102 protein-coding genes, 1 tRNA gene and 2 pseudogenes (1 of these 105 running past the window's edge) are annotated in these 112792 nt (G+C 71.8%); 60 read left to right on the top strand and 45 right to left on the bottom strand.

Annotation, left to right across the window (positions count from 1 at the left end):
- The 4 genes from ACFWV2_RS15220 to ACFWV2_RS15205 form a co-directional block, all read left to right on the top strand.
- On the top strand, nt 1-137 hold the 3' portion of the coding sequence (locus ACFWV2_RS15220) for an isoprenyl transferase (protein ID WP_360785763.1). It extends 625 nt beyond the left edge of the window; 137 of the gene's 762 nt are visible here — the last part of the coding sequence; its start codon lies beyond the left edge, outside the window; it ends in the stop codon at nt 135-137.
- A 307-nt stretch (nt 138-444) separates the two neighbouring features.
- Nucleotides 445-1770: a PhoH family protein gene (locus tag ACFWV2_RS15215; protein ID WP_360785765.1), complete on the top strand. Its 1326-nt coding sequence runs from the start codon at nt 445-447 to the stop codon at nt 1768-1770.
- Between the two features lie 378 nt (nt 1771-2148).
- Complete coding sequence (locus ACFWV2_RS15210) at nt 2149-2862, top strand: transglycosylase SLT domain-containing protein (RefSeq protein WP_360785767.1); 714 nt, start codon at nt 2149-2151, stop codon at nt 2860-2862.
- Nucleotides 2863-2998: 136 nt separating this feature from the next.
- Nucleotides 2999-4429 carry an AI-2E family transporter gene (locus ACFWV2_RS15205; RefSeq protein WP_384405433.1) on the top strand — a complete coding sequence of 477 codons (1431 nt, stop codon included), beginning with the start codon at nt 2999-3001 and terminating at the stop codon, nt 4427-4429.
- 176 nt (nt 4430-4605) lie between these two features.
- On the opposite strand, the gene ACFWV2_RS15200 is transcribed toward ACFWV2_RS15205, so the two are convergent.
- Together ACFWV2_RS15200 and ACFWV2_RS15195 are read right to left on the bottom strand one after the other, a co-directional pair.
- Nucleotides 4606-5145 carry an alkyl hydroperoxide reductase gene (locus ACFWV2_RS15200; protein WP_384405431.1) on the bottom strand — a complete coding sequence of 180 codons (540 nt, stop codon included), beginning with the start codon at nt 5143-5145 and terminating at the stop codon, nt 4606-4608.
- Between the two features lie 6 nt (nt 5146-5151).
- On the bottom strand, nt 5152-5706 hold the full coding sequence (locus ACFWV2_RS15195; protein ID WP_360785772.1) for a peroxiredoxin: 555 nt from the start codon (nt 5704-5706) through the stop codon (nt 5152-5154).
- A 133-nt stretch (nt 5707-5839) separates the two neighbouring features.
- On the opposite strand from ACFWV2_RS15195, the gene ACFWV2_RS15190 reads away from it, so the two are divergent.
- Entirely contained in the window at nt 5840-6814 is a 975-nt protein-coding gene (locus ACFWV2_RS15190; protein ID WP_384405429.1) for a LysR substrate-binding domain-containing protein, read from the top strand.
- Between the two features lie 121 nt (nt 6815-6935).
- Here ACFWV2_RS15190 and ACFWV2_RS15185 read toward each other — a convergent pair whose 3' ends face one another.
- Genes ACFWV2_RS15185 through ACFWV2_RS15175 form a run of 3 tightly spaced genes read right to left on the bottom strand, consistent with a single transcriptional unit; the run spans nt 6936 to nt 10515 of the window.
- Nucleotides 6936-9314, bottom strand: a complete 2379-nt coding sequence (locus ACFWV2_RS15185) for an FtsX-like permease family protein (protein WP_384405427.1) — start codon at nt 9312-9314, stop codon at nt 6936-6938.
- Complete coding sequence (locus tag ACFWV2_RS15180) at nt 9311-9994, bottom strand: ABC transporter ATP-binding protein (protein ID WP_384405426.1); 684 nt, start codon at nt 9992-9994, stop codon at nt 9311-9313. Before ACFWV2_RS15180 ends, ACFWV2_RS15185 begins: the two co-directional genes overlap by 4 nt.
- A complete protein-coding gene (locus ACFWV2_RS15175) occupies nt 9991-10515 on the bottom strand; it encodes a PadR family transcriptional regulator (RefSeq protein WP_384405425.1) in 525 nt (174 codons plus the stop codon). The genes ACFWV2_RS15180 and ACFWV2_RS15175 overlap by 4 nt, the downstream gene beginning before the upstream one ends.
- A 259-nt stretch (nt 10516-10774) precedes the next feature.
- Between ACFWV2_RS15175 and ACFWV2_RS15170 the strand changes: the two genes are divergently transcribed.
- Nucleotides 10775-12988, top strand: a complete 2214-nt coding sequence (locus tag ACFWV2_RS15170) for a transglycosylase domain-containing protein (protein WP_384405424.1) — start codon at nt 10775-10777, stop codon at nt 12986-12988.
- Between the two features lie 145 nt (nt 12989-13133).
- On the opposite strand, the gene ACFWV2_RS15165 is transcribed toward ACFWV2_RS15170, so the two are convergent.
- The 3 genes from ACFWV2_RS15165 to ACFWV2_RS15155 all read right to left on the bottom strand — a co-directional run bounded on the left by ACFWV2_RS15165 (nt 13134) and on the right by ACFWV2_RS15155 (nt 17617).
- The gene (locus ACFWV2_RS15165; protein ID WP_384405423.1) at nt 13134-15113 is read right to left on the bottom strand and encodes a SpoIIE family protein phosphatase; all 1980 of its coding nucleotides are present in this window, start codon (nt 15111-15113) and stop codon (nt 13134-13136) included.
- Nucleotides 15114-15445: 332 nt separating this feature from the next.
- Nucleotides 15446-16111, bottom strand: coding sequence for a DUF402 domain-containing protein (locus ACFWV2_RS15160; RefSeq protein ID WP_384405422.1), 666 nt, complete (start codon nt 16109-16111; stop codon nt 15446-15448).
- Nucleotides 16112-16216: 105 nt separating this feature from the next.
- Entirely contained in the window at nt 16217-17617 is a 1401-nt protein-coding gene (locus ACFWV2_RS15155; RefSeq protein ID WP_384405421.1) for a class II fumarate hydratase, read from the bottom strand.
- Between the two features lie 141 nt (nt 17618-17758).
- Here ACFWV2_RS15155 and ACFWV2_RS15150 point away from each other — a divergent pair, with 141 nt between their 5' ends.
- Nucleotides 17759-19288, top strand: coding sequence for a ricin-type beta-trefoil lectin domain protein (locus ACFWV2_RS15150; RefSeq protein WP_384405419.1), 1530 nt, complete (start codon nt 17759-17761; stop codon nt 19286-19288).
- Between the two features lie 80 nt (nt 19289-19368).
- Here the strand turns inward: ACFWV2_RS15150 and ACFWV2_RS15145 are convergent, their stop codons facing one another.
- The 3 genes from ACFWV2_RS15145 to ACFWV2_RS15135 form a co-directional block, all read right to left on the bottom strand.
- On the bottom strand, nt 19369-20028 hold the full coding sequence (locus ACFWV2_RS15145; protein ID WP_384405417.1) for a lipoprotein: 660 nt from the start codon (nt 20026-20028) through the stop codon (nt 19369-19371).
- 124 nt (nt 20029-20152) lie between these two features.
- Nucleotides 20153-20803: an HAD family acid phosphatase gene (locus tag ACFWV2_RS15140; protein ID WP_384405416.1), complete on the bottom strand. Its 651-nt coding sequence runs from the start codon at nt 20801-20803 to the stop codon at nt 20153-20155.
- Between the two features lie 204 nt (nt 20804-21007).
- On the bottom strand, nt 21008-22705 hold the full coding sequence (locus ACFWV2_RS15135; RefSeq protein ID WP_384405415.1) for a fumarate hydratase: 1698 nt from the start codon (nt 22703-22705) through the stop codon (nt 21008-21010).
- Nucleotides 22706-22886: 181 nt separating this feature from the next.
- On the opposite strand from ACFWV2_RS15135, the gene ACFWV2_RS15130 reads away from it, so the two are divergent.
- Complete coding sequence (locus ACFWV2_RS15130) at nt 22887-23603, top strand: DUF1707 domain-containing protein (protein ID WP_384405414.1); 717 nt, start codon at nt 22887-22889, stop codon at nt 23601-23603.
- 149 nt (nt 23604-23752) lie between these two features.
- Nucleotides 23753-24124: a WhiB family transcriptional regulator gene (locus ACFWV2_RS15125; RefSeq protein ID WP_360785799.1), complete on the top strand. Its 372-nt coding sequence runs from the start codon at nt 23753-23755 to the stop codon at nt 24122-24124.
- A 297-nt stretch (nt 24125-24421) separates the two neighbouring features.
- On the opposite strand, the gene glpX is transcribed toward ACFWV2_RS15125, so the two are convergent.
- Entirely contained in the window at nt 24422-25453 is a 1032-nt protein-coding gene (gene glpX / locus ACFWV2_RS15120) for a class II fructose-bisphosphatase (RefSeq protein ID WP_360785801.1), read from the bottom strand.
- 125 nt (nt 25454-25578) lie between these two features.
- Here glpX and ACFWV2_RS15115 point away from each other — a divergent pair, with 125 nt between their 5' ends.
- The gene (locus ACFWV2_RS15115; protein ID WP_360785803.1) at nt 25579-26103 is read left to right on the top strand and encodes a DUF4245 domain-containing protein; all 525 of its coding nucleotides are present in this window, start codon (nt 25579-25581) and stop codon (nt 26101-26103) included.
- 185 nt (nt 26104-26288) lie between these two features.
- Here the strand turns inward: ACFWV2_RS15115 and ACFWV2_RS15110 are convergent, their stop codons facing one another.
- The 4 genes from ACFWV2_RS15110 to ACFWV2_RS15095 all read right to left on the bottom strand — a co-directional run bounded on the left by ACFWV2_RS15110 (nt 26289) and on the right by ACFWV2_RS15095 (nt 30262).
- The gene (locus ACFWV2_RS15110) at nt 26289-26879 is read right to left on the bottom strand and encodes a malonic semialdehyde reductase (RefSeq protein ID WP_384405413.1); all 591 of its coding nucleotides are present in this window, start codon (nt 26877-26879) and stop codon (nt 26289-26291) included.
- A 297-nt stretch (nt 26880-27176) separates the two neighbouring features.
- Nucleotides 27177-27422, bottom strand: coding sequence for an exodeoxyribonuclease VII small subunit (locus ACFWV2_RS15105; protein ID WP_384405412.1), 246 nt, complete (start codon nt 27420-27422; stop codon nt 27177-27179).
- Between the two features lie 74 nt (nt 27423-27496).
- Entirely contained in the window at nt 27497-28714 is a 1218-nt protein-coding gene (xseA, locus tag ACFWV2_RS15100; RefSeq protein WP_384405411.1) for an exodeoxyribonuclease VII large subunit, read from the bottom strand.
- 186 nt (nt 28715-28900) lie between these two features.
- Nucleotides 28901-30262, bottom strand: a complete 1362-nt coding sequence (locus ACFWV2_RS15095; RefSeq protein ID WP_384405588.1) for an APC family permease — start codon at nt 30260-30262, stop codon at nt 28901-28903.
- 54 nt (nt 30263-30316) lie between these two features.
- Here ACFWV2_RS15095 and ACFWV2_RS15090 point away from each other — a divergent pair, with 54 nt between their 5' ends.
- Both ACFWV2_RS15090 and ppgK read left to right on the top strand, forming a co-directional pair.
- Nucleotides 30317-31360: a 4-hydroxy-3-methylbut-2-enyl diphosphate reductase gene (locus tag ACFWV2_RS15090; RefSeq protein ID WP_384405410.1), complete on the top strand. Its 1044-nt coding sequence runs from the start codon at nt 30317-30319 to the stop codon at nt 31358-31360.
- Between the two features lie 37 nt (nt 31361-31397).
- Nucleotides 31398-32138: a polyphosphate--glucose phosphotransferase gene (ppgK, locus tag ACFWV2_RS15085; protein WP_384405409.1), complete on the top strand. Its 741-nt coding sequence runs from the start codon at nt 31398-31400 to the stop codon at nt 32136-32138.
- A 345-nt stretch (nt 32139-32483) separates the two neighbouring features.
- Here the strand turns inward: ppgK and ACFWV2_RS15080 are convergent, their stop codons facing one another.
- A complete protein-coding gene (locus ACFWV2_RS15080) occupies nt 32484-33047 on the bottom strand; it encodes a DUF6542 domain-containing protein (RefSeq protein ID WP_384405586.1) in 564 nt (187 codons plus the stop codon).
- A 329-nt stretch (nt 33048-33376) separates the two neighbouring features.
- Between ACFWV2_RS15080 and ychF the strand changes: the two genes are divergently transcribed.
- Nucleotides 33377-34465, top strand: coding sequence for a redox-regulated ATPase YchF (gene ychF, locus ACFWV2_RS15075; protein WP_360785816.1), 1089 nt, complete (start codon nt 33377-33379; stop codon nt 34463-34465).
- 134 nt (nt 34466-34599) lie between these two features.
- On the opposite strand, the gene ACFWV2_RS15070 is transcribed toward ychF, so the two are convergent.
- The 5 genes and pseudogenes from ACFWV2_RS15070 to ACFWV2_RS15050 all read right to left on the bottom strand — a co-directional run bounded on the left by ACFWV2_RS15070 (nt 34600) and on the right by ACFWV2_RS15050 (nt 36769).
- Nucleotides 34600-34863, bottom strand: coding sequence for a type II toxin-antitoxin system RelE/ParE family toxin (locus ACFWV2_RS15070; RefSeq protein WP_283457229.1), 264 nt, complete (start codon nt 34861-34863; stop codon nt 34600-34602).
- The gene (locus ACFWV2_RS15065; protein WP_019434848.1) at nt 34856-35125 is read right to left on the bottom strand and encodes a type II toxin-antitoxin system Phd/YefM family antitoxin; all 270 of its coding nucleotides are present in this window, start codon (nt 35123-35125) and stop codon (nt 34856-34858) included. Before ACFWV2_RS15065 ends, ACFWV2_RS15070 begins: the two co-directional genes overlap by 8 nt.
- A 140-nt stretch (nt 35126-35265) precedes the next feature.
- Nucleotides 35266-35525 (bottom strand): annotated as a pseudogene (locus ACFWV2_RS15060) (type II toxin-antitoxin system RelE/ParE family toxin); the annotation flags it as partial.
- A 7-nt stretch (nt 35526-35532) separates the two neighbouring features.
- Nucleotides 35533-35613 (bottom strand): annotated as a pseudogene (locus ACFWV2_RS15055) (Uma2 family endonuclease); the annotation flags it as partial.
- Between the two features lie 10 nt (nt 35614-35623).
- Complete coding sequence (locus ACFWV2_RS15050) at nt 35624-36769, bottom strand: threonine synthase (protein WP_384405408.1); 1146 nt, start codon at nt 36767-36769, stop codon at nt 35624-35626.
- Nucleotides 36770-36945: 176 nt separating this feature from the next.
- Here ACFWV2_RS15050 and ACFWV2_RS15045 point away from each other — a divergent pair, with 176 nt between their 5' ends.
- Together ACFWV2_RS15045 and ACFWV2_RS15040 are read left to right on the top strand one after the other, a co-directional pair.
- Entirely contained in the window at nt 36946-38520 is a 1575-nt protein-coding gene (locus tag ACFWV2_RS15045) for a S8 family serine peptidase (protein WP_384405407.1), read from the top strand.
- Nucleotides 38521-38820: 300 nt separating this feature from the next.
- Nucleotides 38821-39981 carry a DUF4190 domain-containing protein gene (locus tag ACFWV2_RS15040; protein WP_384405406.1) on the top strand — a complete coding sequence of 387 codons (1161 nt, stop codon included), beginning with the start codon at nt 38821-38823 and terminating at the stop codon, nt 39979-39981.
- A 266-nt stretch (nt 39982-40247) separates the two neighbouring features.
- Here ACFWV2_RS15040 and ACFWV2_RS15035 read toward each other — a convergent pair whose 3' ends face one another.
- Nucleotides 40248-41579, bottom strand: coding sequence for a glycoside hydrolase family 18 protein (locus ACFWV2_RS15035; protein WP_384405405.1), 1332 nt, complete (start codon nt 41577-41579; stop codon nt 40248-40250).
- Between the two features lie 244 nt (nt 41580-41823).
- Here ACFWV2_RS15035 and ACFWV2_RS15030 point away from each other — a divergent pair, with 244 nt between their 5' ends.
- The 5 genes from ACFWV2_RS15030 (at nt 41824) to ACFWV2_RS15010 (ending at nt 46840) form a co-directional block, all read left to right on the top strand.
- A complete protein-coding gene (locus tag ACFWV2_RS15030) occupies nt 41824-42576 on the top strand; it encodes a GntR family transcriptional regulator (protein ID WP_384405404.1) in 753 nt (250 codons plus the stop codon).
- A gap of 324 nt (nt 42577-42900) precedes the next feature.
- On the top strand, nt 42901-43080 hold the full coding sequence (locus ACFWV2_RS15025) for an SPOR domain-containing protein (RefSeq protein WP_360785838.1): 180 nt from the start codon (nt 42901-42903) through the stop codon (nt 43078-43080).
- Nucleotides 43081-43119: 39 nt separating this feature from the next.
- Nucleotides 43120-43536, top strand: a complete 417-nt coding sequence (locus ACFWV2_RS15020; protein WP_384405403.1) for a (deoxy)nucleoside triphosphate pyrophosphohydrolase — start codon at nt 43120-43122, stop codon at nt 43534-43536.
- Nucleotides 43537-43708: 172 nt separating this feature from the next.
- A complete protein-coding gene (locus ACFWV2_RS15015) occupies nt 43709-44131 on the top strand; it encodes an ATP-binding protein (RefSeq protein ID WP_384405402.1) in 423 nt (140 codons plus the stop codon).
- Between the two features lie 144 nt (nt 44132-44275).
- On the top strand, nt 44276-46840 hold the full coding sequence (locus tag ACFWV2_RS15010) for a SpoIIE family protein phosphatase (protein WP_384405401.1): 2565 nt from the start codon (nt 44276-44278) through the stop codon (nt 46838-46840).
- A 53-nt stretch (nt 46841-46893) separates the two neighbouring features.
- On the opposite strand, the gene ACFWV2_RS15005 is transcribed toward ACFWV2_RS15010, so the two are convergent.
- Nucleotides 46894-47601 carry a PspA/IM30 family protein gene (locus ACFWV2_RS15005; RefSeq protein ID WP_384405400.1) on the bottom strand — a complete coding sequence of 236 codons (708 nt, stop codon included), beginning with the start codon at nt 47599-47601 and terminating at the stop codon, nt 46894-46896.
- Between the two features lie 152 nt (nt 47602-47753).
- On the bottom strand, nt 47754-49859 hold the full coding sequence (locus ACFWV2_RS15000) for a TPM domain-containing protein (RefSeq protein WP_384405399.1): 2106 nt from the start codon (nt 49857-49859) through the stop codon (nt 47754-47756).
- A 211-nt stretch (nt 49860-50070) separates the two neighbouring features.
- On the opposite strand from ACFWV2_RS15000, the gene ACFWV2_RS14995 reads away from it, so the two are divergent.
- From ACFWV2_RS14995 to ACFWV2_RS14930, 14 genes are all read left to right on the top strand, one after another.
- Nucleotides 50071-51069 carry a hypothetical protein gene (locus ACFWV2_RS14995; RefSeq protein ID WP_384405398.1) on the top strand — a complete coding sequence of 333 codons (999 nt, stop codon included), beginning with the start codon at nt 50071-50073 and terminating at the stop codon, nt 51067-51069.
- A 382-nt stretch (nt 51070-51451) separates the two neighbouring features.
- The gene (locus ACFWV2_RS14990) at nt 51452-53893 is read left to right on the top strand and encodes an ABC transporter family substrate-binding protein (protein WP_384405397.1); all 2442 of its coding nucleotides are present in this window, start codon (nt 51452-51454) and stop codon (nt 53891-53893) included.
- Between the two features lie 439 nt (nt 53894-54332).
- Complete coding sequence (gene typA, locus ACFWV2_RS14985; protein WP_384405396.1) at nt 54333-56234, top strand: translational GTPase TypA; 1902 nt, start codon at nt 54333-54335, stop codon at nt 56232-56234.
- Between the two features lie 490 nt (nt 56235-56724).
- Nucleotides 56725-58362, top strand: a complete 1638-nt coding sequence (locus ACFWV2_RS14980) for an ABC transporter substrate-binding protein (protein ID WP_384405395.1) — start codon at nt 56725-56727, stop codon at nt 58360-58362.
- 171 nt (nt 58363-58533) lie between these two features.
- Nucleotides 58534-59466 (top strand): ABC transporter permease, encoded by a 933-nt coding sequence (locus ACFWV2_RS14975; protein ID WP_360785854.1) that lies wholly within the window; start codon nt 58534-58536, stop codon nt 59464-59466.
- On the top strand, nt 59459-60412 hold the full coding sequence (locus ACFWV2_RS14970; RefSeq protein ID WP_384405394.1) for an ABC transporter permease: 954 nt from the start codon (nt 59459-59461) through the stop codon (nt 60410-60412). The genes ACFWV2_RS14975 and ACFWV2_RS14970 overlap by 8 nt, the downstream gene beginning before the upstream one ends.
- A 14-nt stretch (nt 60413-60426) precedes the next feature.
- Nucleotides 60427-61485: an ABC transporter ATP-binding protein gene (locus ACFWV2_RS14965; RefSeq protein WP_384405393.1), complete on the top strand. Its 1059-nt coding sequence runs from the start codon at nt 60427-60429 to the stop codon at nt 61483-61485.
- On the top strand, nt 61478-62587 hold the full coding sequence (locus ACFWV2_RS14960) for a dipeptide ABC transporter ATP-binding protein (protein WP_360785859.1): 1110 nt from the start codon (nt 61478-61480) through the stop codon (nt 62585-62587). The genes ACFWV2_RS14965 and ACFWV2_RS14960 overlap by 8 nt, the downstream gene beginning before the upstream one ends.
- A gap of 177 nt (nt 62588-62764) precedes the next feature.
- Nucleotides 62765-64390, top strand: a complete 1626-nt coding sequence (locus ACFWV2_RS14955; RefSeq protein WP_384405392.1) for an ABC transporter substrate-binding protein — start codon at nt 62765-62767, stop codon at nt 64388-64390.
- Nucleotides 64391-64497: 107 nt separating this feature from the next.
- Complete coding sequence (locus ACFWV2_RS14950) at nt 64498-65421, top strand: ABC transporter permease (protein WP_384405391.1); 924 nt, start codon at nt 64498-64500, stop codon at nt 65419-65421.
- On the top strand, nt 65414-66400 hold the full coding sequence (locus tag ACFWV2_RS14945; RefSeq protein ID WP_384405390.1) for an ABC transporter permease: 987 nt from the start codon (nt 65414-65416) through the stop codon (nt 66398-66400). Before ACFWV2_RS14950 ends, ACFWV2_RS14945 begins: the two co-directional genes overlap by 8 nt.
- Before the next feature lie 6 nt (nt 66401-66406).
- Nucleotides 66407-67390 (top strand): ABC transporter ATP-binding protein, encoded by a 984-nt coding sequence (locus ACFWV2_RS14940; protein ID WP_384405389.1) that lies wholly within the window; start codon nt 66407-66409, stop codon nt 67388-67390.
- A complete protein-coding gene (locus tag ACFWV2_RS14935; RefSeq protein ID WP_384405388.1) occupies nt 67383-68474 on the top strand; it encodes an ABC transporter ATP-binding protein in 1092 nt (363 codons plus the stop codon). Before ACFWV2_RS14940 ends, ACFWV2_RS14935 begins: the two co-directional genes overlap by 8 nt.
- Nucleotides 68475-68645: 171 nt before the next feature.
- Nucleotides 68646-69584 (top strand): hypothetical protein, encoded by a 939-nt coding sequence (locus ACFWV2_RS14930; protein ID WP_384405387.1) that lies wholly within the window; start codon nt 68646-68648, stop codon nt 69582-69584.
- A 2-nt stretch (nt 69585-69586) separates the two neighbouring features.
- Here ACFWV2_RS14930 and ACFWV2_RS14925 read toward each other — a convergent pair whose 3' ends face one another.
- Entirely contained in the window at nt 69587-71755 is a 2169-nt protein-coding gene (locus ACFWV2_RS14925) for a prolyl oligopeptidase family serine peptidase (protein ID WP_384405386.1), read from the bottom strand.
- Between the two features lie 181 nt (nt 71756-71936).
- Here ACFWV2_RS14925 and ACFWV2_RS14920 point away from each other — a divergent pair, with 181 nt between their 5' ends.
- From ACFWV2_RS14920 to ACFWV2_RS14900, 5 genes are all read left to right on the top strand, one after another.
- Complete coding sequence (locus ACFWV2_RS14920) at nt 71937-72131, top strand: hypothetical protein (RefSeq protein ID WP_360785875.1); 195 nt, start codon at nt 71937-71939, stop codon at nt 72129-72131.
- Between the two features lie 65 nt (nt 72132-72196).
- Nucleotides 72197-73087 carry an N-acetyl-1-D-myo-inositol-2-amino-2-deoxy-alpha-D-glucopyranoside deacetylase gene (mshB, locus tag ACFWV2_RS14915; RefSeq protein WP_384405385.1) on the top strand — a complete coding sequence of 297 codons (891 nt, stop codon included), beginning with the start codon at nt 72197-72199 and terminating at the stop codon, nt 73085-73087.
- Nucleotides 73084-73464 (top strand): DUF6113 family protein, encoded by a 381-nt coding sequence (locus tag ACFWV2_RS14910; protein ID WP_384405384.1) that lies wholly within the window; start codon nt 73084-73086, stop codon nt 73462-73464. Before mshB ends, ACFWV2_RS14910 begins: the two co-directional genes overlap by 4 nt.
- Before the next feature lie 132 nt (nt 73465-73596).
- Nucleotides 73597-75939, top strand: a complete 2343-nt coding sequence (locus ACFWV2_RS14905; RefSeq protein WP_384405584.1) for a hypothetical protein — start codon at nt 73597-73599, stop codon at nt 75937-75939.
- Between the two features lie 109 nt (nt 75940-76048).
- Nucleotides 76049-76126: transfer RNA gene (locus ACFWV2_RS14900), tRNA-Ser, on the top strand.
- Between the two features lie 148 nt (nt 76127-76274).
- Here ACFWV2_RS14900 and ACFWV2_RS14895 read toward each other — a convergent pair.
- Both ACFWV2_RS14895 and ACFWV2_RS14890 read right to left on the bottom strand, forming a co-directional pair.
- Nucleotides 76275-77153 (bottom strand): tetratricopeptide repeat protein, encoded by an 879-nt coding sequence (locus ACFWV2_RS14895; RefSeq protein ID WP_384405383.1) that lies wholly within the window; start codon nt 77151-77153, stop codon nt 76275-76277.
- A complete protein-coding gene (locus tag ACFWV2_RS14890) occupies nt 77138-78139 on the bottom strand; it encodes a GNAT family N-acetyltransferase (protein WP_384405382.1) in 1002 nt (333 codons plus the stop codon). Before ACFWV2_RS14890 ends, ACFWV2_RS14895 begins: the two co-directional genes overlap by 16 nt.
- A gap of 112 nt (nt 78140-78251) precedes the next feature.
- Here ACFWV2_RS14890 and fdxA point away from each other — a divergent pair, with 112 nt between their 5' ends.
- Nucleotides 78252-78572 carry a ferredoxin gene (fdxA, locus tag ACFWV2_RS14885; protein WP_015035968.1) on the top strand — a complete coding sequence of 107 codons (321 nt, stop codon included), beginning with the start codon at nt 78252-78254 and terminating at the stop codon, nt 78570-78572.
- Nucleotides 78573-78670: 98 nt separating this feature from the next.
- Nucleotides 78671-79765, top strand: coding sequence for a succinyldiaminopimelate transaminase (dapC, locus tag ACFWV2_RS14880; RefSeq protein ID WP_384405381.1), 1095 nt, complete (start codon nt 78671-78673; stop codon nt 79763-79765).
- A gap of 87 nt (nt 79766-79852) precedes the next feature.
- On the opposite strand, the gene ACFWV2_RS14875 is transcribed toward dapC, so the two are convergent.
- On the bottom strand, nt 79853-80311 hold the full coding sequence (locus ACFWV2_RS14875) for an ATP-binding protein (protein ID WP_384405380.1): 459 nt from the start codon (nt 80309-80311) through the stop codon (nt 79853-79855).
- A gap of 300 nt (nt 80312-80611) precedes the next feature.
- Nucleotides 80612-81553 (bottom strand): hypothetical protein, encoded by a 942-nt coding sequence (locus ACFWV2_RS14870; protein ID WP_384405379.1) that lies wholly within the window; start codon nt 81551-81553, stop codon nt 80612-80614.
- Between the two features lie 29 nt (nt 81554-81582).
- Here ACFWV2_RS14870 and dapE point away from each other — a divergent pair, with 29 nt between their 5' ends.
- The gene (gene dapE, locus ACFWV2_RS14865; protein ID WP_384405378.1) at nt 81583-82677 is read left to right on the top strand and encodes a succinyl-diaminopimelate desuccinylase; all 1095 of its coding nucleotides are present in this window, start codon (nt 81583-81585) and stop codon (nt 82675-82677) included.
- A 107-nt stretch (nt 82678-82784) separates the two neighbouring features.
- Complete coding sequence (locus tag ACFWV2_RS14860; protein ID WP_360785893.1) at nt 82785-83534, top strand: TIGR00730 family Rossman fold protein; 750 nt, start codon at nt 82785-82787, stop codon at nt 83532-83534.
- 45 nt (nt 83535-83579) lie between these two features.
- Here ACFWV2_RS14860 and folP read toward each other — a convergent pair whose 3' ends face one another.
- A complete protein-coding gene (gene folP, locus ACFWV2_RS14855; protein ID WP_384405377.1) occupies nt 83580-84440 on the bottom strand; it encodes a dihydropteroate synthase in 861 nt (286 codons plus the stop codon).
- Between the two features lie 102 nt (nt 84441-84542).
- On the opposite strand from folP, the gene ACFWV2_RS14850 reads away from it, so the two are divergent.
- On the top strand, nt 84543-84869 hold the full coding sequence (locus ACFWV2_RS14850; RefSeq protein WP_384405376.1) for a DivIVA domain-containing protein: 327 nt from the start codon (nt 84543-84545) through the stop codon (nt 84867-84869).
- Nucleotides 84866-85453 (top strand): DNA-3-methyladenine glycosylase I, encoded by a 588-nt coding sequence (locus ACFWV2_RS14845; RefSeq protein ID WP_384405375.1) that lies wholly within the window; start codon nt 84866-84868, stop codon nt 85451-85453. The genes ACFWV2_RS14850 and ACFWV2_RS14845 overlap by 4 nt, the downstream gene beginning before the upstream one ends.
- A 21-nt stretch (nt 85454-85474) precedes the next feature.
- Here ACFWV2_RS14845 and ACFWV2_RS14840 read toward each other — a convergent pair whose 3' ends face one another.
- On the bottom strand, nt 85475-86278 hold the full coding sequence (locus ACFWV2_RS14840; RefSeq protein WP_384405374.1) for an enoyl-CoA hydratase/isomerase family protein: 804 nt from the start codon (nt 86276-86278) through the stop codon (nt 85475-85477).
- Nucleotides 86279-86590: 312 nt separating this feature from the next.
- Here ACFWV2_RS14840 and ACFWV2_RS14835 point away from each other — a divergent pair, with 312 nt between their 5' ends.
- Entirely contained in the window at nt 86591-86758 is a 168-nt protein-coding gene (locus ACFWV2_RS14835; RefSeq protein WP_235484109.1) for a DUF3117 domain-containing protein, read from the top strand.
- Between the two features lie 81 nt (nt 86759-86839).
- Here the strand turns inward: ACFWV2_RS14835 and ACFWV2_RS14830 are convergent, their stop codons facing one another.
- Entirely contained in the window at nt 86840-87505 is a 666-nt protein-coding gene (locus ACFWV2_RS14830; protein ID WP_360785902.1) for an O-methyltransferase, read from the bottom strand.
- A gap of 141 nt (nt 87506-87646) precedes the next feature.
- On the opposite strand from ACFWV2_RS14830, the gene sigE reads away from it, so the two are divergent.
- The 5 genes from sigE (at nt 87647) to ACFWV2_RS14805 (ending at nt 92353) form a co-directional block, all read left to right on the top strand.
- A complete protein-coding gene (gene sigE, locus ACFWV2_RS14825) occupies nt 87647-88405 on the top strand; it encodes an RNA polymerase sigma factor SigE (protein WP_384405373.1) in 759 nt (252 codons plus the stop codon).
- Nucleotides 88402-89355, top strand: coding sequence for an anti-sigma factor family protein (locus tag ACFWV2_RS14820; RefSeq protein ID WP_384405372.1), 954 nt, complete (start codon nt 88402-88404; stop codon nt 89353-89355). Before sigE ends, ACFWV2_RS14820 begins: the two co-directional genes overlap by 4 nt.
- A 77-nt stretch (nt 89356-89432) precedes the next feature.
- Nucleotides 89433-91109: a trypsin-like peptidase domain-containing protein gene (locus tag ACFWV2_RS14815; RefSeq protein WP_384405371.1), complete on the top strand. Its 1677-nt coding sequence runs from the start codon at nt 89433-89435 to the stop codon at nt 91107-91109.
- A gap of 99 nt (nt 91110-91208) precedes the next feature.
- Complete coding sequence (locus tag ACFWV2_RS14810) at nt 91209-91652, top strand: sec-independent translocase (RefSeq protein WP_360785908.1); 444 nt, start codon at nt 91209-91211, stop codon at nt 91650-91652.
- Between the two features lie 74 nt (nt 91653-91726).
- Nucleotides 91727-92353, top strand: coding sequence for a hypothetical protein (locus tag ACFWV2_RS14805; protein ID WP_384405370.1), 627 nt, complete (start codon nt 91727-91729; stop codon nt 92351-92353).
- A gap of 53 nt (nt 92354-92406) precedes the next feature.
- Here the strand turns inward: ACFWV2_RS14805 and ACFWV2_RS14800 are convergent, their stop codons facing one another.
- From ACFWV2_RS14800 to ACFWV2_RS14790, 3 genes are read right to left on the bottom strand one after another with little or no spacing between them, the layout of a single operon-like run.
- Nucleotides 92407-93540: an Mrp/NBP35 family ATP-binding protein gene (locus ACFWV2_RS14800; protein WP_384405369.1), complete on the bottom strand. Its 1134-nt coding sequence runs from the start codon at nt 93538-93540 to the stop codon at nt 92407-92409.
- 44 nt (nt 93541-93584) lie between these two features.
- Nucleotides 93585-94148: a DUF1003 domain-containing protein gene (locus ACFWV2_RS14795; RefSeq protein ID WP_360785913.1), complete on the bottom strand. Its 564-nt coding sequence runs from the start codon at nt 94146-94148 to the stop codon at nt 93585-93587.
- Complete coding sequence (locus tag ACFWV2_RS14790) at nt 94138-95421, bottom strand: magnesium transporter MgtE N-terminal domain-containing protein (RefSeq protein WP_360785915.1); 1284 nt, start codon at nt 95419-95421, stop codon at nt 94138-94140. Before ACFWV2_RS14790 ends, ACFWV2_RS14795 begins: the two co-directional genes overlap by 11 nt.
- 278 nt (nt 95422-95699) lie before the next feature.
- Between ACFWV2_RS14790 and ACFWV2_RS14785 the strand changes: the two genes are divergently transcribed.
- Nucleotides 95700-96461: a hypothetical protein gene (locus ACFWV2_RS14785; protein WP_384405368.1), complete on the top strand. Its 762-nt coding sequence runs from the start codon at nt 95700-95702 to the stop codon at nt 96459-96461.
- A 6-nt stretch (nt 96462-96467) separates the two neighbouring features.
- On the opposite strand, the gene ACFWV2_RS14780 is transcribed toward ACFWV2_RS14785, so the two are convergent.
- Together ACFWV2_RS14780 and ACFWV2_RS14775 are read right to left on the bottom strand one after the other, a co-directional pair.
- Nucleotides 96468-96974, bottom strand: coding sequence for a hypothetical protein (locus tag ACFWV2_RS14780; protein ID WP_360785919.1), 507 nt, complete (start codon nt 96972-96974; stop codon nt 96468-96470).
- A 24-nt stretch (nt 96975-96998) separates the two neighbouring features.
- A complete protein-coding gene (locus tag ACFWV2_RS14775; protein ID WP_360785921.1) occupies nt 96999-98126 on the bottom strand; it encodes a magnesium and cobalt transport protein CorA in 1128 nt (375 codons plus the stop codon).
- Nucleotides 98127-98555: 429 nt separating this feature from the next.
- Between ACFWV2_RS14775 and ACFWV2_RS14770 the strand changes: the two genes are divergently transcribed.
- The 4 genes from ACFWV2_RS14770 to ACFWV2_RS14755 all read left to right on the top strand — a co-directional run bounded on the left by ACFWV2_RS14770 (nt 98556) and on the right by ACFWV2_RS14755 (nt 101973).
- The gene (locus tag ACFWV2_RS14770; RefSeq protein WP_384405367.1) at nt 98556-99140 is read left to right on the top strand and encodes a suppressor of fused domain protein; all 585 of its coding nucleotides are present in this window, start codon (nt 98556-98558) and stop codon (nt 99138-99140) included.
- A 229-nt stretch (nt 99141-99369) separates the two neighbouring features.
- The gene (locus ACFWV2_RS14765; protein ID WP_384405366.1) at nt 99370-100008 is read left to right on the top strand and encodes a DUF6758 family protein; all 639 of its coding nucleotides are present in this window, start codon (nt 99370-99372) and stop codon (nt 100006-100008) included.
- Nucleotides 100009-100234: 226 nt separating this feature from the next.
- Nucleotides 100235-101098: a PHP domain-containing protein gene (locus ACFWV2_RS14760; RefSeq protein WP_384405365.1), complete on the top strand. Its 864-nt coding sequence runs from the start codon at nt 100235-100237 to the stop codon at nt 101096-101098.
- A 269-nt stretch (nt 101099-101367) separates the two neighbouring features.
- Complete coding sequence (locus ACFWV2_RS14755; RefSeq protein ID WP_384405364.1) at nt 101368-101973, top strand: MarC family protein; 606 nt, start codon at nt 101368-101370, stop codon at nt 101971-101973.
- Between the two features lie 102 nt (nt 101974-102075).
- On the opposite strand, the gene ACFWV2_RS14750 is transcribed toward ACFWV2_RS14755, so the two are convergent.
- Nucleotides 102076-102228: a hypothetical protein gene (locus tag ACFWV2_RS14750; RefSeq protein WP_086024648.1), complete on the bottom strand. Its 153-nt coding sequence runs from the start codon at nt 102226-102228 to the stop codon at nt 102076-102078.
- 174 nt (nt 102229-102402) lie between these two features.
- Between ACFWV2_RS14750 and ACFWV2_RS14745 the strand changes: the two genes are divergently transcribed.
- Complete coding sequence (locus tag ACFWV2_RS14745; RefSeq protein WP_360785930.1) at nt 102403-103332, top strand: NYN domain-containing protein; 930 nt, start codon at nt 102403-102405, stop codon at nt 103330-103332.
- Here ACFWV2_RS14745 and ACFWV2_RS14740 read toward each other — a convergent pair.
- Together ACFWV2_RS14740 and ACFWV2_RS14735 are read right to left on the bottom strand one after the other, a co-directional pair.
- A complete protein-coding gene (locus tag ACFWV2_RS14740; protein ID WP_384405363.1) occupies nt 103316-104203 on the bottom strand; it encodes an alpha/beta fold hydrolase in 888 nt (295 codons plus the stop codon). The genes ACFWV2_RS14745 and ACFWV2_RS14740 overlap by 17 nt on opposite strands.
- A gap of 104 nt (nt 104204-104307) precedes the next feature.
- A complete protein-coding gene (locus tag ACFWV2_RS14735) occupies nt 104308-107028 on the bottom strand; it encodes a DEAD/DEAH box helicase (RefSeq protein WP_384405362.1) in 2721 nt (906 codons plus the stop codon).
- Between the two features lie 486 nt (nt 107029-107514).
- Here ACFWV2_RS14735 and ACFWV2_RS14730 point away from each other — a divergent pair, with 486 nt between their 5' ends.
- Nucleotides 107515-108237 carry a ferritin-like fold-containing protein gene (locus ACFWV2_RS14730; protein ID WP_384405361.1) on the top strand — a complete coding sequence of 241 codons (723 nt, stop codon included), beginning with the start codon at nt 107515-107517 and terminating at the stop codon, nt 108235-108237.
- A 36-nt stretch (nt 108238-108273) separates the two neighbouring features.
- Here the strand turns inward: ACFWV2_RS14730 and ACFWV2_RS14725 are convergent, their stop codons facing one another.
- The 4 genes from ACFWV2_RS14725 to ACFWV2_RS14710 form a co-directional block, all read right to left on the bottom strand.
- Nucleotides 108274-108543: a hypothetical protein gene (locus ACFWV2_RS14725; protein ID WP_360785938.1), complete on the bottom strand. Its 270-nt coding sequence runs from the start codon at nt 108541-108543 to the stop codon at nt 108274-108276.
- A 166-nt stretch (nt 108544-108709) separates the two neighbouring features.
- Nucleotides 108710-108937, bottom strand: coding sequence for a DUF3107 domain-containing protein (locus ACFWV2_RS14720; protein ID WP_384405360.1), 228 nt, complete (start codon nt 108935-108937; stop codon nt 108710-108712).
- Between the two features lie 128 nt (nt 108938-109065).
- A complete protein-coding gene (locus tag ACFWV2_RS14715; protein WP_073809023.1) occupies nt 109066-109725 on the bottom strand; it encodes a TetR/AcrR family transcriptional regulator in 660 nt (219 codons plus the stop codon).
- A 144-nt stretch (nt 109726-109869) separates the two neighbouring features.
- On the bottom strand, nt 109870-110085 hold the full coding sequence (locus ACFWV2_RS14710; RefSeq protein WP_360785940.1) for a hypothetical protein: 216 nt from the start codon (nt 110083-110085) through the stop codon (nt 109870-109872).
- 142 nt (nt 110086-110227) lie between these two features.
- Here ACFWV2_RS14710 and ACFWV2_RS14705 point away from each other — a divergent pair, with 142 nt between their 5' ends.
- Nucleotides 110228-111196: an alpha/beta fold hydrolase gene (locus ACFWV2_RS14705; RefSeq protein WP_384405359.1), complete on the top strand. Its 969-nt coding sequence runs from the start codon at nt 110228-110230 to the stop codon at nt 111194-111196.
- Between the two features lie 8 nt (nt 111197-111204).
- Nucleotides 111205-112581 (top strand): DUF3152 domain-containing protein, encoded by a 1377-nt coding sequence (locus tag ACFWV2_RS14700; RefSeq protein WP_384405358.1) that lies wholly within the window; start codon nt 111205-111207, stop codon nt 112579-112581.
- Nucleotides 112582-112792: the final 211 nt, after the last annotated feature.

Genomic DNA, 112792 nt, shown 5'->3' with positions numbered 1-112792 from the left:
TCTCCGGCTTCATGCTGTGGCAGAGCGCCCATTCGGAGTACTACTTCTGCGAGGTGCACTGGCCGGCCTTCCGCAAGGTCGACTTCCTGCGGGCGCTGCGTGACTACGCCGCCCGGCACCGGCGTTACGGGACCTGAGGCCGGGCGCCCTCGGAGCGCCCCGGACCCGGTCGTCACCGATCACCTCGTGTTCATGAACACGTCGTCATATGCCGTGGCATGGCGAGGCCTGATCGAGGGCATATCCCTGGTGAAGTGAGCGGCACGGAGACCGCCACCCGGGAGGCCCCTTGCACCAGGACGACCGTGCGGGACACGTACGGGAGAAGCGGCGGGCCGTGGTTCGGCCCGCGCATGGTGGCCTGAACCCGGTCCCATTCCGCAGCGACACCGGTTCCGTCGCACCCCGACCTCACAGGGGTCTTCCGAGGGGGTCTGTCCTTCCGTGGTGACCAGCACGAAGCGCCGCCTTTCCGACCGGCGCACCTATGTTCTCGACACCAGCGTCCTGCTGGCCGACCCCAACGCCGTGTCGCGCTTCGAGGAGCACGAGGTGGTGCTCCCGATCGTCGTGGTGACGGAGCTGGAGGCCAAGCGGCACCATCCCGAGCTCGGGTACTTCGCCCGGCAGGCCCTGCGCCTCCTGGACGACTTCCGGGTCCGGTACGGGCGTCTGGACGCCCCGCTCCCCATCGGGGACCTGGGCGGCAGCCTGCGTGTCGAACTCAACCATTCCGACCCCGGCGTACTGCCCGCCGGCTACAGGTTGGGGGACAACGACTCACGGATCCTCGCGGTCGCGCGGAACCTGCAGGCCGAGGGGTACGACGTCACGGTCGTCTCCAAGGACCTGCCGCTGCGCATCAAGGCCTCCTCGGTCGGGCTCCTCGCGGAGGAGTACCGCGCCGAGCTGGCCATCACGGACGCCAACGGCTGGACCGGGATGTCCGACCTGGCGCTCTCCGGGGAGCAGGTGGACCTCCTGTACGACCAGGAGTCGCTGTACGTGCCGGAGGCCGCCGAGCTTCCGGTCCACACGGGTCTGGTGCTCCAGTCCGAGCGGGGCAAGGCGCTCGGCCGGATCACCGCCGAGGGGAACGTACGGCTGGTCCGCGGCGACCGGGAGGCCTTCGGGCTCCGCGGCCGCAGCGCCGAACAGCGGATCGCGCTCGATCTGCTGCTCGACCCGGACGTCGGCATCATCTCGATGGGCGGCAGGGCCGGCACCGGCAAGTCCGCGCTCGCGCTCTGCGCGGGCCTGGAGGCGGTCCTGGAGCGCCGTCAGCACCAGAAGGTGATGGTCTTCCGTCCGCTGTACGCGGTCGGCGGCCAGGAGCTGGGATACCTGCCGGGCAGCGAGTCCGAGAAGATGAGCCCGTGGGCCCAGGCGGTCTTCGACACGCTGTCGTCGGTCGCGAGCCGCGAGGTGATCGAGGAGGTGCTCGGTCGCGGGATGCTGGAGGTCCTGCCGCTGACCCACATCCGGGGGCGTTCGCTCCACGACGCGTTCGTCATCGTGGACGAGGCCCAGTCCCTGGAGAGGAACGTCCTGTTGACCGTTCTGTCCCGTATCGGGGCGAATTCGCGGGTCGTTCTGACCCATGACGTCGCCCAGCGGGACAACCTGCGGGTCGGCCGGTACGACGGAGTCGTCGCCGTGATCGAGAAACTGAAGGGGCATCCGCTCTTCGCCCATGTCACCCTCACCCGCTCGGAGCGCTCGCAGATCGCGGCGCTGGTGACGGAGATGCTGGAGGACGGTCAGATCTGACCCATTTCGTACCCTTCCGTGCATATACGGAAGTTGGCGCCGCCCGGCAGAGCGCAGGAGCTTAGCCGGGCGGCGCCGCGCTGTCTCGCCCATCGTCCAAAACACCTGCCCCCACCGGGGTGTGAGCTTTCCCACGCAACACGGAATTGCCTTGCGGTGTCGCCGTCCGGCAAAGTCTTGCTTCCGTCAGGCCCCGCATACGGCACCCGTGCACCCTCTGGGCGCACAACCCCCGCACAACTCAACAGCCGTCCGCCGTATGCCGCCCACAGCACCACGGGCCCGTGTCTCCTGTGACCCCGTACGTCGGAGACCAGCGCCAGGGGCACGATTTCGCCCGTGTGGTCACGGATGCGGGCGATGCTGGAAGGAAACCGTGTGAGCCGGATCTCGGTCCGGGGATTCGCGGTGGCTTCGGCCACTGCGGTCACCACCGTCGGCGCCGTCATGGGCGTTGCGTCGGGTAACGCCGCTCAGCCCTCGGACGACAACTTCGAGGCCACCGCGGCCGACACCACGCTGCTCGCGGACATCCCCGTGGGCGAACAGGCCCAGGTACAGGTCTCGTCCCTCTCGGAGCAGGCCGACGTCCAGGCCGCCGCTGCCGACTCGGCCGCGAAGAAGTCCGCGGAGGAAGCGGCTCGTCTCCGCGCCGCCAAGGACGCCGAGGCGAAGAAGGAGGCGGCCGACAAGGCCGCCGCCGAGGAGAAGGCCGAGAAGGAGCGCAAGGAGGCGGAGGCCGAACGCGCCAGCCGCGCCTCGGTGCGCGACGCCTCGTCGTTCTCCGCCCAGGGCTCCTACTCCATCTCCGAGGTCAAGGCGATGGCCCGCCAGATGATCCCGGCCTCGCAGTTCCAGTGCTTCAGCAACATCGTGGACCACGAGTCCGGCTGGAACTACCGGGCGACCAACCCGTCTTCGGGCGCCTACGGCCTCATGCAGGCCCTGCCGGGCTACAAGATGCAGTCGGCCGGCTCCGACTGGCAGAGCAACCCCGCCACCCAGATCAAGTGGGGCCTCAGCTACATGGACGGCCGATACGGCAGCCCCTGCGGCGCCTGGTCGTTCTGGCAGGCCAACCGCTGGTACTAGTACGGCGTGCTCGACCTCCGGGAGCCCCTCACCGTCACACGGTGAGGGGCTCCTTGCGTGTAGGTTCGACAGGTTCCGATGCCCATGGGCTCGTGGGGGAGCGAATGGGAAGACCAGCGGGGGGAAGAGGGAAGACATGCCGAGAGTGCCACAGTGGCTGGGCCGACTGGGCGAGGGCCTGAGCCGCATGGGCGAACGCCTCGACGAGCGCAGAGCCGAAGCCGACCGCGAGGACCAGCTCCACCCGCCGTACGAGGGACCGCGGCAGCGCCCCGCCGACCGTACCCACGGGAGAACGGCGGCGCCCGCACGCCCCGACGGGGAACCGGACACCGCGGAGACGGACGCCGGCGCGACCGCCGAGCCGGACACCGTCCCCGCGCCCCCCTCGTACGCGCCGGCCGTCGCGGCCAACCCCGACCCCGTCGCCGCGATCCCCTGGGGCATGCGCGTCGCGGCGGAGGCGAGTTGGCGCCTCCTCGTCTTCGCGGGCACGCTCTGGGTGCTGATGAAGGTGATCAGCTCCGTCCAGCTGGTCGTCCTCGCCTTCGTCGCCGCCCTCCTCGTCACCGCGCTGCTCCAGCCCACCGTGTCCATGCTGCGCCGCAGGGGCCTGCCCCGCGGCCTCGCCACCGCCGTCACCGCCGTCTCCGGCTTCGTCGTGATGGGCCTGGTCGGCTGGTTCGTGGTCTGGCAGGTCATGGACAACATCGACAACCTGTCCGACCAGGTCAAGAACGGCATCGAGGAGCTCAAACTCGCGCTCCTCAACAGCCCCTTCCACGTGACCGAGCAGCAGATCAACGGCATCGCGCAGAACCTCAGCGACTCCGTCGGCTCCAACGCCGAACAGATCACCCAGGTCGGCCTCCAGGGCGTCACCGTCGTCGTCGAGACGATGACCGGCATCCTGCTCGCCATGTTCTCGACGCTCTTCCTGCTCTACGACGGGAAGAAGGTGTGGGAGTGGACGCTGAAGCTCGTCCCCGCCCAGGCCAGGCCGGGCGTCGCCGGCGCGGGCCCGCGCGCCTGGCGCACCCTCACCGCCTATGTGCGGGGCACGGTGATCGTCGCCCTCATCGACGCCGTCTTCATCGGCCTCGGTCTCTACTTCCTCGACGTGCCGATGGCCGTGCCGCTCGCCGTCTTCATCTTCCTGTTCGCCTTCATCCCCCTGGTCGGCGCGGTGATCTCCGGCGCCCTCGCCGTCGTCGTCGCCCTCGTCACCAACGGTCTCTTCACCTCCCTCATGGTGCTCGTCGTCGTCCTCGCCGTGCAGCAGATCGAGGGCCACGTGCTCCAGCCGTTCATCCTCGGACGCGCGGTACGGGTCCACCCGCTCGCCGTCGTCCTCGCGGTCGCGGCCGGCGGTCTGACCGCCGGCATCGGCGGCGCCGTCGTCGCGGTCCCGCTGGTCGCCGTCGCCAACACGGCGGTCGGCTACCTCCGCGCGTACAGCACGGAACAGGCGCTCCGCAGCGCGCAGGAGCCGCGCGGGGCGACCGCGTTCGAGGTGGCGCCGACGCCCGCGCCGGGGTCCGCGGCCGGCCCCGGGGGCGGCGCGTGATCTCGGAACCCCAGCTGGTCGGCGGGGTCGGGTCCGACGGCTCCGCGGTCCTCGCGGAGACCCCGCCACCCCGCCCACCCCGGACCCGCCGCCCCGGTCCAAGGCGGTCGCCCCGGGGCCCGGAGTGACGGAAGGGCCCCGGGGCGGTGTGCCCCGGGGCCCTTCTCGTACGAGGGTCACGCCTGCTCGGCGAGGACCGCTTCCGCGTCGAGGGTGACGCCGACCGCCTGGATCACCGCGGCGATCTTCACGGCCTCCTGGATGGTGGTGCGCTCGACACCCGCCTGCCGCAGGACCTGCTCGTGCGAGTCCAGGCACTGACCGCAGCCGTTGATCGCGGAGACCGCCAGCGACCACAGCTCGAAGTCGACCTTGTCGACGCCCGGGTTGCCGATGACGTTCATCCGCAGACCGGCGCGCAGCGTCCCGTACTCGGGGTCCGACAGCAGGTGCCGGGTCCGGTAGAAGACGTTGTTCATCGCCATGATCGCGGCGGCGGACTTGGCGGCCTGGTACGCCTCGGGCTTCAGGTTCACCCGGGCCTCGGGCTCCAGCTCCTTGAGGACCTTCGGCGAGCGCGAGGCGATCGCGCAGGCGAGGACGGTGCCCCAGAGCTGCTGCTGCGGCAGCTCGCTGTTGCCGATGACCGAACCGAGGTTCAGCTTCAGGTCCTTGGCGAAGTCCGGTATGGCGGACTTCAGTTCGTCGAGGGCCATGTCAGATCACTCGCCCGACAGGAGGGAGGCGGCGTCGAGGGTGCCCTCGCCCTTGTTCCAGTTGCACGGGCACAGCTCGTCGGTCTGCAGGGCGTCGAGCACCCGCAGGACCTCCTTGGGGTTACGGCCGACGGAGCCGGCGGTCACCATGGTGAACTGGATCTCGTTGTTCGGGTCCACGATGAAGACGGCACGCTGGGCGAAGCCGTCCGCGCCCTCGACGCCGCAGTCGCGCATCAGCTCGTGCTTCGAGTCGGCCAGCATCGGGAAGGGCAGGTCACGCAGGTCCGCGTGGTCCTTGCGCCAGGCGTGGTGCACGAACTCCGAGTCGCCGGAGACGCCGAGGATCTGGGCGTCGCGGTCCGCGAACTCGTCGTTGAGCTTGCCGAAGGCGGCGATCTCGGTGGGGCAGACGAAGGTGAAGTCCTTCGGCCAGAAGAACACCACGCGCCACTTGCCCTCGTAGGACTTGTGGTCGATCTGCTCGAACTCCTTGCCGCTCTCCAGCGACACGCAGGCGGTCAGGTCGTAGGCGGGGAACTTGTCACCGACAGTGAGCACGCGCTCTCCTTGCAAACAGGAAGGGTCCCTTTTGGGGTCTTCCGTGGGGGTTGGACGAGATCACAGCATGGCACGGAGTGCATTGATCAGTGAAATAGCTAGAGTGGGTCGTGTTGATCGAAGGTGGTTATCAGTGGCATCCCCGTACAGCTCCCCACACGGCCCGTTCCGAGGCAAACAGCCGAGCCTCTCGCAGCTCAGAGCGTTCGCCGCGGTCGCCGAGCACCTGCACTTCCGCGATGCGGCAGCAGCCATCGGCATGAGCCAGCCCGCGCTCTCGGGCGCGGTTTCGGCTCTCGAAGAGGCACTCGGTGTCCAGCTCCTTGAGCGTACGACGAGAAAGGTGCTGCTCTCGCCCGCCGGCGAGCGGCTCGCGGTCCGCACCCGGGCGGTCCTCGACGCGGTCGCCGAGCTGATGGAGGAGGCGGAGGCGGCCCAGGCGCCGTTCACCGGAGTGCTGCGGCTCGGCGTGATCCCGACGGTCGCCCCGTACCTGCTGCCGACCGTCCTGCGCCTGGTGCACCGCCGCTATCCGGACCTCGACCTCCAGGTCCACGAGGAGCAGACCTCCTCGCTCCTGGAAGGGCTCGCGGCCGGACGGCTCGACCTCCTGCTGCTCGCCGTGCCGCTCGGCGTGCCCGGCGTCACCGAACTCCCCCTCTTCGACGAGGACTTCGTCCTGGTCACCCCGGAGGGGCATCCGCTGGCCGGACGGGACGACATCCCGCGCGAGGCCCTGAAGGAGCTGCGGCTGCTGCTCCTCGACGAGGGGCACTGCCTGCGCGACCAGGCCCTCGACATCTGCCGGGAGGCCGGGCGCACGGGCGGCGCCGAGGTCACGACCACCGCCGCCGGACTCACCACGCTCGTCCAGCTGGTGGCCGGCGGTCTCGGGGTGACCCTGCTGCCGCGCACCGCCGTCACGGTCGAGACCGCCCGTGACAACGCCCTGTGGACCGGGCTCTTCGCCGAACCGGCCCCCTCCCGGCGGGTCGCCCTCGCCATGCGGGCGGGCGCGGCCCGGCACGCCGAGTTCGAGGAGCTGGCCGAGGCCCTGCGCGGCGCGATGCAGGGCCTGCCGGTACGGATCCTCGGCGCACGAACCTGATCCCGGGCGCCGGGCGCCGGGTGCCGGGCGTCGAGGCCTGATGCGGGTGTCGGGCGCCGGTTCCTGGGACCCCCCGGCCCCAGGAACCGGCACCCGGGTCCTCGTACCTGCGTCCGGAGGGTTACTCCGTGCGCAGGCCGTCCGCCCGCATCAGCCGCCACAGGACGGGCATGCTCAGCAGCGTCACGGTGGCGATCAGCGCGAGCCCGATCCCGGCGACGGGCAGGAAGACCCACCAGTCCTGGACGCGCTGGCCGCCCAGCTTCAGGAGGACGACCCCGAGGCCGAGGCCGCCCGCCACGGCGAGGACGAGCCCGAGGGCGATCGGCACCGCCGTCTGCCACAGCACCGACCAGCTCAGGGTGGAGCGCCGGGTGCCGAAGGCGACGAGCGAGGACAGCAGGCGTCTGCGGTCCCTGAGCTGTTCCAGGGTCGTGACCAGGAGCGAGGCCGCCACCAGGAGCATCGTCAGGGTGGAGCCGACCAGGATGCCGGTGCGGACGCTGGAGAACGCCGAGTCCCGCTGGGTGTCCTTCAGGGTGCGGACCCAGGACGTCGGATCGATGGCCGCCGCCGTGTTCCGTACGTGTTCGGCGGCGTCCGGCACGGCCGGGTCGAGCCGGACCATGGCCTGCGCGTCGGGCGCGTCCAGCAGCGCGGCGTCGATCGCCGACGGCGTGGCGAGGACGCCGTACTCGTACATGCCGGTGGGTGCGGGGCGGGAGTCCACGATCCGGGCGTCGGCGGGGATGCGCCACCGCGGCAGCGGGGCACCCTCGGGCCGCTGCGGCTCGCTCGGGTGCGGGTGCGGGTGCGGGTCGCGCAGGACGACCGTGGTGCCTGGCCGGGCGGTCCTGGTGACCCACTCGTCGGGCGGGTTGCCCTGGGCGCCGTGCGCCAGGAAGACGAAGACGTCGCCGTCCGCGCAGGAGGGCAGCGTGGCGTACTCCTTCAGGGAGGCGCAGTCGCCCACCCTGATCGAGGCCGTGGGGGCGAACTCCTCGCCTCCCTCGAGGGGGCCGGGCCGCCACACGCGCGACTCGACGGTCCCGATCACCGCGCTGACGCCCTCGGTCCGTTCGAACCGGGCGATCATCGCGCGGGCCTCGTCGGCGGTCCTGGCGTCGGTGCCGATCGCGAGCTGGGCGCGGGACGAGTCCTCGCCCGTGAGCGCGGTGAAGTCGTTCTCCATCGCCTGGAAGAGCATCTGGAGGGCGATCGCGCCGGTCGCGGCGACGACGATGCCGCTGACGGCCCGCGCGGCCGTGCCGCTGCTCAGCTGGAGCCTGCGGACGGCGAGCTGCCAGGCCACCGGGCCTCCGCGCAGCCGCTGCACGCAGGCCTCGACGAGCCACGGCAGCAGCGTGGTCAGGCCGATCAGGGCGAGGGTGGTGCCGGTCGCGACGCCCACGGTGTCGATGCGCGTCCCGGTCACCTGGATCTCGCCCATGAGCGGGACGAGCAGGGCCGCGCCGGCCGCGAGGAGCAGCAGCCGCCACCACAGCCGGCGGCGGCGCGGGGTGGAGGTCCTGACGACGCCGAGCGGTTCGATCGCCACTCCGCGCAGCGCGAAGAGGGCGACGACGACGGAGGAGACCGGGATGGTGGCGAGGACGAGCACGGCGAGCGCGGGCATCGGCACGACGTCGGAAGGGAAGGCGTTGACGTCCCAGATGGTGAAGGCGCCGGCGAACTGCCGGGCCACCGCGAACAGTCCGAGGCCCACGAGGAGGCCGAGCAGCGCGCCCGCGAGGGACTCGCCGGCCGCGATCCGCCGGGTCGTGGCGGTGTCCGCGCCCACGAGCCGGAGCGCCGCGAGCCGCTGGTCGCGCTGCTCGCCGCCGAAGCGGACGGCGGTCGCGACGAAGACGAGGACCGGGAGGAGCAGGACGACGCAGGCGACGACGACGAGCAGGACGAGGAACGCGTTCATCGGTTCCTCGGGTACGGACCAGCCGTAGCGCACGCCGCGCCCGTCGAAGTTCTCGGTGTCGAGGAAGTCGGCGTGGGCGACGTACCGGAGTTCGGCCGGGCCGATGAGTCCGGCCTCGCCGATCGTGCCGACGGCCCGGTAGGGGAGGCGTTCCTTGAGCAGGGCGCCCTCGGGGGAGTCGAGCAGTTCGCCGAGCGCGGGGGAGACCAGCATCTCGCCGCTCCGGGGGAACGCCGTGGCGCCCGGCGGGACCGGGGGCGCGTCGCCCTCGGGGCGCAGCAGCAGACCGCTGACGACGTCGTCCCGGTGGACGGTGGTCTGCCCGAGGTGGAGAAAGCTGTCCGGCCGGGGCGAGGTGACCTGCTCGCTGCCGTCGACGGCGCGGACGGACTCCCGTACCTCCCGCTGGAACAGCATGTTCGGCAGGGCGGCGGCGAGGAGCAGCAGGGCCACGCCGAAGCCGACGCCGGTCGCGGTCAGGAGGGTGCGCAGGAGGCCGGAGCGGCCGCCGGTGACCGCGAACCGGGCGCCGAGCGCCAGGTCGCGGGCCCAGGTGCGGAGGCTCATGCGGCCCACTCCGCGTCCCGGACGGCCCCGTCGCGCACGACGATCTCGCGGTCGGAGTAGGCGGCGACGCGGGCCTCGTGGGTGACGAGGACGACGGCGGCGTCGGTGTCCCGCGAGGCGTCGGTGAGCAGGCGCATGACCCGCTCGCCGTTGAGGGAGTCCAGGGCGCCGGTCGGTTCGTCGGCGAAGATCACACGCGGTGCGGTGACGAGCGCGCGGGCGACGGCGACGCGCTGGCCCTGGCCGCCGGATATCTCGCCGGGGCGCTTGCCCGCCGTGTCGTCGACCTCGAGGCGGGCCAGCCAGTCGGCGGCCCTGGCCTCGGCCGTCCTCCGCTTCTCGCCGTTGAGGCGGAGCGGGAGGGCCACGTTCTCGACGCAGGTCAGTTCGGGGACGAGCCGGCCGAACTGGAAGACGAAGCCGAAGTCGGTGCGGCGCAGGGAGCTGCGGGCGGTGTCGGAGAGCGCGGTGAGCTCGCGTCCGGCGTAGGTGACGGTGCCCGCGTCCGGGCGCACGATTCCGGCCAGGCAGTGCAGCAGGGTGGACTTGCCGGAGCCGGAGGGGCCCATGACGGCGACGACCTCGCCGGCCCGGAGGGAGAAGGACGCGCCCGCGAGCGCGGGGGTGGGCCCGTAGGTCTTGGTGAGGCCGGTGGCGTGGAGGAGCGGTGCGGAAGTCATCGGCGGATCTCCTCGGCGAGCCGGTCGAGCCGGGCGGCGGTCAGTTCCAGCCAGCGGAGGTCGGCCTCCAGGTGGAAGAGGGCGTGGTCGCAGATGAGCTGGTCGGCGAGGTCGCCGTCCTTCTTGCGCCGGGTGAGCTCGCGCATCAGGCGCAGGTGCTCGGCGCGCTGGCTGTCGAGGAGCTCGGCGGCGCCGCGACCGGTGAGCAGGGCCAGGACGACCTTGGTGTAGAGGGTGGACTGGAGGTACGGCTCCGGCTTCTCGGGCGTGGTGAGCCACCGGGCGACATCGGTGATGCCGGCCTCGGTGATGGCGTACCGCTTCCGCTCCGGGCCGCCGCCCGCCTCGATGCCGTCGACGACGACGAGGCCGTTCTTCAGGAGCCTGGACATGGTCGAGTAGACCTGGCCGTAGTGCAGTGGCCGGTCGTGGCCGAACTTCTCGTCGAAGGCGCGCTTGAGGTCGTAGCCGTGGCGCGGGCCGGACTCCAGGAGTCCCAGAAGGGTGTGACCGATGGACATGCGCGTCACTGTACACGGTGTGTATACGCGCGATGTATAGCGACCTTCTCCAAGTGGAAGGCTCCCTTCACGCAACCATCCGGCCTGCTGGGGCGTCGGTTCCTCTGGGCATGGGTGCTGATTCTCACGTCCGCAAAAGGCGCGATCGGTTCTCCTTTGTCCGCATCGTCGGTGTTAGCTGGCTAGCTGAGCCGACCCGGCGCGGGCGGACACGGACCGGGACGCGCCGGGACACACGACGAGCGGAGCGACACGACACATGGGCCGACCGGACAAGAGCACGGCGAAGAAGCGCGGTCTGCGCCGCCTGTTCTCCTGGAAGAAGCTCCTGGGCACGTTTTTCGTGTTCTGCCTGCTCGCCATGGGCGCCCTGTACGTCGTCTACGTGATGGTCCCGGTGCCGAGCGCCAACGCCGAGGCGACGATGCAGAGCAACATCTACAAGTACTCCAACGGCAAGATCCTCGGCCGCACCGGCCAGATAAACCGGGAGATCGTCGGCCTGGAGAAGATCCCCCAGGGGGTCCAGAAGGCGTTCGTCGCCGCGGAGAACAAGACGTTCTACGAGGACAACGGCGTCGACATCAAGGGCACCACCCGCGCCGCCTGGTCCACCATCACCGGCAAGGGCAAGCAGGGTGGCTCGACCATCACCCAGCAGTACGTCAAGAACTACTACCTGAGCCAGGACCAGACCGCGACGCGCAAGCTCAAGGAAATGGTCATCGCCATCAAGGTCGACCGGCAGACCCAGAAGAGCGACATCCTCGCCGGGTACATGAACACCAGCTACTACGGACGCAGCGCCTACGGCATCCAGGCCGCCGCCCGCTCGTACTACGGCGTCGACGCCACCCGGCTCACCACCGCCCAGGGCGCCTACCTCGCCTCGCTGCTCCAGGCGCCCAACCAGTACGACTGGACGTCCGCGAGCGCCACCGGACGCAAGCTCGTCGAGGAGCGCTGGAACTACGTCCTCGACAACATGGTCGGCGAGGGCTGGCTCCCCGCGGACGAGCGCGCCGCCATGAAGTTCCCCGTCCCGCAGAAGCCGAAGCCCGCCCCCGGCATGGAGGGCCAGACCGGCTACATCATCGAGGCCGCCAACCAGGAGCTGATGCGCCAGGGCATCAGCGAGGAGGACATCAAGGCCGGCGGCTGGACGATCACCCTCAACATCGACGAGAAGAAGCAGAAGGCCCTCGTCAAGGCCGTCGACCGGCAGCTGGAGGCCAAGCTCGACCGCAAGGGCGACAAGAAGGACGCCACCGTCCAGGCTGGCGCCACCTCCGTCGACCCCAAGACGGGCGCGGTCGTCGCGATGTACGGCGGCGTCGGCGCCACCGAGCACTGGACGTCCAACGCGACCCGCCGCGACTACCAGCCCGCCTCCACCTTCAAGCCGATCGTCCTCGCCGCCGCCGTCGACACCGGCGCGGACACCCAGGACGGGCGGGACATCGGCCTCGGCACGATCTACGACGGCACCAGCAAGCGCAAGGTCGTCGGCAGCGACATCCCCTTCGCGCCCGAGAACGAGGACGACCGCAGCTACGGCCCCGTCACCGTCCAGAAGGCCACCGCCAGCTCCATCAACTCGGTCTACGCCCAGATGATCGTCGACGTCGGCCCGGGCAACACCAAGAAGACCGCCCTCGCCCTCGGCATGAAGGACGGCGCGGACTTCGGCGAGACCCCCGCCATGTCCCTCGGCACCATGGGCGCCTCGACCCTCGACATGGCCGGCGTCTACGCCACCCTGGACAACCACGGCAAGAAGGTCACCCCGACCCTCGTGAAGGCCGCCGCGCACAAGGACCGGGTGGTCGAACCCGTGAAGTCCGTCGGCGAGCAGGTCATCAGCCGCCAGGCCGCCGACACCGTCACCAAGGCCATGCAGGGCGTCGTGCGCGACGGTTCCGGCTTCCGCGCCGCCGGTGACTACGAGGCCGCGGGCAAGACCGGCACCTCCGAGAACAACCGTTCCGCCTGGTTCGTCGGCTACACCCCCGAACTCGTCACCGCGGTCGCCCTCTTCGGCGAGGACGCCAAGGGCAACCAGGTCACCCTCACCGACACCATCGAGCAGGGCCGCGCCAACGGCGGCCGCAGGCCGGCCCAGATCTGGGGCGACTACACCACCAGCGCCCTCGGCGGCGGTTCCGACGCCTCCTTCGACCTGGAGACGGACAGTTCGACCCCGGTCGAGCCGGACCCCGAGCCCACCCGGACCACCGAGGCGCCCGAGGAGCCCACCCGGGAGCCGACCACGCCGTCCCCCGACCCGACGACGCCGCCGGCCACGACGGCCACCACGCCGCCGGAGCCGACGCGGGACCCGGTCACCACGCCGCCCGAGCCCACCGGGAAGCCGACCCGCACCGACGAGCCCTCCCCGCCGCCGTCGATCGAGCCGCCGGACCCCGGCGGCACCGAACCCGAGGACGGGCCCACCACCCGCCCGACGCGCTGAGACACGACGAAGGCCGGACCCCCCGAGGGGCCCGGCCTTCGCCGTTGTCCGGTGCGCGCGGCCGGGGCCGGCATCCGGCGCTCGCGGGCGAGCGGGACCGGCGTCCGGTGCGCGCGGTCCGTACCCGCGGCCGGTGCGCGCGGGATCAGTTCGGGGTGGCCAGTTCGAACCAGACGACCTTGCCGCCCGACAGCCGGGTCGCCCCCCACCGTCGCGCGAGCCGGTTCACCAGGAACAGGCCGCGCCCGCCCTCGTCGGTGTCGCGCGCCCGCCGCTGCCGGGGCAGCTGCGGCGAGTCGTCGCCGACCTCGCAGCGCAGTACGTCCGTCCGCAGGAGCCGCAGGGTCACCGGCCGCTCCGCGTACCGCACGGCGTTCGTCACGACCTCGCTGATGAGCAGCTCGACCGAGTCCGTCAGCTCCTCCAGGTCCCAGCGTGCGAGCGCACGCCGGGCGAGCCGCCGGGCCCGGCCCGGGGCCGCGTCCTCCGGCTCCAGGAACCAGTACGCCACGTCGCTCGGCGCGATCCCGTCGAACCGTGCCGCGAGCAGCGCGATGTCGTCGTCCCGGTCACCGGGGCCCAGCATGTCCAGGACGTCGTCGCAGAGCGCCTCGAGGGGCGGCGAGTGGTCCGGGCCCGTGAGCTGGGCCGTCGCCGCGAGACGCTCCCGCAGCTGCTCGATGCCGGTCCACACGTCCCGCAGCCGGGACTCCACCAGACCGTCCGTGTAGAGCAGCAGCGTGGCACCCGCGGGCGCGTCCAGCTCGACCGCCTCGAAGTCCACCCCGCCCACCCCGATGGGGGCGCCGGGAGGCACCCGCAGCACCTCGGCGCGGCCGCCGAGGTGGAGCAGTATCGGCGGCGGATGGCCCGCGTTGGCGATGGTGATCCGGTGCGAGACCGGGTCGTACACCGCGTACATACAGGTCGCCATCCGGTTCTCGCCGAGCCGCTGCGCCTGCTCGTCCAGGTGGTGCAGGACCTCCTGCGGCGGCAGGTCGAGCCCGGCCAGGGTCTGCGCGGTGGTGCGCAGCTGGCCCATGATCGCCGCCGAGGTCATGGAGTGGCCCATGACGTCGCCGACGACCAGGGCGACCCGGCTTCCGGGCAGCGGGATCGCGTCGTACCAGTCGCCGCCCACCCGGGCCGTCTCCGCGGCCGGCAGGTAGCGCGAGGCGAGCTTGACACCGGTCGGCTGCGGCAGCGAGTCCGGCAGCATCGTCCGCTGGAGTTCGTCCGCGATGTACGCCTCACGCCCGTAGAGCACGGCCTTGTCGATGCCGAGCGCGGTGTGCGTGGCCAACTGCGCCGCGACGAGCAGGTCGTTCGGCTCGAAGCCGGCCCGCTCGGGGCGCCGCAGGAACACGGCCGCGCCGATCACCCGGCGCCGGCCGCGCAGCGGGGCGAGGACCGCCCGCAGGCCACCGGGCAGCGGATGCTCGGGACCGAGCAGCTCGGTCAGCGCGGTCCTGGCGGCGGCGGAGTCGCCGAACACCGGACGGACCCCGCGCAGTACCTCGGCGAGCGCCCCGCCCGACCGCACCTCGCAGAGTTCGGCCGCCGGGGTCGGGTCCGGATCGGGTACGAGGACGAGCTCCTCGCCCTCCAGATCGCTTAACCGCAGCCGGTCCGTGCGGCGCAGCCGCAGGATGAACGGCGCCACCGGGCGCTCGTCGCCCACCGGCAGCGGGTCGCGGAGGTAGACCAGGATCTCGTCGGAGAAGGTCGGCACGGTGGCCCGGCACAGGCCGAGCACGATCTCGTCCAGGTCGATGCCGCGGGCGATGCGCCGGGTCGCCGCGCCGACGAACCGCAGCCGGTCGCCCTCGCGCCGCGCGGCGGTGTCACCGCCCCGGAGCCCGCCCTGGGGCTGCGGGGACACGGCGACGGCGACGGCGCCGGGGCCGCCGGGTGTGCCGACGGCCGGGGGCGCCACCGGCGCTGCCGGCGTCGCCGATCCGCCGCCGGTCAGCGGTGCCTCCGGCCCTGGGGCCTTCGGCCCGCCCGCCTGGGCGGGCACCTCGGAGGGCAGGCCGGCCGCCGCCTCCTGGCGAGGGCGCGCGCGTTCCTGCGGCCGGGCAGCCAGGGGCTGCCGGCCTTCGTGGGAGGTGGGATGCTCCGTCACGCGTGGGATTCCGTCCGTCCGGGCCGGTGGTGCGATGCACTCGCTCTTCTCGCCGATGCCGCGCCTTCGGCGGGGATAAACCCCTTGTGTGCGGCGGATGTGGAGGCTCCGCGAGTCGCGGCTACGGCAGGGGGCGCGACACCCGGGCAGACGTCCGGCACTGCTCTCCCCCTCGTGGGTGACTTCTGGTCAGTTCCTGTGCTGAGCTCGGCCCCTGGCGGGCCGTCCGGTGGGTCTGACAGGACATCGGGTCGTTCTGACGTGCCGTTCGTTCCGCTTCTGCCGTGCGGAGGACGATCCTACGTTTGAACCCCGGGGGCGCATCAAGGGTCTCACGGTGCCGTGTGCGCGGGAGTCCGGTCCCAGTCGGCCGGCAGCTCCGGGACCCGCCAGGCCGGATCGGGCCGCCAGTCCTCCCAGCCGTCCGCGAACGGCGCCCCCCACGCGGTGATCCGGTCCACCGCCCGCCGCCCCGCCTCCCGCACCCGCGCGGCCTGCGCAGGGCTCATCAGGCCGGACCGCTGGGCCTGCGCGAACTCGTCCTCGTCCCGCCACAGCCAGCTGCGGTCGGGGTAGACGGAGATGTCGAGGAAATGGTCCTCGGAGTCGACGCCGCCGGACCACCGGACCCGCGGCTCCTCCAGGTTCACGTACCAGCTGCGGAAGCGCCAGCCTCGCTCCCAGAACAGCCAGACCGACCACGGCTCGCCCGGCCGCGCCAGCTTGAGCACCCCGCTGCCGAACCACCGCGCGCGCTCCGTGGTGCGCGCGGCGGTGTAGCGGGTGGCGAGCGGCTCCTCGTGCACGGGCGTGCCGTCGAGGAGCACGGGGCGGACGCACTCGGTGCCGGGCGCCATCCAGACGGCGAGCAGTTCGGGCGTGTCCCGCACGACCGTCACCGGTCGGCAGATGTGCACCGCTCCGGTGCCGTTGCCGCGGTAGCGCCAGAGGACGTGGTCCCCCGGCGCCCAGTGCTGGGAGCCGCCCGATCCTGTCATGCGCAGATCTTAGGGGCGCGCTCCCACCACCGCTGCGGTACAGATCACGGATGAGTCAGCTACCGGCCGGTCACCACGGGCCCGGCACGATCCGCGCGAGAGGCCTCACGGGCGGGTCATCCGCAGCACGTCCAGTGCCTCGTCCAGCTGCTCGACCGTGAGGTCGCCGCGCTCCACGTACCCGGCCTCGATGACCACCTCGCGGATGGTCTTCCGCTCGGCGAGGGACCTCTTGGCGACCTTGGCGGCCTCCTCGTACCCGATGTACTTGTTCAGCGGGGTGACCACGGACGGCGAGGACTCGGCGTACTCCCGCGCCCGCTCGACGTTGGCGGTGACGCCGTCCACCGTGCGGTCGGCGAGCAGCCGGGACGCGTTGGCGAGCAGCCGCACCGACTCCAGGAGGTTCTTGGCCATCACCGGCAGCATGACGTTGAGCTCGAAGTTCCCGGCCGCGCCCGCCACGGCCACGGTGGTGTCGTTTCCGGTCACCTGCGCGGCGACCATGAGGACCGCCTCGGGGATCACCGGGTTGACCTTGCCCGGCATGATCGACGAACCGGGCTGGAGGTCGGGGAGGTTGATCTCGGCGAGGCCGGTGCGGGGGCCGCTGGCCATCCAGCGCAGATCGTTGGCGATCTTGGTGAGCGAGACGGCGACCGTACGGAGCTGGCCGGACGTCTCCACCAGGGCGTCACGGGCGCCCTGCGCCTCGAAGTGGTCGCGGGCCTCGGTCAGCGGCAGACCGGTCGCGCGGGCCACCTCCGCGATGACGGCCGCCGAGAACCCGGCCGGCGTGTTGATGCCGGTGCCGACCGCCGTTCCGCCCAGGGGGAGTTCGGCGAGCCGGGGGAGGGCGGCGCGCAGCCGCTCGACGCCGTACCTGACCTGGGCCGTGTAGCCGCCGAACTCCTGGCCGAGAGTGACCGGCGTGGCGTCCATCAGGTGGGTACGGCCCGACTTCACCACCGTCGCGAATTCGGCCGATTTTCGCTCCAGGGCGGCGGCCAGATGATCGAGGGCGGGGATCAGGTCGTGGAGGACGGCGCCGGTGGCCGCGATGTGGATGGACGACGGGAACACGTCGTTGGAGGACTGCGAGGCGTTCACATGGTCGTTGGGGTGGACCTCGCGACCTTCGGGGAGCCGCTCGGTGGCGAGGGTGGCGATCACCTCGTTGGTGTTCATGTTGGACGAGGTGCCCGAGCCGGTCTGGAAGACGTCCACCGGGAAGTGCTCGTCCCAGCGCCCGTCGGCGACCTCCTCCGCCGCGGCGGCGATGGCCTCCGCGCGGTCCCGGTCGATCACGCCGAGGTCCGCGTTGACCTGGGCGGCGGCGGCCTTGATCCGGGCCAGGGCCTCGATGTGGGCGCGCTCGATGCGCTGTCCCGAGACGGGGAAGTTCTCCACCGCGCGCTGGGTCTGGGCCCGCCACTTGGCGTGCGCGGGGACCCGTACCTCACCCATGGAGTCGTGCTCGATCCGGTAGTGCTCGGAGTCGTTCATTTCCTCAGCTTTCTGCACCGTGCCCGTCGGGGGCGACCCCCGAACCCCCCGAAAAAGATGAGCACTTGTCTTGTTCGATGTATTCCCAACCGGCGTACCGGCCAGTAAAAACCGTGGGTAACCCCACTTCCAGGAGGCGCAATGACGCGCACCAGGTACAGACTCCGCTGGCCCATCGCCGTCGCCACCGCGGCCGCCGCCGCACTCGGCACGATGACCGCCGCCACTCCGGCCGGCGCGGCCGGCCCCGAGACGACCGCCGCGGTCGCCTCCGTACCGCTCCCGGCCGAACTGGAGGCGATCCGGGCCGCCGAGGCCACCAGGATCTACGGCAGCCCCGAGGAGCGCCCGCTCGCCCAGCGCAGGACCGGCCTCATCTCGCTCGGCGACAGCGAGATCTCCGGCGAGGGCGTCGGCACCTACGAGCCCCCCACCAACGGCCCCACCAACTGGTGCCACCGCTCGCCCGACGCCGCCATCCACCGCACCGGGATCCCCGCCGACCTCACCTTCAACGTGTCCTGCTCCGGCGCGTACACCGGAAACATCAGGTCCGGCGGTTCGAAGCAGTACGCCGACGAACTCGTCCAGAGCGACAACCTCGCCATCAAGGCGCGCAACACCCGCATCAAGATGGTCCTGCTCGTCGCCGGCGCCAACGACGACCTCCAGTTCGGGCCCGTGATGACCGACTGCGTCACGCGCTACCTCACCCTGCAGGGGCCCTGCGAGCCGAAGTACGCCCCCGGCTGGCAGGCCCGCGTCGACGGACTCGTCCCCAAGGTCGAGCAGACCGTACGCGACCTCAAGGGCGTCATGCGCGACGCCGGGTACGCCGACGGCGACTACAAGCTCGTTCTCATGGGCTACCCCAGCCCCATCGGCCCCGACTTCCACGACAACCCCTCCTTCCCCGGCAAGCTCGTCTGCGGAGGCCTCGGCTACGACTCCGACACCGTCTGGGGCCGCAACACCGCCGTCCCCGCCTTCGAACGCGGCATGCGCGCGGCCGCCGCCTCCACCGGAGCCGTCTACCTCGACAACTCGCGCCTCTTCCACGGCCACGAGGTCTGCATGGAGGACCCCTGGGCGCGCGGTCTCTACATCGACCTCTCCAAGCCCGGGACGCCGGACGAGAACTCGGTCCGCCAGTCCTTCCACCCCAACGCGCGCGGGCACGCCGCCTTCGCGTCCTGCCTCACCCAGATCTACGGCTCCGGTGTCCGCGAGGCCAGTTGCGCCGACGTGAACTCCACGGGCAGGCCGACGCTCTTCCCGCTCGCCTGGGACGACGCGTACCGGCCGCTGAGGAACGCGGCGACCGGCGACTGCCTCGACGTGGACGGCGCCCGGAGCGCCAACGGCACCCGGGTCTTCGGCTGGGACTGCCACGGCGGCCGCAACCAGCTCTGGTGGTACGACCCCGCCCGCCAGACCGTCCACACCGGGCTGACCCAGGACCGCTGCCTGGACGTGCCCAGCACCTCCTACCCGGCGGGCACCGCGCTCATCGTCTGGAACTGCCACGGAGCCGCCAACCAGAAGTTCGTCCGTGACGGCGCCACGATCCGGCCCGCCGCCGCGACCGGCCTCTGCCTCACGCTGAGCGCGGCGAAGCAGCAGGTCCGGCTGCAGAACTGCGACGGCTCGGCCGCCCAGAAGTTCGCCTGACCCCACCCGGCAGGGGAAGCCGTGGCCCCCGTCCGACCCGGACGGGGGCCACGGCCCTGCGCGGAGGTCTCTCCCCCCGCTCAGAGCACCTCGAGCGTCGTACGGGCCAGCTCGTACGCCGGGAGCATCTCCCGGTGCTCGTCGGTGTCGAACCCGCCGAGGTGCACGATCACCGTCCCCTTCGGCGTCGCGACGGCGAAGGCCCGCTCCTCCTTCGACTCCTCCATGAACTCGTTGTGGACCGTGTACGTCACCTCGGTGACCGGCAGCGCGCCGGCCGTGGTCGCCCTGTACACGGTCTTCGAGGCGCCCCGCTCGCCCTCGACGAACCCTTCGAGGGCGGTCCGCGCGGGACCCTTCCCGGCCGTCCACACCCGCAGGAAGCCGATGTGCCCGGCCGGCTTGGCGTCCACCTCGCAGCGCACGGTGGCCGGCCCCTGGCGCATCAGCACCGCGAACTCGGGATCATCGGGGGCCCTGACCGCCTCCGGCTCCCACTCCGCCGCCAGCGCGAAGGAGACGGGCAGCGCGCACGCCGTCCCCGGACCGCCGACCCTGGTCCGCGAGGCCACCGCGACGGCCGGTGCCGTCGTGGTGGGGACCGCCGAGGCCGGAGCGGCCGACGGCGGCGCGCCCGGCGTCCCCCCGGGCAGCGGCTCGGTACCACCGCAGCCGGTGAGCAGCAGCCCCGTCGCCAGTGCGACGGTGAGCGGGGCCGGGGTCCGTATCGGGTGTCTCATGCGCGTCAGCGTAGCTCCGGGCCGGCGCCCCGCCGGACGGGCGGAGCGGGCGCGGCTCGGGACTGCGGGAAGGCCGGCCGGGGGCGGTGCGAGCGGCACCGTGCGGGAGCGCGGTGGGAGAGGGTCAGGAGAGCTTGCCTCCGTAGTCCGGGAGCTTGAAGGTGCGCTCGGCGTGACCGCCGACCAGGTCGGTGGTGTTGTTGCCGATGTTGGCGATGATCGTGTAGCCCTTGGCCTCGATCTCCGCGCGCTTCGCCGTCTTGTACGCGCCGACCTCACCGAACAGATCGGGCAGGGAGCGCACGTACAGACCGTCGACCGGGTAGCCGGCCTGCTTCAGGTTCCAGTCCGTGAGGGAGTGGAGGATGCCCGGGCGCGCGGTGACGAAGAAGACGTCCACCCCGCGCGCGTGGGCGCCGTCGACGAGGTCGCGCACGTCCGCGATGGCCGGGGTGGGCAGCTCCCAGAACGGGTGGAAGTCCGTCTCCAGGGAGCTGTTGTCGATGTCGAGGACGATCGCCTGCTTCTCGCGGCCGGCGTCCTCGGAGCGCTCCTCGATGTACGGGCGGGCCTCGGCGACGACGGCCGCCACGTCCCGCCGCCAGGTCGCGTAGTCGACGTTCTTGACGGCGGCGGTGGAGGTGATGTGGGTGTCGGGATCGGCCGCCGAGGCGGTGGGCGCGGGCCCGACGACGAGGAACGCGGCCAGGGCGAGTGCGCCCGTGGTTCCGGCGGCGGCGCGCCTGCGCGGGGAGTGGGGGGTGGAGGAGGGCATGGGGGGCTCCCGAGTGGTCGACCGGCTCAGTGGTTGACATGCTCGCGACCCATACTGGCCAGAGGACGACGGGAGGGCTACCGGTCGGTAGCGACTTTCTGAGCGCAGGACGAAGAACCGCGAAGCCCCCGTCCCCGGAAGGCATCCTGGGGAACGGGGGCTTCGCGGCAGCGCTACCGGACCGAAGGCCGGCGGCGCGGAACGCTAGGAGAGCTGGGAACCCTGGCGCACCGGGATGTGGGTGAAGGTCGGCTCGGGGGCCGGGTTCTGGAAGAAGTCGTTGCCCTTGTCGTCCACGACGATGAACGCCGGGAAGTCCTCGACCTCGATCTTCCAGACCGCCTCCATGCCGAGCTCCTCGTACTCGACGACCTCGACCTTCTTGATGCAGTCCTGCGCCAGCCGCGCCGCCGGGCCGCCGATCGAGCCCAGGTAGAAGCCGCCGTGACTGCCGCACGCGTTCGTGACCTGCTGCGAGCGGTTGCCCTTGGCCAGCATCACCTTCGAGCCGCCCGCCGCCTGGAACTGCTCGACGTAACTGTCCATCCGGCCCGCCGTCGTCGGACCGAAGGAACCGGAGGCGTACCCCTCGGGCGTCTTCGCGGGGCCCGCGTAGTAGACCGGGTGGTCCTTCAGGTACTGCGGCATCTCCTCGCCCGCGTCCAGCCGCTCCTTGATCTTGGCGTGCGCGATGTCACGCGCCACGACCAGCGGGCCGCTGAGGGAGAGCCGGGTCTTGACCGGGTACTTGGTCAGCTCCGCGAGGATCTCGTCCATCGGCTGGTTGAGGTCGATCCTCACGACGTCGGAGGCCTCGTCGAGGCCCGCGGCGGAGCCGCTGCCCAGCTCGGTGTCGGTCGTCTCCGGCAGGAACCGCGCCGGGTCCGTCTCCAGCTGCTCCAGGAAGACACCCTCGGCGGTGATCTTCGCGACCGCCTGGCGGTCGGCCGAGCAGGAGACGGCGATCGCCACGGGCAACGAGGCGCCGTGGCGGGGCAGCCGGACGACACGGACGTCGTGGCAGAAGTACTTGCCGCCGAACTGCGCGCCGATGCCGATCCTCTGCGTCAGCTCGAAGACCTTCTCCTCCAGCTCCTTGTCACGGAAGCCGTGGCCCGTCTCCGCCGAACCTTCGCTCGGCAGCTCGTCCAGGTAGTGCGCGGAGGCGTACTTCGCGGTCTTCAGCGCGAACTCGGCGCTCGTGCCGCCGACGACGATCGCCAGGTGGTACGGCGGGCAGGCCGCCGTGCCGAGCGAACGGATCTTCTCCTCCAGGAACCTCATCATGCTCGCCTCGTTGAGGACGGCCTTCGTCTCCTGGTAGAGGAACGACTTGTTGGCGGAGCCGCCGCCCTTCGCCATGAAGAGGAACTTGTACGCGCCGCCGTCGGTCGCGTACAGCTCGATCTGCGCGGGCAGGTTCGAGCCGGTGTTCTTCTCCTCCCACATGGTGACGGGGGCCATCTGCGAGTACCGCAGGTTGAGCTTGGTGTACGCGTCGTAGATGCCCTTCGACAGGGCCTCCTCGTCACGGCCCCGCGTCAGCACGTTCTGGCCGCGCTTGCCCATGACGATCGCCGTACCGGTGTCCTGGCACATGGGCAGGACACCGGCGGCGGCGATGTTGGCGTTCTTGAGGAGGTCGAGCGCGACGAACTTGTCGTTGCCCGACGCCTCCGGGTCGTCGATGATCCGGCGCAGCTGCGCCAGGTGGGCCGGGCGCAGGAAGTGCTGGATGTCGTGGATCGCCTCCGCGGCCAGCAGGCGCAGCGCCTCCGGCTCCACCGTGAGGAACGTACGGCCGTCGGCCTCGAAGGTGGAGACACCTTCGGCGGTCACCAGGCGGTAGGGCGTGGTGTCCTCTCCCAGGGGGAGCAGATCGGAGTACGCAAACTCTGGCATGGGGGCCATTCCTCACTCGGCAAGACGGCGCACCGCCTCCGTTGGCCGTGCGCCCTCCAGCGTAGAACGCTGTCCGGGCCCCGCTCCTGTGAGGTAAGGCTCACTTGCGACGGGGACCGCACCGGAGTGTCGCGGCCCCGCCCCCTGGTCGCGATCTATCGCGTTTCGCTAGGCTGGCTCCGTGGACCTCGAAAAGCAGCCGGAACCCGCGTCCGAAGCCGTGCCCGAAAAGCAGCCGCAGCGGCCGGCCGCTCCCGCCGAGACCGAATTCGCCGATCCGCGGGGCTCGTTGAGGGCCTCGGACGCGGACCGGGACCGGATCGCGGACATCCTCAGGGACGCCCTCGCCGAGGGGCGGCTCGACCCCGAGGAGCACTCCGACCGGATCGACGCGGTCTACCGCGCCAAGACGGTGGGCGAGCTGCAGCCGATCGTCCGCGACCTGCCGTCGACGGGCACCCGGCAGGAGCCCGAGTCCGCCTACGCCTACGGGCCCGACGAGCAGGACGGCGCCGCCGACAGCCTCGTCGCGATCTTCTCCAGCACCACCCGCAAGGGCCGCTGGCGCGTGGGCCGCAGGACGAACGCGTTCGCGCTCTTCGGGAACATCGAGATCGACCTGACCGAGGCGATCTTCGCCCAGCGGCTCACCACCATCAACGCCACCTCGATCTTCGGCAACGTCGAGGTGCGGGTCCCGGAGAACATCAGCCTGCGTGGCAACGGCAGCGGGGTCTTCGGCAACTTCGAGGTCGTGACCCTGGAGGGCGTCGACCCGCAGGCCCCGGTCGTCGTCGTCAACGGCTACTCGGTCTTCGGGAACGTGGAGGCACGGCCCAAGCGGGGAAAGTGGATCACCGACCTCCAGGGCAAGCTCCGCAAGCATCTCGGCCACTGACCCCGCGCCGACTCCCTTGGGAGTGACCGGAATTCGCCCTCGTGTGTCCGCAGAGCGGAACGGCAGGGTACGCAGTGCATAGGCGCGCGCACAGCGGGTAGGGCTGCTGCATCGCCGCTCGCTCGCGAAGTCGTCGTCAGGAGTAGACCGTGCTGCAACCGCCGCATCAGCCCCTCCAGGTCGCCGCCGTCCCCCCTCAGCGCGTTCCTGCCCGGGAGGACGAGGCCGGTCCTTGGCACGCGGAGGCGGTGTGCCGCAGGGACGAGGCCGGACTCTTCTTCGCCCCCTCCAAGGAGCCGACCGCCGCGCGGCTCGCGCGCGAGGCGGCGGCGAAGCGGGTCTGCGGGCGTTGCCCGGTGATGGTCGAGTGCCGCGAGCACGCCCTGCTCCAGCCCGAGCCGTACGGGGTGTGGGGCGGGCTGACGGCGGCGGAGCGCCGCGTCGCCCTGGCCCGGCGCCGGCGGCGCGAGGTGGAGCTGAGGAAGGCGACCGCGAGCGAGCAGGTGGCCCAGGCCGGCTGACGCGGACTTCGGGCGGGCGCCGGACTGATACGGACTTCGGGCCGCCGGCACGGACTTGGGGCCGACGCTGGACTGAGGCGCACTTCGGGTCGGCGTGGACCGGTACGGACTTCGGGTCGCGCACCGCCACGGGTCGGCGCCCGGCGACACGGACCAGGACGAACCGACGCGGACACCCCCCTCGTCCCGTACGGGAGAGGGCGCCCCCACCGCACATGGGGGGCGCCCTCTTCTCGTACCCGTCGGCTCAGCGCGCCTCGGTTCCCGCGGGTCCGGGTCGGCTGCCGCCGGTTCCGGTCAGTTCGCGCGATCGAAGTCGATCTTGCTGTACGCGCGCAGCTTCGACAGCCGGTGCGTGGAGTCGATCTGGCGGATCGTGCCGGACTTCGAGCGCATGACGAGCGACTGCGTGGTCGCCGTCTCGGCGCGGTAGCGGACCCCGCGCAGCAGCTCGCCGTCCGTGATGCCGGTCGCGACGAAGAAGACGTTGTCGCCGCCGACCAGGTCGTTCGTGGAGAGGACCCGGTCCAGGTCGTGGCCCGCGTCGAGCGCCTTCTGCCGCTCGGCCTCGTCCTTCGGCCACAGCTTGCCCTGGATCACGCCGCCGAGGCACTTGATGGCGCAGGCGGAGATGATGCCCTCCGGCGTGCCGCCGACGCCCATGAGCAGGTCGACACCGGTGCCCTCGCGGACGGCCATGATCGAACCGGCGACGTCGCCGTCCGAGATGAACTTGATCCGGGCCCCGGTCTCACGGATCTCCTTGACGATGCCCTCGTGACGGGGGCGGTCCAGGATCATGACCGTGATGTCCTCGGGCGAGGAGTTCTTCGCCTTGGCGACCCGGCGGATGTTGACCGAGACGGGGGCGTTGATGTCGACGAAGTCGGCGGCCTCGGGTCCGGTGACCAGCTTGTCCATGTAGAAGACCGCGGACGGGTCGAACATGGTGCCGCGGTCGGCGGCGGCCAGGACGGCGATCGCGTTCGGCATGCCCTTGGCGTTGAGCGTCGTGCCGTCGATCGGGTCGACGGCGATGTCGACCTCGGCGCCGGTGCCGTCGCCGACCCGCTCGCCGTTGAAGAGCATGGGGGCTTCGTCCTTCTCGCCCTCGCCGATGACGACCACGCCGTTCATCGAGACGGTGGAGATCAGGGTCCGCATGGCGTTGACCGCCGCGCCGTCCGCGCCGATCTTGTCGCCGCGGCCGACCCAGCGGCCCGCGGCCATGGCGGCGGCCTCGGTGACGCGTACCAGCTCGAGGGCGAGGTTGCGGTCGGGGGCCTCGGGAGAGACGACAAGCTCGGGCGGCAGATGATGCTCGGTCATCGGAGCGCACCTTTCTGTACGGCGACGGCCGGATAAAAGAGGGTGCTGCGACTCTATCGGTACGTCGACAAAATGAGCAGAGGGGTCCACGTATGAGCACGCGACCGTGATGCGACCATGGGGGCGTGGCAGGTATGCGAGGCAGGCAGACGGTACGCGGGATGTTCCAGTCCCTCGGGGTGATCTTGGTCGCCGCGGGAGTGATGTATCTCTTCATCCCACACGACGAGAGCGCGGATCCGGTCAAGGCGAAGGACTACCGGGTCGAGCTCCTGACGGCTCAGCGGGCGGCGCCGTATCCGGTGCTGGCTCCCGAGGGCCTGGGCGAGGGATGGAAGGCGACGGTCGTCTCGTACAAGCGTGACAACGCCGACGCCTGGCAGCTGGGCTTCCTCTCCCCGGACACGCAGTACGTGGCGATCCACCAGTCGACGGCGGCGGCGAACACCTTCGTGCCCGACGTCACCCACCGGGCGAAGGACACCGGCAGGACGCAGACGGTGGCGGGCCGGGTCTGGCAGCGCTGGGAGGGCCCGAAGTACGACGCGCTCGTCCGGGTCGACGGCGGGGCGACGACGGTGGTGACCGGCACGGCCTCCTTCGAGCAACTGGCCGAGATGGCGGGCTCGCTCCGGTCGAAGAAGGTCTGAGCCGGCGGGCGTCCTCCGGCGGCCGTGCGCGCCGGAGGGCCTGCGGCGCGCAGGAAGGCCCGTGGAAGTGGTGCGCGGCAAGGCCCCGCGGTGCGCCGGAAGGCCCTGCCGTACGTCGAAGGTCCCGCCGTACGTCGAAGGCCCCGCACTCGTGGAGTGCGGGGCCTTTTCGTGTGCCGTCAGGCTCAGACGGTGGTGACGACGTCCTCGTAGGACAGGCGCGGGGAGCGCGGGAACCAGGCGTCCTCGCCCGGCTTGCCGATGTTGACGACCATCAGCGGGGTGTGGTCGTCGTCCAGGAAGTCCTTCTGGAGGCCGGCGAAGTCCAGACCGGTCATCGGGCCCGCGGCCAGGCCGGCGGCGCGGACGCCCACGATGAAGTACGCGGCCTGGAGCGCGGCGTTCAGGACGGCGGACTGCTCGCGGACCGGGCGCTCGGCGAAGAAGAGGTCCTTGGCCTGCGGGAAGTGCGGGAGCAGGGCCGGGAGCTCGTCGTGGAACTCGTTGTCGGCGGAGAGGATCGCGACGAGGGGGGCCGCGGCGGTCTTCGGCCGGTTGCCCTCGGCCATGTGCTTGACCAGGCGCTCGCGGGCCTCGGGGGAGCGGACCAGGGTGATGCGCAGCGGGGTCTGGTTGAAGGCGGTGGGGCCGTACTTCACCAGGTCGTAGATCGCCTGGACCTGCTCGTCGGTCACCGGCTCGTCGGTGAACGTGTTGGCGGTTCGGGCCTCGCGGAAGAGGAGGTCCTGGGCGGCGGGGTCAAGGGCGAGAGACATGCTGCGTACCTTCCGGACTGCACAAGGGGGGTCGCTCGCACGGGGTGCGAGCGATGTCCTCGACAGTACGCCGATGATTGGTGAAACTTCAACTAACCCATCCGGATAGTGATCCGCTTCACTCGGAAGTCTACGGCAGGGCTCCCCGCGCGGGACTCACCCGGGATTCCTCGCACAGCACTGCCCGCGCAGCAGGGCTCGGCTCACAGGACTCCCCGCACAGCCTGCCCGCGCAGCACGGCTCGGCGCGGAGGAACACGCGTACGCCACCACGCCTACGCCACCACGCGTACGCCCCTACGCGTCCCCGCCCCCCGCCTCCGCGGCCTCCGCCTCCCGCTCCGCCGCGAGCGACGCGTCCAGCCGCGCCCGCGCCCCTTCGAGTCGGCGCCGGCAGACCTTCGCCAGCTCCTCGCCCCGCTCCCAGAGCGCGAGCGAGTCCTCGAGGGACGTCCCGCCCGCCTCAAGGCGCCGAACGACCTCGATCAGTTCGTCGCGCGCCTCCTCGTACCCGAGCGCCGCCTCTTCCGTACCGGATGCCATCTGTTGTTCCACCCTTTCCGTCACCGTTTCTCTCTCGATGCCGCCGGCGCTGCCGGCTCTCCCTGTGCCGGCGCTCAGGCCGGGTCGGCCACGCGCCGCACCGCGAACTCGCCCTCCGCGACCCGGGCCCGCAGCTCCTCGCCCTCCGCGGCTTCCTCCGGAGAGCGGACCACCGCGCCGTCCGCCCGCTGGAGCACCGCGTACCCCCGCTCCAGCGTCGCGGCGGGCGACAGCGCCCGGACCCGCGCCCGGGTGTGCGACAGCTCGGAGTCCGCCCGGTCCAGGAGATGCCCGAGGACGCGCCGGCTCCGCGCGAGCAGCGCCGCCACCTCGTCCTCGCGGACCTCGACCATGCGCTGGGGATGCTCCATGACGGGCCGCGCGAGCGCGTGCGCGAGGCCGCGCTCCTCGCGGTCGAGGAGGCCCCGAACCGTCCGCAGCGCCCGGTCCCGCAGCCCGCGCACCCGCTCCAGCTCCTCCCCGACGTCCGGGACGACCTTCTTGGCCGCGTCCGTCGGCGTCGAGGCGCGTAGATCGGCCACCAGGTCCAGGAGCGGTGAGTCCGGCTCGTGCCCGATCGCCGAGACCACCGGCGTACGGCACTCGGCCACAGCCCGGACCAGTTGCTCGTCCGAGAAGGGCAGCAGGTCCTCGACGCTGCCGCCGCCACGGGCGACGATGATCACGTCCACGTCCTCGTGCGCGTCGAGCTCCCTGACCGCCTGGACGACCTGCGGAACGGCCTTCACGCCCTGCACCGCCACGTTCCGCACCTCGAAGGCGACGGCGGGCCAGCGCCGCCGCGCGTTCTCCAGGACGTCCCGCTCCGCCGCCGAGGCACGGCCGCAGACGAGGCCGATCCGGTGCGGCAGGAACGGCAGCGGCCTCTTCCGGTCGAGCGCGAACAGGCCCTCGGCCGCCAGGCTCCGCTTCAGCTGTTCGAGCCGCGCGAGCAGCTCACCGATCCCGACCGGCTTGATCTCCACCGCCCGCAGCGACAGCTGCCCGCGCGGCGCGTACCACTCGGGCTTCGCGTGCACGACGACCCGGGCGCCCTCCGACACGATGTCGGCGACGTCGTCGAAGACCTGGCGGTAGCAGGTGACGCCGATCGAGATGTCGTACGAAGGATCCCGCAGCGTCAGGAAGACGACCCCGGCGCCGGGGCGCCGCGAGAGCTGTGTGATCTGCCCCTCCACCCAGATCGCCCCGAGCCGGTCGATCCACCCTCCGATCAGCCGGGAGACCTCACCGACGGGAAGCGGTGCTTCGGCGGACGTAGTCAGAGCCATGGACCGAGCGTAACGGCGCGGTACGACAACGTCAGGGCCGCGTCGCGGGCGGCCATGTCTCCGACACGGGAGAGGAGGACGGTACGGCCCAAGGCCTCCGTCCCAGCGCGCTCCCCGTCCGCGCTCCCACCCCGGCGCGCTCCCGTCCCTGGGCGCCCCCCTGGACCCCGTCCCCGCTCCCGCCCCTCAGCGCCCCGCCTGCGTCCGCGTCGCCCCCTGTACGGCCAGCACGACCAGGCCCACCCCCAGCCAGACCACGCCCACCACCTGCGCGGCGGCCGACGCCTCGACGATGACCGCGATCAGGATCACCGCGCCCAGCACCGGCAGGACCACGTGTTTCAGCCAGTGCGGCGGGCCCTCCGCGCGCCGTACCGCGAACCAGCCCACCACGCTCGCGTGCAGCAGGACGAAGGCCGTCAGAGCGCCGACGTCGACGACCGACACCAGATGGTCGAGGCCGTCGTCCCGGCGGGCCGCCCACACCGCCGCGATCATCGTCACCGTCGCCGCCACGAGCAGCGCCACCCGCGGCACGCCCCCGTCCGTCCGGGCGAGCACGTGCGGCAGACGCCGGTCCCGGCCCATGGCGAACAGCAGCCGTCCGCCGGCCGCCTGCCCCGCGAGCGCCGCGAAAGCCGCGCCGATCGCCTTGGACGCGGCCACGAGATCGTGCAGCCAACTGCCGACGGAGCTCTCCACCGCGTCGTAGAAGGCCGAGCCCTGCCTTCCCGGATTCGCCGCGAGCTCGGCGGAGGAGACCGGTTCGAGGAGCGCGACCAGCCAGGACTGCGCCACGAAGAGGACGCCCGCGAGGGCCAGGCAGAACAGCACCGCGCGCGCCACCTTCGCCGAACCGCCCGTGACCTCCTCCGCGAAGGAGGCGATGGCGTCGAAGCCCAGGTAGGAGAGGACGGCCACCGACACGGCGCCGAGGACCGCGGCGAGCGAGAAGGAGACGTCGCCGGTGAGCGGCGACCACCAGTCGCGCGCCGCGCCGTCCCGTACGAGCACCACCGCGGCCGCGACCACGAAGACCAGCAGGACGACGATCTCCAGCGCGAGCACGGCGAAGCCGACCCGGGCCGCGGCCCGTACGCCCCACAGGTTGAGCAGGGTGGTCACGACCACGGCGATCCCGGTCCACACCCACCGGTCCACCTCCGGGACGAGCGCCTCCATCGCGATGCCCGCGAAGAGGTAGGCGACGGCGGGGATGAGCAGGTAGTCGAGCATCGCCATCCAGCCGGCGATGAATCCGGGGCCTTCGCCGAGGCCCTTGCGGGCGTACGTGAAGACGGAGCCGGCCTGTGGGGCGACCCGCACCATCTGCGCGTAGCTGAACGCCGTGAACGCCATGGCGACCGTGGCCACGACGTACACCAGTGCGACCGCGCCGCCGGACTTGGCGTCGAGCGTGCCGAAGACCCCGACGGGCGCCATGGGCGCGATGAAGAGGAGCCCGTAGACGACCAAGTCACGGAACCCGAGGTTCCGTCGAAGCTCCGTGTGGTCACCGCGCGTCGCCACCTGCGATTCCTCGGCCATGGCGACAGTTTCGGCCACGGCACCGATCAAACCGCTCACCGACGCGGCCTTACGATGGGACGCATGACTGCAACGCCCGCGCCGACGCCCGAGTCCGCCCCCGCGACGAACCGTCCGAAGCGTGTCCTGCTCGCCGCCCCCCGCGGCTACTGCGCGGGCGTGGACCGTGCGGTGATCGCCGTGGAGAAGGCCCTGGAGCAGTACGGGGCGCCGATCTACGTCCGGCACGAGATCGTCCACAACAAGTACGTCGTCCAGACCCTGGAGCGCAAGGGCGCGATCTTCGTCGACCAGGCGACCGAGGTGCCGCCGGGCAACATCGTGATGTTCTCGGCGCACGGCGTCGCTCCCAGCGTCCACGAGGAGGCCCGCGAGGGCCGTCTCAAGACCATCGACGCGACCTGCCCCCTGGTCACCAAGGTCCACAAGGAAGCCGTCCGCTTCGCCAACGACGACTTCGACATCCTCCTCATCGGCCACGAGGGCCACGAGGAGGTCATCGGCACCTCCGGCGAGGCCCCCGACCACATCCAGCTGGTGGACGGCCCCGACGACGTCGCCAAGATCGAGGTCCGCGACCCGTCCCGGGTCGTCTGGCTCTCCCAGACGACGCTCTCCGTCGACGAGACGATGGAGACGGTCGACGCGCTGAAGGAGAAGTTCCCGCAGCTGATCTCCCCGCCGTCCGACGACATCTGCTACGCCACGCAGAACCGTCAGATCGCCATCAAGGAGCTCGCCGGGCAGGCCGAACTGGTCATCGTCGTCGGCTCCAGGAACTCCTCGAACTCGATCCGCATGGTCGAGGTCGCCAAGCAGGCCGGCGTCCCCGCCGCGTACCTCGTCGACTTCGCCAGCGAGATCGACGAGGCCTGGCTGGAGGGCGTGACCAGCGTCGGCCTCTCCTCCGGCGCCTCCGTCCCGGACGTCCTGGTGCAGGAGGTCCTGGAGTGGCTCGCCGAGCGCGGCTACGCGGACGTGGAGATCGTCAAGACGGCCGACGAGTCCCTGACCTTCTCGCTGCCCAAGGAGCTCCGCAACAAGGACCTGCGGGCCGAGGCGGCGAAGCTCCTGGCGGCCGCGCCCGTCACGGAGTAGAGGCGTAACGCGGCATCCAGCCCTTACCGTGGGGTCCATGAACGTCTTCGGAGTGGACATCGGCGGCTCGGGCATCAAGGGTGCCCCCGTGGACCTGGAGCGCGGAGCGCTCACCGAGGAGCGCCACAAGGTACTGACCCCGCAGCCCGCCACGCCCGACGGTGTGGCGGGCTGCGTCGTGGAGGTCGTGGAGCACTTCGGCTGGACCGGACCGGTGGGGGTGACCTTCCCGGGAGTGGTCACGGGCTCCACGATCCGTACGGCGGCGAACGTCGATCCGTCATGGATCGACGTCGACGCCGGCACCCTGCTGAGCGACCGCCTCGGCGGCCTCCCGGTGACCGTCCTGAACGACGCCGACGCGGCCGGGATCGCGGAGATGACCTACGGCGCGGGCCGGGGCCGCAAGGGCACCGTGATCATGCTGACCCTCGGCACGGGCATCGGCTCGGCGCTCTTCGTCGACGGCCGCCTGGTCCCCAACACGGAACTCGGCCACCTGGAACTCAAGGGCCACGACGCGGAGACCAGGGCGTCGACGAAGGCCAAGGAGGACGAGGACCTCACCTGGGAACACTGGGCGACCCGGCGCGTGCAGAAGTACCTCGCGCACGTGGAGATGCTGTTCTCGCCGGAGCTGTTCATCATCGGCGGCGGGGTGAGCCGGAAGGCGGACAAGTTCCTGCCGCTGATCGAGGACATCCGCGCGGAGATCGTCCCGGCGGAACTCCAGAACAACGCGGGGATCGTGGGGGCGGGGATGGCGGCGGGACGGTAGGGGCGGGAGGGCGGGCCTCGGTGCCCCCGGCGTCGCTCTACGCGGGTCGGGTGGCGGGTGGGCGGGCGGTCCGGTGGGACGGGGGCAGCGGCGGGTGGTCTGGACGGCTCGGGTCACGGTCTGGCTGGATTCAGGCCGCGGTCTGGACGGATCCGAGCCCCGGTCTGGACGGCTTGAAGCCCCGGTCTGGGCGGCGCGGGCCACGGTTCGGACGGCTCGGGCCCCGGTTCGGACGGCACAGGTCACGGTCTGGCCGGATTCAGGCCCCGGTCTGGGCGGCTCGGGGCCTCCGTCTGGACGGCTCGGGCCCCGCTCCGGCCGGATTCAGGCACCGAGGCTGACGGCTCAGGCCACAGGGCGGCGGCGGGGGGTCCCGCTTCTCCCGCCGGTGCCGGCTGCGGCACCGGCCCCCGGTGCCTCGCCGGCCGCCGGGGCCGACGCGCGGGCGTGCTGCCGGCGCCCCATCTCCCGCACCTTCCGCACGCTCGCGATGACCCCGGCGACGAGGGTGCCGCCGTACAACCAGCCGGCGTGCACGGCGAGGGCGGTCACGACCGCCATGGCCTGGCCGCCGAGGCCGCCGGAGCCGCCCGCGATGGGGACCACGCCGACGGCGAAGGCGATGGGGACGCCGATCGGGGCGGTGACGAGGTCGGCGGTACGGACCCAGAGCGCGGCCAGGGCGCTGACCGGCAGGAACAGCAGGCCGTACACGACGGGGGAGCCGTCGAGGAGCAGCCGGTCGAGGAAGCCGAGCGTCAGCATGACGGCGGAGGCGAAGAGCCCGGCGCCGAGGCCGGTGAGCCGGGGCGAGGGAAGCCGCCGGAGGGCGAGCACCACGGGCGGCACGGACCGGCCGCCGGGCGGGCGCCCGGCCGGCTTGCCGGCCGTCTTCCCGGTCGGCCCCACGGCCCCGGCGTGCTCGACGCGGCTGCCGCCGGGGACCCGCCGGGCCCGGCCGGTCACGCGGTCCACGGCCGCACCCTCCACGAGCGCGCCGGGCGGCGTGACGGGCGGCGCGACGGGGGTCTGCGGCCGTCGGCGGCCTTGCGGCTGACTTGTCCTGTGCTGCTCCACCCCACCAACGTAGGTCGGGAGGGGGCGGGAAGCGGGTCCGGGACACGCCCTTTGGGTGACCTTGCCCCCGAGAACGACCGAAGGTCGGCGTCACTGGCCGGTTCGGCCCGCCCGTAAACTGGGGGATCGGCCCCCCGTCCACACTTCAGGAAGTCGCCACCGTGTCGCTCACGATCGGAATCGTCGGTCTGCCGAATGTCGGCAAGTCGACCCTGTTCAACGCCCTGACCAAGAACGACGTGCTGGCGGCCAACTACCCGTTCGCCACGATCGAGCCCAACGTCGGCGTCGTCGGTGTCCCCGACGCCCGTCTGACCAAGCTGGCGGAGATCTTCAACTCCCAGCGCATCCTCCCGGCGACGGTCGACTTCGTCGACATCGCGGGCATCGTGCGCGGCGCGAGCGAGGGTGAGGGCCTCGGCAACAAGTTCCTGGCGAACATCCGCGAGTCGGATGCCATCTGCCAGGTCATCCGCGCCTTCAAGGACGAGAACGTCGTGCACGTCGACGGCAAGGTCTCGCCGAAGGACGACATCGAGACGATCAACACGGAGCTGATCCTCGCGGACCTCCAGACGATCGAGAAGGTCCTGCCGCGCCTCCAGAAGGAGATGCGGATCAAGAAGGACACGGCGCCGAAGGTCGCGGCGGTCGAGGCGGCCCAGGCGATCCTGGAGCGCGGCGACACCCTGTTCTCGCAGGGCATCCTGCAGGGCTCGGAGAAGGCGGAGCTCCTCCACGACCTGCACCTCCTCACCACCAAGCCGTTCCTCTACGTCTTCAACGTGGACGAGGACGAGCTGACGGACGACGCGTTCAAGGCCGAGCAGAGCGCCCTGGTCGCCCCGGCGGAGGCGATCTTCCTCAACGCCAAGCTCGAGCAGGACCTCGCCGAGCTGGACGAGGAGGACGCCATGGAGCTCCTCCAGTCCGTCGGCGCCGAGGAGCCCGGCCTCGCCACCCTCGCCCGCGTCGGCTTCGCCACCCTCGGTCTCCAGACCTACCTGACGGCCGGCCCGAAGGAATCCCGCGCCTGGACGATCAAGCAGGGCGCGACGGCCCCCGAGGCGGCCGGTGTCATCCACACCGACTTCCAGAAGGGCTTCATCAAGGCCGAGGTCATCTCCTTCGCCGACCTCGTCGAAACGGGCTCGGTAGCCGACGCCCGCGCGGCCGGCAAGGCCCGCATGGAGGGCAAGGAGTACGTCATGCAGGACGGCGACGTGGTGGAGTTCCGCTTCAACGTGTGAGCGGATGAAGTAACCCCACGTCGCTGACGTGGCAAACATGCAGGTGAGAGGGGGTTGGGCTCAGTCGAGTCCGACCCCTTCGTCGTCACCGTGCTGGATTGGTGCTGGATATCCCGACGTGAGGTCAGGGGCAATCAGGTCTCGTAAACAGTGGACCGGTGCCCCACGTGAACGACCCAGACCATCAGCTCCCCGTTGTCGATCGTGTAGACGACGCGATAGTCGCCGACGCGCAGACGACGTCGTTCGGGCTGGGACACGAGTGCGGTGGTGTTGAAGCCGAGGGGATCGGTCTCCAACTCGGTCAGTTTGGCCAGGATGCGCAGTGCCATGTCGCGAGGGATCTTCCGAAGCTCGGCCTGTGCCTCGGGGCGGAAGACGGTTCGGTACTCACTCACCGCGTGCCAGCGTCTCCCTCATGATGTCCTCGATCGGGATGCCGGGCGCGGGGTTGGCCATGCGCTCGTCGATGATCCGGTTGATCTCGCGCTCTTCCCACTCTTGGTACTTGCGCAGCACCTCGATGGAGACGACGGCGGCGACTTCCTTGCCCCGGCGTGTGATCACCGTGGGTACGTCGTCGCGGTCCGCGCGCTCCACGACCTCGGCCAGGTGTGCGCGCACGTCGCGGATGGACTCTATGGGCAGCGGCTGCGTCATGCGCACAAGCGTACCGGGTGTCTCATGTGTACACAACGTGCGGTGGTCGAGGGGCTTCATCAGTCGCGCTGGATGTGCTGGACGAATTCGCGCCGTGCTGGATCGGTGCTGGATATCTGACGCGGGGTCAGCGGCAGTCGTGTCTCGTCAGCGGTGGACCGGTGTCTCACGTAACGACCCAGACCACCAACTCTCCGTTGTCGATCGTGTAGGCGACGCGGTAGTCGCCGACGCGCAGACGACGTCGTCCGGGCCGGGACACGAGTGCGGTGGTGTCGAAGCCGAGGGGGTCGGTCTCCAGCTCGGCCGGCTTGGCCAGGACGTGCGGTGCCATGTCGCGAGGGATCTTCCGGAGCTCGGCCTGCGCCTCGGGGCGGAAGACGGTTCGGTGCCCACTCACCGCGCGGCTTGTCGAGGTCCAGGCCGACTTCGAAGGGGGTCGGGCGCTGGAGGGCGCCGCGGAAGATCCCGGCGGGTGCGTAGGTGCCGGCTCGTCGTTCAGGCCGCCAGGCCGGTCTTCGCGCCCGCCCCGCACAGCGGCACCACGGTGAGGCCGGGGCGCGGCGGGGCCGCCTGGATCGCCGCCCAGCAGGCCACGCCGGTGGACTCGACGAAGAGACCGCGGCGGGCCAGGTCCCGCTGGGCCGTGCGGATCTGATCCTCGCTCACCGTCAGGAACGTGCCGCCGGTCTCCCGTACCGCCCGGAGGATCTGGCGGGCGCGGGGCGGGGCCGGGATCGCGATGCCCTCGGCGAGGGTCGGGCGGCCGGGGGTCGGCGCGCCGAGCTCCTCCGCGCCCGCGTGGAAGGCCGCGGCCAGCGGGGACACGGCCTCAGCCTGGACGGCGACAAGCGCGGGACGGGTGTCGACGAGCCCGTGGCGGTGCAGCTCGTCCAGGGCGAGGGCGGCGCCGAGGAGCAGGGTGCCGTTGCCGACGGGGACGACGATCGTGTCGGGGAGGCGGCCGCCGAGGTCCTCCCAGAGCTCGTACACGTAGGTCTTGGTGCCGTGCAGGAAGTACGGGTTGTAGACGTGCGAGGCGTAGAAGGTGCCGGGTTCGTCGGCGGCCTCCCGCGCCGCGCGGGCCGTCGCCTCGCGGTCACCGGGGACCTCGACGACCTCCGCCCCGTGCGCCCGGATCTGCTCCAGCTTCTTCGGGGACGTGCCCCGGGGTACGTACACGAGGCAGTCGAGCCCGGCCCGCGCGCCGTACGCGGCGACGGCCGTGCCCGCGTTCCCGCTGCTGTCGGCGACGACCCGGTCGAGGAGGCCGGCCTCCGCGAGGCGCAGGGCGTGCGCGGCGAGCATCACCGCGCCCCGGTCCTTGAACGACAGCGTCGGCATGAGGAAGTCGAGTTTGGCCGAGACCGACGCCGGCGCCCCCGCTTCGGCGGCCGTCAGGGGGACGAGCGGAGTGCGCCCCTCCCCGAGCGTCACGTCCGGCGCGTACGGCATCGGGGGCAGCGCCTCCTCGTAACGCCACAATGAATTTCCGCGTGACGCGAGTGACGGGAGTGAGATCGGCGCGCTCGCGAATTCCAGGTCCCAGGGGCCGCGGCACTTCGGACAACACCAGGTGAGCGCGTCCGTGGGTGATTCGACACGGCATCGGGAGCACACATAGGCGGTCATGACGTCCAGCATGTCAGCCGTGTGGCGCGGTTGTTGCGGCGGTGGCGGGACTCTTGTGGGATTCCTATGGATCCGCCAATCTTTCGTCCGGCAGCCGAATGTTCGAGACGGCGTGAAGCCGCGTTGTCTTGTCATGCACCTGCTGTATCCCCACTGCAGCGAACCGCCACCTCAGGAGGACCCCCCACATGTCAGTCATGCGTGACTCACGTCGCCGAGTCGCCACCGCCGCGGCCATCGCCGTCGCCGCCGTCGCCCTCGGCTCCCTCTCCACCCTCCCGGCCGTCGCCTCGCCGGCGGCCGCGGAAGGCGTCATCGAGAACGCCGGGGCCGAAGGCACCATCGCGGGCAGCTACATCGTCACCCTGGAGGAGTCGGCGCAGGCCGAGACCGCGAAGGGCCGCGCGGTCGCCGCCGAGTACGGCGCGAAGATCAAGAAGACGTACACCGCGGCGCTCAACGGCTACAACGTCGAGCTCTCCGAGGCGCAGGCGAAGAAGCTCGCCGCCGACCCCGCGGTCAAGTCCGTCGTGCAGAACCGCGTCTTCAGGATCAACGCCACCCAGCCCTCCCCGCCGTCCTGGGGCCTGGACCGGCTCGACCAGCGGGCCCTCCCGCTGAACCAGAGCTACACCTACCCGGACACCGCGGGCCAGGGCGTCACGGCGTACATCATCGACACCGGTGTACGGATCTCCCACAGCGACTTCGGCGGCCGCGCCTTCAACGGCTTCGACGCCGTCGACAACGACAACGTCGCCCAGGACGGCAACGGCCACGGCACCCACGTCGCCGGCACCGTCGCGGGCACCGCCCACGGCGTCGCCAAGAAGGCCAAGATCGTCGGCGTCCGCGTCCTCGACAACAACGGCTCCGGCACCACCGCCGGCGTCGTCGCGGGCATCGACTGGGTGACCCGGAACGCCGTCAAGCCGGCCGTCGCCAACATGAGCCTCGGCGGAGGCGTCGACTCCACCCTCGACACCGCCGTCCGCAACTCGATCGCGTCCGGCGTCACGTACGCCGTCGCCGCCGGCAACAGCAACGCCAACGCGTCGAACTACTCCCCGGCCCGCGTGACCGAGGCGATCACGGTCGGCTCCACGACCAACACCGACGCCCGCTCCAGCTTCTCCAACTACGGCACCGTCCTCGACATCTTCGCCCCGGGCTCGTCCATCACCTCGGCGTGGAACACCGGCGACAGCGCCACCAACACCATCTCCGGCACGTCGATGGCGGCCCCGCACGTCGCCGGCGCGGCCGCGCTGTACCTGGGGAACAACCCGGCGGCCACCCCCGCCCAGGTGGGCACCGCGCTGGTGAACGCCGCCACGCCGAACGTGGTGACCAACCCGGGCACCGGCTCCCCGAACCGCCTGCTGTACGTCGGTGACGGCGGCACCACCCCGCCGCCCGGCAAGAGGTTCGAGAACACCGCCGACTACGCCATCGCCGACAACGCGACCGTCGAGTCCCCGGTCACCGTCAGCGGCGTCGCCGGCAACGCCCCCTCCACCCTCCAGGTCCCGGTGAACATCGTCCACACCTACATCGGTGACCTCCAGGTCCAGCTGATCGCCCCCGACGGCTCGGCCTACACCCTGAAGGCCTTCGGCACCGGTGGCAGCGCGGACAACATCAACACCACGTACACCGTGAACGCCTCCACGGAGGTCGCCAACGGCACCTGGAAGCTGCGCGTCACGGACAACGCCAACGCGGACACCGGCAAGATCGACACCTGGGCCCTGCAGTTCTGATCCGCACGGAAAGCTGAAGCCGGTCGCAGTCGGCTGAACGCGAGGGAGGGGCGGTCGCCTACGGGCGGCCGCCCCTTCCGCCTGCCCCCGCCCGGCCCGTCCGTCACCCCGGATCCGGTCATCCGGCTATCCGCATATCCGTTTAGTCCGTCACTTCGTCACCCCGTCACTTCGTCACCCCGTCACCTCGTCACCCTGTTGGTCCGCAGGCCCCGCGTGTCCGCTCCGTCCGACTCTCCACGTACGATGCGCGACCGATCGTCTGTTCGCACCGCCCGCCCCCAACAGGAGCACGTACCCGTGGAGCCGACCCCGCCGCCCCTGCCGCCCCCGTCACCCCTGGAGGGCCCGCAGCGGGGCGGATGGCTCGCCCCCGGGCCCTACACCTCCCCGGGGATCCCCTACGCGGCCGGTCCCTACGCCGGCGCGCCCGGTGCCGTCCCGTACGGCCCGCCCCCGCGTACCACCAACGGACTCGCCGTCGCCTCCCTCGTCTCCGGCATCGTCTGCTGCCTGCCGCCCCTCGGTCTGGTCCTCGGTCTCGTCGCCCTCCCGCGGATCAGGAAGCGGGACCAGAGGGGCAAGGGGCTCGCCGTCGTCGGCATCGTGCTCTCCGCCGTCAGCTGTCTGCTGCTCGTGGCCGGCCTCGTCACCGGGGGGTTCAGCTCGGCCTGGAGCGACTTCAAGGAGGGCGTGGACGAGGCCTCCCGTTCGAAGTCGCCCTTCTCGCTGCGGACCGGGCAGTGCTTCAGCGACGACGGCAAGCTGGGGGAGTACACGGAAGAGGTCACGATCGTCGATTGCGACCGCCCGCACGAGGGCGAGGTCACCGGCGGGTTCAAGCTCACCGGCATCGACAAGTGGCCCGGTGAGGACGCCATCGACAGGGTCGCGGAGCAGCGCTGCGAGACGGTCAACGCCGCGTACGCCTTGGACACCTGGGCCGTGCCGGAGGACCTCTGGGTCTACTACTACCTGCCGAGCAGCGAGAGCTGGCGCTTCGGCGACCGGACGGTGACCTGCGCGTACGCCACTGAGAAGAAGCCCTTCAGCGGCTCGGTGCGCTCCGACGCGACCACCCTCACCCTCGACCAGGAGCGTTTCCTGAGAGCCGTCAACCCGATCGAGACGGTCATGTACCGCGAGCCGGAGGACGACCCGGACGAGGACTTCGCCGGAAACAGGGCGTGGTCGGGGGAGATGCTCGCGGCGATCGACACGGCACGCGCGGACCTCGGGAAGCACTCGTGGACCGGCGTCCCCAAGGCGCCCGTCGCGGAGCTGCGCACGGGGCTCGACGCGGCCTCGAAGCAGTGGCGCGAGCTGGCGGCGGCGACCGACGCCGACGCCTACTGGGACGCGTACGACGCGGCGTGGGAAGCCCTGCCCGACAGCGCGGCCGCACGGACCGCCCTCGGCCTGACCGGCACGCCGCCGGAGGGCGAGGGCACCTCGGCCTGACCCGTTCCCGGGGCGCTGCGGGTACGAGAACGGGGGCACGCGCGCGTGTACCTGGCCGAGCGCCGGGCACGCGTGCGCGTGGGTGAGGAGAACGGGGCCGGGACTCCCGAGGGAGTCCCGGCCCCGTCGCGTGCGGACCGGTGCGGTGGGCCGGGGGAGCGGCGGCCCGTGACCGACCGCCGCTCCCGGCGACGCACCGCGAGCGGCGGTGGCCGGTCCGCGGTCCGTGGGCCCCGGGCGCCGCGCGGGCGCCCGGGGCGGGGGGTCTAGCGCCGGGTGAGGCCCCGGTCGATCGCGTTGATCAGCTCACCGTCCGGGGTGTCCCCGTCGAGCGACCAGACCATCGCGCCGCCGAGTCCGTGCTGCCGGACGTAGGAGGCCTTGGTGCGCAGCACGGTCGGGTCGTCGTAGGTCCACAGGGTGGTGCCGTCGAAGAGCCAGGCGTGGCCGTTCCGGTACCCCCGGTGCAGGGTGTACGTCCCCGACTCCGCGAGCTTCTTCAGGTGCTTGTAGTCCTCGGAGCCGGCCGCCCAGGTCGCGGGTGCGGGGCCGGTCGCCGGCTGTCCGAGGCCGTCGCCGCCGCCGCTGACGCCGGTCCAGCCCTGGCCGTAGAAGGGCATGCCCACGACGAGCTTGTGGGCGGGTGCCCCGCGCCGCAGCCAGGCGTCGACGGTCTGGTCGACGCTGAAGTCGTTCTTGACGAAGAGCGCGGACTGCTGGGCGGTGGTCTTCTCGCCGGAGACGTGGAAGTCGTAGCCCTGGAGGTTCACGAAGTCGAAGTCCCGCATGATCCTGGGGACTTCGAAGCCCGCGTCGATCTTGGCGGGCGCGGTGGGCACGTACGCGCTGAGCTCGTAGTGCTTGCGCTTCGGCAGGGAGCGGCCGTAGGCGTCGAGCTGGGTACGGAACTCCCGTACCAGCTTGGTGAAGTTGGGCTTGTCCTCGGGGCGGATGACGTTCCCCGGGGCTCCGTCCGAACCCGGCCACTCCCAGTCCAGGTCGACCCCGTCGAAGACTCCGGCGGCTGCTCCGGCGCCGCCGCGGGCGCCGTCCACGGGCAGGTCGCCCTTGATGTACGTGGAGATGCAGGAGGCGACGAGCGCCTTGCGGCCGGCGTCGGTGCGCACGGCGTCGGAGAAGTGCGCGGAGCCGCTCCAGCCGCCCAGCGAGATCATGACCTTGAGGCCGGGGTTCTTCGCCTTGAGCTCGCGCAGTTCGTTGAAGTTCCCTGCCAGGCGCTGGTCGGCGGTGTCGCCGACGCCGTCCACGGAGGTCGCGGCGTCGACGGGGCGCACGTAGTCGGCCCACGGGTCGGAGCCGGGGGCGTTGCCCATGAGGCACTTGCCGTCCGGGCCGATCACACCGAAGGCGTAGTTGACGTGACTGAGCTTGGCGGCGGTGCCGCTCGTCTCCAGATCCTGCACCTGGAAGTCGCGTCCGTAGATGCCCCACTGGGTGAAGTAGCCGATGCGCTTCAGCTCGGGCTTGTGCCCGGAGGGCTGGTGCGCGCCGGCGGTGGGGGTCAGGGTGGCGAGGAGGCCGAGGGCGGCCGCGGCGGCCGCACCGAAGGTCAGTCTGGTCATGACTCTGGGACGCATGGGCTCGTTCCTGTGCGAGGCGGGATGACGCGTGCGAGGGGGAGCGTGCGGGGCGGGCAGGTAGGAACGTATTGGTCTGTACCAATGCGGTCAAGGGGTTCGACGGCATGGATGTGACGTGACCGTGGGTAGCAAGAGTTCAGGCGGTCTGTCATCACTTCGAGTGAAACTTTGGCCCATGCTTGCGGATGGCGACCCTCGGTCGTCAGTCTGTAGCTGTCAGTCAACCTGAGGGGAGTGTCCAGTGACGTTCGGTGAGCAGCCCGCCTATCTCCGCGTGGCGAGCGATCTGCGGCAGAAGATCGCCAACGGCTCGCTTCCGCCGCACACCCGCCTCCCCTCGCAGGCGCGCATCCGCGAGGAGTACGGGGTGTCGGACACCGTCGCGCTGGAGGCCCGCAAGGTGCTCATGGCGGAGGGGCTCGTCGAGGGACGCTCGGGTTCGGGCACCTACGTGCGGGAGCGTCCGGTGCCGCGCCCGATCGCCCGCTCCGGCTACCGCCCGGCGTCCGGTGCCAGCCCTTTCCGTCAGGAGCAGGCGGCCGAGGGCACCCGGGGCACCTGGGAGTCGGGGAGTGAGCAGGAGGCGGCGAGCGCCGAGGTGGCCGAGCGGCTCGGGATCGAGCCGGGGGAGCGCGTGATGCGCACGCGGTACGTGTACCGGGACGGAGGCGAGCCCATGATGGTCGCCACCTCCTGGGAGCCGCTGACGGTCACCGGCCGGACCCCGGTCATGCTGCCCGAGGAGGGCCCGCTGGGCGGCTGCGGTGTCGTCGAGCGCATGGCGGCCATCGACGTGGTCGTGGACAACGTGGTGGAGGAGGTCGGGGCCCGGCCCGGTCTCGCCGAGGAACTCCTGGCGCTCGGCGGGGTGCCGGGCCATGTGGTGCTGGTCGTCGAGCGGACGTACTACGCCTCGGGCCGGGCCGTCGAGACGGCGGACGTCGTCGTCCCCGCCGACCGTTACCGCCTCTCCTACCACCTGCCGGTGCGCTGACCGGGGGCCTGTCCACGCGAGTTGTCGGCGGTCTGCGCGCCGCTGGTCATCGGGTCCCCGCCGAGACGTGACGTGAGGTCAGCGCGTCCTCGCCCTCTCCGCCCCTTCGGCGTTCCCTGTGCCCCCGGGCGGCCCCTGAGGCGCCTCCTGAGGCGGCTTCCGGGTGCGGCCTTCGGCCGCGCGCCGTCGGTTCCCGGCCTATCCGTATCTCTTTGTGCAATTCCGTATCCGCTGTGTGAAGGTCAGGCGTAAGCTCCGGCATATGCGGATTGCGGTTTCCCGGAGATCCATCGCGGTGTCCGGACCGGCGGAGGGAGAAGCCTGATGACCGACAGCGGCCCCGTCCTCGTCTGGCTCGTCATTCGGCAGGACGACAACGGCAACCGCTACCGCGTGGGGCGGTACGCGACCAAGGACGAAGCGCAGAAGATCGCGGACAGTCTCGACGACCGCGGCCACAAGCAGCTCTACTGGATCGAGCACATCGGCAGCCCCGCCCTCTGACCCGGCGGCCGCCGACCGGGCCGGGCTACGCTCACGCCCATGACGGAACGCACCACCGACTCCGCCCCGCTCCCCGTGATCGTCGTGGCGGGCGCCCTGTACGACCAGGGGCGGCTGCTCGCCGCGCGCCGCAGCGCCCCCGTGGAACTCGCCGGCCGGTGGGAACTGCCCGGCGGGAAGCTCGAACCGGGCGAGAGTCCCGAAGAAGCCCTGGTCCGCGAGCTCCGCGAGGAACTCGGCGTCGAGGTCGAACCGGGCGAGCGCATCCCCGGCGAGTGGCCGCTGAAGCCCGGATACGTCCTGCGGGTGTGGACCGCCCGACTGCTCTCCGGCGAACCGCGCCCGCTGGAGGACCACGACGCGCTGCGCTGGCTCTCCCGGTCCGAGCTGGACTCCGTCGACTGGCTCGACCAGGACCGCCCCGCCGTCGCCGAGGCCGCACTCCGCCTCCCGTAAACACCCGGCGCGGGCGCGCGCGACTGAGGGTTCCTACGCCGTTCGTGCCACCGTGCGCCCGCTGTTGCGCCCAGCGCGATATTCTGCCCCAAATTTCGGGTATGTCCTGATTGACTCCTTGAAAGAGGACGTGGGTCTTCCTGCTGACGCACGGCTGGGGAAGTGATCGGGTGTGATCGACACCGACGGCGACCGCGCCGAGTGGAACTTCCCCGCGGAGGCCGACGCCGTACGCACGGCCCGTCATGCCGTGCGCGAGACCCTGCGGGCCTGGGAGCTCGACACAGCCCTCGGGGATGTGACCGTTCTGCTGGTCAGCGAGCTGGTGACCAACTCCCTGCGGTACGCCTCCGGCCCGATCGGGGTGCGTCTGGTCCGCCCCCGCCCCGACGGCGGCGACCCGACCCACCCGCCCGCGCTGCTGGTGGAGGTGTCCGATCCGCTTCCGGATCCGCCCACCGCGCGTGCCCCCGGACCCGAGGACGAAGGGGGCCGAGGCCTCGGTCTGGTCGCCTGCTCCGCCCGCCGCTGGGGCACCCGTAAGGGAAGAGCCGGTAAAACCGTATGGTTCGAGCTGGCTCTCCCTGGTGAGTAAACAGGGTGGGACAACGATCACCGGTACTCGGCGCGAGTCGAACGAGACCACCCTGTGATCGTGAACGTCGTGCCGTCGGGGCCCGCCGTATTGAATACTGCGGGCATGGCCGGTCCGGTGCGGTGAGCTGGAGGGGACGGTCGCGTGAGCGAGATACCTGAGCAGGCGAGCGGCGGCGTCGTGTGGCAGAGCAGCCCGCCCGGATCCATCTATGACTACATCCGGGTGGCCTCCTTCTCCATCGGGCCCGACGGCCTCGTCGAGCAGTGGAGCCGACGGGCCGTGGACCTCTTCGGAGTCACCGCGGAGGAGGCCAGGGGCAAGGACCCCGTCGAGGCCTTCGTCCCCGCCGACCTGCGCGAGCGCGGCCACCGGAAGGTCAGGGAGATCCTCGACGGCAAGGAGTGGACAGGTCTCGTCCCCTTCCGGATCCCCGGGGAGGACCGGCCCCACGGCATCGCCGAGATGTACGTCATGCCGAGCGAGACCCAGTCCGGCGAACGGGCGGCGCTGTGCATCGTCGTCGATGTCCGCGCCCTGCGCCGCATCGAGACCGACCTCGCCGCCTCCCAGGCGATATTCGGCCAGTCCCCCTTCGGCTTCCTCCTCTTCGGCACCGACCTCACCGTGAAGCGGGCCAACCGCCGCTTCGCCACCGTCTTCGGCGGCTCCGCCGACGACCACCGCGGCCGGACCGTCCACGACTACCTCAACCGGCCCGAGGCCGACCGGATGACCGCCGCCCTCCGGAGCGTCCTGGAGACCGGGGAGTCCGTCACCGACTTCGAGATCGTCGGCGCCGCACCCGGCGCGAGGGACCGCCGGCACTGGTCCATCAACCTCTACCGCGTGCACAGCGGCTCCGGCCGCCCCATCGGCGTCGCGGGTCTCGGGATCGACGTCACCCGCCGTCACAACGCGGCCAGGGAGGCGGCCAGCGCCCGCCGGAACCTGGCACTCCTCAACGAGGCCGGCGCCCGCATAGGCAACTCCCTCGACCTGGAGGCCACCGCCCGCGAACTGCTCGACGTCGCCGTCCCCGGATTCTGCGACCTGGCCTCCGTCGACCTCTACCAGGGGCTCCTGAGCGGCGACGAGGCACCGCCCGGCCGCTGGGGCAGCTCCCACGACGTCGGCTACGGCGGCAGCGCCGAACTCCGCAGGGTCGCCGTCGCCAGCGCCGTCTCCGACACCCCCCTCAGAACCGGCGGGGGAGAGGGACCCGGCGGCGGCTGTCACGGAACCGAACCGATCGCACTCGGCGCCCTCCACCGCTATCCCTTCAACTCGCCCTGCGCGGGCGCCCTGCGCACCGGACGGCTCCGGACCGTGACGGGCGTCGACGGCGGCCTCGTCCAGACCACCCTGGTCGTCCCGATGGTCGCCCACGACACCGTCGTCGGCCTCGTCCAGTTCTCCCGCGCCAAGGGCAGCGAGTCCTTCGGGGAACGCGACCGGGCCCTGGCCGTCGAACTCGCCGCCCGCGCCGCCGTCTGCATCGACAACGCGCGCCTCTACCGCCGCGAGCACGAGCGGGCCCTGATCCTCCAGCGAAGCCTGCTCCCGCCCGGCGACCCCGAGGCGGCCGGGCTCGACATCGCCTGCCGCTACCTCCCCGGCACCGCCGCCACCGAGGTCGGCGGCGACTGGTTCGACGTCATCGAACTCCCCGGCCACCGCACCGCACTCGTCATCGGGGACGTCATGGGCCGGGGCCTGCGCGCCGCCGTCGCCATGGGCGAACTGCGCACCGCCGTCCGCACGCTCGCCCAGCTCGACCTCGAGCCGGCCGAGGTCCTCTCCCACCTCGACGAGATCGCCCGCGGCCTCGGCGCCCCCATCGGCGCCCAGCAGTCCCGCGGCCACAAGTCCCGCGGCCCCGAACTCGCCGAGGTCTACCTCGCGACCTGCGTCTACGCCGTCTACGACCCGGTGACCCGCCGCTGCACCTTCGCCAACGCCGGGCACCTCCCGCCGGTGCTCGTCGCACCCGGCGAGGAAGCATCGCTGCTCGACGTACCCCCCGGCATGCCACTCGGTGTCGGCGGCGAACCCTTCGAGGAGGTCGAGGTCGAACTGCCGGAAGGCGCCCTCCTCGCCCTCTACACCGACGGACTCGTCGAGTCCCGGGACCATCCCCTCGACGAGGGCCTGAGCGCCTTCCGGCGCGCCCTCACCGACCAGGACCGCCCCCTGGAGGACGTCTGCGACCGGGTCCTGACGAGCCTGGAAACCGGACACGGCGAGGACGACATCGCCCTCCTCATGGCGAGGATCCAGGGACTGCCGGCCGAGGCGGTCGGTGACTGGCGGCTGCCGAGGGAACCCCGCTCGGTCGGCCGGGCCCGGGAACTCGCCCGCACGCAGCTGGCGACCTGGGACCTCGAACCGCTCGTCGACACCGTCGAACTCCTCGTCAGCGAGCTCGTCACCAACGCGCTGCGCTACGGTGAGGGGGAGATCCGGCTCCGGCTGCTCCGCGACCGCACCCTCGTCTGCGAGGTCTGGGACGCCGGCCTGGTGCAGCCCCGGCGCCGCCGGGCCAAGGACACCGACGAAGGCGGCCGTGGCCTCCAGCTGGTCGGACTGCTCAGCTCCTCCTGGGGCTCGCGGCGCACCCCGCGCGGCAAGACCGTGTGGTTCGAACTGGCCCTGCCGGACGGTGAGGCGGCGGAACCCACGGTGGAACAGCTCCTCAGCATGTTCTGACCCACCATCCGAACGCCTGCCGCCGCCGGCCGGCCGCCGGAGCCACCTGCCGATCAGCCCTTGAGCGCGGCCAGCCGGGCCTCGATCTCGGCGCTGTCGCCCAGTGCGTCCAGCTGCTCGAACTGGGCGTCCAGCGAAGAGGCGGCGAGCTCCTCCTTGCCCATCGCCCGCGCCTCCTCGCGGCGCACCTTGTCCTCGAAGCGGCTCAGCTCGCTGGTCGGGTCGAGCACGTCGATGCTCTTCACGGCGTCCATCATGCGGTTCTGCGCGCGGGCCGAGGTGGCCCGCGCCACCAGCTCGTCCCGCTTCGCCTGCAACTGGCCGAGCTTGCCCTTCATCTGGTCCAGGCCCGTCCGGAGCTTGGACACGACCTCGGTCTGCGCGGCGATCGTCGGCTCCGCGGTCGTCGCCTCCTCCTCCGACTGGAGCTGGCGGCCGAGCGCCACCTTCGCCAGGTTGTCGAAGCGGTCCGCCTCCGCCGTCTGACCGCCCCTCCGCAGCTCGTCGGCCTTCCGGCTGGCGGCCAGTGCCTTCCCGCCCCACTCCTTCGCCGCCGTCACATCCTCCAGATGGTCCTGCTCCATCAGCCGGAGGTTGCCGATGGTCGCGGCCACCGCCTCCTCCGCCTCCGTGATGTTGTCCGAGTAGTCGCGGATCAGCTGGTCCAGCATCCTCTGCGGATCCTCCGCCTGGTCCAGCAGGGCGTTGATGTTGGCCTTCGCCAGCTGGGTGACTCGGCCGAGAACGGTCTGCTTGGTCATCGCACTTCTCCTTGGGAGAGACAGAGCCCTGGGGTGAGGCAGAGCCCTCGAGAGGGACGGGAAAGTCTGCGAGGGGGACGGAAAAGCCTTCGGGAGGGACAGCGGGATCTTCCGGAGGGACAGACGAGGGCAGGACACGACTCGCACCGTCCTCAGAAACGGCCGCCGCCGCCCAGTCGGCCGCGCGTGCCGCTACCGCCGAAGCTGCCCGGCCCACCGCCGAATCCTCCGCCCCCGAACCCCCCGCCCGAACCTCCACCGAACCCCCCATGTGGGCCTCCCCCTCCCCCGCCGAACAGCCCGCCGAGGATGATGCCGCCGAGCACCGCACCGCCGAGCCCGCCGCCGTTTCCTCCTCCTCCTGTTACACCGCCCAGCCCGTCCGGGTTCCCATAGGTCCGCACATCCTGCTCGGCGAGGTCCTGGGCGCGGCGGGCCAGGGCGTCCGCCTGCTGAGCCTCCGCGAGTGCCGGCTGCGGCTCGTCGGCCGCGGCGAGCGCCTGCGCCTTCTCCCAGCGGCGCTGGGCCTCGGCCAGCCGCGTGCGGGCCTCGCTGCCCACCGCGCCCCGATGGGTGGCGATGTAGTCCGAGGCCGCTCCGATCGCCGAACGGCCCGTCAGCATCGCCTGATCGAGGAGTGCACGGGCGCGTCGACCGCCCGATTCGCGCTCCCGTGCGCCCTCCAGTGCCTCGTCGAGCGCCGCGTCTGCCTCCTCGACCCGGCGCAGGGCGCCGATCGGGTCGTACCGCCCGGCCTCCATGACCCGCCGCACCTCCGCTACCACCGACTCGGCGCGGGCGATCCGGCCCTGGAGGTCGGCGGTGGACACCCCTTCGGCCGTCCCCCGCAGCAGGCCCCGGGCGTCCGCCAGGTCCGCGTCCGTCTCCGACAGCGCGCCCGGCAGCCTGCCGACCGCCTCGGCCAGCTCCTGCGCCCGCCGGTCCACGGCCTCGATCAGCCGGGCCGCCTGGTCCACCGCGCCCTCGGCGGCCCGGATGTGCACGGCGGCCCCGCCGTTGTCCCCGGCGTCGATGCGCAGACGGGCCTGGTCGACGTGGGTCGTCGCGAACACGAGCCGGTCCTTGGCCTGCTCGACGTCGCCCGCGACCGGCGCGGCGGCCGTCTCCGCGTACCGCCCGCGCATCGCCGTCAGGGCGGCCTCCGCCGTGCCCATCCGCGCTGCCTGCTCCCGACAGGCGGCCTCGACCGAGACCAGCGCCTGGGGCGCCGTCCGTTCCAGGGCCCGGAGCCGGTCGAAGTCCTCGCTCTCGGCGTCGAGGCGCGCGTTCGCCTCCGCGCAGCGGCGCAGGATCTCCTCCAGCATGGTCCGGCGGGTCGAGTCGTCCTCGGGGAAGGCGTCGTCGAGCTTCTGCCGCAACCGGAACGAAGCGGTCAGCTGTTCCTTGGCGAAGGCGACCGCCTCGGTGAAGGGCTGGACGGCCTCCTCGCCGAACTGGGCGGAGGCGAATCCGAGTTCCTCCTGGCTGGTGCGGACGGCGTCGTCCGTGTCGACCAGAGTCCGGCGGGCCTGCCCGTCGACCGCGTCGAGGGACGGCGGCGCGGGCTCCTTCGGGGCGCCCCAGCCCTGACCGCCCTGCGGCGTGGTGCGGGTCTCGGTCCGCCGGCGCCGTTTCAGGTACGCGTACGCCCCCACGGCCCCGGCGCCGCCGACGAGGACCAGCGGCAGGAGCAGATCGCCCCCCGAGGGGCCGTCGTCGGCCGCGCCGCCCGGGTCGGCGGGCCCGGGGGTGAGCGTGGGCACCGGGACCGGCTGACCGGCGAGGACGGCGACGTAGCCGTCGGCGGCGCCGATGGCGGCGCCCGCCCAGTCGTTCTGCCGCAGCGCGGGTTCGATCGCCGTCCGGGCCACCTCGTCGAGCTGGGCCTGGGTGAAACGCGAGCCCGGGTCGGCCGAGTAGCCGTACCGGCGGTCGTGGGTGGCGACGGCGAGCAGGACGTCGTCGAGCCCGAGGCCGTTGCGTTCGGCGGTGGCGTCGGCCCAGGTCTGGCCCGTACGGCCGGAGAAGTCCCGTACGTACACGACGAAGAGCTGGATCCCCCGCGCGTCGTAGAGCCGGTCCAGGGCCTCGTTCACGGCCGTGCGGCGGTCGCCGAGTGCGTCCACCCGGTCGGTGATCTGCCCGTCCCGGGACAGGACGACGGGGTCGTCGGCGTGGGCACCGGGTACGGCGGGCACCAGGAGCCACCACGCCGCCACCAGCACCGCGAGAAGGGCTCGGGTGGCTTTTCGCGTCACAAAGGGGAGGTTATGTCCGCGTATGTCGCTCCGCGACCGGACGGTCGGAGGGGGAGGGCGGGCCGGTCCGGCGCCCGGCGGGCCTGCGCCGTACGGAAACCGTTCGAGGCCGTCCGGCGTCACTGTCAGTAGTCGCCGCTACGGTGTGAGGCGGTGGGATCGGTGACACGACGACTCTCGGGGGGCTCGGGTGAGTGGACGGCTGAGGAGTATGTGGCGGCGGGGGCGTTGGTGGGTGCTCGCCCTGGTCCTCGTCCTCGTGGTGCCCCCGCTGTTCGGTGCGCTCGCCCTGCGCGTCAACTACGCGGGTGACCTCAGGGAGGACGCGCGGACCCGGGGCAAGGACGCCGTCTGGCTGGGCCATGCCTGGGTCGACGGACGGAAGAAGGACGCCGACCTCGCCGCGTTCGCCGAGCGGATCAAGGGCACGGGCATACGCGACCTGTACGTCCACGCCGGACCCCTGGAACACGACGGGACCCTGCCCGCCGCCAGGTACCCACGCGCGCAGTGGCTCATCGGCGCCGTGCACCGCACGATGCCCGGCATACGGGTGCAGGCCTGGCTCGGTGACGTCCTGGCCACCCGCGGGCCGAACGGACTGCACCTGGAGAAGGCCGAGTCCCGGGCGGCCGTGGTCGCGTCGGCCGGGCAGATCCTGGACACCGGCTTCGACGGCGTCCACTTCGACCTGGAGCCGCTCCTGTCCGACGACGTCCACTACCTATCCCTGCTCGACGACCTCGGGGAGTTGACCCGGGCGCGGACGGTGCCGCTGTCGATCGCCGCCCACCAGATAGACCCGCTGCCCGGCCTGCACTCGGTGAACGGCGCGCTCAGCGGCCGCGAGAAGTGGTGGTCGCAGGCGTTCTTCGGAGAGGTCGCCCGGCGCGTCGACCAGGTCGCCGTCATGTCGTACGACACGTGGATGCCGCTGGAGAGCCTCTACGGCGGGTACGTCGCCCAGCAGACCAGCCTGGCCCTCGAAGTGACCCCGGAGTCGACCGACCTCCTCATGGGGCTCCCCTTCTTCCACGAGGACGACCTCGGCCACCACGAGAACGCGGAGACCGTCGCGGCGGCCGTCCGGGGCACCAGACTCGGCCTCGGGCGCACCGACCCCGGCCGCGAGCGGTTCGGCGTCGCGCTGTACGTCGACTTCGCCGCCGAGGAGGGTGACTGGGAGGCCTATCGCGACGGCTGGCACTGAGAAGAGGCCCGACCGACCCCCGCGCGCCCCGTCGGGTAAGGCGCCCTTCGCCGCCGCCTCCACCGCCTTCGCCGCCCTGACGAAATACCGCCCCCCCCCGCGAGCGCCGCCACCGCCCCGGCCTCGGACGGCCTCGGCCGCTGGTGCGCGGGCGGGCGGGACTCCCGCCGGGAGGAGTTCCGCCGCCTGGCCGCGGAATCCACGGGCACGGGTTCCCGCCCGCCCGGAGCGCCCCTTCTCCGGCGGGTTGGGCCGCACGAGTGGCGTTTTCCGGCCGCCTCGACGTGTCGTCATGGCCGGATCCGATCCGTCCTTTTCAGTGGATGAGCAATAGGTGTGATCATCTCCAAATGGAATGAATCTGGACGAAGGGGTACAAGTCATGTCCCAGATCGGCGCCCCTCGCGGGAGGACATGCTCCAGGAGCCCCCGCTCCCGCACGCTCCGCTCCGTCGCCACCCTGACCAGCGCCGTCCTCGCCGTCACCGTCCTCGCCGGATGCAGCTCCGACGACGAGAGCGACGGGGTCCCGGCCGCGGCCCAGGACAACGCGCCCGCGGCGCGCGACAAGGTCGCCGACGGGGGCACCCTGCGCTGGGCCGTCGACGCGCTGCCCGCCACCTTGAACACCTTCCAGGCCGACGCCGACGGCACCACCTCCCGTATCGCCGGGGCCGTGCTCCCCTCTCTCTACACGCTCGACGAGCGGGGCAGACCGCAGCGGAACGCCGACTACCTGGAGTCCGCGCAGGTCGTCGAGACCGAGCCCAAGCAGGTCGTCCTCTACAAGCTCAACCAGCAGGCGGTGTGGAGCGACGGGCGCGAGATCGGGGCGCCCGACTTCGTGGCCCAGTGGCGGGCCCTGAGCGGCCGCGACACCGCCTACTGGACCGCCCGCAACGCCGGCTACGAGCGGATCGAGAAGATCGAACGGGGAAAGAACGACCTGGAGGTACGGGTCACCTACTCCAAGCCCTACGCCGACTGGCAGTCGCTCTTCACTCCGCTCTACCCGAAGCAGGTGATGGGCTCTCCGGACGCCTTCAACGACGGAGCCCGCACCGCCCTCAAGGCCACCGCAGGACCGTTCCTGCTCAAGGCGACCGACCGCAAGAGCGGCGACGTGACCCTCACCCGCAACCCCCGCTGGTGGGGGCAGCCCGCCAAGCTGGACACCATCGTCCTCAAGGCCGTCCCCCGCGCCGACCGGGCGGACGCGCTCGCCGCCGGCACCCTCGACCTGGCCGAGATCGACCGCTCCACCGCCGAGCGGATCGCCCTCGCGCTCCGGGACGCCCGCGCCGGACGCAACGGCGCCCAGGCCGCCCTCGCCCACGGCCCCGGCTCCTCGACCACCCCCTCCAAGGCTCTGAAGTCCTGGGCGCTCGCCCACGGATCCGACGAGGAGAAGGCAGAGGAGGTCCAGGCCGCCCGTGAGGAGAACCACCAGGCGATCGCCCGGTACGCGAGCGCGCAGGACACCCTGGCGCGGTACGTGGTCCGCAAGTCCCTCGAGCCCGCCTACACCCAGCTCTCCCTGAACGGCGAGTCCGGACCGCTCGCCGACGAACGGGTACGGCGTGCGGTGGCCCGTGCCATCAACCGCCAGGAACTGGCCGACTCCGTGCTCAAGCCACTGGGCCTCCCGGCGCACCCGCCCGGCAGCCACCTCGCCCTCGCCGGGCAGGCCGCCTACGCGGACAGCAGCGACGCGCTCGGCGACCAGGACACCCAGGAGGCGCTGGCACTCCTCGCCGACGCGGGCTGGGTACCGGGCGGGGCGGTGAAGAAGCCGGCGGGCGCGGGCACCAAGGCGGGCAGCGAGGCCGAGAAGAAGGCCGAAAAGAACAAGACGGCGGAGAAGAAGGAACAGGAGAAGAAGGAACAGGAGAACAAGGGCAGCAACGCCTCCTCCGACGCCTCCTCCGACACCGCCTCCGACGAAGGTCTCTACATCGTCGGTGACGACAAGCCGGGCGAGCGCCCCGCCGCCCCGACCCCCGCTGCCCCCGCCGCCCCCGTCATCGCCCTCCCCGCCCCCGTCCTCGCCGCCACCGGACCCGAGAGCGGTACCGAGATCCCCGCCCCCGCCCCCGCCGCCGCCCGCCAGAGTGCCGCGCTCCTCGCGCGGGCCGAGGCGCTCGACACCGGTGCCGGTTCCGCCGCCCGCGCCGCCCACCCGGCCGACAAGGGCGTCGCCGGGGCCTACGCCCCGCGCGGCACCGCCGCCCCCGCGGCCGTGCCCGAGAGCAGCCGGGCCCTCGGCAAGGACGGCAAGGCGCTGAGCCTCCGGTTCGTCCTGCCGTCAGGCCCCGGCTCGGAGTCGCTGCGCGCGGTCGGTGACCGGATCGTGCGGATGCTCGACGCGGTCGGCATCCGCACCGAGGTCACCAAGGTCTCCGACGACAGTTTCTTCAAGGATCACGTGGCCTCGGGCGACTACGACCTGGCCCTGTACTCCTGGCCGGCGTCCGCCTTCCCCGCGACCGACGCCCGGCCGATCTTCGCCAAGCCGGAGCCGGCCTCGGACGGCTCGCTCCTGGTCGAGCAGAACTACTCGCGGGTCGGCACCGACCGTATCGACCAGCTGTTCGACCAGGCGGCGGCGACCCTGGACGAGGAGGAGGCCCGGGAGCTCGTCCGCCAGGCGGACGCCCGTATCTGGGCCGCCGCCGGCTCCATCCCCCTCTACCAGCGGCCGCAGCTCGTCGCGGCCAAGGCCGATCTGGTGAACGCCGGAGCCTGGGGTCTCGCCGGGCCCCGCTACCAGGACATCGGCTACAAGAAGGCCGAATCCTCCAAGGGCGCGGAACGAAACCACTGAAAGCTCTGAAAGCGCTGGGGGCAACCTCAGAAGCAGCTCAATTTCCTTGCCCGCCGGTGATCCCGGCGGGCAGGATCGCGTCGGCCCCTTGACCCGGCCAGTCCACTGTCACTCCGCAGTCGCCCCGCCCCGCACGTGCACCGCAGTCGTACCGCTGTCGTACCTCCGTCGCGCCGCACCCCGGGCGCGACGGAACTCTCGGGAGCCCCACAGGCCCCCCACAGGCCCCCCACAGGGACCCTCGGCAGTGCCCCCGAGGGACCTTGAGGAACCCCTCGGGAACCCTCCGGGATCCCCCCAGACAACCCACTCGGATCCGGGCGGGGAAGCCCCTTGCGTGGCAGCCCCGTACCATGGGACATAGCCGTGGCGCGTCCGCCCGGCGGGCGTACGAGGAACTGACGCCGCATCCCACGAGCCGAGAGAAGCGCAAGCACCCATGCCCACGCGCCACGACATCCGTAACGTCGCCATCGTCGCCCACGTCGACCACGGCAAGACGACCATCGTCGACGCCATGCTCAAGCAGGCCGGTGCCTTCGCCGCCCACCAGCAGCTCGACGACCGCATGATGGACTCGAACGACCTGGAGCGTGAGAAGGGCATCACGATCCTCGCCAAGAACACGGCGGTGAAATATCACCCCAAGGACGGCGGGGCCCCGATCACGATCAACATCATCGACACCCCCGGCCACGCCGACTTCGGTGGCGAGGTCGAGCGCGGTCTGTCGATGGTGGACGCGGTCGTCCTCCTCGTGGACGCCTCCGAGGGTCCGCTCCCGCAGACCCGCTTCGTGCTGCGCAAGGCGCTCCAGCAGCGCCTGCCCGTCATCCTCTGCATCAACAAGACGGACCGCCCGGACTCCCGGATCGACGAGGTCGTCAACGAGACCTACGACCTGTTCCTCGACCTGGACGCGGACGAGGACCAGATCGAGTTCCCGATCGTCTATGCCTGCGGCCGTGACGGCGTCGCCTCGCTGACCAAGCCGGCGGACGGCACCGTCCCCGCCGACAGCGAGAACCTGGAGCCGTTCTTCTCCACCATCCTGGAGCACGTCCCGGCCCCGACGTACGACGAGGAGGCCCCGCTCCAGGCCCACGTCACCAACCTGGACGCGGACAACTTCCTCGGCCGCATCGCGCTGCTCCGCGTCGAGCAGGGCGAGCTGCGCAAGGGCCAGACGGTCGCGTGGATCAAGCGGGACGGCACGATCTCCAACGTCCGCATCACCGAGCTGATGATGACCGAGGCGCTCACCCGCAAGCCGGCCGAGGTCGCCGGTCCCGGTGACATCTGCGCCGTCGCCGGTATCCCCGACATCATGATCGGCGAGACGCTGGCCGACCCGGAGAACCCGATCGCGCTGCCGCTGATCACGGTCGACCAGCCGGCCATCTCCATGACCATCGGTACGAACACCTCGCCGCTCGTCGGCCGCGGTGGCACCGGCAAGGGCGCGGACGCGAAGTCCGCGGTCAAGCAGCGCAAGGTCACCGCCCGCCAGGTCAAGGACCGTCTGGACCGCGAGCTGATCGGTAACGTCTCGCTCCGTGTCCTCGACACCGAGCGCCCCGACGCCTGGGAGGTCCAGGGCCGTGGTGAGCTCGCGCTCGCCATCCTGGTCGAGCAGATGCGCCGCGAGGGCTTCGAGCTCACCATCGGCAAGCCGCAGGTCGTCACGAAGATCGTCGACGGCAAGGTCCACGAGCCGGTCGAGCGCCTCACGGTCGACGTGCCCGAGGAGCACATGGGCGCGGTCACGCAGCTCATGGGCGTCCGCAAGGGCCGCATGGACAACATGTCGAACCACGGCTCCGGCTGGGTCCGCATGGAGTTCGTCGTCCCGTCCCGTGGCCTCATCGGCTTCCGTACGGAGTTCCTGACCAACACCCGCGGTACGGGTATCGCCCACTCGATCCACGAGGGCCACGAGCCGTGGTTCGGCACGCTGACGACCCGTAACAACGGCTCGCTGGTCGCCGACCGCGCCGGCGCCGTCACCGCCTTCGCGATGACGAACCTCCAGGAGCGCGGTGTCCTGTTCACCGAGCCCGGCACCGAGGTGTACGAGGGCATGATCGTCGGCGAGAACTCGCGCTCCGACGACATGGACGTGAACATCACCAAGGAGAAGAAGCTCACCAACATGCGCTCCTCCTCGGCCGACTCCTTCGAGGCGATCGTGCCGCCGCGCAAGCTCTCGCTGGAGCAGTCCCTGGAGTTCTGCCGTGACGACGAGTGCGTCGAGGTGACCCCGGAGGCCGTGCGCATCCGCAAGGTCGTCCTGGACCAGAACGCTCGCGGCCGCACGGCCTCCCGTGCCAAGAACGCCTGAGCGAGGACGCATACGGCCCAGAGCGGCGGGGTAGGTCACGGGCCTGTGATCTTCGCCGCTCTCGGCTGATGTGACGTCAGCACCGGAGCCCGGACCCCCACAGACAGCTGTGGGGGTCCGGGCTTTTCGTCAAGTTCCGTCAAGCTCCGTCAACTCGTTTTGAGAGGCCAGGTGTCCGCATATCGGCCCTCGCTCTCCGGTACGTGTGTTAACGGTCCGTTTCGGGGGTGTCTGTCTGTGCTCACTTTGTCCGGATTTCGGTATCTGGGTACAGAGTGATGTTGTCAAAACGAGACCCCGTAAGTGTGGTTTACGGCCCGGACGTACTTAATAGTTGGCTCCATTGAGCTCGGGTCAATGGGTCACGCACTGTGGGGAGTGCCGACTCACGAGCACACTCGGGGCACTTGAGTCCAAAGCCGTCAGGGGTGTCGGCGAACTCGAAGTGCCCTTCTTGTAGTGACAAAAGTGGACTCATGAGGAGGAACCCATGCGCGGTGCCAAGAGCGCCAAGTGGGTAACGGGCGCGATCATCGTTGCCCTTGCTGCGACCGCCTGTGGCGGGGGTAAGAGCGACAGCGGCGACGCCAAGGGCGCTGTTGACCCGAACGGAATTTTCTCCGTAGAGCTGGGCGAGCCTGAGAAGCCCCTGCTCACCGGCGACACGATGGAGTCCAACGGCTCCGCCGTGATGGCCGGCCTGTTCTCGACCCTGGTCGACTACAAGGCCGACGGTTCCCTGGAGATGCTGAACGCCGAGTCGGTCACCACGACGGACTCGAAGACCTGGACCGTCAAGCTCAAGCCGGGCTGGACCTTCCACGACGGCACCCCGGTGACCTCCAAGTCCTTCGTGGACGCGTGGAACTGGAACGCCAACGTCAAGAACGCCCAGGGCCTCTCGTCCTGGTTCGCGGACATCAAGGGCTTCGACAAGGTCCACCCCGAGGCCGAGGGCGCCAAGCCCACCGCCGACAAGCTGGACGGTCTGAGCATCGTCGACGAGACGACCTTCAAGATCGAGCTCACGAAGGCCGTCCCGTACTTCGGCCACAAGCTCGCCTACATCGTCTTCGCCCCGCTCCCCGAGTCCTTCTACAAGGACCCGGCCGCGGGCGGTCAGAAGCCGGTCGGCAACGGTCCCTACAAGTTCAAGAGCTGGGACCACAAGAAGAAGATCGAGATCACTCGATTCGACGACTACAAGGGCCCGAACAAGGCGAAGAACGGCGGTGTGGTCTTCAAGAACTACACCACCCTCGAGGCCGCGTACGAGGACCTGAAGTCCGGCAACGTCGACGTCCTGCGTCAGATCGCGCCGAAGGACCTCCCGGTCTACCGCCAGGACCTCGGCGACCGCGCCGTGGACCAGCCGTACTCCGCGATCCAGACCATCGCCGTCGCCTTCTACGCCGACCAGTGGAAGAAGCCGAAGCAGATCGACCCGCGCGTCGTGCAGGGTCTGTCGATGGCGATCGACCGCGCCACCATCACCAAGACGGTGCTGCAGGGTACGCGTGACCCCGCGTCCGGCTGGGTCGCCAAGGGTGTCCTGGGCTACCAGGAGGACGGTGGCGCCGGCGTCACCAAGTTCGACCCGGCGAAGGCCAAGGAGCTCATCAAGGCCGGCGGCGGCGTCCCCGGCAACAAGATCTCCATCCAGTTCAACGCCGACGGTGGCCACAAGGAGTGGGTGGACGCTGTCTGCAACTCCATCACCCAGGCCACGTCCGTCCAGTGTGTCGGCGACGGCAAGCCGGACTTCCAGGCCGACCTGACCGCTCGTAAGACCAAGCAGGTCAAGTCGCTCTACCGCTCCGGCTGGGTGCTCGACTACCCGGTGAACGCCAACTTCATCTCGGACCTGTTCCGCACGGGTGCGGCGGGCAACCAGGGTGACTTCTCCAACAAGGCGCTGGACGCCAAGATCGCCAAGGCGGACTCCGCGGCGACGCTGGACGACTCGGTGAAGCAGTTCCAGGCCATCGAGAAGGACCTGGTCAACTACATGCCGTCCATCCCGCTCTGGTACTACAAGGTTAACGCGGGCTACTCCGAGAAGGTCTCGGGCGTGGCCTACGGTCAGGACGGCGACCCGATCCTGACCGGCGTCGAGGTCAAGAAGTAATCACCCGAGCGTAGTCCGCACGCCGTCACGGGACTGACGGATCGTCAGTCCCGTCTCGGTGCCTTACGCAGTGGCTGGGGGGCCCTTCCACGACATCGCCGTGCCCGGAAACGGGTCGGGCTGTCGCGGGAGGGCCCTCGGCTGCGGCCGTCACATCTCAACGGAGGCATGATGGGGCGCTATGTCGCACGACGACTGCTCCAGATGATCCCGGTCTTTTTCGGGACAACCCTGCTGATCTTCCTCATGGTCTACAGCCTGCCCGGTGACCCCGTGGCCGGACTGTTCGGTGACAAGGGCGCGTCGCCCGCCACCATCGCGGAGATCAGACACAAGCTCGGTCTCGACCAGCACATCCTGAAGCAGTACTGGGACTACATCACCGGGATCCTCTTCCACTTCGACTTCGGGACGCAGATCCGCAACGACCGACCCGTCACCGAAGTGCTGGGGGACGCGTTCCCCGTCACGCTGCAGCTCGCAGCGCTCGCCTTCGCCGTCGAGCTGATCTTCGGCATCGGCCTCGGCGTCATCGCGGGTCTCCGCGCCGGCCGCATGGCCGACAACGCCGTCCTGATCTTCACCCTGCTGATCATCTCGATCCCGGTCTTCGTGCTCGGCTTCATCATCAAGATGGTGTTCGCCTTCCAGCTCGGCTGGATCGCACCGAACGTCAGCAACGACCAGCTGCTCTCCGAGATGATCGCTCCGGCCATCGTCCTCGGCGGTCTCTCCCTCGCCTACGTGGCGCGGCTCACCCGCACCTCCATGGCGGAGAACCTCCGTGCCGACTACATGCGCACGGCCGTCGCCAAGGGCCTGCCGAGGCACCGCGTCATCGGCGTCCACCTCATGCGCAACTCGCTGATCCCGGTCGTCACCTTCCTGGGCACCGACATCGGAGCCCTGATGGGCGGCGCGGTCGTCACCGAAGGCATCTTCAACGTCAAGGGCGTCGGCGGTCTGATCTACGAGTCGATCACCCGGCGCGAGGGCACCACCCTCGTCGGCCTCGTCACCATCCTGGTGGTCGTCTACCTCATCACCAGCCTGCTCATCGACCTGCTGTACGCGGTCCTGGACCCGAGGATCCGGTATGCCTGACGTGACCAAGACCGCGACCGCGGCCGCCACCGAGGACGCCGTCGCCACCTCCTCGGTGGACGTGTCCGACATCAAGGCCGAGAAGGCGCGCAGCCTCTGGGGCGACGCCTGGAGCGACCTGCGCCGCAACCCGTACTTCATCGTGTCGTCGGTGCTGATCTTCTTCCTGCTGCTGATCGCCGCCTTCCCGAGCCTCTTCACCAGCGCCTCGCCCACGACCGGTGACCTCGTCCGGCACTACGTGGGCAAGCCGGAGCTCGGCGACGTCGGCTCGGCCGGATGGCTCGGCTACGACATCCAGGGCCGATCCGTCTACGCCCGACTGATCTACGGCACACGTGCCTCGATCATCGTCGGCATCTGCGTCACCCTGATCGTCACCGTCGTCGGCGGCATCACGGGCATGATCGCCGGTTACTTCGGCGGCTGGATCGACGCGCTGATGTCCCGTATCACCGACATCTTCTTCGGCATCCCGTTCCTCCTCGGCGCCATGGTCGTCCTGCAGGCCTTCGTCGAGCGGACCGTCTGGGTCGTCGTCTTCGCCCTGGCCTTCCTCGGCTGGACGCAGATGGCCCGCGTCATGCGCGGTGCCGTGATCACGGTCAAGCACGCCGACTACGTCCACGCGGCGAAGGCCCTCGGCGCCGGCACGAGCCGGATCCTGATCCGGCACATCCTGCCGAACGCCATGGCCCCCGTGATCGTCGTCGCGACCATCGCGCTCGGCGGCTACATCTCGGCCGAGGCCACCCTGTCCTACCTGGGACTGGGTCTCGCCTCCCCGACCGTCTCGTGGGGTGTCGACATCTCCGCGGGTGTTCAGGCGATCCGTACGTCGCAGCACATCCTGCTGTACCCGTCGATCATGCTGAGCCTCACCGTTCTGGCGTTCATCATGCTCGGCGAAGCCGTCCGCAACGCCCTCGACCCCAAGCTGCGCTGAGGAGGGCGTAAAAGATGACCATCATCGACAAGACCGCGGCCGTCCCCGCGCCGCGCGACGGCTCCGACCACAACGGTCCGCTGCTCGAAGTCCGTGACCTGCACGTCGAGTTCCACACCCGCGACGGTGTGGCCAAGGCGGTCAACGGCGTCAACTACTCGGTGAACGCCGGCGAGACCCTCGCCGTCCTCGGCGAGTCCGGCTCCGGCAAGTCCGTCACCGCGCAGGCCATCATGGGCATCCTCGACATGCCGCCCGGCCGGATCCCGCAGGGCGAGATCCTGTTCCGCGGCCAGGACATGCTGAAGATGCCCGAGGAGGAGCGCCGGAAGATCCGCGGCCGGAAGATCGCGATGATCTTCCAGGACGCGCTGTCCTCCCTCAACCCGGTCCTCAGCGTCGGCTACCAGCTCGGCGAGATGTTCCGGGTGCACCAGGGCCTGTCCAAGAAGGACGCCAAGGCCAGGGCCATCGAGCTGATGGACAAGGTCAAGATCCCCGCCGCCGCGGCGCGGGTCTCGGACTACCCCCACCAGTTCTCCGGCGGTATGCGCCAGCGCATCATGATCGCCATGGCCCTCGCCCTGGAGCCGGACCTGATCATCGCGGACGAGCCCACCACGGCTCTCGACGTGACGGTCCAGGCCCAGGTCATGGACCTGCTCGCGGAGCTCCAGCGGGAATACAACATGGGCCTGATCCTGATCACCCACGACCTCGGCGTCGTCGCCGACGTCGCGGACAAGATCGCCGTGATGTACGCCGGCCGGATCGTCGAGCAGGCGCCGGTGCACGAGCTGTACGGCCGCCCGGCCCACCCGTACACCCGCGGTCTCCTGGACTCGATCCCGCGCCTGGACCAGAAGGGCCAGGAGCTCTACGCGATCAAGGGCCTTCCGCCCAACCTGCTCAAGGTGCCCTCCGGCTGCGCCTTCAACCCGCGCTGCCCCAAGGCCGAGGACATCTGCCGTACGGAGATCCCGGCCCTCGTGCCGGTCACCGAGCAGGACGGCGCGGATCTCCCGGGCCGTAAGAGCGCCTGCCACTTCTGGAAGGAGACGATCCATGGCTGACCTCAGCAAGAACGACGAGGCCGTGGCCGCGTCCGAGGCGGAGGCCGTGGCCGCCATCGAGGCCCCCGTGGGCCGCGGCGAGGCGATCCTCCAGGTGCGCGGCCTGAAGAAGCACTTCCCGCTGACGCAGGGCATCCTCTTCAAGAAGCAGGTCGGCGCGGTCAAGGCCGTGGACGGGGTCTCCTTCGACCTCTACCAGGGCGAGACCCTCGGCATCGTGGGCGAGTCCGGCTGTGGCAAGTCCACGGTCGCCAAGCTCCTGATGACCCTGGAGCGGGCCACCGCCGGCGAGGTCTTCTACAAGGGCCAGGACATCACCAAGCTGTCCGGGCGCGCCCTCAAGGCCGTCCGGCGCAACATCCAGATGGTGTTCCAGGACCCGTACACCTCGCTCAACCCGCGCATGACGGTCGGTGACATCATCGGCGAGCCCTTCGACATCCACCCCGAGGTGGCCCCGAAGGGCGACCGGCGCCGCAAGGTGCAGGAGCTGCTCGACGTCGTCGGTCTGAACCCGGAGTACATCAACCGGTACCCGCACCAGTTCTCCGGCGGTCAGCGCCAGCGCATCGGCATCGCCCGCGGCCTCGCGCTCAACCCGGAGATCATCATCTGCGACGAGCCGGTCTCGGCCCTGGACGTCTCCGTCCAGGCGCAGGTCATCAACCTGATGGAGAAGCTCCAGGACGAGTTCAACCTCTCCTACCTCTTCATCGCGCACGACCTGTCGATCGTCCGGCACATCTCGGACCGCGTCGGCGTCATGTACCTCGGCAAGATGGCCGAGATCGGTACGGACGAGCAGATCTACGAGCACCCGACGCACCCGTACACCCAGGCGCTGCTCTCCGCGGTGCCGGTGCCGGACCCGAAGGCCCGCGCGCACCGCGAGCGGATCATCCTCACCGGTGACGTCCCCTCGCCGGCGAACCCGCCGTCGGGCTGCAGCTTCCGTACCCGGTGCTGGAAGGCGCAGGAGAAGTGCGCCGAGGAGACGCCGCTGCTCGCCGTCCCGCAGCGCTTCCAGGGCGAGGACACCCCGGCCGCCCACTTCTCGGCGTGTCACTTCGCCGAGGAGAAGCAGGTCGTGCCGGTGCTCTGACGCACTGAGCGCGTGACCCGAGGAAGGGCGCCCGGTCCGTACGTACGGACCGGGCGCCCTTGCGTCTTCCGCGGTTCCGGAAGGGCCCGTCCGTCCGGCCGTCGTCGAAGTGCACCCCCGTCAGTATCGGGTGATATTGGGGCCTAAGTCATGCTTAGGACATTCGGGAGGCACTCCATGCGCGGAGCCACGCACGCCAAGTGGGCCGCTCTGGCCACCGCCGTCGCCCTCACGGCGACCGCCTGCGGTGGCGGCGACGACAGTGGCGGCGGGGGTGCCGACGGCATCGTGAGTTCCTCGTGGGGCGACCCGCAGAACCCGCTGGAACCCGCCAACACCAACGAGGTCCAGGGCGGCAAGGTCCTCTCCATGATCTTCCGCGGGCTCAAGCAGTACGACCCGAAGACGGGCGAGGCCAAGGACATGCTCGCCGAGAAGATCGAGACCACCGACTCGACGAACTTCACCATCACGGTCAAGGACGGCTGGACGTTCTCCAACGGCGAGAAGGTCACCGCCAAGTCCTTCGTCGACGCCTGGAACTACGGCGCCCATCTGAAGAACAACCAGAAGAACGCCTACTTCTTCGGCCAGATCGAGGGCTACGACCAGGTCCACCCCGAGAAGGGCGAGCCGACCGCCGAGACCATGTCCGGCCTCAAGGTCACCGGCCCCCAGACCTTCACGGTCAAGCTCGACCAGAAGTTCTCCACCTGGCCCGTCACCCTCGGCTACGCCGCCTTCGCGCCGCTCCCCAAGGCCTTCTTCGACGACCACGCCGCCTGGCTGTCGAAGCCCGTCGGCAACGGCCCGTACACCGTCGACTCGTACTCCAAGGGCTCCCAGATGGCCCTCAAGCGCTGGGACGCCTACCCCGGCACCGACAAGGCGCAGAACGGCGGTGTGACCCTCAAGGTCTACACCGACAACAACACCGCCTACACCGACCTGACGGCCGGCAACCTCGACCTCGTCGACGACGTCCCCGCCTCCCAGCTCAAGAACGTCGAGGCCGACCTCGGCGACCGGTACCTCAACGTCCCGGCCGGCATCATCCAGACCCTGTCCTTCCCGTTCTACGACCCGGCCTGGAACAAGCCCGGACAGGAGAAGCTCCGTCAGGGACTCTCCCGGGCCATCGACCGCGCCCAGATCACCGAGACCATCTTCCAGAAGACCCGTACCCCCGCCGTCGACTGGACCTCCCCGGTCCTCGGCGAGGAAGGCGGCTTCAAGGACGTCTGCGGCGACTTGTGCACGTACGACGCGGCCGAGGCGAAGAAGCTCGTCGCGGAGGGCGGCGGCATCCCCGGCGGCACCATGAAGATCTCGTACAACGCCGACACCGGTTCCCACAAGGAATGGGTCGACGCGGTCTGCAACTCCATCAACCGCGCCCTCGGCAACGACCGCGCCTGCGTCGGCAACCCCGTCGGCACCTTCGCCGACTACCGCAACCAGGTCACCACGCAGAAGCTCACCGGACCCTTCCGGGCCGGCTGGCAGATGGACTACCCGCTCATCCAGAACTTCCTGCAGCCGCTGTACTACACCAACGCCTCCTCCAACGACGGCAAGTACACCGACCCCGAGTTCGACAAGCTGATCGACCAGGCCAACGCCGAACCGGACACCGCGAAGGCCGTCGGCCTCTTCCAGCAGGCCGAGGGCGTCCTCCGTGACGACATGGGCGCCATCCCGCTCTGGTACCAGAACGGCAGCGCCGGCTACTCGGAGCGCGTCAGCAACGTGTCCCTGAACCCCTTCAGCGTCCCGGTCTACGACCAGATCAAGGTCAACTGACGTCGTAGCAGGTCGGAGGCGTACGGCCCGTCCCGCGGACCCCCGCGCCGGGCCGTACGCCTTCCCCGCACCGCCCCCCGGAGCCAACCCTTCCCCCGGAGCCCCTCATGGGTCGATATGTGATCCGGCGACTGCTGCAGATGATCCCGGTCTTCTTCGGCGCCACGCTGCTGATCTTCCTGATGGTGAACGTGATGGGCGATCCCGTCGCCGGACTGTGCGGCGACCGCCAGTGCGACCCGGCGACCGCCGCCCAGCTCAAGAAGGAGTTCGGCCTCGACAAGCCCGTCTGGCAGCAATACCTGACCTACATGGGCAACGTCTTCACCGGCGACTTCGGCACGGCGTTCAACGGCCAGGAGGTCACCGAGCTGATGGCGAACGCCTTCCCGGTCACCATCCGCCTCACCCTCGTCGCCATCGTCTTCGAGATCGTCATCGGCATCACCCTCGGCGTCCTCACCGGCCTCCGCCGCGGCCGCCCCGTCGACACCACCGTGCTGCTGCTGACCCTCGTCGTCATCTCCGTCCCGACCTTCGTCACCGGCCTGCTGCTCCAGCTCCTCCTCGGCGTGAAGTGGGGCTGGATCAGACCGGCCGTCTCCAGCGACGCCCCGATCGACGAGCTGATCGTCCCCGGGCTCGTCCTCGCGTCGGTCTCCCTCGCGTACGTCACCCGGCTCACCCGGACCTCCATCGCCGAGAACAAGCGCGCCGACTACGTCCGCACCGCCGTCGCCAAGGGCCTGCCCCGCCGCCGGGTCATCACCCGCCACCTGCTGCGCAACAGCCTCATCCCCGTGGTGACCTTCATCGGCACCGACATCGGCGCGCTCATGGGCGGCGCCATCGTCACCGAACGGATCTTCAACATCCACGGCGTCGGCTACCAGCTCTACCAGGGCATCCTCCGCCAGAACACCCAGACCGTCGTCGGCTTCGTGACCGTCCTCGTCCTGGTCTTCCTGGTGGCCAACCTGCTCGTCGACCTCCTGTACGCCGTCCTTGACCCGAGGATCCGCTATGCCTGAGCAGCCTCAGCCGTTCGACGACGGCCGCGCGATCAACCACACCGGTGCCGGAGGCGGAACCGACCTCGCGATGGACGAGGGCGAGACGCTGGAGAAGACGCCGGGCGGCCCCCAGGGCACCGGCGCCGACAAGAAGCCCCGCTCCCTCTGGTCCGACGCCTGGCACGACCTGCGCCGCAACCCGATCTTCGTCATCTCCGGCCTGATCATCCTCTTCCTCGTCGTCATCGCCATCTGGCCGCAGCTCATCGCCGACGGCAACCCCCTCGACTGCGACCTCTCCAAGGCCCAGGAGGGCTCGCAGCCCGGCCACCCCTTCGGCTTCAACGGCCAGGGCTGCGACGTCTACACCCGCACCGTCTACGGAGCCAGGGCCTCCGTCCAGGTCGGCCTCTTCGCCACCCTCGGCGTGACCCTCCTCGGCTCCGTCCTCGGCGGCCTCGCGGGCTTCTACGGCGGCGCCTGGGACGGCTTCCTCTCCCGCATCACCGACGTCTTCTTCGCGATCCCCGTCATCCTCGGCGGCCTCGTCCTGCTCTCCGTCGTCAGCAGCAACAGCGTCTGGCCCGTCATCGGTTTCATGGTGCTCCTCGGCTGGCCGCAGATCTCCCGCATCGCCCGCGGCTCCGTCATCACCGTCAAGCAGAACGACTACGTGCAGGCCGCCCGCGCCCTCGGCGCCTCCAACTCACGGATGCTGCTCCGGCACATCTCGCCCAACGCCCTCGCGCCCGTCATCGTCGTCGCGACCATCGCCCTCGGCACGTACATCTCGCTCGAAGCCACGCTCTCCTTCCTCGGCGTCGGCCTCAAACCCCCCACCGTCTCCTGGGGCATCGACATCTCCTCAGCCGCCGCCTACGTGCGCAACGCGCCCCACATGCTGCTCTGGCCCTCCGGCGCGCTCGCCATCACCGTGCTCGCCTTCATCATGCTCGGCGACGCCGTCCGCGACGCCCTCGACCCCAAGCTGAGGTAGGGACCCATGCTGCTCGAAGTGCGCGACCTGCACGTGGAGTTCCACACCCGGGACGGCGTCGCCAAGGCGGTCAACGGCGTCGACTACTCCGTCGACGCCGGCGAGACCCTCGCCGTCCTCGGCGAGTCCGGCTCCGGCAAGTCCGTCACCGCCCAGGCCGTCATGGGCATCCTCGACATCCCGCCGGGCAGGATCACCAAGGGCGAGATCCTCTTCCAGGGCCAGGACCTCCTGAAGCTCAAGGAGGAGGAACGGCGCCGGATCAGGGGCGCCAAGATGGCGATGGTCTTCCAGGACGCCCTGTCCTCCCTCAACCCCGTCCTCAGCGTCGGCGACCAGCTCGGCGAGATGTTCCAGGTCCACCGGGGCATGTCGCGGAAGGACTCCAGGGCCAAGGCCGTCGAACTCATGGACCGGGTCCGCATCCCGGGCGCCAAGGAACGCGTCGGCCAGTACCCGCACCAGTTCTCCGGCGGCATGCGCCAGCGCATCATGATCGCCATGGCGCTCGCCCTCGAACCCGAACTGATCATCGCGGACGAGCCCACCACCGCCCTCGACGTCACCGTCCAGGCCCAGGTCATGGACCTGCTCGCCGAGCTCCAGCGCGAACTCGACATGGGCCTCATCCTCATCACCCACGACCTCGGCGTCGTCGCCGACGTCGCCGACAAGATCGCCGTCATGTACGCCGGCCGGATCGTCGAACACGCCCCCGTCCACGAGATCTACAAGGCCCCCGCCCACCCCTACACCAAGGGTCTCCTCGAATCGATCCCCCGCCTGGACCAGAAGGGCCAGGAGCTGTACGCCATCAAGGGCCTGCCGCCCAACCTGCTGGACATCCCGCCCGGCTGCGCCTTCAACCCCCGCTGCCCCCTCGCCAGGGACCGCTGCCGGACCGACGTACCCCCGCTGTACGAGGTGACCGGGTCCCCGGTGCCGCGCGCCAGCGCCTGCCACTTCTGGAAGGAGTGCCTCCATGGCTGAGGCGATTCTCGAAGTCCGGGGCCTGCACAAGCACTACCCGCTCACCCGGGGCATCCTCTTCAAGAAGCAGGTCGGCGCCGTGAAAGCGGTCGACGGGGTCGACTTCGACCTCGCGGCGGGGGAGACCCTCGGCATCGTCGGCGAATCCGGCTGCGGCAAGTCGACCGTCGCCAGGATGCTGGTCAACCTGGAACGGCCGACGTCCGGGACGATCCGCTACAAGGGCGACGACATCACCACCCTCTCCCCGCGCGCCCTCAAGGCCGTCCGGCGCAACATCCAGATGGTGTTCCAGGACCCGTACACCTCGCTCAACCCGCGCATGACGGTCGGCGACATCATCGGCGAGCCGTACGAGATCCACCCCGAGGTCGCGCCCAAGGGCTCCCGCAGGCAGAAGGTCCAGGACCTCCTCGACGTCGTCGGCCTCAACCTCGAGTACATCAACCGCTACCCGCACCAGTTCTCCGGCGGCCAGCGCCAGCGCATCGGCATCGCCCGCGGTCTCGCCCTCCAGCCCGAGATCATCGTCGCCGACGAACCCGTCTCCGCGCTCGACGTCTCCGTCCAGGCCCAGGTCGTCAACCTCCTGGACAACCTCCAGACCGAGTTCTCCCTCTCGTACGTCTTCATCGCCCACGACCTGTCGATCGTCCGGCACATCTCCGACCGCGTCGGCGTGATGTACCTCGGCCGGATCGTCGAGATCGGCACCGAGACCGAGATCTACGACCACCCCACCCACCCCTACACCCAGGCGCTGCTCTCCGCCGTCCCCGTCCCCGACCCCGAGGCGCGCGCCCACCGCGAACGCATCATCCTCACCGGCGACGTCCCCTCCCCGGCCCACATCCCCTCCGGCTGCCGCTTCCGCACCCGCTGCTGGAAGGCCCGGGAACGCTGCGCCCAGGAGGTGCCGGAACTGGCCGTCCCCGCCGTCTTCCGCCTCGTCGACAGCCCGGCGCGGCACGACTCGGCCTGTCACTTCGCGGAGGAGAAGCAGGTGGTCCCCCCGGAGCACGAGCCGAACGAGCCCGAAACCCCTCGCCGGCACCGCCTCTTCCGCAAGCCCGAAGCGCCTTGACGCACAGGCAACTCGACGGTAACGGCACCGATATACGGACACGACAGACTCGACAGCGTACGGCCGTGCGGGTGCCGTGTACGGCCAGGGACGCGGAAGCCTCCCTGGCCGTATCCGCGTGTTCCACGGAACCGCTTGTGCCGACGGACGGCGACCGTGAGTATCGGGACCGTGACTGTGACACGCCCGGCACGTCTCACGGGCGCCGCGCTCTGCGCCGCGCTCGCCCTCATCGCCGCCGTGTGGATCCTCAAGGACCTGGCCGCGCTCGGCTCGCCCGCCGACCTCGCCTGGTACTGGGCGGGGGACCACCACTTCCTCATCCGGGGACGGTCCGCCACCTCCCTCGTCGACCCGGTGCTCCTCGCCGTCTCCGCCGCCACCGCCGTCGCCGCGCTCCGCTCCCGCCACGCGGCCTCCGCGCTCGCCGCGACCGGCGCCGTCACCCTCGCCCTGCGACTGCCCGGCCTCTGGGCCCCCGGGAGCGGCGCCCTCGTCACCGCCCTCCTCGCCCTGGCCCTCGCCGCCGGACTCGTCGTCACCGCCGCCGTCGGCCGCAGCCGCTTCACCCCCTCGTACGAGCAGCCGCCCGGCCGCCCCCGTACCGGCCCCGCCGTCGCCTCCGGGGTCCTCCTCGGCGTCGCCGCGCTGGTCGTGGCCCTGTGGGAGGTGTACTGGGCGACCGAACTGCCCCTGCAGATCACCGTCGACCGGTTCACCGGCGGCCGGTCCGTCATCAAGGCTGCCCTCGCGCCCCCGCCCGGCTGGCTGTCCCTCGTCCTCCTCGCCCTGTACGGAACGGCCGCCGCCTCCGCCCTCGTACGGGCCCGCCACAGCCGGGCCTTCGGTCTGCTCGCCGGAGTGTTCCTCACGGCCGGCGGTGTCGCCGAGGTCGCGCGAACCGCCCGCTACGAACTCGTCGGCCACTTCGCCGACATCCCGACCGCCGACCGGCTGGACGTCCTCAGCGCCTACGTCGGGCTGCTCTCCGGAGTCGCCGTCCTCGCCCTCCTCGCCGGGCGCGGCGCCCCCGCCGCCGCACCCGGCCCCTACCCGCCGGCCGGGATGCCGCCCCCGGCCCCGCCCCACCCGCCGCCGCCCGGCTGGTGACGTCAGGCTCCCGCCGACAGCCCCAGCGACCGCCGCAGGAAGTCCACCTGGAGCAGCAGCAGGTTCTCCGCCACCTGCTCCTGCGGCGTCATGTGGGTGACGCCGGACAGCGGCAGCACCTCGTGCGGCCGGCCCGCCGCGAGCAGCGCCGAGGAGAGCCGCAGCGCGTGCGCGACCACCACGTTGTCGTCCGCGAGACCATGGACGATCATCATCGGCCGCGCCGGGACCTCCGGCGCCGACAGACCGTCGTCGGTGAGCAGCGACTGCGCGGCGTACACCTCCGGATCGTCCTGCGGGGTGCCCAGGTACCGCTCCGTGTAGTGGGTGTCGTACAGCCGCCAGTCCGTCACCGGCGCGCCGACGACCGCCGCGTGGAACACGTCCGGCCTCTGCAGCACCGCCCGCGCCGCCAGATACCCGCCGTACGACCAGCCCCGGACCGCCACCCGCCCCAGATCGAGCGGGAAGCGCCCGGCGAGCCCCTGGAGCGCCTCCACCTGGTCGTCGAGGGTCGGCGAGAAGTCCCGCGCGACGGCCTTCTCCCAGGCGGGGGAGCGGCCGGGCGTGCCCCGCCCGTCCGCCACCACCACCGCGAAACCCTGGTCGGCGAACCACTGGGACGTCAGATGCGGGTTGTGGGCGGCGACCACCCGGGGCCCGTGCGGCCCGCCGTACGGATCCATCAGGACCGGCAGCGGCCCGTCGCCCTCCTCGTACCCGGAGGGCAGCAGCACCGCGCACGGGATGCGCCGGGCACCCGCCTCCGTGAGCCGCACCCGGACGTCGATCCCCGGCTCCTCCGCGTACGAGGCCACCATCGCGACCTGGGCGCCGTCCCGCAGCACCCGCGCCACGCTCCCCGGCGCGTCAGGCCGCGCCGACACCAGTACGGTCACCGCACCGCAGCGCACCGCCCCGTGCGTCCCGACGCCCTCGGACAGGCGCTCGGCGCCCGCACCGGTCACCCGGTACACATGGACCTCGCCGGTCTCCGGGGCGGCCGCCTCCGCCCCCGCCGACGCCGACACGAGGACGTCGTCGGAGCCGATGTCGAGGACCGCCCGGACGTGCAGCCGCCCGTCGGTCAGCGTCTCGTCACCGACGGCCAGGGCGCGGGCTCCGCTCTCGTCCGTGAGGCGCACCAGCCGCCCGTCCGGAGCCCACACCGGCACCCCCGGCAGCAGCTCCAGCCACACCGGGTCCCGCTCCTCCCGTACCGCCGTCGTCTCCCCGGACTCCGGGTCCACCGCGAGGAACACCTGCTCGCGCTGGTCCCGCGCCTGGACGAGGAGCAGCGGAGCCCCGGCCGCCGACCAGTGGACCCGCGCCAGGTACGGGTACCGCTCCCGGTCCCACCGCACCTCCGTGCGATCCCCGTCGAGCCCCACCACGAACAGCCGGACCTCCGCGTTGGCGGTGCCCGCCGCCGGGTACGCCACCCGCTGCGGCTCCCGGTCCGGGTGCGCCGGATCGGCGATCCACCACCGCCGCACCGCCCGGTCGTCCACCCGCGCGACGAGCAGCCGGTCCGAACCGGGTGACCACCAGAAACCCCGCGCCCGGGACATCTCCTCCGAGGCGATGAATTCGGCCAATCCGTAGGAGACGTCCCCGCCCTCCGGAACGGCCAGCTCCCGATCGCCCGCCCCGTCCGCGCCGACCACCCGCAGCGCGCCGTCCGTCACGTACGCCACGAGCCGTCCGTCCGGTGACGGCCGGGGGTCGATGACCGGCCCCGGCACCGGCAGTTCCCGTGCCGTCCCCGCCCGCAGCTCCGCCGTGAACAGCCGCCCCGACAGGGCGAACGCCGCCAACTCCACGGCTCCGTCCACCGCGTAGGACACCACTCCCGCCGAGCCCTCACGGCTCCGCTCCCGGCGCGCCCGCTCCTGTGGCGAGAGCTCCTCCTCCGCCCCGGCGAGCAGCACCGCCGGGTCGGCCGCCACCCGCTCGACGGGCGCCCCGCCGTCACGAGGCAGGTCCAGGACCCAGAGCCGGTGCGAACGGTCCGTGCCGGACCCGGATCTGACGAACACCACGCGTTGCCCGTCGGGGGAGACCGAGAAGGCACGCGGGACCCCCAGGGTGAACCGCTGGGTCCGGGCGTGCCGACGGGGGAAGGAGAGCCCGGCCGAGGGTGTGGCCGACTGCTGTCGAGACGAGGTCATGCGGCTGAAACTAGCGCTGTGCGCCCCCCTCGTGCCTCCGTCCGCCGATCGATGCGATGGCACGGATAGTTATGATCCGTAGCGCTAGGTGGGTATGCATCCGATCGGCATGTCCCCTGGCACATGCTGAACGACAGATCCGCTCGAATATCCGACCGAAGAAGTGTGGAGGTGAACCGCCGTGGCACTCTCGATCTCCGTGGTGGTGCTGCTGGCGATCGTCGTCTTCCTTTTGGTCCGGAAATCCGGGCTGAAGGCGGGACATGCGGCGATCTGCGCGCTCCTGGGCTTCTACCTGGCGAGCTCGTCCATCGCTCCGTCCATCAGCACCCTCACCACGAACGTGGCGAACATGGTCGGCGGCATCAAGTTCTGAGCGCCGGGTTCCGAGCGGTCCCGGCCACGACGTCCTTCGTGGTCGGGACCTCGTAGGGTGGGGACATGTCCGATCTCCCCGCTCGCCGTCTGCTGCTCGTGCACGCGCATCCGGACGACGAGTCGATCAACAACGGCGCCACCATGGCCAGGTACGCGGCCGAGGGCGCCCTCGTCACCCTGGTCACCTGCACGCTGGGCGAGGAGGGCGAGGTCATCCCGCCCGAGCTCGCCCACCTGGCCCCCGAGCGGGAGGACCGGCTCGGCCCCCATCGGGTCGGCGAACTCGCCGCCGCGATGGCCGAGCTGGGCGTCACCGACCACCGCTTCCTCGGCGGCCCGGGGCGGTTCCGCGACTCCGGGATGATGGGCGTCGAACAGAACAAGCGCGAGAACGCCTTCTGGAACACCGACGTCGACACCGCCGCCCCGTACCTCGTCGACGTGATCCGCGAGACCCGCCCCCAGGTCCTGATCACCTACGACCCCGACGGCGGCTACGGCCACCCCGACCACATCCAGGCCCACCGGGTCGCCATGCGGGCCGCCGAACTGGCCGCCGACCCCGCCTACCGCCCCGACCTCGGACCCGCCCACTCGATCGCCAAGATCTACTGGAACCGCGTCCCGCGCCCCGTCGTCGAGGCCGGCTTCGCCCGGCTGCGCGCCGAGGGCTCCGCCTTCCCCGCCGTCGCCGCCGTCGACGACGTCCCCGGCGTCGTCGACGAGGACCGGATCACCGCGGAGATCGCCGCCGGGCCGGAGCACACCGCCCGCAAGAGCGCCGCGATGGCCGCCCACGCCACCCAAGTCACGGTCGACGGGCCCTTCTTCGCCCTCTCCAACGACCTGGGCCAGCCGATCATCCCCACCGAGTACTACGAGCTGGTCCAGGGCGTCCCCGGCGTCCCCGCGGGCATGCGCGAGACGGACCTCTTCGCGGGGGTGACCGCGTGAGCACCACCCCGCCCGGCCCGCTCCCGGCCTCCCGCAACGCCCGGTACGCCTGGTACGCCGGACTGTTCGTCCTCGGCGCCCTCGTCGGCACCGCCGGCGCCCTCGTCCAGGCCGCCTGGCTCCCCGGCGGCCTGTTCCTCGCGCTCCTCGCGACCGCCGCCCTCTTCTACGGAGGACTGCGCGCGACCGGCACCCAGACCGCCGTCGTCGCCGGCGGAGGCGGCTGGCTCCTGGCCGTCATCCTGCTCAGCCTCGGACGCCCCGAGGGCGACGGGGTGTTCGCCGGAGGCGTCGGCGAGCTGCTCTTCCTCTTCGGAGGCATGGCGCTCGCTGTGATGTGCACCACTCTGTCCCGGCTGCCGCGACCGACCCCGTGAACAGGCCGAGTTGAGACCGCGGACGCACCGACTTCGGCCGGATTGCCCGTCGTCCACCCCCGTGGGTCGGGTATATGAGGGCGGCGGCCAGTATGGTGGTGCGCGCCGCCGAACCGCCCGGGTAATACGAGCATCTGCAAGAGCGGGCGGTGGAGCCAACCGGGAGATCCTGCTTTGAGTCGTGAAACTGGTCGAGAGACTGACAGTTCGTCCTCCGGCGCCCAGGGGCGCGGTGGAGCCGCGTACCCCTCGGGTACACCGCCGTACGGATCCCGCCAGTATCCGTCGCTCCACCCCTCCCAGGACGCGCCGGAGGAGACCGCCGCCGTGTCCGCTCCGCCGGAGGAGCCCAAGACGGAGACGACGCTGACGACCCGGATCCGGATCAACATCCCGGGTTCGCGTCCGATCCCGCCGGTCGTCGTCCGCCAGACGGTCAGCGAGACGCCCGCACCCGACACGGCACCGGAGCCCGCTCCCGCCGTGGAGCAGCCGGCGCCCGCACCGGTGCCGGCCGCCGAGCCGTCGGGGGCCGCCGACGAGGCGCCGAAGGCGAAGGGGACGAGCGACTGGTTCGCCCCCCGCAAGGCCGCGCCCCCGGGCCCGGCCCCCGCGCCCGCGCTGCCGCATGTGCCCGCCCCGACCCCGAAGCCCGCCCCCCTCGGGGCGGAAGCCCAGGGCACGGGCTTCGCGGGCTCCGCGACCTCCGGCGTCCCGACGGTCGGAGGCACCCCGTCGAGCCGCCCGCTCACGGCCGCCCAGCAGACCCCGGGCAACCCGCTGTACGACAGCGGCACCCCGGCGAACGGCACGCCGAGGTACGACGGCACCTCCGGCGAGGGCACGCCGCCGTACCCGGGCCCGCCCGCGGGCGGGACACCGAGGTACGAGGGGACCCCCGGCTACCAGGGGACTCCTGCCGGGGGCACGCCGACGTACGACGGGACGCCCGGTCACGGGGGAGCCCCGGGCGCCGGGACCCCCGGCTACGGCGGCGCGACCCCGGGCTCCGGGAACCCGCCCTTCGACGGAACCCCGGCCTACGACGGCACTCCCGGCGCCGGCACCCCCCTGCACACCGGGACACCGGCCGCGGGTACGCCCGCGTACCCCGGCCCCGGCGCGGCCGCTCCGACCGGCCCCACCACGGGCCCGGTCACCGGCACCGCCTCGCTCGGCGGCCCGGCCCAGGGCGGGCGCCCGGGACAGGCCCCCGGGCAGCGGCCCGGCCAGGGCGGGCGTCAGGGCGCGGGCCAGGGCCCGGGTTCGCCGTTCCCCGGCGGCGCCCCCCGCCTGTCCGACGACACCGCCGTCCTCACCCCGCAGCCCCCCGCGCCGAACCCCGGCGCGGGCGGTCCGGGGGCGCCCGGCGGCGGGCACGTCTCCGGTGACACGCTCACCAGCGGCATCCCCGTCGTCCCGCCGAAGGCGGCCCGCCCGAACCTGACGCCCCGCGTCGAGGAGCGGACGGCCCCGGCCCCGGCGCCCGCACCGCGCCAGGCGTCGGCCGGGCGCGCCCCGGCGAAGAAGGGCCGCTCGAAGCTGGTCCTCGCCGCCGTCGCGGTCCTCGCCCTCACCGGCGTCGCCTACGGTGCCGGGCTGCTCCTCAACCACTCCGACGTCCCCAAGGGCACCACGGTGCTCGGCGTGGACATCGGCGGCGGTACGAAGGAGGAGGCCGTCAACAAGCTGGACGCGGCTCTCGGCAAGCGCGTCGCCACCCCGCTCCAGCTCGACCTGGGCGGCAGGAAGGTCCAGCTGCCCCCGGAGAAGGCGGGCCTGGCGCTCGACAGCCAGGAGACCGTCCGCGCCGCCGCGGGCAGCGACTACAACCCCGTCTCGGTCATCGGCTCCCTCTTCGGCGGCGAGCGGGTCGCCAAGCCGGTCTTCCCGGTCGACGAGGAGAAGCTCGCCGTCGCCCTGCGCGACCTGGCCGGCACGTCCGCCTCGGCCACCGAGGGCACGATCCTGTTCGCACCGAACAAGGTGACGCCCGTCGAGGGCAAGCCCGGCAAGGCCATCGACCTCCAGCGGTCGATGATCTCCGTCAGGGACGCCTTCCGCGCCCAGGTGGAGACGGGTCAGAACCGGCTCGTCGAGCTGCCGGTCACCACCCGCAGGCCCACCGTCACCAAGGCCGAGCTGGACCGGGCGATGAAGGAGTTCGCCACCCCCGCCATGTCGGGCCTGATCCGGATCTACGCGGGTGGCCGGCACATCGACTTCGGCCCGGCGCGGTCCCTTCCGCAGATCCTCTCGATGAAGGCCGTCGACGGCCGTCTGGTCGAGGTCTACGACAAGAAGGCGATCGACCGGCTCCTCGACGGCGCCTTCGAGGGGGTCATGATCACCAAGGGCGACGGCGCGAAGCACGAGGTCTCCGCCGACGACGTCGCCTTCGTGATGCGTGACGCGCTGCGGGGCAGGACCCAGGCGGAGCGCACGAAGACCATCGACCTCAGCGGCGAGGGCTGAGCCCCCCGCCCCGGCGTCCGAGCCCCCGTCCCCTCCGCGGGGCGGGGGCTCGCTCGTAGGAAAAAGGGTTCGCCGCCGTGCCCTCTCGCCCCTACGATGGCGCCCGAGGGCGGGGCCGTAGCACAGAGGTAGTGCGCCGCGACGACATCTCGGAGGACGCCGGTTCGAATCCGGTCGCCCCGCCCCACCTTCCGCTCACGCGCCCGGCATCGCCCCCACCCCCGCCTCCGCGACGCTCCTGGCTGCACAGGTCTCCGCCGGACGCCTCTCGCCCCCCGGGCCCACGGACACCACCGGGTTTCCCACGCCGCGTGATCCGCAGGACACGGGAGCCGTCAGTTCAGCCGTGCCCGGGCCGCCCGGGCACGGCGGCGGATCGTCGTCGCCGACTCCGGGTCCACCGCCTCCATCACGCGCGCGTACGCCTCCATCTCGGCCGCTCCGGTCAGGAACTCGCCGCGCTGGACCAGCAGCTCGGCGCGCTCGTAGCGGAGCCTGGCCGGGTGGGAGGGGAGCAGCAGGGACAGTTCCACCGCCCACAGGGCCACGTCGGAGCGTTCGGGGCGGGGGGCCGCCCAGGCGCGGATGTTGTTGAGGACGCGCAGCACGATCGCGCCGGGCTCGGCGGGGCGGAGCATCGAGCGGTCGAGGGCCTCGCCCGTCGCGCTGGTGACCAGGAGTTCGGCGTCCGCGCCGGTCATGGCCCGCCCGCCCGCGAAGGGGTCGGCGAGACGCAGGTCGGCCGGGTCCCCGAAGCCCACCACGAAGTGGCCGGGCAGCCCGAGGCCGTACACGGGCGCGCCGGCCCGGCGTGCGACCTCCATCCAGACGACGGAGAGCAGGATGGGCAGGCCCCGGCGGCGCCGGAGCACCTCGTGCAGGAGCGAGGACTCCAGGCGCTGGTAGTCGGCGGGGACGCCCTCGAAGCCCTCGTGGTGGCCGAGGAGCGCGGCGAGTTCGCCGGTCCAGTCGCCGGTGACCCGGGTCGCGTGGGGGACGAGCCCGGCGAGGCGGTCGAGTTCGATCTCGGCCCGGTCGAGGTCGTGCCGGGTGACGGTGGGGTCGGCCACCGCCCCGATGAGGAGGCAGAGCCGGGCGAGGTCGGGCCGTTCGGACCGGGCCTCCTCGGCGAACTCCCGGCGCCAGTCGACCGCGTCGGCCGCTTCGCCGTCCCGCGCGTCCGGTGGTTCCTCGTCCGTCACGCCTCCGCCCATCGGTAGTGGTGGTAGTGGTGGTGGGGCGCGAAGCCCATGCCGTCGTACAGCGCCCGCGCGCCGTCGTTGGCGGCCTCCACCTGGAGCCAGGCCGCCGACGCGCCCTCGTCGAGGGCCTGCCGGGCGAGCGCCGTCATGACGGACGTCGCCAGGCCGCGGCGCCGCAGGGCCGGGTCGACCTCGACGGCCATGAAGCCGGCCCAGCGTCCGTCGACGACGCACCGTCCGATCGCCGCGGGTACCTCTTCCGTGCCCGCGACGGTCGCGAACCACACACTCGGGCCGGAGGTGAGGACGGAGTGCACCGCGGGGCCCGGCTCGCCGAGGCGCTGGTAGCGGCGGAGCCACGGTTCGTCGACGGTGCGGGAGAGGCGTACGGCGGAGACGTCGGCGTCCAGGTCGCCGACCGCGGCGAGGGCGCCGATCCGCACCTCGGCGGAGACCTCGCGCAGCCAGCCGTGCCGGTCGAGGGCGGCGCAGAGGAGCTCCTGGGTGCCTTCGGCGCCGGTGGCGGTCTGCACGTACGCGGGAAGGCCCCGGGCCGCGTACCACGCGCGTACGTGGGCCAGGGCGTCGGCGACCGGCATCCCCGGATCGCCGAGCGGCAGGGCGGAGTTGGCGCGTCGGGTGAATCCGTCGGCGGCCCGCAGGGTCCATTCGCCGAGGGCTTCGCTCTCGACCGGCCGCCACGCGCGCGCGGTGGCCCGCGCCAGCTCGGGGAAGGTGGCCGAGGGGCCGCGTCGACGGGCCGGGGCGGGCGGGACGGCCTTCCCCGCGACCAGGGAGGATTCCGCGATCCGGACGCTCTCGCCGCTCTTTCGTGTGATCAGCAGCACAGCGTCCTCCCATGATGTGAGAACTCCGACCGCGTCGGTGAATCCTCCACCCGCCGAGGCCGTCTCCGTCACGTACCGAACGGAGACTCGTTTTCCCACGTCAGCGCTGGTGATGCGGACCTCCAGCCGCCCTCCGCCGGTGAATTCCACAGCTTCTCCGCCCCTCCTGTTCGGATCGCCCCCAAGAACGGAGATACTAGGTGCGGGCATCGACGACGCCGCGCTCCCGCGCAGACCAGCCCTATCGAGGAGGAACGACAGCGTGACCTACGTCATCGCGCAGCCTTGTGTCGACGTGAAGGACAAGGCGTGCATCGAGGAGTGCCCCGTCGACTGCATCTACGAGGGCAAGCGGTCCTTGTACATCCACCCGGACGAATGCGTCGACTGCGGGGCCTGTGAGCCGGTCTGCCCGGTCGAGGCGATCTTCTACGAGGACGACACCCCGGAGGAGTGGAAGGACTACTACAAGGCGAACGTCGAGTTCTTCGACGAGCTCGGCTCGCCCGGTGGTGCCTCCAAGCTCGGCGAGATCGAGCGTGACCACCCCTTCATCGCCGCCCTGCCTCCGCAGAACGGCTGATCGACCGCATCCGGTCCCGTACGGCGTCGGCCGCCGTGCGGGACCGGGGCGTTTCCCGACGCCTCTCCCGTGCACGTACGAGGAAGTGAGAGCCACCCGTGAGCGCAGTCTCTTCGCGCCTGCCCGTCTTCCCCTGGGACAAGCTGGAGCCGTACAAGAAGACGGCACTCGCGCACCCGGACGGAATCGTGGACCTCTCGGTCGGCACGCCCGTCGACCCGGTCCCCGCGCTGATCCAGGAGGCCCTGGTCGCGGCGGCGGACTCGCCGGGCTATCCCACGGTGTGGGGGACGAAGGAGCTGCGGGACGCGCTCACGGGCTGGTGCGGGCGACGTCTCGGTGCGGTGGACCTCGCGGACGAGAACGTGCTGCCGGTGGTGGGCTCCAAGGAGCTGGTGGCCTGGCTGCCGACGCAGCTGGGTCTCGGCGCGGGTGACGTGGTCGCCTACCCGCGGCTCGCGTACCCGACGTACGAGGTCGGGGCGCGGCTCTGCGGCGCGACCCCCGTCGTCTACGACGACCCCACGCGCCTCGACCCGGCCGGTCTGAAGCTGCTGTGGCTCAACTCCCCTTCGAACCCGACGGGCAAGGTCCTGGGCAAGGACGAGCTGACCCGGATCGTGGCCTGGGCACGGGAGCACGGCGTCCTCGTCTTCTCCGACGAGTGCTATCTGGAGCTGGGCTGGGAGGCCGACCCGGTCTCCGTGCTGCACCCGGACGTCTGCGGTGGTTCGTACGAGGGGATCGTCGCCGTCCACTCGCTGTCCAAGCGCTCCAACCTGGCCGGATACCGGGCGGCGTTCGTCGCGGGTGACGCGGCCGTCCTCGGTGAGCTGCTCCGGATCCGCAAGCACGGCGGCATGATGACGGCGGCTCCGGTCCAGGCGGCGACGGTGGCGGCCCTCGGCGACGACACCCACGTGGCCGAGCAGCGGGAGCGGTACGCGGCCCGGCGGGCGGCGCTGCGGACGGCCCTGGAGGCGCACGGCTTCCGGATCGAGCACAGCGAGGCGAGCCTGTACCTGTGGGCGACCCGGGACGAGCCGTGCTGGGAGACCGTGGCGTACCTGGCGGAGAAGGGCGTCCTGGTGGCGCCGGGCGACTTCTACGGCGTTGCGGGGGAGCGGTTCGTGCGGGTGGCGTTCACGGCGACGGACGAGCGCGTCCAGGCGGCGGTCAAGCGGCTCGGCTGACCGTTCGCGGTCCTTCGGTACGGGCGAGGGCCCGGGGAGCAGGTGCTCCCCGGGCCCTCCGTCGTGCGGCGTCGCGGTGCGGGCGGGTCAGCCGATCGGCAGGCCGCCCAGCGTCTGGCCGGTGGGCAGGTCGCCGAGGCCACCGCCCAGGGCGCCGCCGGTCGGGGCCTCGGCGCTCTCGGTCGCGGCGCCGGCCGTCTTGCCGACGACCTCGCCCGCGCTGCCGGTGGTCTCGCCGGCGACCTGCTGGGCGACGGGCGTGGCGGTCTTGCCCGCGGAGCCGACGGTCTTTCCGGCGGCGGGGACGGCCGTGCCGACGGCCTTGCTGCCGGTGGAGCCGACGACACCGGTGGCGGTCTGCGAGGCGCCGTCGACGGCGGTGCCCGCACCGGCGGCGTCCAGGGCGGTGACGCCGCCGAGGGCGCCGGTCGGCGCGAGGCCGTGGTCGAGGGCGCTCGCGGAGCCGGCCGCACCGACCACGGGGGCTGCGCCGGCCGCGATGAGGAGGGCGGCGCGGGCGATCCGACGGGTCAGGGGGAGGGACATGGTGCTCCTTCGACGAGGTGCGAGGTTCGTTCGGACGCTGTGACAACCGGCTCGGGGGCGGGAGAGGTTGCGGAGGTCGAAGGTAAAGAGTTGGTAATGCGTCGTATTGTCAGGTGGGGAGGAAAACGGACGAAGACCTCACCGCGGGGACCTGTGCCGAACCGTCACTTCCCTTGTCCCCCAAGGGAAGAGGCGGGGTGGGGCGCATCGCGTGCGCGACGGCTCGAAACGGTGGTGAATTCCTCCGGGCACGGACCCGGTCCGTGCCACCGTCGAGTGAACGGGCGTACGGGTGATCGGCTACCGCGCGAGCCGCATACGGACGGTCTCCCCGTCACCGGCGGCCGCGCCCGAGGACGTCGACCATCCGCCGGACGCCTCCCCGGCCCGCCACACCCGGCCCCCGTACGTGACCTCCGCGATGCGCAGCGCGTCCGCCCGCGCCACCGCCCACTGCGCCAGTTCCCAGCCGCGCCGCTCGTCCGCGCCGGCCACGCGCGCCGCCCCCGCCGCCGTCCGCACCGGCACCACGAGCACCGTCGGTTCCGGCGCCGACCGGCCCGCGCTCGGGCCTCCCGTGACCGCCCGGGGCGCCGCCTTCTCGCCGAAGGCCCGCACCAGCTCCGCGCGCACGAGCTCCGGATCGCCCGGCCGGCCCTCCGTCTCGTCCGCCGTGCAGGAGAGCGCCGCGGGCGCCCGGCCCGTCAGCGCCGCCGCGAGCAGCGTCGCGTCCGGCTCGTGCTTCGCGTACGCCTGCGGGAACCCGCTCTTCTGCACCTTCTGCGCCGCCACCGTCAGCGGCAGCCGCGAGTATCCCGGGACCTTCTCCAGACCCTCGTAGAACTTCCCCGCCGAGTACACCGGGTCCATGATCTGCGCCGGCGTCCCCCACCCCATCGACGGCCGCTGCTGGAACAGACCGAGCGAGTCCCGGTCGCCGTGCCCGATGTTCCGCAGCGCCGACTCCTGGAGCGCCGTCGCGAGGGCGATCGTCACCGCCCGCTCCGGGAGCCCGCGGGTGGTGCCAACGGCCGAGATCGTCGCCGCGTTCGACGCCTGCTCCGGGGTGAACTCGTACCGGTTCTCGCCACTGCCCACACTGCACCGGGGCGTGCCCTTGCTCCCTGTCATCTGGTGCACGGCCACGTACGAGGCGAGACCGAGGAGCACGGCGAAGGCGGCCGCGGAGCGGGCGAGGCGGCCGCGACGGGCGGGGCGGGTGGGCTCGGACACGGGGCCCACCGTACTGGAGGCCGCGTTAGGGTCGGCACATGGCTGACATCACCCCGCTCGACACGCCCCTCGACCTGTCCCAGGACGGGGCCGTCCTCACCGCCGCCCTCGTCGATCTCCCGTCCGTCAGCGGGACCGAGCAGCCGCTCGCGGACGCCATCGAGCAGGCACTGCGCCTGCTGCCCCACCTCACCGTCGACCGCTACGGCAACAACGTCGTCGCCCGCACCAGCCTCGGCCGCGGCGAGCGGGTCGTCCTCGCCGGCCACATCGACACCGTGCCGATCGCCGACAACGTGCCCTCCCGGCTCGACGAGAACGGCGTCCTGTGGGGCTGCGGCACCTCCGACATGAAGTCCGGGGTCGCCGTCCAGCTGCGGATCGCCGCCACCGTCCCCGAGCCCAACCGCGACCTCACCTTCGTCTTCTACGACAACGAGGAGGTCGCCGCCGACCTCAACGGCCTCGGGAAGATCGCCGCCGCGCACCCCGACTGGCTCGAGGGCGACTTCGCCGTCCTCCTGGAGCCCTCCGACGCCCAGGTCGAGGGCGGCTGCCAGGGCACCCTGCGCGTCATCCTGCACACGGCGGGCGAGCGCGCCCACTCCGCGCGTTCCTGGATGGGCTCCAACGCCATCCACGCCGCCGCCCCGATCCTCGCCCGCCTCGCCGCCTACGAGCCGCGCAAGCCGGTCATCGACGGCCTGGAGTACCACGAGGGCCTCAACGCCGTGGCGATCCAGGGCGGCGTCGCCACCAACGTCATCCCCGACGCCTGCACGGTCACCGTCAACTACCGGTACGCGCCCGACCGCTCCCCTGCCGAGGCCCTGGCGTACGTCCGCGAGTTCTTCGACGGCTGCGACATCGCCGAGTTCGTCGTCGACGACGAGAGCCCCGGCGCCCTGCCCGGCCTCTCGCACCCGGCCGCGGAGGCCTTCATGAAGGCCGTCGGCGGCAGCGCCCAGCCGAAGTTCGGCTGGACCGACGTCTCCCGCTTCAGCGCCCTCGGCGTGCCCGCCGTCAACTACGGGCCGGGCGATCCGATCTACGCGCACAAGCGGGACGAGCACGTTCCCGTCGACCGGATCCACCACTGCGAGGCGCGGCTCCGCGACTGGCTGACTGCCTGACTTCCGTAATTTCGCGTTTCGTCACCTCCGTGGTCCTACGCTGACCGGACCAGAAGATCAGTTGGCGGTCGACATGGGCGGCCGCCGGTCGGCGGAGGGAGCAGGCCATGGGCATTCCCGAGGGAATGGCGAAGCCCGAGGAACAGCGACTCGGTCCGGTGCTCAGGCGGCGGGACCAGATCCAGCCGGGCACCACGGACCAGCGGCTGCTCGACACCGAGGGCGACTCGGAGTGGGTGCACACCGACCCCTGGCGGGTCATGCGCATCCAGTCCGAGTTCGTGGAGGGCTTCGGAGCCCTCGCCGAACTGCCGAGCGCCATCAGCGTCTTCGGCTCGGCCCGTACGAAGCCGGACTCGCCCGAGTACGAGGCGGGCGTACGGATCGGCCGGGCGCTCGTCGAGGCGGGCTTCGCGGTCATCACGGGCGGCGGCCCCGGCTCCATGGAGGCGGCCAACAAGGGGGCCAGGGAGGCCAAGGGCGTCTCGGTGGGCCTCGGCATCGAGCTCCCCTTCGAGCAGGGGCTCAACCCGCACGTCGACATCGGCGTGAACTTCCGCTACTTCTTCGTCCGGAAGACGATGTTCGTGAAGTACGCGCAGGGCTTCGTCGTCCTGCCCGGCGGACTCGGCACCCTCGACGAGCTCTTCGAGGCGCTGACCCTGGTCCAGACCCGCAAGGTCACCCGCTTCCCGATCGTCCTCTTCGGCACGGAGTACTGGAAGGGCCTCGTCGACTGGCTCCGTGACTCCGTCGTCGCGGGCGGCAAGGCCTCGGAGCGCGACCTGCTGCTCTTCCACGTCACGGACGACGTGGAGGAGGCGGTGACGCTGGTGACGAAGGAGACCGGCAAGTAGCTCCGTCCCGGGGGGCGCCGTGTCAGGGCGCCCCCTTCCGGCCCGCTACGCCAGCCCGCGCCGGGCGACCGCGGGGGGCCGGTGCCCCGCGATGGACGCCACCATGTCGAGCACCTGGCGCGTCTCCGCCACCTCGTGCACCCGGTACACCCGGGCCCCGAGCCACGCCGAGACCGCCGTCGTCGCCAGCGTCCCCAGCACCCGCTCCTTCACCGGCCGGTCCAGCGTCTCCCCGACGAAGTCCTTGTTCGACAGGGACACGAGCACCGGCCACCCCGTGTCCGTCATCTCCCCGAGCCGCCGTGTCGCCTCCAGGCTGTGCCGGGTGTTCTTCCCGAAGTCGTGCCCCGGGTCGATCATGATCCCGTCCCGCCGCACACCCAGCGCCGCCGCCCGCTCCGCGAGCCCCACCGTGACCCGCAGGATGTCGGCCATCACGTCCTCGTACGCCACCCGGTGCGGCCGGGTCCGCGGCTCGGCGCCACCCGCGTGCGTGCACACGAGCCCCGCGCCGTACTTCGCGGCCACCTCGGCGAGTCCGGGGTCGACCCCGCCCCACGCGTCGTTCAGGACGTCCGCGCCGGCCTCGCAGACCGCCGCGCCGACATCCGCCCGCCAGGTGTCCACGCTGATGACCACATCGGGATGGCGCCTGCGGACCTCCGCGACGAAACCGACCGTGCGCCGCGCCTCCTCCTCGGCCGTCACCTCCTCGCCGGGGCCCGCCTTCACCCCGCCGATGTCGATGATCGCCGCCCCCTCGGCCACGGCCTGCTCGACCCGGGCGAGCGCCGGCTCGTCCCGGAAGGTCGCGCCCCGGTCGTAGAAGGAGTCCGGGGTCCGGTTCACGATCGCCATGATCACCGGCTCGTGCGGCCCGAATTCACGCCGTCCCAAGCGCAGCATCCCTTTTGTCCTCCCTCGTGTCCGTTCGCTGCGACCCTAGCCGTCGGTGGCGCATGGCACGATCGGCACGGGACGGTTTCCACTCCGGGGAGAGGCGCGCAGGTGTTCTGGTTTCTGCTCATCACGATGGTCGTGGTCGTGGCCGCGGTGACCCTCGCCGTGGTCGGCGGCGGCGACAGCGAGGTGCTGCCCGAGGTGGCGCCCGAGCAGCTCGTCGACCCGCTCCCGGCCACCCGCCCGGTCGACCGCGCCGACGTCGAGGCGGTCCGCCTGCCCGTCGCCGTCCGCGGCTACCGGATGGCGGACGTCGACGACGTCCTCGTCCGCCTCGGCGCCGAACTCGCCGAGCGGGACGCCCGGATCGCGGAGCTCGAGGACGCGCTCGCGGGAGCGGCCGCCGCCGGTCTCGACGAGGACGAGCGGGCGTGACGGCCGGCGGGGCGGTCCCGGGGCCCGACGGGCGGCTGCGCTGTCCCTGGGGCCTGTCGGCCGAGGACTACGTGGCGTACCACGACGAGGAGTGGGGCCGCCCGGTCCACGGCGACGACGCGCTCTTCGAGCGGCTCTGCCTGGAGGCCTTCCAGTCGGGCCTGTCGTGGATCACGATCCTGCGCCGCCGCGAGGGCTTCCGGCGCGCGTTCGCCGGCTTCGCCATCGCCTCGGTCGCCGGCTTCGGCGAGGAGGACCGCGAGCGGCTCCTCGCCGACGAGGGCATCATCCGCAACCGCGCCAAGATCGACGCCACCCTGGCCAACGCGCGACTGCTCGCCACCTGGTCCCCCGGCGAACTCGACACCCTGATCTGGTCGTACGCCCCGGACCCGGCGGGCCGCCCGGTCCCGCGCACGGTGTCCGAGGTCCCGGCGGTCACGGACGAGTCCACGGCCCTGTCGAAGGCGCTCAAGCAGCGCGGCCTCCGCTTCATCGGCCCCACCACGGCCTACGCCCTGATGCAGGCCTGCGGCCTCGTCGACGACCACGTGACGGGGTGCGTGGCCCGGGGCGGCCGGTAACACCGACCGCCCCGCCCCGGCTCAGCGGCCGAGGTACACCGGCTTCTCCTTGGCGATGAAGGCGCGGACCGCGATCGTGTGGTCCTCCGAGGAACCGGCAAGGGCCTGGAGTTCCTCCTCCTTCTCCAGGGCCTCGGCGAGCGAGTGGTCGGCGCCGTAGGCGAGGGACTCCTTGAGGGCCGCGTACGCCACCGTCGGGCCCTCCGCCAGCTTGCGGGCGACCTTCTCGGCCTCGGCGGCCAGGTCGGCGGCCGGTACCAGGCGGTTCACGATGCCGAGCTCGTACGCCTCCTGGGCGCTGATCGAACGCGGGAACAGCAGCAGGTCGGACGCCCGGCTCGCGCCGATCAGCCGGGGCAGGGTCCAGGACACGCCCGAGTCCGCCGTGAGCGCGACGCCCGCGAAGGAGGTGTTGAACGAGGCCGTCTCGGCGACCACGCGGTAGTCCGCCGCGAGCGCGAAACCGAAGCCGGCCCCCGCCGCGACGCCGTTCACGCCCGCCACCACCGGCTTGCGCATCCCCGCGAGCGCCTTGGTGATCGGGTTGTAGTGGTCGCGGACCGTGTTCATGGTCGCCCGCGTCCCGTTCTCGTGGTCCGCCATGAGCAGACCCACGTGCTCCTTCAGGTCCTGGCCCACGCAGAACGCCCGCTCCCCGGTCGCGGTGAGCAGCACCGCCCGTACGCCGGGGTCCGCCGCGGCCGTCTCCGCCGCGTCCCGGAGGGCGACCTTCGCCGCCACGTTCATGGCGTTCATGGCCTCGGGCCGGTTGAGCGTGATGGTGGCGAGTCCGTCGCTCACCTCGTACAGGACCGTGTCGGCCATCGGGTTCCCTTCGCTTCTTCGCGTGGTTGACCAGCCCAGCATGGCGGACATCACCCGGACCGCACATGTGAGCTGCGTCAAAGAAAAAAGGGCCCCGGCCGGACGCCGAGCGGCGAAGTATCGCAGGCCGATCGCCGAAATGTGGGGTTTTGAGCGAGCGCGTTGCGCAAGCGATGCCAATCGATGTTGGTCATCGGGTCCTGCCATGCGGGATAATGACCTGGAAGCAATGTGTTCGAAGCCGGTGAAGCGTGCTCCACATCATGGAGCTGCCCGGCTGACAAAGAGCTGGTTTCAGGAAGGGGAACAAGCATGGCGGCCATGAAGCCGCGGACGGGTGACGGCCCGCTCGAGGTGACCAAGGAGGGGCGGGGCATCGTCATGCGGGTACCGCTCGAAGGCGGCGGTCGGCTTGTCGTCGAGCTGACCCCGGACGAGGCCCAGGCACTGGGCGACGCTCTCAAGAAGGTCGTCGGCTGACCCTCTTCTCCACGGATTCCCCACCACTGCCCCGGTACGGCTCGCCCGTACCGGGGCAGTGGTGCGTCCGGGGCGGGCCGGTCAGCCCCGGCGTACCGCGCAGAGCAGACCGTCACCGACCGGCAGCAGCGAGGGGATGAGCTCCTGACTCTCCCGCACCGCGCGCAGCAGCTCGCGGACGCGCTGGACCTCCGCCGGCTGGGCCCCCGAATCGACCGTGCGGCCGTCCGCGAAAACGCCCTCGAAACAGACGAGACCGCCCGGCCGCAGCAGGCGCAACGATTCAGCGAGGTAGTCGAGGTACTCGAGCCGGTCGCCGTCGCAGAACACGAGGTCGTACCCGCCGTCCGCGAGACGCGGCAGGACGTCGAGGGCGCGGCCGGGGATGAACCGGGCCCTGTTGCCCGCGAAGCCGGCCGCGCGGAACGCCGTCTTGGCCAGCTGCTGGCGCTCCGGCTGGAGGTCCACGGTCGTCAGGACGCCGTCGGGCCGCATCCCGAGCAGCAGATAGATGCCCGACACGCCCGTGCCGGTACCGATCTCCGCCACCGCCTTGGCGTCCGCCGTCGCCGCGAGCAGGCGCAGCGCGCCGCCGGTGCCCGGCGACACCGAGGCCTGCCCTGCCTCGCGGGCCCGCTCCCGGGCCCAGCGCAGAGCGTCGTCCTCGGCGACGAAAGCGTCGGCGAACGACCAGCTCGTCTGCCGGTTGGCGGTAATGGCCCTCTCCTGTCCCCGTAGTTGACGCAACGGTGACTGTATCCGCTGTCAGCGGGAACCCGCAGATGGGACCGTGCGTTCACCAGGGGTGGGAAGCGACAGGGACAGCCGGGCGACCGGGTTCCAAATTCGCGTAAAGATTTTTATCCGGAGCTAACGGGCGAGGTGGCTATGGTAGGGGCTCCGCTGGACACCACCAGAGCCGACAGGGGAGGTGCGGCTGCGCCTGTGGATCGGGGAGGAGTGCTTCGGCGTCTTCTCAGGTCGGCGGGTGAGCCGAAATCCGTGACCGACACCGCTGACCGTTTCCGCACCACCGATTCCGCACCCCCCACCGCGACCTTCGCATCGGATGCGGAATCGCAGGCGTGGACTCCGCCCACCTGGGAGGAGATCGTCAGCACGCACAGTGGTCGGGTCTACCGCCTCGCCTACCGGCTCACGGGCAATCAGCACGACGCCGAGGACCTGACCCAGGAGGTCTTCGTCCGCGTCTTCCGCTCACTGTCGACGTACACGCCGGGCACCTTCGAGGGCTGGCTCCACCGCATCACCACCAACCTCTTCCTCGACATGGTCCGCCGCAAGCAGCGCATCCGCTTCGACGCGCTCGCCGACGACGCCGCCGAGCGACTGCCCAGCCGCGAGCCCTCCCCGCAGCAGGTGTTCAACGACACGCACTTCGACGCCGACGTGCAGCAGGCCCTCGACACGCTCGCGCCCGAGTTCCGCGCCGCGGTCGTCCTCTGCGACATCGAAGGACTGTCGTACGAGGAGATCGCCGCGACCCTCGGCGTGAAGCTCGGCACCGTCCGCAGCCGGATCCACCGCGGGCGCTCCCACCTGCGCAAGGCCCTCAAGCACCGTTCCCCCGAGGCCCGGGCGGAGCGTGCCCTGGCCTCCGTCGGATGGGAGGCCGGGACAGCGTGAGCGGCACACGTCCCTCGTCACCGACCCCCGCGGAGCACCACCTCGGAGACCGGCTGGCCGCGCTCGTCGACGGCGAACTCGGCCACGACTCCCGCGAGCGGGTCCTCGCCCACCTCGCGACCTGCGCCCGTTGCAAGGCGGAGGCCGACGCGCAGCGCACCCTCAAGAGCGTCTTCGCCTCCGCCGCGCCCCCGCCGCCGTCGGAGGGTTTCCTCGCCCGTCTCCAGGGTCTCCCCGGAGGCCCCGGCGAGCCGGGAGCCCCCGGCGGACCGCGAGGCCCCCTCGAACAGATGCTGCTCGGCGCGGGCGGAGTGAAGTCCGACGGCTTCGCCACGGCGGCGGTCGTGACCCCGCGGTCCCCGGGGACCGGCTTCCGCATCCATGAGGTCGGCGACCGCGCGTCGGGAGCCTCCGGGCGCGGGCGGCGCTTCGCCTGGGCGGCGGCCAGCGCGGTCTCCTTCGCCGCGATCGCCCTCGGCGGCACCCTGCCCCTCGAATCCTCGGTGAACGCGAGCGGCCGCGGCGGCCAGGGCTCGGGCAGCGCGGTCACCCCGCTGCGTGCCACCGCCGCGGGCCCGGGCGGCGGCACCACCGTCACCCGGGGCACCCGCTCCGGCGAGCGGTCCGGCGCCCAGTCCGTCGGCGCGGGGCAGGCGGCTCCGCTGTCTCCCGGCGCTCCGGTGGCGCTGCCGCACGGCCCGGTGGCCCCGCACGGGCCGATCGCGGCGGGGGACCCGGGCACGGTTCCGGCGGGCGCGGTGCCCCCGGACGCGGTGCGCTCCGCCGCCGCCCCCCTGTCGGCGGTGCGGCTCCAGCGGTCCGCCCCGCAGTCGCTCCTTCCGCTCTCGCCGTTCATACGTCCCACGGGCCCGGCCCTCCAACTGGCCTTCGCCCCCGGCCCCAGCCCGGCGCCGAGCCCGACGACCGCACCGCTCGGCTCCCACCGCTGACCCGCGACCTGGTTGAATCCAGGGACACGGGCGCCCGACCCAGGGGCGCGGACGGGTCAGCGGGCTGCGGGGAGAGCATGGACAACGGGAAGCCGAACTGGTGGAGCCGGCCTTCGAGCGCACCGGAGGCGGCGCGGATACCCTCGCCGCCTCCGACCGGCGGGGTCACCGACCACCCCGGCGAGGACGGAGCCGACGACGGTGACTTTCCTCTGCCCGCACCGCAGCCCTCGGTGGTGACGGAGGCGACCGACGAGACCGGTGTGCCCGATGTCACTGACCGGGCCGGTGCGCCCGGTGCGGCTGATGTGACCCTCGCGGCGGACACGGCTGCTTCGCCCGAGCCCCCCACGGTCGCGCAGCCCGTGCCCGGGCCCCTGCACGCGCCCGACGAGTACCGGACGCCGCCCTACGGGGAGCCGGGCCCCTGGGCGCCCGCGCCGCCCGTACAGCTCCCGCCGGCCCCCGTGCCGCCCCAGCAGGCCCCCCTGCCCCCCGTACCGCCGCAGGCACACCCCCAGCAGCAGCCCCAGCCTCACCCGCAGGCCCACCAGCGGGCCGCTGGTGCGCCCTGGGTGCAGTACGACCCCTGGGGGGTCGGCGGGGCCGGGCTGCCGCCCGCGCCCGTGAAGAAGTCCCGCAAGGGGCTAGCCGTCGTGGGAGCGCTCGTCTTCGCCCTCGTCACCGGCGTCATCGGCGGCGGCATCGGCGCCTACGTCGAGCGGAACGGCGGGCTCACCACCGTCGAACTGCCGCAGGCGGACGCCGGGGACACCGACCGCGCCCCCGAGAGCGTGGCCGGGATCGCCGCCAGCGCCCTGCCCGGCGTGGTCACCCTGCACGTCAAGGGCGGTGGTTCGTCGGGCACCGGCACCGGCTTCGTCCTCGACACCAAGGGCCACATCCTCACCAACAACCACGTCGTCGACTCGGCCGAGTCCTCGGAGGACATCTCGGTGACCTTCTCCAGCGGCGAGACCGCCCGCGCCAAGCTCGTCGGCAAGGACACCGGGTACGACCTGGCCGTCGTCCAGGTCACCGGCGTCTCCGGCCTCAAGCCGCTGCCGCTGGGCAACTCCGACAACGTCCGCGTCGGCGACCCCGTCGTCGCCATCGGCGCCCCCTTCGACCTTTCCAACACGGTCACCTCCGGGATCATCAGCGCCAAGGAGCGCCCGATCACCGCGGGCGGCGAGAAGGGCGACGGCAGCGACGTCAGCTACGTCGACGCGCTCCAGACCGACGCCCCCATCAACCCGGGCAACTCCGGCGGCCCGCTCCTCGACTCCAAGGCCCGGGTCATCGGCATCAACAGCGCGATCCGCGCGGCCGGCGGCGGCTCGGGCGAGGGCGACGGCGCCGGCGCCTCCCAGCCCGGCTCCATCGGCCTCGGCTTCGCCATACCGATCAACCAGGGCAAGCGCGTCGCCGAGGAACTCATCAACACCGGCAAGGCCAGCCACCCCGTCATCGGGGTGAGCCTCGACATGCAGTTCAACGGCGACGGGGCCCGCGTCGGCGAGAAGGGCAAGGACGGCTCCGCCTCCGTCACGCCCGGCGGCCCGGCGGCCAGGGCGGGTCTCAGGCCCGGCGACGTCATCACCAAGGTCGACGGCCAGCGCGTCCACAACGGCGAGGAGCTGATCGTGAAGATCCGCGCCCACCGTCCGGGAGACCGGCTGGAGCTCACCCTGACCCGCGGCGGCGAGGAGCTGACGAAGACGCTGACGCTCGGTTCCTCGCAGGGCGCCTGAGCGCCATGTGACGGACACCGCGAGGTACCCGCCCGGCGGTTTCGGCGGGTACCGTGGACCGGGGCCTGGGCCCTTGACCCGGCATGAAGGAGCTACTACGTGTTCAGCGACATAGGCGCACTCGAGCTGGTGGCGCTCGTGGTCCTCGCCGTGCTCGTCTTCGGGCCGGAGAAGCTGCCGAAGGTGATCCAGGACGTCTCGCGCTTCGTGAAGAAGGTCCGTGACTTCTCCGACAGCGCGAAGGAGGACATCCGCAGCGAGCTGGGCCCGGACTTCAAGGACTTCGAGTTCGAGGACCTCAACCCCAAGACGTTCCTGCGCAAGCAGATGGAGCAGAACGACGACCTTCGTGAGCTCAAGGAGCTGCGCGGCAGCTTCGACCTCAAGAAGGAGATGAACGACGTCGCCGACGCGGTCCACGGCCGCGACGGCGCCGCCACCGCCGCGCCCGCCGCGGTCAACGGCTCCTCTCCCGACCTGCTCAAGAAGCAGGACAAGCCGGACACCGGAGAGCGTCCGCCGTACGACTCCGACGCGACCTGACGACGGGCTGTCACCGACCCGACGCGTCGCGGTGGCTATCCTCGCTCTGTTGACGGAACGAGGAGGCGGCCGAGATGGAGACCACGAGTCGGGTGGAGGGCGTGCCGACGGCCCGGCGGACCGCCGAGGGCTACCTGCGCGCGCAGTTCGCCTGGTACGGCCTCGACGAGGCCTTCACCGGGCCCCGCTGGCTGATGCAGGTCGGTACGGCGGCGGACGGCAGCGTGCAGCACGGGTCGACCGGGCACGGCGACACGCCGACCATAAAGTCGGACGCGAGCGCGGCGGAGAAGGAGCGGTTCGCGGTGGTCGTGACGGTCGCGGCGAGCCCCGTACGCCGGAGCGGTGACGGGACGGGCGTCCTCGACGCCACCACCGTCGCCTCGGCGGCCTGGCTGGCCGGGTCGGGGCTGCTCGTCCACACCTGGCCCGCCTCGCTCGACCACGCGACGCGGGACAACTGGCTGGACCAGCAGACCGAGACGGCCTTCGAGCTCGCCGACGACCTCGACGGACCGGAGTGGTCGACGCTGTCGCTGCCGGTGGACGGGGTGCCGATGCCGTTCCACTACCGGGAGTCGGAGTTCGGCTGGGTCCTCGCCGGTTCCGCCGCGGGCGTCCACATCGGGGCGTACGGGCGGGGCATGAGCGCGTACGGGCTCGGGTTCTCGCAGATCAAGGATCTCGACGCGTACGCCTGACGGTACGGCGGAGGGCGCCCCCCACGGGGGCGCCCTCCGTCACGTCCGGAACCTCAGAACTTGTTGCGCGGCGTGATGCCCAGGCTCATGCCCGAGAGGCCGCGCTGGCGGCCGCCGAGCTTGCCGGCGATCGCGCGGAGCGCCGCGCCCGCCGGGGAGTCGGGGTCGGAGAGGACGACCGGCGTGCCGTCGTCGCCGCCCTCGCGGAGCCGTACGTCGATCGGGATCGAGCCGAGGACCGGGACACTCGTGCCCGTGGTCTGCGTCAGGCCGTCCGCGACCTTCTGGCCGCCGCCCGAGCCGAACACGTCGACCATCTCGTCGCAGTGCGGGCACGGCAGGCCCGCCATGTTCTCCACCACGCCGACGATCTTCTGGTGCGTCTGGACGGCGATCGAGCCGGCCCGCTCCGCGACCTCCGCCGCGGCCTGCTGCGGGGTGGTGACGACCAGGATCTCCGCGTTGGGGACCAGCTGCGCGACCGAGATCGCGATGTCGCCGGTACCCGGGGGCAGGTCGAGCAGCAGGACGTCCAGGTCCCCCCAGTACACGTCCGCGAGGAACTGCTGGAGCGCGCGGTGCAGCATCGGGCCGCGCCACACGACCGGCGCGTTGCCCGGGGTGAACATGCCGATGGAGATGACCTTCACGCCGTGCGCCGACGGCGGCATGATCATGTTCTCGACCTGGGTCGGACGCCCGTCCGCGCCCAGCATCCGCGGCACGCTGTGACCGTAGATGTCGGCGTCGACGACACCGACCTTCAGCCCGTCCGCGGCCATCGCCGCCGCCAGGTTCACGGTGACGGACGACTTGCCGACACCGCCCTTGCCGGACGCCACCGCGTACACCCGGGTCAGCGAACCGGGCTTCGCGAACGGCACCTCGCGCTCGGCGCCCGTGCCGCGCAGCGCCGCCGCCAGTTCCTTGCGCTGCTCGTCGCTCATCACGTCCAGCGAGACGTCGACGGCGGTGACGCCCTCGACCCGGGAGACGGCATCCGTCACGCGCTGCGTGATGGTGTCGCGCATCGGGCAGCCGGAGACGGTCAGGTAGACCGTGACGGCGACCCTGCCGTCCGGCTCGATCTCCACCGACTTGACCATGCCGAGCTCAGTGATCGGTTTGTTGATCTCGGGGTCGTTCACCGTCGCCAGTGCTTCGAGCACCGCGTCTTCCATAGCCATACCGACGATGGTACGGCGCCGACCACCGCCCCATGAAAGGCCTGTCAACGGTCGGGTACGTCACTTCCCCGGGTGCCGTCCGCCGGGAATAGATCCCGGCGCTCCTCCAGCTCCTTGATGAGGTCCTGGAGTTCCGACCGGATCCAGTCGCGCGTGGCGACCTCGCCGAGGCCCATGCGCAGCGCCGCGATCTCCCGGGTCAGGTACTCGGTGTCGGCGATCGACCGCTCGTTCTGCTTCCGGTCCTGTTCGAGATTGACCCGGTCCCGGTCGTCCTGCCGGTTCTGGGCGAGCAGGATCAGCGGCGCCGCGTACGAGGCCTGGAGGGACAGCGCGAGCGTCAGGAAGATGAACGGGTACTCGTCGAACTTCAGCGACGCCGGCGCGAAGATGTTCCACGCGACCCAGAGGATGATCGTCAGCGTCATCCAGACGAGGAACCGCCCCGTCCCCAGGAACCGGGCGATCCGCTCCGACATGCGCCCGAAGGCCTCGGGGTCGTACTCCGGGAGCAGCCTGGCCCGGCGCTCGCGCGGCAGGTCGAGCCGGATGCGGGGACCCGGCCGGTCCCGCTCGCGCTCCCGGTCCTGTGTGCGCTCAGCCGCCATGCCCCGCCCCCTCCTCGTGGAACTCGGTCTCCCGCCAGTCCTCCGGCAGCAGGTGGTCGAGCACGTCGTCGACGGTGACCGCGCCGAGCAGCGAACCGCCCTCGTCCACCACCGGCGCCGCGACCATGTTGTACGCGGCGAGATAGCTGGTGACGGCGGGCAGCGGGGTGTCCGGGCCGAGCGGCGGCAGATCGCTGTCCACGAGCGAGCTGACCAGCGTGAACGGCGGATCGCGCAGGAGCCGCTGGAAGTGCACCGTGCCCAGGTACTTGCCGGTCGGCGTCTCGTCCGGCGGTCGGCACACGTACACCTGCGCGGCGAGCGCCGGGGACAGGTCCTGCTGCCGGACCCGGGCGAGCGCGTCCGCGACCGTGGCGTCCGGCCGCAGCACGATCGGCTCGGTGGTCATCAGACCGCCCGCCGTGCGCTCCTCGTACGCCAGGAGCCGGCGCACGTCGGCCGCGTCGTCCGGCCGCATCAGCGTGAGGAGCCGCTCCTGGTCCTCCTCGGGCAGCTCGGACAGCAGGTCGGCCGCGTCGTCGGGGTCCATCGCCTCCAGGACGTCGGCCGCGCGCTCGTCCTTCAGCTTGCCGAGGATCTCGATCTGGTCGTCCTCCGGCAGCTCTTCGAGGACGTCGGCGAGCCGGTCGTCGTCGAGTGCCGCCGCCACCTCGGCACGACGCTTCGGGGAGAGGTGGTGCAGGGCGTTGGCGACGTCAGCGGGACGCAGCCGCTCGAAGGTGGCGACGAGGTTCTCGGCGCCCTGTCCGTGCTCCTCCAGGGAGAAGCCGGTGACGGCCGACCACTCGACGGTCAGGGTCTCGCCCTTGCGGCGCAGCGCCCCGCCCTTGCCGCGCCGGACGAAGACCTTGTCGATCTCCCAGTCGCGGCGGGCCGGCAGCTGCTGGATGGCGACGTCGAGGACGGTGACCTCCTCGCCCTCCTGTCCGCCGGGACCCACGAGCCGGACCCGCCGGTCGAGGAGTTCGCCGAGGACGAGCCGCTCGGTGGGGCGCTGCTCGAAGCGGCGCATGTTGACCACGCCGGTGGTGATGACCTGGCCGGACTGGACCCCGGTGATCCGGGTCATGGGGACGAACACCCGGCGGCGGCTGAGGACCTCCACGACCATGCCGAGCAGCCGCGGCGGCCTGCGGCCGACCCGCAGCATGGCCACCAGGTCGCTGACCCGGCCCACCTGGTCGCCGACGGGGTCGAAGACGGGGACCCCCGCGAGGTGGGAGACGAAGATCCGGGGGGCGCCTGCCGCCATGCCACGCGCCTCCTCGGTGCCGCACGATTCGAGTCAAGCCGGAGTTCTACCGGGTTCAGGCTAGCCCGCCCGGTTCCCGGCCGCCCCGGCAGTGCCCCCGTACGGCTGCCGCCGGGCGCTTCCCCGGCCCCGGGTACGCTGCGAGCTGCCGTTCCCCCGTCGGCGCCCGCACCGGACCCGGCCGTTCCGCCGGTCCGGGAACACGGTAGTCTCCCCGGCCCCGGCAGTCCCCACGGGCCACGGCCCGCCGCCCCCCCACGACACGAGAGGCAGCGCAGATGACCGCCCGTACCCCGTCATCGCGTATCCGCAGGGCTGTGACGCCCCTGGCGCTCTGCGCCGGACTGACGGTGGGACTCACGGCCTGCGCCGCCGACCCGGACGAGGGGACCAACGGGGTCGGGAAGCTCTCCGCGCCCGAGATCGAGGGCAAGGCCCGGTCCGCCGCGGACACCGCGAAGGCGGTACGGCTCGCGGGAAGCCTGGTCAGCAAGGGCGACACCTTCAAGCTGAACATGCGCCTCAAGCAGGACGGCGCCACCGGCTCGGTGACGACGAAGAACAGCACCTTCGAGCTGCTCCGGGTCGGCGAGGCGCTGTACCTGAAGGCCGACGCGGGCTTCTGGGCGCACGACGACGCCCAGGACGGCGACACGCCGACGGAGTCGGACGCCGAGGCCGCCGACAAGCTCGACGACATGTACGTGAAGGTGCCCCAGGGCGACCCCTCGTACAAGCAGCTGCGCGGCTTCACCGACATGGGCCTGCTCCTCGACGGGCTCATCGGCCTGCACGGCGAGAAGGTCAAGGGCGACCGGGACCAGATCGGCGGAATCCGTACGGTCAGGGTCAAGGGCGGCGAGGGCGGGGAGGGCGGCGCCCTCGACGTGGCCCTCGACGGCACCCCGTATCCGCTGCGGTTCGCGCGGGGCGGGGGAGCGGGCGTGGTGGTGCTCTCCGAGTGGAACCAGGACTTCCCGCTCTCCCCGCCGTCGAAGGAGGAGACCCTCGACTACGGCAAGCAGCTGCCGCGGACGTAGCCCGTCCTAGCGGCGGCGGCGCTTCAGCAGCAGCTTCGGGAGGCCGCCCGGGACCGTGTCACGGGTCGTGGCGGCCGAGGGCAGCGGAACGGCGGCCAGGGAGCCGTCCGGCAGCTCCGTGGTCGCCTCGCGCGGGTCGAGCCGCAGCACCCGGCACTCGCGCGCCCAGCGCCCCGTCATGGCCTCGCCGTCCGGCGCGTTGAGCCGCTTGCCCTTGAGCTCGGCGACCGCGGCGTCCCACTCCTCGGTGCCGGGGGCGAGCTCGCGGACGGCGGCCGTCCAGGCGACGAGCCGACCGCCCTTGTCCTTGCTGCGGACCGTCACCTCGGCCGTACCGCCGTCGAGGAGACCGGGGAGCGGCTGCTCGCCGGGGCCGTCGCCGACCACGCAGGCGGCGCCGTCGTGCCAGACGTGCCAGAGCGCGCGGGCGGGCCCGGTGCCGCGCACCCAGACGAGGCCGGACTTCTTGGTGGCCTCCTCGACGAGGGCGCCGGTGAGCAGCGTGTCGGTCATGTCCGAAGCCTAACGGCAGGCGTCCTACAGCCAGCCGTTGCGCTTGAGGGTGCGGTGGATGGTGAAGCAGACCGCGATGATGCCGGTCAGCACCATCGGGTAGCCGTACTTCCAGTGCAGCTCGGGCATGTGGTCGAAGTTCATGCCGTAGACGCCGCAGACCGCCGTGGGGACGGCGACGATCGCCGCCCAGGAGGTGATCTTGCGCATGTCCTCGTTCTGCGCGACGGTCGCCTGCGCCAGGTTGGCCTGGAGGATCGAGTTGAGGAGCTCGTCGAAGCCGACGACCTGCTCCTGGACGCGGGCGAGGTGGTCGGCGACGTCCCGGAAGTACTTCTGGATATCGGGATCGACCAGCCGCATCGGCCGCTCGCTGAGCAGCTGCATCGGCCGGAGCAGCGGCGACACGGCCCGCTTGAACTCCAGGACCTCGCGCTTCAGCTGGTAGATCCGGCCGGTGTCCGCACCGCGCGTGGCGCCCTTCGCGGCCGGCGAGAAGACGTCGATCTCCAGCTGGTCGATGTCGAGTTCGACGGCGTCGGCGACCGCGATGTAGCCGTCGACCACGTGGTCGGCGATGGCGTGCAGCACGGCGGAGGGGCCTTTGGCGAGCAGCTCGGGCTCGCCCTGGAGGCGGTGCCGGAGGTTGCGCAGGGAGCCCTGGCCGCCGTGCCGGACGGTGATGACGAAGTCGGGGCCGGTGAAGCACATGACCTCGCCGGTCTCCACGACCTCGCTGGTCGCGGTGAGTTCGGCGTGCTCCACGTAGTGGATGGTCTTGAAGACGGTGAAGAGGGTGTCGTCGTACCGCTCCAGCTTGGGCCGCTGGTGGGCGTGCACGGCGTCCTCGACGGCGAGCGGGTGCAGCCCGAACTCGGCCGCGATACCGGCGAATTCGGCCTCGGTCGGCTCGTGCAGACCGATCCAGGTGAAGCCGCCGCTCTCCCGCACCTCGCTCATCGCGCCGCGCGGGGTGAGGCACTCGCTGTCCTCGACGCGCTCCCCGTCGCGGTAGACGGCGCAGTCGACCACGGCGGTCGAGGCCGAGTGGTCGCGGGTGGGGTCGTACGAGGTGTACGTGGTGGGGGTCTTGCGCAGGGGGTGCCGCAGGCTCGGGCGGACGGCTGCGCGCAGGTCACGGATCATCGACATGGGCATGCTCCTTCACGGAGAGCCGTCGGCGACCGTGGCACAGCCCGGAATGGGGACGTGGAGTGATGTCGTCCACAAAGCGGGCGGCACCGGGGGATCGCGGTGACGGCGTTCGCTACAGACAGGCAAAGGCGAGATGCTCTTCCGTCGTGCGAGATGCCGGGGAGAGAAGTCCGTACGGCGAGGTACGGGCCGGAATCACCGGTGGGTCGTACGCACCGGGCTCGGGTGCGGGGCGGAAGAGCGGCTGGTACTGCCCGACCGACTTCGGTCCATCGCAGCCCCACCTCCTCCGGCCGGTCCCCCGTGAGGGATGACGTGTGACGAGTAGTCGGGAGTTCGGGACTCCCGACCAGCGGCCAAGACTATCAGCCGACTGAGGGTCAATCCCTGACTTTGCCCGTTCCATACGCGCTTTATGCTCAGCCCATGGGAGAAGTTCTTGCTCTGGTCGAAGCCCGGTTGCGGACGGCGCTCGGAGAACCGGACGCGCGGGCCGCGGTGACGTTCCTCGGCACGGACCGGATCGAGGTGCTCCGCTTCGTCGACGGCGACCTCGTGCGGTACGCGACCCTCGGCATGTCCGCCCAGCCGATGGCCGACCCGACCGCCGCCCTCGCCGACCCGGTGAAGGGCCCGCGCGCGGAACTCGTCCTCACGGTGCGGGGCGGCCTCGCCGAGACCGACAAGGTGCTGCGCCCGCTCGCCGTCCTCGCCGCCACCCCCCAGGTCGAGGGAGTGATCGTGGCCCCCGGCGCGTCGCTCGACGTCGGCGAGCCGCTCTGGCCGGGCGCCGCCTTCAGCTCCGTCCTCGTCGGCGAGTCGGGCGGCCTCGTCGAGGACCTGGACCTCGACGACCCGATGGACCCGGTGCGTTTCCTGCCGCTGCTCCCGATGACCCCCAACGAGGCGGCGTGGAAGCGGGTGCACGGGGCGCAGGCCCTGGAGGAACGCTGGCTGGCGCGCGGCACGGACCTGCGCGACCCCCTGCGCCGGTCCGTGGACCTGGACTGAGCGGCGGGGCCGTGGGTCCGGCGCCGGTCGCGCGGTCGCGGGGTCTGGATCGGGTGCTGGGTGCCGCGCTCGCGCGGCACCGGATCGAGCGCCGTGCGCGCGGTGGGACGGCGTGGATCGGGCGCCGGTCGGGCCCGGGGTGGCTCAGGGTGAACGGCACGGGCCGGACGGGTGATCGTCAGGTGGGCGTCCTTGACGCGCGGCCCGAGGGGTAGGACCGTTGAGCCCTATGAGGGGCGAACCCAGTTGTCCGAAGTGCGGTGGCCGGGTCAGGGCGCCCGGTCTGTTCGCCGACTCCTGGCAGTGCGACGTGCACGGCTCGGTGCATCCGCTCCAGCCGGTGATCCCGCCGAGCGTCGAGGCCCTCGGTGTCGTGGTGAACCGGTCGCAGGTGCCCGTGTGGATGCCGTGGCCCCTGCCCGTCGGCTGGCTCTTCACCGGGGTCGCGTACGCCGGTGACGACCGCAGCGGTGGACGCGCGACCGCCGTCGCCTGCTCGGGCCCCGGACCGCTCGGCGGCCTCGGTGAGCTGCTGCTCGTCGCGGAGGAGCTCGGAGTCGGCCTCGGCGCCCGGTACGCCGGCATCGACGGCCCCGATCCCGGCGCCGGCATGGCCATCGACAAGCCCCCGCAGACGAAGGTGCTCGCCGCCGGACGGCCCACCCCGCTCTGGCACGTGAAGGGCACCCCCCATGACCGCGCGGTCTTCGCGGGGGAGGCGCGGGGCCTCTGGTTGTGGGCGATCGTCTGGCCCGAGCAGTCCGGCCTGCTCATGTACGACGAACTGGTCCTGACGGACCTGCGGGACGCGGGCGCCGAGGTCGAGCTCCTTCCGTGCGGGGCGCTGACCCCGCGACTTCTCGCGTGACGGCGGACGACAGGGCGACGGACGGACGGTGACGGTGGGCGCGCGTCCGGGCCGACCGGTGGCGGGCAACCGCGGGTCCGGGCTGTCTGGCGGTGACGGCCACGACCCGGCCGTCAGATCGTGGTGGTAACGGGCGACCCGGCCCATGGCTCCGTACAGGGCGGTGCGGATCGCCCGTTATGCTGGAGCGTCCCTCGTCCGCTGCCGAGCCCCCGGAGTCCGCGTCGTGCGCATCGATCTGCACACCCACTCCACGGCGTCCGACGGCACGGACTCCCCGGCCGAGCTCGTCCGGAACGCGGCGGCGGCCGGGCTCGACGTCGTCGCGCTGACGGACCACGACACCACCCGCGGCCACGCCGAGGCGATCGAGGCGCTGCCCGAGGGGCTGACCCTCGTCACCGGGGCCGAGCTGTCCTGCCGAATGGACGGCATCGGCCTGCACATGCTCGCGTACCTCTTCGACCCCGAGGAGCCCGCGCTCCTCGCGGAGCGGGAACTCGTCCGCGACGACCGGGTGCCGCGCGCGCGGGCCATGGTCGGCAAGCTCCGGGAACTGGGCGTCCCCGTCACCTGGGAGCAGGTCGCCCGGATCGCGGGCGACGGCTCCGTGGGCCGCCCGCACGTCGCCGAGGCGCTGGTCGAGCTCGGTGTCGTACCGGACGTGTCGGGGGCGTTCACGCCCCAGTGGCTCGCCGACGGCGGCCGGGCGTACGTCGGCAAGCACGAGCTGGACCCGATCGAGGCGATCCGCCTGGTCAAGGCGGCCGAAGGGGTCACCGTCTTCGCCCACCCGCTCGCCGTCAAGCGCGGCCAGGTGCTTCCCGAGGCCTCGATAGCGCGGCTCGCCGAGGCGGGGCTCGACGGCATCGAGGTCGACCACATGGACCACGACGAGGCGACGCGCGCGCGGCTGCGCGGGCTCGCGAAGGAACTCGGTCTGCTGACCACGGGCTCCAGCGACTACCACGGCAGCCGCAAGACCTGCCGCCTCGGCGAGTACACGACCGACCCCGAGATCTACGGCGAGATCACCCGCCGTGCCGCGGGGGCCTTCCCGGTCCCCGGCGCGGGGGGAACCTCCGTCTAGGGCGGCTCCGGCGCTCATCCGCCGGACTCGCCGGTACCGGGCCGGGCGCTCCGCCCCCTTCCCGCCGTCCCACCGCTCCGGCGGCAGGCCCTGAGGCCCGCCGTCGCACGTGCGGCGGCGGGCCCGCCCACTCCGCGCATCCTCACGCGGCCGCGTACGGCTTCCTGCCCCGACGCGGCGGCGCTCGTCCTGCCCTGCCGTCGGAATCCCGGATTCCGGGGGCGGGGGCGACACTCCACCGTTCCACCTCTCCCGCTAGGCACCCCACCGTGTTCGACGTCGCCGTCTTCGGCTCGCTGTTCCTCACCCTCTTCGTGATCATGGATCCCCCCGGGATCACCCCGATCTTCCTCGCCCTCACCTCCGGCCGCGCCGCCAAGGTGCAGCGCCGGATGGCCTGGCAGGCCGTCGCCGTGGCCTTCGGCGTCATCACCGTCTTCGGCATCATGGGCCAGCAGATCCTCGCGTATCTGCACGTCTCCGTCCCCGCCCTGATGATCGCGGGCGGTCTCCTGCTGCTGCTCATCGCGCTCGACCTGCTCACCGGCAAGACCGACGAGCCCCAGCAGACCAAGGACGTGAACGTCGCCCTCGTCCCCCTGGGCATGCCCCTGCTCGCAGGCCCCGGCGCGATCGTCTCGGTCATCCTCGCCGTGCAGAACGCCGACGGCGCGGCCGCGCAGGTCTCCGTCTGGGCCGCCATCGTCGCCATGCACGTCGTGCTCTGGCTGACCATGCGGTACTCGCTGCTGATCATCCGGGTCATCAAGGACGGCGGCGTGGTCCTGGTGACCCGGCTCGCCGGCATGATGCTCTCCGCCATCGCGGTGCAGCAGATCATCAACGGCGTCACCCAGGTGATCCAGAACGCCTGAGCCGCCGGCCCGGGACGGCCCCGGACACCACTGCGCCCCCGTACGGATTCCGCGCCGGCGGAGTCCGCGCGGGGGCGCGGTGCGTGGGGTGGACCCGGCCTGTTACGAGGCCGAGGTCTCGGCGGGGCGGATCCAGATGCGCTGGCCGATCGATGCGGCCTGCTGCACGATCCGGTTGACGGAGGCGGCGTCCACGACGGTCCGGTCGACGGGCGTGCCGTCGATGTCGTCGAGTCGCAGGATTTCGAAGCGCATGGGCTTCTCCCTTCGTCTGAGTTGATCCTCCTGGTGGAGAACTGCGTTACGTACGGGTTCAACGACATGCATCCTGCAAACATTCCTTACGCTAAGGAAATTTTTCGGATGTCTAACTACTGACGGAGGGAGAGTGTGGCGGCCGAGCCCCGGGCGGCGGACAATGAGCCCGGTATGAACGACGCAGACACCCCACAGGTGACCGAGACCGACGTCCGCCTCCGCGCCCTCGACGCGCGGATCGAGCGCACCAATGAGCTCCTCCAGCGGATGCTGGCCGAGGTCGCCAAGACTCCCTCCACCCACGCCATCTTCGTCGACGCAGGTTACGTCCATGCTGCGGCCGGGTTGCTGGTGACGGGAACCGAGGACCGGCGCTCCTTCGACCTGGACGCGGAAGGCCTCATCGAGGCCTTCATCGACAAGGCCCGCACGATCTTCGCCGACAGCAGACTCCTCCGCGTCTACTGGTACGACGGGGCCAGGCGCCGCATCCACACCCCCGAGCAGCAGGCCATCGCCGAACTCCCCGACGTCAAGGTCCGCCTCGGCAACCTCAACGCCAACAACCAGCAGAAGGGCGTCGACTCCCTCATCCGCACGGACCTGGAGTCACTCGCCCGCCACCGCGCCATCAGCGACGCCGCCCTCGTCGGCGGCGACGAGGACCTCGTCTCGGCCGTCGAGGCGGCCCAGGGCTACGGGGCCCGCGTCCACCTCTGGGGCATCGAGGCCGCCGAGGGACGCAACCAGGCCGAGGCGCTGCTCTGGGAGGTCGACAGCCAGCGCACCTTCGAGCTGGACTTCTGCCGCCCGTACGTCACCCGTCGCCCCGTCACCACGTACGAGAACGAGGGCGAGCCGCCGCCCTCCCGCGAGGAGGTGCGCTTCGTCGGCGCCCAGATCGCGGCGACCTGGCTCGGCGAGCGCGGCCGGGACCGGCTCGCGGAACTCCTGCCCGCCGCGCCCTACCTGCCGGGGCCCGTCGACCAGGACCTGCTCGTCGAGGCGGAACGACTGCTCAGCCGCTCGCTGCGCGGCCACGCATCCCTCCGGCGCGCCCTGCGGGACGGCTTCTGGCAGCACCTCAAGGCGCAGTTCTGACCCCCGCGGGCGCGGCCTGCCGCTCCCAGAAGCCGGTCAGCCGGTCCGTCAGCTCACGCGGGTGCGACACATTGGGGGAGTGGCCGGCGCCCGCCACCACGGTGTGGTGCGCACCGGTGCGGGCGGCCGCCGTCGCGAGGTCCTGGACGGGCCAGACCATCTCGTCCGAGCCGTAGACGACGTGCAGGGGCGTCCGCAGCGCGGCCAGCTCCGGCGTACCGTCCCGACGGTCGAGCAGGAGCCGCCCCGCGCACGCGAGTTGGGGCGTACGGGTCCGCATCCAGCGTCGCCGCAGGAAGCCCGCCAGCTCCGGCGTGTCGTCCGTGTCCGGTTCCTCGCCCCGGCTGTCCAGCCAGCACATCGCCCGCCACACCCGCTCCTTCGGCAGCAGCGCCAGCGCGACGCGCAGCACCCGGATGCGGATCCGCTGCGGCCGGGCGACCCTGCCGGGGCCCGAGGAGAGCAGGGTGAGGGTACGGTAGGCGGCCGGGGCGAGCGACGCGGCCCCCCGGGCGACCAGGCCGCCGAACGAGTGGCCGACCAGATGCACGGGACCGTCCCCGAGGGCCGCGGCCTGCGCCACCGCGTCGAGCGCGAGGGCCCGGCGCCGATAGGCGGCCCGGCCCCGGGGGCCCGCCGACTCGTACTGACCGCGCCCGTCCACCGCCACGGCCCGGTAGCCGGCCTCGCTCAGCGGTTCGAGGACGGCCAGGAAGTCCTCCTTGCTGCCGGTGTACCCGGGCAACAGCAGCACCGTGCCGCGCGGCTCGCCCAGCGGCTCCGTGTCGAGCACGGCGAAGTCGCCGCGCGCGGTCACCAGCGACCGGGCGCGGGTGCGGGGCGGCAGCACGAGGGACCGGGGCTTGCTCATGTCTGGACTGTAACCGGAGGGGCGCGCACCGGCGCTGCCGGTGGACGCCGCTGCGGCCCGGCCCCTGGGGAGGGGCCGGGCCGCAGCGGTCAGGACGGGACGAGTCAGCTCTCCGGCTGAGCCGCCGCCTTCTTCGTGGTGCGACGGCGCGGGGCCTTCGGGGCCTCGGCCTCGACGGCCTCGGCGACCGGCTCGGCGGCGGCCTTCTTCGTCGTACGGCGACGCGTCGGCGTCTTCGGCTCGGAGGCGTCGGGAGCCTCGGCGGCGACCGCCTTCTTGGCCGCGCGGCGACGGGGAGCCTTGGGGGCCTCCTCGGCGGCCGGCGCCTCGACGGTCTCGGCGGCCGACTCCACGACGGCCTTCTTGGCCGTGCGGCGGCGGGGAGCCTTCTTCGGCTCCTCGACCGGGGCCTCGACGGCGGGGGCCTCGACGGCGGGGGCCGGGGCGGCCTCCACGACCGGAGCGGCTTCCGCCACCGGGGTGACGGCGACCGGGGAGTCGACGACGATCGTCTCGGCGGAAGCGGAGACGGCCGGCGAACCGGCGGCCTTGCGGACCACCCGGCGACGGGTCGTCTTCTTCGGCTCCTCCTCGACGACCGGCGCGGGCGCGGCCTCGACGACCGGCGTCTCGACGGGGGTGCTGACCGTCGGCGAACCGGCGGCCTTGCGCACCACACGGCGACGGCGCGGCGCGGGAACCTCGGCCGTGACCTCGGCGACGGGCGCGACGTCCTCGGTGACCACGGGGGCGGCGGGCTCGGTGACCACGGGGGCGGCGGGCGCCACGGGCTCCGCCACCACCGGGGCGGCGGTGACGGCCTCGGCGACCGGCTCCGCGGTGGTCTTCCTGGCCGTACGGCGACGGGAAGCCCTCTTCGGCTCCTCGACCGGGGCCTCGGCGACGGGGGCCGGAGCGGCCTCCACCGGAGCGGCCGACGCCGCGGCGGCGCGCAGGGCGGCCGCAGCCGTCTCGACCGTCTGGAACGACCCGGTGTCCTCGACCGGACGCGCCACGCGCGGCCGACGGCGGCGCGGAGCCGGGGTGGGCTCCTGGGCCGCGCGGGCCGGGGCGGTGGGCTTCGCGGCCTCCGGACGGGCGGCCGTGCGGCCACGACGCCGCTGGGCCTTCGGCTCGGCGGCCGGGGCCTCGGCGGCGGGCGCCTGAGTAGCGGGTGCCTGAGCGGCGGCCGCGGGCGCGGGGGCGGACGCCGGGGCGTCCTCCACCACAGGAGCGACCGATGCGACCGGGGTGACCGCGGGGGCGGGAGCGGCCGCCGTGGCGGGAGCCGACGGGGCGACGAAGGTGACCGGAGCCGACTGCGCCACGGGAGCCGCCTGCGCCACCGGAGCCGCCTGCGCCACCGGAGCCGCCTGGGCCACCGGCACGCCCTGCGTCATCGGCGCGGATCCGGGGGCGCCGACGCGGGCGCGACGGCGGCGGCGCGGGGTGCGCGGGCCGGACTCGGCCTCCGCCTCGTCCGTCACCGGCTCGACGGCCGGGGCGGCCGCCACCGGGACGTCACCGGTCTCGCCGCCGCGGGTGCGCCGGCGCTGACGCGGGGTCCGCGCGGCGCGCTCGGGGCGCTCCTCGGTCTTCTCCGGTGCCTTCGGACCGCGTCCACGGCGTCCGCCGGGCTCGCCCAGGTCCTCCAGCTCCTCCGCGCCGAGACCCGCGCGGGTCCGCTCGCCGCGGGGCAGGACGCCCTTGGTGCCCGTCGGGATGTCCAGCTCCTCGAAGAGGTGCGGGGAGCTGGAGTAGGTCTCGACCGGGTCGTGGAAGTCGAGACCGAGTGCCTTGTTGATGAGCTGCCAGCGCGGGATGTCGTCCCAGTCGACCAGCGTCACCGCCGTACCCTTCGCGCCCGCGCGGCCGGTGCGGCCGACGCGGTGGAGGAACGTCTTCTCGTCCTCGGGCGACTGGTAGTTGATGACGTGGGTGACGCCCTCGACGTCGATGCCGCGGGCGGCGACGTCGGTGCACACGAGGACGTCGACCTTGCCGTTGCGGAAGGCGCGCAGCGCCTGCTCGCGGGCGCCCTGGCCGAGGTCGCCGTGGACCGCGCCGGACGCGAAGCCGCGGCGCTCCAGCTGCTCGGCGATGTCGGCCGCCGTGCGCTTCGTACGGCAGAAGATCATCGCGAGCCCGCGGCCGTTGGCCTGCAGGATGCGGGAGACCAGCTCCGGCTTGTCCATGTTGTGCGCGCGGAACACGTGCTGCTTGATGTTGGCGACGGTCACGCCCTCGCCGTCGGGCGAGGTGGCGCGGATGTGCGTCGGCTGCGACATGTAGCGGCGGGCCAGGCCGATGACCGCGCCCGGCATGGTGGCCGAGAACAGCATGGTCTGACGCTTCGGCGGCAGCATGTTCATGATCTTCTCGACGTCGGGCAGGAAGCCCAGGTCGAGCATCTCGTCGGCCTCGTCCAGGACGAGGACCTTGATGTGGGAGAGGTCGAGCTTGCGCTGGCCGGCCAGGTCGAGCAGGCGGCCGGGGGTGCCGACGATGACGTCGACGCCCTTCTTCAGCGCCTCGACCTGGGGCTCGTAGGCCCGGCCGCCGTAGATGGCGAGCACGCGGACGTTACGCACCTTGCCGGCGGTCAGCAGGTCGTTGGTGACCTGCTGGCACAGCTCGCGGGTGGGGACGACGACGAGTGCCTGCGGGGCGTCGGTCAGCTGCTCGGGCTTCGCCCGGCCGGCCTCGACGTCGGAGGGGACGGTGACCCGCTGCAGGATCGGCAGGCCGAAACCGAGGGTCTTGCCCGTGCCGGTCTTGGCCTGGCCGATGACGTCGGTGCCGGTGAGGGCGACCGGGAGCGTCATCTCCTGGATGGGGAAGGGGTTGACGATGCCGACGGCCTCAAGGGCCTCGGCGGTCTCAGGGAGGATTCCGAGGTCTCGGAAAGTCGTAGTCAGGGTGCTGCCTCTTCTGTGAGACGCGGCGCGAGGCGAACGAAGGGGGTCGTACCGTGCCGGGACACTTCCGGTGGGATCGGGAAGATCACTGCCGGGTGACACGGGACCACTGCCGTCGCTCGAGCGTCGAACCGCTGAGGGTGACCCTTCCGCGGGGTCCGCCGGAAGGGCTGTCGGGCCGGAGCCGATCGGGCCACCGACCGGGCATCCTCATTCATGCGTCGGCCCACCGGATACGTCCGAACGTGCGAAAGCATGTCCGCATCCTCAGCAGGCGCTTTATCACTGTACCCCGGAATCGCGCATGTGTGTTGGGAGAAATGGCGATGAGGGCACGGTCACACTGACTGACCAGCGCCTTCCCCCGTGCGCGAGCGGGCTATTGTGCGGTCCATGGAGACGCCTGACAACGCCACACCCACCGGGATCGCCGCAAATGACTGGGCCACGGCATCCGCCGAGCCGCAGTACCGCGCCGCCGTGATCGACCTCCTCGGCGCCCTTGCCTACGGCGAGCTCGCGGCCTTCGAGCGGCTCGCCGAGGATGCCAAGCTGGCGCCGACCCTCGCGGACAAGGCGGAGCTGGCGAAGATGGCCTCGGCCGAGTTCCACCACTTCGAGCGGCTGCGGGACCGGCTCACCGCCGTGGACGCCGAGCCGACCTCCGCCATGGAGCCCTTCGCCAAGGCGCTCGACGACTTCCACCGCCAGACCGCGCCGTCGGACTGGCTGGAGGGCCTGGTCAAGGCGTACGTCGGCGACTCGATCGCCAGCGACTTCTACCGCGAGGTCGCGGCACGCCTCGACTCGGACACGCGGGGGCTCGTCCTCTCCGTGCTCGACGACACCGGCCACGGCAACTTCGCGGTGGCGAAGGTCCGCGCCGCGATCGACGCGGACCCGAGGGTCGGCGGACGGCTCGCGCTCTGGGCGCGCCGGCTGATGGGGGAGGCGCTCTCGCAGGCCCAGCGGGTGGTCGCCGAGCGCGACGCGCTGTCGACGATGCTGGTCGGCGGGGTGGCGGACGGCTTCGACCTCGCGGAGGTCGGCCGGATGTTCTCCCGGATCACCGAGGCGCACACCAAGCGCATGGCCGCGCTCGGCCTGGCCGCGTAACGACGGATCGGCGTACGAGGGGACGGGCGGCGCCGGTCACGCCGCGGCTGATCGGCGCAGTCGGCGGGAGGCCGGGCGGATCAGCAGCGAGAGCAGCACGGCCGCCACGGCCACCGCGCCGATCAGGGTGGCGAGGAAGTGGCCGGGGCCGAGCGCCCCGTGGGTCACGAGCGCGCCGAACACCCCGCCGAGCGTCCCGGTGGCGAGGACTCTCCCCCGGGCGGGGAGGCGGTCGGCGAGCTGCTGCACGGCGACCCATGCCAGGGCGAAACCGAGCAGGGCGGAACCGAGGGCTTCCAGGAACACTGCGGATCACCTCGCGGGTGCTGCGGGGCGGGTGTTGCGGTCGGGGACTTCCTACCCCTGCGTTCCGGAACACAATCCTCAGATACGCCCTGACGTGGACATACGGTGACGCGAAAGGCCCGGCGGACCGAGACGGTCCGCCGGGCCTTCCCCGTAGATCCTGGGTTCAGAGCGTGCCGAAACCCACCCGGCGCACGGTGGGCTCACCGAGCTCCACGTACGCGATCTTCTCGGCCGGGACGAGGACCCTGCGGCCCTTCTCGTCCGAGAGGCTGAGCAGCTGCGCCTTGCCGGCCAGCGCGTCGGCGACGGCGCGCTCCACCTCCTCGGCGGACTGCCCGCTCTCCAGAACGATCTCCCGGGGTGCGTGCTGCACGCCGATCTTGACCTCCACGGCTATGTCCCTCCGAACGGTCAGCGTTGCGCGATCTTTCCGCGCCGTACGCTGCACACATTAGCCCGGTGAGGGGACCCGTACGGTTCGGCGGGCGCACGCCAGGAGCGAACAGCCGACGGGAATGCTCAGTGGCCCTCGGCGCTCAGCTGCCCGTCCACCGGGTGGAGCGGGAAGCCGGCGATGCCGCGCCAGGCGAGCGAGGTCAGCAGGCCGACCGCCTTGTCGCGGGGGATGGCGGACTCGCTCGACAGCCAGTAGCGGGCGACGACCTGGGAGACGCCGCCGAGGCCCACGGCGAGCAGCATCGACTCGTCCTTGGAGAGCCCGGTGTCCTCGGCGATCACGTCGGAGATCGCCTCGGCGCACTGCAGGCTCACCCGGTCCACGCGCTCGCGTACGGCCGGCTCGTTCGTGAGGTCGGACTCGAAGACCAGCCGGAAGGCGCCGCCCTCGTCCTCGACGTAGGCGAAGTAGGCGTCCATCGTGGCCGCGACCCGCAGCTTGTTGTCGGTGGTGGAGGCGAGGGCCGTGCGCACCGCGAGCAGGAGGGACTCGCAGTGCTGGTCGAGGAGGGCCAGGTAGAGCTCCAGCTTCCCGGGGAAGTGCTGGTAGAGCACCGGCTTGCTGACGCCCGCGCGCTCGGCGATGTCGTCCATCGCGGCCGAGTGGTACCCCTGGGCGACGAAGACCTCCTGGGCCGCGCCGAGGAGCTGGTTCCGTCGGGCACGTCGCGGCAGGCGCGTGCCCCGAGGGCGTGCTGCCTCTGTCTGCTCGATGGCGCTCACGCGGCCTCCCACAATCGATCCGTACGCGCTGTCGCACGCGTCGCCATCGTACTTTTGGGTAACCCGGCTGTGCGCGGTGCGAACGCAGAATTTCATGGACCGGACGCCCTGGTCGACAGGCGATTCAAGATTAAACCGAACAAATCAGCGGTAGTCGTCCTCGTCCAGGGTGACCACGCGAGCCTGTTCGGACGCGTCGGCCTCGTTCGCCGAGTCACGCTCGACGTGGGTGAGCGGTTCGTCCTCGCGCGGCTGCAGTTCGGTGTGCTGTTCGGCGGCGTCGGCCTCCGGGACCTCCTCCTCCAGCACATCGACCTCCTCCTCGGTGAACGTGTCCGGCTCGGTCGGATCGACAGTCATGCGGTTCCCTCCTGCACGCGCGGGTCGCGGTCCTCTCCCTGGCCCTCTCTCCCGAGCCTAGGAGTACATGCGCCCCGCCGCACACGCACTTGTGACCGCACCCACACCGCCCGGCACGTGATCGTCTCGTAATATTGCGGCCATGTCGTCGACCGAGCTGCCGGGAACCCGGACCGCCGCCGAACCGTCCGAGCCGCGCACCACCCGCGCCGTGCGGGTCGCCGACGGCGAGGAGCTGCGCTCCGTGTCGCTGCCCGGACTCACCCTCAGCGTGCGCGCCCGGCCGGGCTCCGTGGCCGGTCTGCCGCCCGCGCTGTACGTCCACGGCCTCGGCGGCTCCTCACAGAACTGGTCCGCCCTGATGCCGCTGCTCGCGGACCTCGTGGACGGCGAGGCCGTCGACCTGCCCGGCTTCGGCGTCTCGCCGCCGCCCGACGACGGCGACTACTCGGTCACCGGCCACGCCCGCGCGGTGATCCGGCTCCTCGACTCGACGGGGCGCGGTCCGGTCCACCTCTTCGGCAACTCGCTCGGCGGCGCCGTCGCCACCCGCGTCGCCGCCGTCCGCCCCGACCTGGTCCGCACCCTCACCCTGGTCTCACCGGCCCTGCCCGACCTGCGGGCCCGGCGCACGGCCTGGCCCACCGCGCTGCTCGCGGTGCCGGGCGTCGCCTCGTTCTTCGCGAGGCTCACCAAGGACTGGACGGCCGAGCAGCGGGTCCGCGGTGTTCTCGCCCTCTGTTACGGAGACCCGGGCCGGGTCACCGACGAGGGCCTCCAGCACGCGGTCGAGGAGATGGAGCGGCGCCTGGCGCTCCCCTACTTCTGGGACGCGATGGCCCGCTCCTCGCGCGGAATCGTCGACGCGTATACGCTCGGCGGCCAGCACGGGCTGTGGCGGCAGGCCGAGCGGGTCCTCGCGCCCACGCTCCTGGTCTACGGCGCGCGCGACCAGCTCGTCTCGTTCCGTACGGCCCGGAAGGCGGCGGCCGCCTTCCACGGCTCGCGCCTCCTCACCCTTCCCGAGGCGGGGCACGTGGCGATGATGGAGTACCCCGAGACGGTCGCCCAGGCCGCCCGGGACCTGATCGTCGATCACGGCGGGAGCTGATCCGGGGCGTGGGACGACATAGTCGCAAGGGCTCAGCGCCCTCGGTGGCGGACACCGGTCAGCAGACGGCGGCCGGTCGGGCACCGGCGACGCCGGGAACGCCCGGAACGGCGAGCCAGGCGGCCGGGCGCGCGCCCGGTCCCGGGCGACGCCGCAGGACGACGGGCGGGGGCGGCGGCCAGGAGACGGCCGGAACCCCGGCGTACGGGACGCCCGCGCACGGGACGCCTGTGTACGGCACCCCGGCGCACGGGACGCCCGTGTACGGCACGCCGGCGCACGGCACTCCCGCCCACCCGGCCCCCTCCTACGGCGGGGGGGTCCGCGACACCCCGGCCCACGGGACCCCGGGCACCCCGGCGCACGGCACGCCCGTCTTCGGGTCCACCGTGCGGGGCGGGCATCCGCAGCACGACGAGAGCTCCGCGCCGACGCCCCAGCCGTACGGCCACCGGCACGGTTCGCGCCGACGGGCCGCCGAGCCCGAAGCGGACCGTTCCCAGGCGCCGTTCATTCCCGGGCCCCGCCACGAGGACGATCCCGAGGCGGACGCGCCGACCGGCCTCGGTGGCATGGGCCGCACCCTCACCGGTGTCGCGGCCGCCGCCATCGCCACCGTCCTCGCCGTCATCGTCACCGGCCAGGTCACCGACCGGGGGAGCGCCACGGCCGCCACCCGCGCCGCCGAACAGCCGGCCGACCGGGCGGTCGACGACAGCACCGCGTCCCGTTCCGAGGAGCGGGCCGCCCCGACGCGCCCGGCACCCGTGAAGCCCCCGGCGCCGACGTACGAGCAGCTGATCGCCCGCCAGTTCCCGATCGACCCGAAATTGAAGGGCTCCGGCGAGTTCAAGGCCGTGCCGGGCCGCCAGAAGGCGCCGGGCAAGGGGCGTCTGGTCCGCTACCGGATCGACATCGAGGAAGGACTCGGCCTCGACCAGGAGCTCTTCACGGCGACCGTGTTCAAGACCCTCAACGACCCGCGCAGCTGGGCCGGCCGGGGCGCGATGACCTTCGAACGCGTCTCCAGTGGAGAGCCCGACTTCGTGCTCACGCTCGCCAGCCCCGGCACCACCGGCACCTGGTGCGCGAAGTCCGGTCTCGACACCACGATCGACAACGTGTCCTGCGACTCGGCCGCCACGGACCGCGTGATGATCAACGCCTTCCGCTGGGCCCAGGGCTCCGAGACCTTCGGCCCCAAGGCGATGCTCGCCTATCGCCAGATGCTCATCAACCACGAGGTCGGACACCGGCTCGGCCACGGCCACGTGAACTGCAGCACCCCGGGCGCGCTCGCCCCCGTGATGCAGCAGCAGACGAAGTCCCTCGACATCGGCGGCATCAAGTGCCGGGCCAACCCGTGGGTCTATCCGGGCAGTTGAGTACCGGCCGAGCACCGGGCGAGCACCGGTCGGCCGGCCCCGACCCAGGCCTGACCCTGCGTGACCGGTCCGCCGCTTAGCGCGACAGAACGCGACCGGGTCGGGAAAGTTACGTGCATTCACCCCTTCCGGTGGTGGGGGGGGGGGGGCGCCCGCCGCCCCGGCGCCGCTCGATCATCGCGGTGGCCGGGGACGGCAGCCAGGCCGAGGC

This window comes from Streptomyces sp. NPDC058671, from assembly GCF_042716475.1.
In the GTDB taxonomy this organism is placed as follows: domain Bacteria; phylum Actinomycetota; class Actinomycetes; order Streptomycetales; family Streptomycetaceae; genus Streptomyces.
Note: the sequence above shows the minus strand (reverse complement) of the source record. Positions and strands in the feature narration are given on the sequence as shown.

What these genes read in the sequence shown, in the direction of transcription:
- ACFWV2_RS15205 (WP_384405433.1), top strand. Translation starts at nt 2,999, where the DNA reads ATGCCGAGAGTGCCACAGTGGCTGGGCCGACTGGGCGAGGGCCTGAGC.
- ACFWV2_RS15200 (WP_384405431.1), bottom strand. Translation starts at nt 5,145, where the DNA reads ATGGCCCTCGACGAACTGAAGTCCGCCATACCGGACTTCGCCAAGGAC.
- ACFWV2_RS15185 (WP_384405427.1), bottom strand. Translation starts at nt 9,314, where the DNA reads ATGAGCCTCCGCACCTGGGCCCGCGACCTGGCGCTCGGCGCCCGGTTC.
- ACFWV2_RS15180 (WP_384405426.1), bottom strand. Translation starts at nt 9,994, where the DNA reads ATGACTTCCGCACCGCTCCTCCACGCCACCGGCCTCACCAAGACCTAC.
- ACFWV2_RS15175 (WP_384405425.1), bottom strand. Translation starts at nt 10,515, where the DNA reads ATGTCCATCGGTCACACCCTTCTGGGACTCCTGGAGTCCGGCCCGCGC.
- ACFWV2_RS15170 (WP_384405424.1), top strand. Translation starts at nt 10,775, where the DNA reads ATGGGCCGACCGGACAAGAGCACGGCGAAGAAGCGCGGTCTGCGCCGC.
- ACFWV2_RS15160 (WP_384405422.1), bottom strand. Translation starts at nt 16,111, where the DNA reads ATGACAGGATCGGGCGGCTCCCAGCACTGGGCGCCGGGGGACCACGTC.
- ACFWV2_RS15155 (WP_384405421.1), bottom strand. Translation starts at nt 17,617, where the DNA reads ATGAACGACTCCGAGCACTACCGGATCGAGCACGACTCCATGGGTGAG.
- ACFWV2_RS15150 (WP_384405419.1), top strand. Translation starts at nt 17,759, where the DNA reads ATGACGCGCACCAGGTACAGACTCCGCTGGCCCATCGCCGTCGCCACC.
- ACFWV2_RS15145 (WP_384405417.1), bottom strand. Translation starts at nt 20,028, where the DNA reads ATGAGACACCCGATACGGACCCCGGCCCCGCTCACCGTCGCACTGGCG.
- ACFWV2_RS15140 (WP_384405416.1), bottom strand. Translation starts at nt 20,803, where the DNA reads ATGCCCTCCTCCACCCCCCACTCCCCGCGCAGGCGCGCCGCCGCCGGA.
- ACFWV2_RS15135 (WP_384405415.1), bottom strand. Translation starts at nt 22,705, where the DNA reads ATGCCAGAGTTTGCGTACTCCGATCTGCTCCCCCTGGGAGAGGACACC.
- glpX (WP_360785801.1), bottom strand. Translation starts at nt 25,453, where the DNA reads ATGACCGAGCATCATCTGCCGCCCGAGCTTGTCGTCTCTCCCGAGGCC.
- ACFWV2_RS15110 (WP_384405413.1), bottom strand. Translation starts at nt 26,879, where the DNA reads ATGTCTCTCGCCCTTGACCCCGCCGCCCAGGACCTCCTCTTCCGCGAG.
- ACFWV2_RS15105 (WP_384405412.1), bottom strand. Translation starts at nt 27,422, where the DNA reads ATGGCATCCGGTACGGAAGAGGCGGCGCTCGGGTACGAGGAGGCGCGC.
- xseA (WP_384405411.1), bottom strand. Translation starts at nt 28,714, where the DNA reads ATGGCTCTGACTACGTCCGCCGAAGCACCGCTTCCCGTCGGTGAGGTC.
- ACFWV2_RS15095 (WP_384405588.1), bottom strand. Translation starts at nt 30,262, where the DNA reads ATGGCCGAGGAATCGCAGGTGGCGACGCGCGGTGACCACACGGAGCTT.
- ACFWV2_RS15090 (WP_384405410.1), top strand. Translation starts at nt 30,317, where the DNA reads ATGGGACGCATGACTGCAACGCCCGCGCCGACGCCCGAGTCCGCCCCC.
- ppgK (WP_384405409.1), top strand. Translation starts at nt 31,398, where the DNA reads ATGAACGTCTTCGGAGTGGACATCGGCGGCTCGGGCATCAAGGGTGCC.
- ACFWV2_RS15065 (WP_019434848.1), bottom strand. Translation starts at nt 35,125, where the DNA reads ATGACGCAGCCGCTGCCCATAGAGTCCATCCGCGACGTGCGCGCACAC.
- ACFWV2_RS15050 (WP_384405408.1), bottom strand. Translation starts at nt 36,769, where the DNA reads ATGCTGGACGTCATGACCGCCTATGTGTGCTCCCGATGCCGTGTCGAA.
- ACFWV2_RS15045 (WP_384405407.1), top strand. Translation starts at nt 36,946, where the DNA reads ATGTCAGTCATGCGTGACTCACGTCGCCGAGTCGCCACCGCCGCGGCC.
- ACFWV2_RS15035 (WP_384405405.1), bottom strand. Translation starts at nt 41,579, where the DNA reads ATGCGTCCCAGAGTCATGACCAGACTGACCTTCGGTGCGGCCGCCGCG.
- ACFWV2_RS15025 (WP_360785838.1), top strand. Translation starts at nt 42,901, where the DNA reads ATGACCGACAGCGGCCCCGTCCTCGTCTGGCTCGTCATTCGGCAGGAC.
- ACFWV2_RS15020 (WP_384405403.1), top strand. Translation starts at nt 43,120, where the DNA reads ATGACGGAACGCACCACCGACTCCGCCCCGCTCCCCGTGATCGTCGTG.
- ACFWV2_RS15005 (WP_384405400.1), bottom strand. Translation starts at nt 47,601, where the DNA reads ATGACCAAGCAGACCGTTCTCGGCCGAGTCACCCAGCTGGCGAAGGCC.
- ACFWV2_RS14995 (WP_384405398.1), top strand. Translation starts at nt 50,071, where the DNA reads ATGTGGCGGCGGGGGCGTTGGTGGGTGCTCGCCCTGGTCCTCGTCCTC.
- ACFWV2_RS14990 (WP_384405397.1), top strand. Translation starts at nt 51,452, where the DNA reads ATGTCCCAGATCGGCGCCCCTCGCGGGAGGACATGCTCCAGGAGCCCC.
- typA (WP_384405396.1), top strand. Translation starts at nt 54,333, where the DNA reads ATGCCCACGCGCCACGACATCCGTAACGTCGCCATCGTCGCCCACGTC.
- ACFWV2_RS14980 (WP_384405395.1), top strand. Translation starts at nt 56,725, where the DNA reads ATGCGCGGTGCCAAGAGCGCCAAGTGGGTAACGGGCGCGATCATCGTT.
- ACFWV2_RS14975 (WP_360785854.1), top strand. Translation starts at nt 58,534, where the DNA reads ATGGGGCGCTATGTCGCACGACGACTGCTCCAGATGATCCCGGTCTTT.
- ACFWV2_RS14970 (WP_384405394.1), top strand. Translation starts at nt 59,459, where the DNA reads ATGCCTGACGTGACCAAGACCGCGACCGCGGCCGCCACCGAGGACGCC.
- ACFWV2_RS14965 (WP_384405393.1), top strand. Translation starts at nt 60,427, where the DNA reads ATGACCATCATCGACAAGACCGCGGCCGTCCCCGCGCCGCGCGACGGC.
- ACFWV2_RS14960 (WP_360785859.1), top strand. Translation starts at nt 61,478, where the DNA reads ATGGCTGACCTCAGCAAGAACGACGAGGCCGTGGCCGCGTCCGAGGCG.
- ACFWV2_RS14955 (WP_384405392.1), top strand. Translation starts at nt 62,765, where the DNA reads ATGCGCGGAGCCACGCACGCCAAGTGGGCCGCTCTGGCCACCGCCGTC.
- ACFWV2_RS14950 (WP_384405391.1), top strand. Translation starts at nt 64,498, where the DNA reads ATGGGTCGATATGTGATCCGGCGACTGCTGCAGATGATCCCGGTCTTC.
- ACFWV2_RS14945 (WP_384405390.1), top strand. Translation starts at nt 65,414, where the DNA reads ATGCCTGAGCAGCCTCAGCCGTTCGACGACGGCCGCGCGATCAACCAC.
- ACFWV2_RS14940 (WP_384405389.1), top strand. Translation starts at nt 66,407, where the DNA reads ATGCTGCTCGAAGTGCGCGACCTGCACGTGGAGTTCCACACCCGGGAC.
- ACFWV2_RS14935 (WP_384405388.1), top strand. Translation starts at nt 67,383, where the DNA reads ATGGCTGAGGCGATTCTCGAAGTCCGGGGCCTGCACAAGCACTACCCG.
- ACFWV2_RS14925 (WP_384405386.1), bottom strand. Translation starts at nt 71,755, where the DNA reads ATGACCTCGTCTCGACAGCAGTCGGCCACACCCTCGGCCGGGCTCTCC.
- mshB (WP_384405385.1), top strand. Translation starts at nt 72,197, where the DNA reads ATGTCCGATCTCCCCGCTCGCCGTCTGCTGCTCGTGCACGCGCATCCG.
- ACFWV2_RS14895 (WP_384405383.1), bottom strand. Translation starts at nt 77,153, where the DNA reads ATGGGCGGAGGCGTGACGGACGAGGAACCACCGGACGCGCGGGACGGC.
- ACFWV2_RS14875 (WP_384405380.1), bottom strand. Translation starts at nt 80,311, where the DNA reads ATGTCCCTCCCCCTGACCCGTCGGATCGCCCGCGCCGCCCTCCTCATC.
- dapE (WP_384405378.1), top strand. Translation starts at nt 81,583, where the DNA reads ATGGCTGACATCACCCCGCTCGACACGCCCCTCGACCTGTCCCAGGAC.
- ACFWV2_RS14860 (WP_360785893.1), top strand. Translation starts at nt 82,785, where the DNA reads ATGGGCATTCCCGAGGGAATGGCGAAGCCCGAGGAACAGCGACTCGGT.
- folP (WP_384405377.1), bottom strand. Translation starts at nt 84,440, where the DNA reads ATGCTGCGCTTGGGACGGCGTGAATTCGGGCCGCACGAGCCGGTGATC.
- ACFWV2_RS14840 (WP_384405374.1), bottom strand. Translation starts at nt 86,278, where the DNA reads ATGGCCGACACGGTCCTGTACGAGGTGAGCGACGGACTCGCCACCATC.
- ACFWV2_RS14835 (WP_235484109.1), top strand. Translation starts at nt 86,591, where the DNA reads ATGGCGGCCATGAAGCCGCGGACGGGTGACGGCCCGCTCGAGGTGACC.
- sigE (WP_384405373.1), top strand. Translation starts at nt 87,647, where the DNA reads ATGGTAGGGGCTCCGCTGGACACCACCAGAGCCGACAGGGGAGGTGCG.
- ACFWV2_RS14815 (WP_384405371.1), top strand. Translation starts at nt 89,433, where the DNA reads ATGGACAACGGGAAGCCGAACTGGTGGAGCCGGCCTTCGAGCGCACCG.
- ACFWV2_RS14805 (WP_384405370.1), top strand. Translation starts at nt 91,727, where the DNA reads ATGGAGACCACGAGTCGGGTGGAGGGCGTGCCGACGGCCCGGCGGACC.
- ACFWV2_RS14800 (WP_384405369.1), bottom strand. Translation starts at nt 93,540, where the DNA reads ATGGCTATGGAAGACGCGGTGCTCGAAGCACTGGCGACGGTGAACGAC.
- ACFWV2_RS14795 (WP_360785913.1), bottom strand. Translation starts at nt 94,148, where the DNA reads ATGGCGGCTGAGCGCACACAGGACCGGGAGCGCGAGCGGGACCGGCCG.
- ACFWV2_RS14790 (WP_360785915.1), bottom strand. Translation starts at nt 95,421, where the DNA reads ATGGCGGCAGGCGCCCCCCGGATCTTCGTCTCCCACCTCGCGGGGGTC.
- ACFWV2_RS14785 (WP_384405368.1), top strand. Translation starts at nt 95,700, where the DNA reads ATGACCGCCCGTACCCCGTCATCGCGTATCCGCAGGGCTGTGACGCCC.
- ACFWV2_RS14780 (WP_360785919.1), bottom strand. Translation starts at nt 96,974, where the DNA reads ATGACCGACACGCTGCTCACCGGCGCCCTCGTCGAGGAGGCCACCAAG.
- ACFWV2_RS14775 (WP_360785921.1), bottom strand. Translation starts at nt 98,126, where the DNA reads ATGTCGATGATCCGTGACCTGCGCGCAGCCGTCCGCCCGAGCCTGCGG.
- ACFWV2_RS14770 (WP_384405367.1), top strand. Translation starts at nt 98,556, where the DNA reads ATGGGAGAAGTTCTTGCTCTGGTCGAAGCCCGGTTGCGGACGGCGCTC.
- ACFWV2_RS14765 (WP_384405366.1), top strand. Translation starts at nt 99,370, where the DNA reads ATGAGGGGCGAACCCAGTTGTCCGAAGTGCGGTGGCCGGGTCAGGGCG.
- ACFWV2_RS14750 (WP_086024648.1), bottom strand. Translation starts at nt 102,228, where the DNA reads ATGCGCTTCGAAATCCTGCGACTCGACGACATCGACGGCACGCCCGTC.
- ACFWV2_RS14745 (WP_360785930.1), top strand. Translation starts at nt 102,403, where the DNA reads ATGAACGACGCAGACACCCCACAGGTGACCGAGACCGACGTCCGCCTC.
- ACFWV2_RS14740 (WP_384405363.1), bottom strand. Translation starts at nt 104,203, where the DNA reads ATGAGCAAGCCCCGGTCCCTCGTGCTGCCGCCCCGCACCCGCGCCCGG.
- ACFWV2_RS14735 (WP_384405362.1), bottom strand. Translation starts at nt 107,028, where the DNA reads ATGACGCTCCCGGTCGCCCTCACCGGCACCGACGTCATCGGCCAGGCC.
- ACFWV2_RS14730 (WP_384405361.1), top strand. Translation starts at nt 107,515, where the DNA reads ATGGAGACGCCTGACAACGCCACACCCACCGGGATCGCCGCAAATGAC.
- ACFWV2_RS14710 (WP_360785940.1), bottom strand. Translation starts at nt 110,085, where the DNA reads ATGACTGTCGATCCGACCGAGCCGGACACGTTCACCGAGGAGGAGGTC.
- ACFWV2_RS14705 (WP_384405359.1), top strand. Translation starts at nt 110,228, where the DNA reads ATGTCGTCGACCGAGCTGCCGGGAACCCGGACCGCCGCCGAACCGTCC.